At 30.5% G+C, this 115,343-nt stretch carries 111 protein-coding genes and 1 other annotated feature (1 of these 112 running past the window's edge); of the genes, 10 read left to right on the plus strand and 101 right to left on the minus strand.

The annotated features are described in order from the left end of the window. Nucleotides 1-490 precede the first annotated feature (490 nt). From COL3_RS00980 to COL3_RS00985, 3 genes are all read right to left on the minus strand, one after another. A complete protein-coding gene (locus COL3_RS00980) occupies nt 491-1,300 on the minus strand; it encodes a DUF1189 domain-containing protein (RefSeq protein WP_008424897.1) in 810 nt (269 codons plus the stop codon). Between the two features lie 378 nt (nt 1,301-1,678). After that, complete coding sequence (locus tag COL3_RS29490) at nt 1,679-1,810, minus strand: hypothetical protein (protein WP_278286607.1); 132 nt, start codon at nt 1,808-1,810, stop codon at nt 1,679-1,681. A gap of 44 nt (nt 1,811-1,854) precedes the next feature. Beyond that, complete coding sequence (locus COL3_RS00985; protein WP_008424900.1) at nt 1,855-2,430, minus strand: isoprenylcysteine carboxylmethyltransferase family protein; 576 nt, start codon at nt 2,428-2,430, stop codon at nt 1,855-1,857. Between the two features lie 189 nt (nt 2,431-2,619). On the opposite strand from COL3_RS00985, the gene COL3_RS29175 reads away from it, so the two are divergent. Both COL3_RS29175 and COL3_RS29180 read left to right on the plus strand, forming a co-directional pair. Further along, on the plus strand, nt 2,620-2,853 hold the full coding sequence (locus tag COL3_RS29175; protein ID WP_242982084.1) for a sugar-binding domain-containing protein: 234 nt from the start codon (nt 2,620-2,622) through the stop codon (nt 2,851-2,853). 124 nt (nt 2,854-2,977) lie between these two features. Further along, nucleotides 2,978-3,295, plus strand: a complete 318-nt coding sequence (locus COL3_RS29180) for a sugar-binding domain-containing protein (protein WP_291544884.1) — start codon at nt 2,978-2,980, stop codon at nt 3,293-3,295. Between the two features lie 14 nt (nt 3,296-3,309). Here the strand turns inward: COL3_RS29180 and COL3_RS01000 are convergent, their stop codons facing one another. From COL3_RS01000 to COL3_RS01300, 61 genes are all read right to left on the minus strand, one after another. Next, nucleotides 3,310-4,533 carry a nucleotide disphospho-sugar-binding domain-containing protein gene (locus tag COL3_RS01000; protein ID WP_008424902.1) on the minus strand — a complete coding sequence of 408 codons (1,224 nt, stop codon included), beginning with the start codon at nt 4,531-4,533 and terminating at the stop codon, nt 3,310-3,312. Between the two features lie 118 nt (nt 4,534-4,651). Beyond that, nucleotides 4,652-5,179 carry a PadR family transcriptional regulator gene (locus COL3_RS01005; protein WP_008424904.1) on the minus strand — a complete coding sequence of 176 codons (528 nt, stop codon included), beginning with the start codon at nt 5,177-5,179 and terminating at the stop codon, nt 4,652-4,654. Nucleotides 5,180-5,585: 406 nt separating this feature from the next. Beyond that, the gene (gene helD, locus COL3_RS01010; protein ID WP_008424906.1) at nt 5,586-7,787 is read right to left on the minus strand and encodes an RNA polymerase recycling motor HelD; all 2,202 of its coding nucleotides are present in this window, start codon (nt 7,785-7,787) and stop codon (nt 5,586-5,588) included. Between the two features lie 423 nt (nt 7,788-8,210). Further along, complete coding sequence (locus tag COL3_RS01015; protein WP_008424908.1) at nt 8,211-8,573, minus strand: cyclic-phosphate processing receiver domain-containing protein; 363 nt, start codon at nt 8,571-8,573, stop codon at nt 8,211-8,213. A gap of 46 nt (nt 8,574-8,619) precedes the next feature. Further along, a complete protein-coding gene (locus COL3_RS01020; RefSeq protein WP_008424910.1) occupies nt 8,620-8,946 on the minus strand; it encodes a hypothetical protein in 327 nt (108 codons plus the stop codon). Nucleotides 8,947-9,006: 60 nt separating this feature from the next. After that, nucleotides 9,007-9,687, minus strand: coding sequence for a hypothetical protein (locus COL3_RS01025; RefSeq protein ID WP_008424912.1), 681 nt, complete (start codon nt 9,685-9,687; stop codon nt 9,007-9,009). Between the two features lie 868 nt (nt 9,688-10,555). Then, complete coding sequence (gene phoU / locus COL3_RS01030; RefSeq protein ID WP_008424915.1) at nt 10,556-11,218, minus strand: phosphate signaling complex protein PhoU; 663 nt, start codon at nt 11,216-11,218, stop codon at nt 10,556-10,558. 308 nt (nt 11,219-11,526) lie between these two features. Further along, a complete protein-coding gene (phoU, locus tag COL3_RS01035; protein ID WP_008424916.1) occupies nt 11,527-12,189 on the minus strand; it encodes a phosphate signaling complex protein PhoU in 663 nt (220 codons plus the stop codon). Nucleotides 12,190-12,207: 18 nt separating this feature from the next. Beyond that, the gene (pstB, locus tag COL3_RS01040) at nt 12,208-12,957 is read right to left on the minus strand and encodes a phosphate ABC transporter ATP-binding protein PstB (protein ID WP_008424918.1); all 750 of its coding nucleotides are present in this window, start codon (nt 12,955-12,957) and stop codon (nt 12,208-12,210) included. 9 nt (nt 12,958-12,966) lie between these two features. Then, nucleotides 12,967-13,851 (minus strand): phosphate ABC transporter permease PstA, encoded by an 885-nt coding sequence (gene pstA / locus COL3_RS01045; RefSeq protein WP_008424920.1) that lies wholly within the window; start codon nt 13,849-13,851, stop codon nt 12,967-12,969. Further along, on the minus strand, nt 13,851-14,744 hold the full coding sequence (pstC, locus tag COL3_RS01050) for a phosphate ABC transporter permease subunit PstC (RefSeq protein WP_008424922.1): 894 nt from the start codon (nt 14,742-14,744) through the stop codon (nt 13,851-13,853). Before pstC ends, pstA begins: the two co-directional genes overlap by 1 nt. A gap of 30 nt (nt 14,745-14,774) precedes the next feature. Then, the gene (locus tag COL3_RS01055) at nt 14,775-15,692 is read right to left on the minus strand and encodes a phosphate ABC transporter substrate-binding protein (RefSeq protein ID WP_008424924.1); all 918 of its coding nucleotides are present in this window, start codon (nt 15,690-15,692) and stop codon (nt 14,775-14,777) included. A 317-nt stretch (nt 15,693-16,009) separates the two neighbouring features. Further along, a complete protein-coding gene (locus COL3_RS01060) occupies nt 16,010-17,716 on the minus strand; it encodes an ATP-binding protein (RefSeq protein ID WP_008424926.1) in 1,707 nt (568 codons plus the stop codon). 2 nt (nt 17,717-17,718) lie between these two features. After that, nucleotides 17,719-18,420, minus strand: a complete 702-nt coding sequence (locus COL3_RS01065) for a response regulator transcription factor (protein ID WP_008424928.1) — start codon at nt 18,418-18,420, stop codon at nt 17,719-17,721. A gap of 13 nt (nt 18,421-18,433) precedes the next feature. Next, on the minus strand, nt 18,434-19,174 hold the full coding sequence (pgeF, locus tag COL3_RS01070; protein ID WP_008424929.1) for a peptidoglycan editing factor PgeF: 741 nt from the start codon (nt 19,172-19,174) through the stop codon (nt 18,434-18,436). A gap of 345 nt (nt 19,175-19,519) precedes the next feature. Further along, complete coding sequence (nrdR, locus tag COL3_RS01075) at nt 19,520-19,969, minus strand: transcriptional regulator NrdR (protein WP_008424931.1); 450 nt, start codon at nt 19,967-19,969, stop codon at nt 19,520-19,522. Between the two features lie 71 nt (nt 19,970-20,040). Further along, a complete protein-coding gene (locus COL3_RS01080; RefSeq protein WP_008424934.1) occupies nt 20,041-20,304 on the minus strand; it encodes a YlmC/YmxH family sporulation protein in 264 nt (87 codons plus the stop codon). Between the two features lie 36 nt (nt 20,305-20,340). After that, on the minus strand, nt 20,341-21,114 hold the full coding sequence (gene sigG, locus COL3_RS01085) for an RNA polymerase sporulation sigma factor SigG (protein WP_008424936.1): 774 nt from the start codon (nt 21,112-21,114) through the stop codon (nt 20,341-20,343). A gap of 82 nt (nt 21,115-21,196) precedes the next feature. Then, the gene (sigE, locus tag COL3_RS01090) at nt 21,197-21,904 is read right to left on the minus strand and encodes an RNA polymerase sporulation sigma factor SigE (RefSeq protein WP_035283581.1); all 708 of its coding nucleotides are present in this window, start codon (nt 21,902-21,904) and stop codon (nt 21,197-21,199) included. After that, on the minus strand, nt 21,879-22,721 hold the full coding sequence (locus COL3_RS01095) for a sigma-E processing peptidase SpoIIGA (RefSeq protein WP_008424939.1): 843 nt from the start codon (nt 22,719-22,721) through the stop codon (nt 21,879-21,881). The genes sigE and COL3_RS01095 overlap by 26 nt, the downstream gene beginning before the upstream one ends. 402 nt (nt 22,722-23,123) lie before the next feature. Then, nucleotides 23,124-24,257 (minus strand): cell division protein FtsZ, encoded by a 1,134-nt coding sequence (gene ftsZ, locus COL3_RS01100; protein ID WP_008424941.1) that lies wholly within the window; start codon nt 24,255-24,257, stop codon nt 23,124-23,126. 14 nt (nt 24,258-24,271) lie between these two features. Further along, nucleotides 24,272-25,528, minus strand: a complete 1,257-nt coding sequence (locus COL3_RS01105; RefSeq protein ID WP_008424944.1) for a cell division FtsA domain-containing protein — start codon at nt 25,526-25,528, stop codon at nt 24,272-24,274. A gap of 544 nt (nt 25,529-26,072) precedes the next feature. Next, a complete protein-coding gene (gene sigK, locus COL3_RS01110; RefSeq protein ID WP_008424945.1) occupies nt 26,073-26,771 on the minus strand; it encodes an RNA polymerase sporulation sigma factor SigK in 699 nt (232 codons plus the stop codon). Nucleotides 26,772-26,893: 122 nt separating this feature from the next. Continuing rightward, entirely contained in the window at nt 26,894-28,435 is a 1,542-nt protein-coding gene (locus tag COL3_RS01115; RefSeq protein WP_242982082.1) for a penicillin-binding transpeptidase domain-containing protein, read from the minus strand. A gap of 179 nt (nt 28,436-28,614) precedes the next feature. After that, complete coding sequence (locus COL3_RS01120) at nt 28,615-29,835, minus strand: U32 family peptidase (protein WP_008424949.1); 1,221 nt, start codon at nt 29,833-29,835, stop codon at nt 28,615-28,617. Between the two features lie 5 nt (nt 29,836-29,840). After that, complete coding sequence (locus COL3_RS01125; RefSeq protein WP_008424950.1) at nt 29,841-30,485, minus strand: O-methyltransferase; 645 nt, start codon at nt 30,483-30,485, stop codon at nt 29,841-29,843. A gap of 17 nt (nt 30,486-30,502) precedes the next feature. After that, nucleotides 30,503-31,528: an endolytic transglycosylase MltG gene (gene mltG / locus COL3_RS01130; RefSeq protein ID WP_008424951.1), complete on the minus strand. Its 1,026-nt coding sequence runs from the start codon at nt 31,526-31,528 to the stop codon at nt 30,503-30,505. Nucleotides 31,529-31,627: 99 nt separating this feature from the next. Next, a complete protein-coding gene (gene typA, locus COL3_RS01135; RefSeq protein ID WP_008424952.1) occupies nt 31,628-33,454 on the minus strand; it encodes a translational GTPase TypA in 1,827 nt (608 codons plus the stop codon). A 367-nt stretch (nt 33,455-33,821) separates the two neighbouring features. Next, nucleotides 33,822-35,489 carry a ribonuclease J gene (locus tag COL3_RS01140; protein ID WP_008424953.1) on the minus strand — a complete coding sequence of 556 codons (1,668 nt, stop codon included), beginning with the start codon at nt 35,487-35,489 and terminating at the stop codon, nt 33,822-33,824. Between the two features lie 62 nt (nt 35,490-35,551). After that, nucleotides 35,552-36,016 carry a Fur family transcriptional regulator gene (locus COL3_RS01145; RefSeq protein ID WP_008424954.1) on the minus strand — a complete coding sequence of 155 codons (465 nt, stop codon included), beginning with the start codon at nt 36,014-36,016 and terminating at the stop codon, nt 35,552-35,554. 99 nt (nt 36,017-36,115) lie between these two features. Next, nucleotides 36,116-36,394: a DUF1292 domain-containing protein gene (locus COL3_RS01150; RefSeq protein WP_008424955.1), complete on the minus strand. Its 279-nt coding sequence runs from the start codon at nt 36,392-36,394 to the stop codon at nt 36,116-36,118. A 153-nt stretch (nt 36,395-36,547) separates the two neighbouring features. Next, nucleotides 36,548-36,961 (minus strand): Holliday junction resolvase RuvX, encoded by a 414-nt coding sequence (gene ruvX / locus COL3_RS01155; RefSeq protein ID WP_008424956.1) that lies wholly within the window; start codon nt 36,959-36,961, stop codon nt 36,548-36,550. A gap of 192 nt (nt 36,962-37,153) precedes the next feature. After that, a complete protein-coding gene (locus COL3_RS01160) occupies nt 37,154-37,411 on the minus strand; it encodes an IreB family regulatory phosphoprotein (protein ID WP_008424959.1) in 258 nt (85 codons plus the stop codon). Between the two features lie 143 nt (nt 37,412-37,554). Next, nucleotides 37,555-40,194, minus strand: coding sequence for an alanine--tRNA ligase (gene alaS / locus COL3_RS01165; protein WP_008424961.1), 2,640 nt, complete (start codon nt 40,192-40,194; stop codon nt 37,555-37,557). Nucleotides 40,195-40,277: 83 nt separating this feature from the next. Then, nucleotides 40,278-40,455 (minus strand) — a binding site (T-box leader). Between the two features lie 249 nt (nt 40,456-40,704). Next, nucleotides 40,705-41,070 carry a carboxymuconolactone decarboxylase family protein gene (locus COL3_RS01170; protein ID WP_008424964.1) on the minus strand — a complete coding sequence of 122 codons (366 nt, stop codon included), beginning with the start codon at nt 41,068-41,070 and terminating at the stop codon, nt 40,705-40,707. 4 nt (nt 41,071-41,074) lie between these two features. Further along, nucleotides 41,075-42,700, minus strand: a complete 1,626-nt coding sequence (locus tag COL3_RS01175; protein WP_008424966.1) for a thiamine pyrophosphate-binding protein — start codon at nt 42,698-42,700, stop codon at nt 41,075-41,077. A 52-nt stretch (nt 42,701-42,752) separates the two neighbouring features. Then, nucleotides 42,753-44,726 (minus strand): NAD(P)/FAD-dependent oxidoreductase, encoded by a 1,974-nt coding sequence (locus tag COL3_RS01180; RefSeq protein ID WP_242982083.1) that lies wholly within the window; start codon nt 44,724-44,726, stop codon nt 42,753-42,755. Nucleotides 44,727-44,816: 90 nt separating this feature from the next. Then, the gene (locus COL3_RS01185) at nt 44,817-46,259 is read right to left on the minus strand and encodes an ATP-binding protein (protein ID WP_008424970.1); all 1,443 of its coding nucleotides are present in this window, start codon (nt 46,257-46,259) and stop codon (nt 44,817-44,819) included. 363 nt (nt 46,260-46,622) lie between these two features. After that, nucleotides 46,623-47,651, minus strand: coding sequence for an AI-2E family transporter (locus COL3_RS01190; protein ID WP_008424973.1), 1,029 nt, complete (start codon nt 47,649-47,651; stop codon nt 46,623-46,625). Further along, a complete protein-coding gene (locus COL3_RS01195; protein WP_008424975.1) occupies nt 47,632-48,132 on the minus strand; it encodes a PRC-barrel domain-containing protein in 501 nt (166 codons plus the stop codon). The genes COL3_RS01190 and COL3_RS01195 overlap by 20 nt, the downstream gene beginning before the upstream one ends. Before the next feature lie 196 nt (nt 48,133-48,328). Further along, nucleotides 48,329-49,405, minus strand: coding sequence for a tRNA 2-thiouridine(34) synthase MnmA (gene mnmA, locus COL3_RS01200; protein ID WP_008424977.1), 1,077 nt, complete (start codon nt 49,403-49,405; stop codon nt 48,329-48,331). An 11-nt stretch (nt 49,406-49,416) separates the two neighbouring features. After that, entirely contained in the window at nt 49,417-49,854 is a 438-nt protein-coding gene (gene nifU, locus COL3_RS01205) for a Fe-S cluster assembly scaffold protein NifU (protein ID WP_008424979.1), read from the minus strand. A 1-nt stretch (nt 49,855) separates the two neighbouring features. Further along, the gene (gene nifS, locus COL3_RS01210; protein ID WP_008424981.1) at nt 49,856-51,037 is read right to left on the minus strand and encodes a cysteine desulfurase NifS; all 1,182 of its coding nucleotides are present in this window, start codon (nt 51,035-51,037) and stop codon (nt 49,856-49,858) included. 2 nt (nt 51,038-51,039) lie between these two features. Continuing rightward, nucleotides 51,040-51,492: an Rrf2 family transcriptional regulator gene (locus COL3_RS01215; RefSeq protein ID WP_008424982.1), complete on the minus strand. Its 453-nt coding sequence runs from the start codon at nt 51,490-51,492 to the stop codon at nt 51,040-51,042. 124 nt (nt 51,493-51,616) lie between these two features. Beyond that, entirely contained in the window at nt 51,617-52,861 is a 1,245-nt protein-coding gene (locus COL3_RS01220) for a replication-associated recombination protein A (protein ID WP_008424984.1), read from the minus strand. A gap of 279 nt (nt 52,862-53,140) precedes the next feature. After that, the gene (locus COL3_RS01225) at nt 53,141-53,935 is read right to left on the minus strand and encodes an ATP-binding cassette domain-containing protein (protein ID WP_008424986.1); all 795 of its coding nucleotides are present in this window, start codon (nt 53,933-53,935) and stop codon (nt 53,141-53,143) included. Beyond that, nucleotides 53,901-54,803 (minus strand): ABC transporter permease, encoded by a 903-nt coding sequence (locus COL3_RS01230; protein WP_008424988.1) that lies wholly within the window; start codon nt 54,801-54,803, stop codon nt 53,901-53,903. The genes COL3_RS01225 and COL3_RS01230 overlap by 35 nt, the downstream gene beginning before the upstream one ends. After that, nucleotides 54,803-55,819: an ABC transporter substrate-binding protein gene (locus COL3_RS01235; protein WP_008424990.1), complete on the minus strand. Its 1,017-nt coding sequence runs from the start codon at nt 55,817-55,819 to the stop codon at nt 54,803-54,805. The genes COL3_RS01230 and COL3_RS01235 overlap by 1 nt, the downstream gene beginning before the upstream one ends. 323 nt (nt 55,820-56,142) lie before the next feature. Further along, entirely contained in the window at nt 56,143-56,556 is a 414-nt protein-coding gene (locus tag COL3_RS01240; RefSeq protein ID WP_008424992.1) for a HutP family protein, read from the minus strand. 242 nt (nt 56,557-56,798) lie between these two features. After that, nucleotides 56,799-57,617 (minus strand): acetyl-CoA carboxylase carboxyltransferase subunit alpha, encoded by an 819-nt coding sequence (locus COL3_RS01245; RefSeq protein ID WP_008424994.1) that lies wholly within the window; start codon nt 57,615-57,617, stop codon nt 56,799-56,801. Further along, nucleotides 57,610-58,485: an acetyl-CoA carboxylase, carboxyltransferase subunit beta gene (accD, locus tag COL3_RS01250; RefSeq protein ID WP_008424996.1), complete on the minus strand. Its 876-nt coding sequence runs from the start codon at nt 58,483-58,485 to the stop codon at nt 57,610-57,612. The genes COL3_RS01245 and accD overlap by 8 nt, the downstream gene beginning before the upstream one ends. Next, complete coding sequence (locus COL3_RS01255) at nt 58,475-59,830, minus strand: acetyl-CoA carboxylase biotin carboxylase subunit (protein WP_008424998.1); 1,356 nt, start codon at nt 59,828-59,830, stop codon at nt 58,475-58,477. Before COL3_RS01255 ends, accD begins: the two co-directional genes overlap by 11 nt. Nucleotides 59,831-59,839: 9 nt before the next feature. Next, entirely contained in the window at nt 59,840-60,268 is a 429-nt protein-coding gene (gene fabZ / locus COL3_RS01260) for a 3-hydroxyacyl-ACP dehydratase FabZ (protein ID WP_008424999.1), read from the minus strand. Between the two features lie 3 nt (nt 60,269-60,271). Next, a complete protein-coding gene (gene accB, locus COL3_RS01265) occupies nt 60,272-60,796 on the minus strand; it encodes an acetyl-CoA carboxylase biotin carboxyl carrier protein (RefSeq protein WP_008425001.1) in 525 nt (174 codons plus the stop codon). Nucleotides 60,797-60,933: 137 nt separating this feature from the next. After that, nucleotides 60,934-62,181 carry a beta-ketoacyl-ACP synthase II gene (gene fabF, locus COL3_RS01270; protein WP_008425003.1) on the minus strand — a complete coding sequence of 416 codons (1,248 nt, stop codon included), beginning with the start codon at nt 62,179-62,181 and terminating at the stop codon, nt 60,934-60,936. Between the two features lie 18 nt (nt 62,182-62,199). Continuing rightward, nucleotides 62,200-62,940, minus strand: a complete 741-nt coding sequence (gene fabG / locus COL3_RS01275) for a 3-oxoacyl-[acyl-carrier-protein] reductase (protein ID WP_008425005.1) — start codon at nt 62,938-62,940, stop codon at nt 62,200-62,202. A gap of 176 nt (nt 62,941-63,116) precedes the next feature. Continuing rightward, nucleotides 63,117-64,055: an ACP S-malonyltransferase gene (gene fabD / locus COL3_RS01280; protein WP_008425008.1), complete on the minus strand. Its 939-nt coding sequence runs from the start codon at nt 64,053-64,055 to the stop codon at nt 63,117-63,119. Further along, nucleotides 64,048-64,989, minus strand: a complete 942-nt coding sequence (gene fabK / locus COL3_RS01285) for an enoyl-[acyl-carrier-protein] reductase FabK (protein WP_008425010.1) — start codon at nt 64,987-64,989, stop codon at nt 64,048-64,050. The genes fabD and fabK overlap by 8 nt, the downstream gene beginning before the upstream one ends. A gap of 215 nt (nt 64,990-65,204) precedes the next feature. After that, complete coding sequence (locus tag COL3_RS01290; RefSeq protein ID WP_008425012.1) at nt 65,205-65,423, minus strand: acyl carrier protein; 219 nt, start codon at nt 65,421-65,423, stop codon at nt 65,205-65,207. A gap of 128 nt (nt 65,424-65,551) precedes the next feature. Continuing rightward, a complete protein-coding gene (locus tag COL3_RS01295) occupies nt 65,552-66,529 on the minus strand; it encodes a beta-ketoacyl-ACP synthase III (RefSeq protein ID WP_008425014.1) in 978 nt (325 codons plus the stop codon). Then, nucleotides 66,522-66,992: a MarR family transcriptional regulator gene (locus tag COL3_RS01300; protein ID WP_008425016.1), complete on the minus strand. Its 471-nt coding sequence runs from the start codon at nt 66,990-66,992 to the stop codon at nt 66,522-66,524. Before COL3_RS01300 ends, COL3_RS01295 begins: the two co-directional genes overlap by 8 nt. Before the next feature lie 225 nt (nt 66,993-67,217). Here COL3_RS01300 and COL3_RS01305 point away from each other — a divergent pair, with 225 nt between their 5' ends. Beyond that, nucleotides 67,218-67,820 (plus strand): hypothetical protein, encoded by a 603-nt coding sequence (locus COL3_RS01305; RefSeq protein ID WP_008425018.1) that lies wholly within the window; start codon nt 67,218-67,220, stop codon nt 67,818-67,820. A gap of 85 nt (nt 67,821-67,905) precedes the next feature. Here COL3_RS01305 and COL3_RS01310 read toward each other — a convergent pair whose 3' ends face one another. The 9 genes from COL3_RS01310 to COL3_RS01350 form a co-directional block, all read right to left on the minus strand. Then, the gene (locus COL3_RS01310; protein ID WP_008425020.1) at nt 67,906-68,838 is read right to left on the minus strand and encodes a tetratricopeptide repeat protein; all 933 of its coding nucleotides are present in this window, start codon (nt 68,836-68,838) and stop codon (nt 67,906-67,908) included. A 205-nt stretch (nt 68,839-69,043) separates the two neighbouring features. Next, nucleotides 69,044-70,294: a phosphoribosylamine--glycine ligase gene (gene purD / locus COL3_RS01315; protein WP_008425022.1), complete on the minus strand. Its 1,251-nt coding sequence runs from the start codon at nt 70,292-70,294 to the stop codon at nt 69,044-69,046. A 100-nt stretch (nt 70,295-70,394) separates the two neighbouring features. Then, nucleotides 70,395-71,903: a bifunctional phosphoribosylaminoimidazolecarboxamide formyltransferase/IMP cyclohydrolase gene (gene purH, locus COL3_RS01320; RefSeq protein WP_008425024.1), complete on the minus strand. Its 1,509-nt coding sequence runs from the start codon at nt 71,901-71,903 to the stop codon at nt 70,395-70,397. Between the two features lie 249 nt (nt 71,904-72,152). Beyond that, nucleotides 72,153-72,740, minus strand: coding sequence for a phosphoribosylglycinamide formyltransferase (gene purN / locus COL3_RS01325; RefSeq protein WP_008425026.1), 588 nt, complete (start codon nt 72,738-72,740; stop codon nt 72,153-72,155). Next, nucleotides 72,728-73,729, minus strand: a complete 1,002-nt coding sequence (gene purM, locus COL3_RS01330) for a phosphoribosylformylglycinamidine cyclo-ligase (protein WP_008425028.1) — start codon at nt 73,727-73,729, stop codon at nt 72,728-72,730. Before purM ends, purN begins: the two co-directional genes overlap by 13 nt. A 9-nt stretch (nt 73,730-73,738) precedes the next feature. After that, entirely contained in the window at nt 73,739-75,157 is a 1,419-nt protein-coding gene (gene purF, locus COL3_RS01335) for an amidophosphoribosyltransferase (protein WP_008425030.1), read from the minus strand. A 178-nt stretch (nt 75,158-75,335) separates the two neighbouring features. Next, nucleotides 75,336-76,043, minus strand: coding sequence for a phosphoribosylaminoimidazolesuccinocarboxamide synthase (purC, locus tag COL3_RS01340; protein ID WP_008425032.1), 708 nt, complete (start codon nt 76,041-76,043; stop codon nt 75,336-75,338). Beyond that, nucleotides 76,043-76,522, minus strand: coding sequence for a 5-(carboxyamino)imidazole ribonucleotide mutase (gene purE / locus COL3_RS01345; protein ID WP_008425034.1), 480 nt, complete (start codon nt 76,520-76,522; stop codon nt 76,043-76,045). The genes purC and purE overlap by 1 nt, the downstream gene beginning before the upstream one ends. A 216-nt stretch (nt 76,523-76,738) precedes the next feature. Further along, entirely contained in the window at nt 76,739-80,485 is a 3,747-nt protein-coding gene (locus COL3_RS01350; protein WP_008425036.1) for a phosphoribosylformylglycinamidine synthase, read from the minus strand. Between the two features lie 261 nt (nt 80,486-80,746). Here COL3_RS01350 and COL3_RS01355 point away from each other — a divergent pair, with 261 nt between their 5' ends. Beyond that, entirely contained in the window at nt 80,747-81,082 is a 336-nt protein-coding gene (locus COL3_RS01355) for a hypothetical protein (protein WP_008425038.1), read from the plus strand. Here COL3_RS01355 and COL3_RS01360 read toward each other — a convergent pair. Beyond that, nucleotides 81,048-81,422 (minus strand): hypothetical protein, encoded by a 375-nt coding sequence (locus tag COL3_RS01360; protein ID WP_180277910.1) that lies wholly within the window; start codon nt 81,420-81,422, stop codon nt 81,048-81,050. The genes COL3_RS01355 and COL3_RS01360 overlap by 35 nt on opposite strands. Nucleotides 81,423-81,545: 123 nt before the next feature. Here COL3_RS01360 and COL3_RS01365 point away from each other — a divergent pair, with 123 nt between their 5' ends. Both COL3_RS01365 and COL3_RS01370 read left to right on the plus strand, forming a co-directional pair. After that, nucleotides 81,546-82,955, plus strand: coding sequence for a PLP-dependent aminotransferase family protein (locus COL3_RS01365; RefSeq protein WP_008425042.1), 1,410 nt, complete (start codon nt 81,546-81,548; stop codon nt 82,953-82,955). Nucleotides 82,956-83,076: 121 nt separating this feature from the next. Next, nucleotides 83,077-84,261 carry a GGDEF domain-containing protein gene (locus COL3_RS01370; RefSeq protein ID WP_008425044.1) on the plus strand — a complete coding sequence of 395 codons (1,185 nt, stop codon included), beginning with the start codon at nt 83,077-83,079 and terminating at the stop codon, nt 84,259-84,261. 60 nt (nt 84,262-84,321) lie between these two features. On the opposite strand, the gene COL3_RS01375 is transcribed toward COL3_RS01370, so the two are convergent. From COL3_RS01375 to COL3_RS01400, 6 genes are all read right to left on the minus strand, one after another. After that, nucleotides 84,322-84,489 carry a zinc-ribbon domain-containing protein gene (locus COL3_RS01375; RefSeq protein WP_008425046.1) on the minus strand — a complete coding sequence of 56 codons (168 nt, stop codon included), beginning with the start codon at nt 84,487-84,489 and terminating at the stop codon, nt 84,322-84,324. A gap of 270 nt (nt 84,490-84,759) precedes the next feature. Beyond that, on the minus strand, nt 84,760-85,446 hold the full coding sequence (locus COL3_RS01380) for an amino acid ABC transporter ATP-binding protein (protein WP_008425048.1): 687 nt from the start codon (nt 85,444-85,446) through the stop codon (nt 84,760-84,762). 15 nt (nt 85,447-85,461) lie between these two features. Beyond that, entirely contained in the window at nt 85,462-86,103 is a 642-nt protein-coding gene (locus tag COL3_RS01385) for an amino acid ABC transporter permease (RefSeq protein ID WP_008425050.1), read from the minus strand. An 81-nt stretch (nt 86,104-86,184) separates the two neighbouring features. Continuing rightward, the gene (locus tag COL3_RS01390; protein ID WP_008425052.1) at nt 86,185-87,021 is read right to left on the minus strand and encodes an amino acid ABC transporter substrate-binding protein; all 837 of its coding nucleotides are present in this window, start codon (nt 87,019-87,021) and stop codon (nt 86,185-86,187) included. A 281-nt stretch (nt 87,022-87,302) separates the two neighbouring features. Further along, nucleotides 87,303-87,824: a hypothetical protein gene (locus COL3_RS01395; RefSeq protein ID WP_008425054.1), complete on the minus strand. Its 522-nt coding sequence runs from the start codon at nt 87,822-87,824 to the stop codon at nt 87,303-87,305. Nucleotides 87,825-87,935: 111 nt separating this feature from the next. Continuing rightward, a complete protein-coding gene (locus tag COL3_RS01400; RefSeq protein ID WP_008425056.1) occupies nt 87,936-88,748 on the minus strand; it encodes an EcsC family protein in 813 nt (270 codons plus the stop codon). A gap of 332 nt (nt 88,749-89,080) precedes the next feature. Between COL3_RS01400 and COL3_RS01405 the strand changes: the two genes are divergently transcribed. Further along, a complete protein-coding gene (locus COL3_RS01405; protein WP_008425058.1) occupies nt 89,081-90,979 on the plus strand; it encodes an NAD(+) synthase in 1,899 nt (632 codons plus the stop codon). Nucleotides 90,980-91,260: 281 nt separating this feature from the next. Here the strand turns inward: COL3_RS01405 and COL3_RS01410 are convergent, their stop codons facing one another. Beyond that, entirely contained in the window at nt 91,261-91,728 is a 468-nt protein-coding gene (locus COL3_RS01410) for an ankyrin repeat domain-containing protein (RefSeq protein WP_008425059.1), read from the minus strand. A 345-nt stretch (nt 91,729-92,073) separates the two neighbouring features. Between COL3_RS01410 and COL3_RS01415 the strand changes: the two genes are divergently transcribed. Further along, a complete protein-coding gene (locus tag COL3_RS01415) occupies nt 92,074-93,105 on the plus strand; it encodes a branched-chain amino acid aminotransferase (protein WP_008425061.1) in 1,032 nt (343 codons plus the stop codon). Nucleotides 93,106-93,364: 259 nt separating this feature from the next. Then, nucleotides 93,365-93,784 (plus strand): hypothetical protein, encoded by a 420-nt coding sequence (locus COL3_RS01420; RefSeq protein WP_008425063.1) that lies wholly within the window; start codon nt 93,365-93,367, stop codon nt 93,782-93,784. Nucleotides 93,785-93,846: 62 nt separating this feature from the next. Here COL3_RS01420 and COL3_RS01425 read toward each other — a convergent pair whose 3' ends face one another. The 6 genes from COL3_RS01425 to COL3_RS01450 all read right to left on the minus strand — a co-directional run bounded on the left by COL3_RS01425 (nt 93,847) and on the right by COL3_RS01450 (nt 99,814). Next, nucleotides 93,847-95,553, minus strand: coding sequence for an ABC transporter ATP-binding protein (locus COL3_RS01425; RefSeq protein WP_008425065.1), 1,707 nt, complete (start codon nt 95,551-95,553; stop codon nt 93,847-93,849). 148 nt (nt 95,554-95,701) lie between these two features. Then, on the minus strand, nt 95,702-95,905 hold the full coding sequence (locus COL3_RS28490; RefSeq protein WP_180277908.1) for a hypothetical protein: 204 nt from the start codon (nt 95,903-95,905) through the stop codon (nt 95,702-95,704). Nucleotides 95,906-96,074: 169 nt separating this feature from the next. After that, nucleotides 96,075-96,743, minus strand: coding sequence for an ABC transporter ATP-binding protein (locus COL3_RS01435; protein WP_008425069.1), 669 nt, complete (start codon nt 96,741-96,743; stop codon nt 96,075-96,077). Further along, nucleotides 96,743-97,495, minus strand: a complete 753-nt coding sequence (locus COL3_RS01440; RefSeq protein WP_008425071.1) for an ABC transporter permease subunit — start codon at nt 97,493-97,495, stop codon at nt 96,743-96,745. Before COL3_RS01440 ends, COL3_RS01435 begins: the two co-directional genes overlap by 1 nt. After that, the gene (locus tag COL3_RS01445) at nt 97,470-98,468 is read right to left on the minus strand and encodes an ABC transporter substrate-binding protein (RefSeq protein WP_008425073.1); all 999 of its coding nucleotides are present in this window, start codon (nt 98,466-98,468) and stop codon (nt 97,470-97,472) included. Before COL3_RS01445 ends, COL3_RS01440 begins: the two co-directional genes overlap by 26 nt. Nucleotides 98,469-98,773: 305 nt before the next feature. Further along, the gene (locus COL3_RS01450) at nt 98,774-99,814 is read right to left on the minus strand and encodes an ADP-ribosylglycohydrolase family protein (RefSeq protein ID WP_008425075.1); all 1,041 of its coding nucleotides are present in this window, start codon (nt 99,812-99,814) and stop codon (nt 98,774-98,776) included. 168 nt (nt 99,815-99,982) lie between these two features. Here COL3_RS01450 and COL3_RS28495 point away from each other — a divergent pair, with 168 nt between their 5' ends. After that, nucleotides 99,983-100,513 (plus strand): hypothetical protein, encoded by a 531-nt coding sequence (locus COL3_RS28495; RefSeq protein WP_008425076.1) that lies wholly within the window; start codon nt 99,983-99,985, stop codon nt 100,511-100,513. A 382-nt stretch (nt 100,514-100,895) separates the two neighbouring features. On the opposite strand, the gene COL3_RS01460 is transcribed toward COL3_RS28495, so the two are convergent. From COL3_RS01460 to COL3_RS01525, 14 genes are all read right to left on the minus strand, one after another. Then, the gene (locus COL3_RS01460) at nt 100,896-101,546 is read right to left on the minus strand and encodes a TatD family nuclease-associated radical SAM protein (protein WP_008425078.1); all 651 of its coding nucleotides are present in this window, start codon (nt 101,544-101,546) and stop codon (nt 100,896-100,898) included. A 110-nt stretch (nt 101,547-101,656) separates the two neighbouring features. Next, a complete protein-coding gene (locus COL3_RS01465; RefSeq protein ID WP_008425080.1) occupies nt 101,657-103,156 on the minus strand; it encodes a nitrogenase component 1 in 1,500 nt (499 codons plus the stop codon). Nucleotides 103,157-103,168: 12 nt separating this feature from the next. Continuing rightward, nucleotides 103,169-104,509 (minus strand): nitrogenase component 1, encoded by a 1,341-nt coding sequence (locus COL3_RS01470; protein WP_008425082.1) that lies wholly within the window; start codon nt 104,507-104,509, stop codon nt 103,169-103,171. A gap of 42 nt (nt 104,510-104,551) precedes the next feature. Continuing rightward, entirely contained in the window at nt 104,552-105,502 is a 951-nt protein-coding gene (cysK, locus tag COL3_RS01475; RefSeq protein ID WP_008425083.1) for a cysteine synthase A, read from the minus strand. Between the two features lie 80 nt (nt 105,503-105,582). Next, the gene (locus COL3_RS01480) at nt 105,583-105,999 is read right to left on the minus strand and encodes a NifB/NifX family molybdenum-iron cluster-binding protein (protein ID WP_008425085.1); all 417 of its coding nucleotides are present in this window, start codon (nt 105,997-105,999) and stop codon (nt 105,583-105,585) included. A 94-nt stretch (nt 106,000-106,093) separates the two neighbouring features. Continuing rightward, complete coding sequence (nifH, locus tag COL3_RS01485) at nt 106,094-106,930, minus strand: nitrogenase iron protein (RefSeq protein ID WP_008425087.1); 837 nt, start codon at nt 106,928-106,930, stop codon at nt 106,094-106,096. A 206-nt stretch (nt 106,931-107,136) separates the two neighbouring features. Further along, nucleotides 107,137-107,871, minus strand: a complete 735-nt coding sequence (locus tag COL3_RS01490) for a hypothetical protein (protein WP_008425089.1) — start codon at nt 107,869-107,871, stop codon at nt 107,137-107,139. A 31-nt stretch (nt 107,872-107,902) separates the two neighbouring features. Then, complete coding sequence (locus tag COL3_RS01495; protein ID WP_008425091.1) at nt 107,903-109,210, minus strand: aminotransferase class I/II-fold pyridoxal phosphate-dependent enzyme; 1,308 nt, start codon at nt 109,208-109,210, stop codon at nt 107,903-107,905. A gap of 22 nt (nt 109,211-109,232) precedes the next feature. Further along, complete coding sequence (locus COL3_RS01500) at nt 109,233-110,531, minus strand: nitrogenase component 1 (protein ID WP_008425092.1); 1,299 nt, start codon at nt 110,529-110,531, stop codon at nt 109,233-109,235. A 1-nt stretch (nt 110,532) separates the two neighbouring features. Continuing rightward, nucleotides 110,533-111,999, minus strand: a complete 1,467-nt coding sequence (locus COL3_RS01505) for a nitrogenase component 1 (protein WP_008425094.1) — start codon at nt 111,997-111,999, stop codon at nt 110,533-110,535. Between the two features lie 197 nt (nt 112,000-112,196). Continuing rightward, nucleotides 112,197-113,135, minus strand: coding sequence for a cysteine synthase A (cysK, locus tag COL3_RS01510; protein WP_008425097.1), 939 nt, complete (start codon nt 113,133-113,135; stop codon nt 112,197-112,199). Nucleotides 113,136-113,156: 21 nt separating this feature from the next. Continuing rightward, on the minus strand, nt 113,157-113,936 hold the full coding sequence (locus tag COL3_RS01515; RefSeq protein WP_008425098.1) for an ABC transporter permease: 780 nt from the start codon (nt 113,934-113,936) through the stop codon (nt 113,157-113,159). Between the two features lie 13 nt (nt 113,937-113,949). Continuing rightward, on the minus strand, nt 113,950-114,945 hold the full coding sequence (locus COL3_RS01520) for an ABC transporter substrate-binding protein (protein WP_008425100.1): 996 nt from the start codon (nt 114,943-114,945) through the stop codon (nt 113,950-113,952). A 45-nt stretch (nt 114,946-114,990) separates the two neighbouring features. Next, on the minus strand, nt 114,991-115,343 hold the 3' end of the coding sequence (locus tag COL3_RS01525) for an ABC transporter ATP-binding protein (protein WP_008425102.1). 523 nt of this gene lie beyond the right edge of the window; 353 of the gene's 876 nt are visible here — the last part of the coding sequence; its start codon lies beyond the right edge, outside the window — the gene reads right to left on this strand; it ends in the stop codon at nt 114,991-114,993.

A 115,343-nucleotide genomic window follows, 5' to 3' on the forward strand; every position in this document is an offset into this window, starting at 1 on the left:
TTTAAATCTATTATTTTAAATTTTGTATCCTCATACATATCTACTCTAAATTTAACATACTTTCTTTTTCTCATTTTTATCATTTCCTCTCATATTTATATACTGACAAATTGATCCACAAATGTTCTCATATGCAGCATAGCTGCTCTTTTTAAATGTGCATACTTTCTTTCTCTCATTCTCATCATTCCCCTTTATTTTATATTTTGTTGTATGATAAACTAATTTATTCCTTTTTAAATTTGTTTTCTAAATAGTATATATGGTTAACATAATAAAATTTAAACTTTTTAACAAAATTATTTTTCATTAAAATACTACAATTTTTTCAAATAAATTACTTATTCTTAATATAAAATGTACCCCTGACAGGTATTAATGTCAGGGGCACATTTTAGTAGATTAGAAGTCAATTTCAACGTCCTGCAAAAATATGATTTGTTCCTTCGAGAATAGACTAACAGAACTCGATATTGTTACTCAAAGTATATTAATAATTTGCCACAATATTATTTGAGGAGTTTTTTAATTTATTTAGTGCAAAGCCAATATAAACATAAGCTATAATATGATACACTAACCAATAGAAACTAAAATGCTTTAAATTTAAAATTTCAAATAATGTACTTATTATAAGTGGAGTAGTTAATGCATAAATACTTAAACTATACAGCTGTCCATATTTCAACTTGGTTTCGAAAATTCCATTTATTATTAGAGCAAATAAAGCTAGAAATAGAGAACTTAAGAGTCCTCCTAAAAAATAACCAAAGATATTTCCAATAAAAATGAATGGAATAATAGCTTTTACAAAATACAAATAAGTGTTAACTATTTTTTTATCAATGTAAAGTCCTTGTAATGATTTTATATCAATTACTTGAGTTTGCACTTTGTTCTTTTTTTGAATTATTTTATCTTTCAGTATTAGAACACCTTCACTATGAGAATCTAAGATACTAGGACTAGTTTTATTAGTTGTATCTATAACAATATAATTATAATCATCGTTTGATAAAACTATTGGCATGTTGCCATCAACACTTAACTCTCCATTTTTAATTTCAAAGTTTGGACATTTGGCATTATATATGCTTATAAATCTTGAAATGCCATTATTCACTTCAATAGATACTCTTATAGCTCCAATAGTTCCAAGAAGTAACGATATTAATAGCAAATATAATATAGACTTTCCAACAGGATATTTTAAGACATTCTCATAGTGCTTTATCCCTTGAATGCTGCTTACTATTTTCTTCCAAAAACTCAACTTTTCTCTCTCTTCATTATATTCCATAACTTCCTCCCTTAATATGTAATTACTCTCAATATATATTTATTAAACAAATTTATAACAATTCCTCTTTGCACTAATAAAAAGTTTATTAACCATTAATAATCACCATCCTAGTATTTCTTGAAAAATTTATCTTCCTTTTGCAATCTTAAATTTCAAATATATAAATTATCATAATATTCTCCTTAAAAATAAATAAAAAAGGTTGTGAATGAACATGATAATTCATTTACAACCTTATAATCCTATAACTTAATACAAACATGAAAAAGATTTTTACTAATAGATAAATTCTAATCTAGCCGTTCACTTGTTCTTTTTTTGATGAAAGTGCTATTACTCCTATAATTAATCCACAAGCCATTATCAGTGCTGCAATTAAAAAAGTATTGTGATATTCTCAGGACTTGAACCATCAATCGCTTTAGTTTTATTAAAAAGATAAAATATTGCACCTATTTCACCTCTAAACTTTATTATTAGTCCTCTAGCGACACCTTTACTAACCATAAGAATTTCACTTAATTAAGCACACTGTAATAAATATTATAAATTTAGAATATATAAGGAATTAATGCCCATGATTCTTTTATGTATTTCTCATATTCTTCACCAAATTCTAGTATTAAAAATCTTTGTTCTCTATTTATTTTTATAATATAAATAATTAAAATGATGCAAAATCCCATAATAGAAGCTAAACTTCCAAGTGTAATAAAAGTTCCAAAAAAGCCACATACTATTCCTGTATAAATAGGATTCCTTATATATTTATATGGTCCACTACGAACCAATCTCTGCCCCTCTACTTTTTGAATCGCTCCACTCCAATTTCTACCTAATATTATTCTAGCCCATATTGCAAATAAAAGAGAGAATACTAAAATTGCGATACCTATATAGTCAGCATATTCATAACTAGGCAATATCCTATTCCATAAGAATATATTTTTAAGCTGAAAAAAGGTAATAGCATAAGAAATTATTACAAACATTAAATGCACTATTCTTGGTATACTCTTTTGACCACTTGATTCTTTTTTTACATTTGATCTAGTTTGTATCGCTGCTAATATCCAATAAATCCAAAATATCCCCCAGATATAGCTAACTACAATAATATTACTCATAAAATCCTCCTCATATTTTATTAGACTTAATCATCACTTTTAATATATTTTTCCGTGATTTCTAAAAACATATCTTTTGTCACTGAATTCATGTCATCTAAAAATCTTAATATTGTGGCTTTCTCCTCATCATTATATTGAGCTACAATATCTTTTTTCTTATTAGAGAATCATATTGTTGAATTTACAATAAATAATCCTTACTCACAAGAATTCGAACTAGAAGAGAAACTTGTAGAAAAATATTCATTAAAAGAAGCTTTCGTACTTAATTTTTCATACAAAACTACAGATGAAGCAATTAGTAAATTAGGTGAATGTTGTGCTGAACAGCTTGATAAATATTTCACTGATAATTCTATTATAGGAGTAATGAGCGGACGTACTATTTCATCTATTTCGGATTTTGCACATAAAACTTGAGGAGACTACAACCTCATTAATGCTCCTATTATTCTACAAAATCAAGAGACATGTAATCTTATAAAAAAAAGAACCTTCTATTTTACAAATACTTGCAAAAGGCAAGGCATGCAATATTGCACTTATTGGTATCGGTGAAATAAATTTATCTTCTACCTCTTATCTTTGTGGTGCATTTTCAGAAAATGACATTACTAAATTAATTGCTCAAAACGCTGTTGCATCAGTCTGCACTTCTTATATTTCAAAAGACGGTAAATTTTTAGATACTGAATTGAATTTACGTTCTATTGGCATATCGCTTAATGAACTTGCTAAAAGTACTACTATTGCGGTTTCCACTGGCATGGAAAAACTTGAAGCAACAAAGGCAGTTTTAAAAAGCGGCTATATTGATATTTTTATGACTTCTCGAAATATAGCCGAAGAATTACTTAACTAAAAATTTAAATAAATTTAATAATTTAATATAAAATCAGCAGCTTTAGCCGCACCGCCATAACTTTTCATTTTGTCTGAATATACCTTGAGATTTTGTTTTAATTCATTGTCTTTTATAATTTTTCTACATGTTTTTAAAAGAAATTCCTTACTAAAATTATTTATGCCTGGATTTAATGCACAACCTATTTCGGAAGCCTTTTCAGCATTAAAATAACGTTCAAAATGTTTTCCTGGAAAAATAATTGAAGGCACTTCATTTTCAATGCATTGTACAGTAGTATTTTGACCTCCATGATGAATAGCTATATCTGTCATTTTTATAACCTTATCTGATGGAACCACGTTCATAAAGTGTACATTTCTAGTATTGGAGTTCACATTGCTTTTAAACTGAGGGTTTCCTCCTGCTGTGACTATAACATCAAATTCTGAACCTAAAAATGTGTCTAAAATCACCTTTTGATATGCATCTGGTGTTATTTGCCCAGCACTTAAATATACGTATATTAGAGGACGCTTCTTCTCAAAGTCAAAATCTGATTTTATAAAATTCTTGGGTGTTACTGAGCCCAAGAATATATATTTTGAACTATCCTTTAAATCCTCCAATTCAGGTATGCTTGGAACAAAAACTTTGCTAGAGTTATAGTCTTGATTAAGTTCGCATATGTTTTCTATAGTTGTCAAATTTAAAGTTTTTAAGAGTTCATTATACTCTTCTGCATATCCGTTTGTAGTTTTATTAGTAAATTCAAAGTAAGAAAAGTCTTTCTTGCTGGGAGTACCGCCTGTACAAAAATATGGTATGTCCATTTTCTTTGCAACTATAGGCATGACTGTATCAAATTCCCCAAATATCAGATCTGGCTTAAAACTTTGTACTAATTCCATTTCTTCTTTAAAGGTATTTTGCACATATTCTTTGGAAATAAGACCTTTAAGTTTTATTACATCACATAAACTGTCAACAGATAACTTAGGTTGTGATGTATTACCTTTAATATCCTTATTGCTACCTTGTTGCATTAACTTTTGCACATTAAACTTAGGTTTATATCCTTGCACAACTTCATATCCACAGGATGCGGCATAATCTGCTTCTCTTCCTGCAGCTCTAAATATTATGCTGTAATCTTTCTGTCTTTTTTTTATTTCATCTGCAATGGCAATTAATCTTGTTATACTTCCTAGAGCTTCAATAGAGGCTATTCCAGGAGCAAATAATATTTTTTTCAAATTAACCTCTTCCTTCCTAATTAATATAAATTGGTATACAATAAACTACTATAATATATAGTAGTAAGATAAAAAAATATGTCTCTCAATATAAGGATTTATTAGAGACTTCACATTATTAATTATAATAATCAAAAACTTTTTCGGACCATTTTTGTAAAATGTTATAAAATTCATTATATAGATCTAATATAAGAAATTCAGAACCAGATTTTTCATTATGTTGTTTTCCGTGATTATAAACTGACTCCACAAACGCTCTACGTTCTTCTGCCTTGTTTTTGAAGTTTTTAAGGTATTCTTTTCTTTTTTCTTCAGGTAAATTCTCTATATTAACTAAAAACGCATTAAAATCTAAATAAATATTTCCTATATGATTTGAACTCTCTTCCATTAGTTCATTGAAGTATAAATTTCCTTTTTCGTTCATTGAATATAATGTTTTTTCTGGCATTTCACCTTCTTTAATAGTTCTTGAATTTAAATATCCATTATCGCATAATTTAATTATATTTTTATAAATTGACGGGTTACTGATTTTTAACCACTTAGTAAGATTCCATTTATCAAATTCCTTAACCATTTCATAGGCACTTTTTTCTTTGTTCTGCAAATAGCCAAGTATTATTAGGTTTATTGAAGACAATTTTATCACCACCATTCATTATACTAGTATAAAGTATAGTAGTATATGATATATTTGTCAATACAGACTTTGGTAAAATCACCTTAAACTGAAATTACACAATATAGTTTTTAAAAAATATCAAAAAATAGTAGCCCCGCAGTTTTAACTGGAAAGCTACTAATTTTCTTTAAGTAAAATCTTAGTGATATCAATTTCCTAAGCAAATATACCCTATCATTCTGCTTATTTGATAAATGGTGTGCTAAAAATTTATTCAGCCAAATTTCCTCATATTTAAATACTCTTAAAGATAGTCCATCAAACATTGTTAAATCATGATTATGACTAGCTCCACGTTTATAAATACAAACACCTATCTAACTAAAATACTGCTACCGTTGATATATCTTATTTATTATTAATTCTAAACTATTTTCTCCATCAGCGGTGTCAGCCTTCCAGCATAATATACATTCAACTTATGAAGGGCTCTCGTGCAGGCAGTGTAAAACAATAGTCTCTCCTCTTCAGAACTGTAATTTTCATCTCCTGCATTATATATAAATACCACATCAAACTCCAACCCTTTTGCGAGGCAGGCTGGAATAACTAAAGTTCCGTTTATATACTCATCATCACCTTTAGTTAGAGACTTAACTTCTGTTCTATCCTTTAAAAAGCTGTATACCCTGTCTGCTTCCTTTATGGTTCTTGTTATTATTCCAATGGATTTATAACCTTTTTCCTTGCATATTTCTATATCTTTTATAATTCTTTCATTAATAGAATTTTCATCAGAAAATCCTAGAACAGTCGGCTTATCTCCACTTCTTTCTACATATTCGGCATTAACTTCATGGCCCAGAAGCCTTCTAGAAAACTCAGTAATTTCCATTGTTGATCTGTAGCTCTTTGTAAGATTAATTATACAGGTATTATCCTGAGGGAATATATGAGCGATGTTTTTATAATCCCCAACATTCATAAATGGATTTATAGATTGATTTAAATCCCCCAGCATTGTTATATTAGCGTGGTTAAAGAGTTGATAGAAGATTTCATATTGTAGAGGTGTATAGTCCTGAGCCTCGTCAATTATTACATATTTAATATCTGTAGTTTTAGGAAGATCTCCAAAGACTCCCTTTAAATAAAGCAGTGGCACCTGGTCTTCGTAGTTTAGCAATTTAAACTCAAGGCCTTTCAGAGTATAGTTTTTGATTTCAGACTCCAATTTTTCAAAGAGCTTCTTATAAATATCAATCAAATCAAATTCTGTAATTCTGCTGATTTCCTTATATATATCTTTAGTTTCTTCACGAGTTGAAGTTATTGCTTTTTCTTTGGCTTCTCTCTCATCTACAAAATAGCCTGTATCCCATAGATCCTCATAAATTTCATTTATGCGTTCTTTTTCATAAGGCTTTAGTAAAAATAGAATTCTTTCTCTTATCTTATCAAGCCTTCTTTTAAGAGGAAGCTTTATATAATCCTTGTAATACAGCTCTTCAAGTTCTTTTGAGGACACTATTAATTTATCTCTAAAAACTATATCCTTAAAGTTTCTGTCTGCCTTTTCAATACTCTCTGCATGTCTCTTTAGTACTTCTATAAATTCAAGCGAAGATTTGTATTTTATATTTTTAATTCTTATTTCATAGTCCAATAATTGCTTTTCGGTAAGGATAAATTCCATCATGTCAGCATAATCTTCCTTAATATATCTATCCCCTAAGGCCTTGTGCATATATTCCTTAAAGGTAGTCTGAAGCATATTGTCCTCTCCAAGCTGTGGAAGCACGTTTGATATATAATCATTAAAAATCTGGTTTGGTGAAAATATTACTATATTTTGAGGCGTTATTTTTTCCCTATGCTTATATAAAAGATATGCTATTCTGTGAAGCGCAATAGAGGTTTTTCCGCTACCTGCAGGCCCCTGAACAATCAGGTTCTTGTATTCTTCATTACGGATAACTCTATTTTGTTCTCTTTGAATAGTTGTCACAATAGCTTTCATCTTGGTGTCAGTGCTTTTGCTTAGGATTTCCTGAAGTATTTCATCATCTATCTTAAGGTTGCTATCAAACATATACTCCATTTTACCATTGCTGATTTTGTACTGTTTCTTTAAGGTCAGTTCTCCTTCAATAGTTCCTTCAGCACATTTGAAGCCTGCTTTTCCGATTTCATAGTCATAAAACATACTTGATGCTGGAGCTCTCCAGTCATATATTAGAAAATCATAATCCTTATTTATAAGATTTGATATGCCAATATAATACTTCTCTGCCTTTTCCTCTCCCTTTTCAAGAAAATCAATTCTTCCAAAGTAGGGTGACTGAAGCATTCTCTCATATTTTTCCTGAAGCCTTCTTGTAATTTCATGGTTTCTCTTTTGATATTTCATCCTATCGATGAAGCCCATAAAACTTACAATCTGTTCAAGACCATTGATTACAGATACAGAGCCAAGCTCCTCCCACATTTCCTTTTGAGTTTCAAGGGCATCCTTTTTAAATCTGTCCTTATAATCAAGCTTTTCCTCCAGTTGCCTTTGAACCTCCTTAAGCACAAACTTAAGCCATTCATTTTCTGCCTTCCATTCAAAGTTGTTAATGTTCATATACATATGCCTCCTTGTTATGGATAAATGGGTCATCAAGTTCAACTAAGATTCAGATAGAGTTTGATCTCCATCTGAATCTTAGTTGAACTAATCTAGGGTCTAGCCACTGTTATCTCCCAGCAAAAAGAGAATTGGACTATTACAGTGGCTAGACATCAGATAAAATTCTTCTTAAGTATACTGGCAAAATAGGCTGAAGAACAGTCTGTAAATTATTTTTTTGATATGATATAATTATAGTGGGGAATAGATAATCCCCCTTTTTTATTGCATTAAAATAGCATTCCTAAGGATGCTTGTAAATAAAAAATCATTCCTTAAATCTTTATGCTTTAGTAGAATAGTGAAACAAAAAATACCGCACTGAAAAATGCGATATTTTACTCTAATATATTTTTGTTTGCATATATTACATCTCAATTACCTGTCTGAATATTTATTTTGAGTTATTGAATAGTTATAAATTTCTATATTATCATCAATGAATCCTCTTCTTTGAGCACCCAATAAAGTATGATACATATTTTCTCTTCCTACAGAATTATCAGTATGTAGGTATATTTTATCGGCTCTTAATCCTTGAGCACATATGTATTTAACTAAATCATATCCTGTAGGCAAAAGATTTCCTAGCTCATCAACGCCTAAGTCGTGATCAAGGGAAAGTATTCCAATATTATAATTTTCAAAATAGTATTTTGCCTGTTCAACAGTTCTTGAGATCGTAAACCCCTCAGGACAGGCACGCAAATCATCAACATATAAGTTTATCTTTTTCTTCATTATTTCTTATCACCCAAACTTTATTTTATGATTTATTATGAGTAAACTACATATATTCTTCTAAATACCTCTTCTCAATGTAACTTAATGCTTTTTGCAAATTTTCGAAAAGAATAAAGTGAGGATAGCTAACATCTATATTTTCAAAGTAAGTCAAGTGAAAAATAACATATCTTTCACCACCTATTACATACATAACATAATCGTTAGAATCACATTTAACTGTTGAATACTCGTTTCCCCATATATCTGGATAACAGTTATACACATACCCTGAATTCCTGGCAGGCCACTTTCTGAGTTCGTTACCCTCAATAACTGATTGCCCACGAGCCAGAAGATTATTTATTATTAGTATATCTTGTATAGCCATTCCACTCCCATCAAATTAATTCTCCTTTCCATTATTTTATGAGTAACCTCAATTTATTTCTTACATATCATTACATACGATACATCCATTCCAAGATATAATTGCTCCATGTTCCTTACAAGTATGAAATCCATCTGGTACTTCAAGTATCGGAAATTTCTGTTTTTTTGCCCAATCATCATATTCATCATCATCTATGTACTTTTTAAACTTTATAGTTAGTTCTTCAAAATGATGACGTGCTTTTAATGCTAGTTCTTTAGATTTTTCATCACAATCACTATAATCTTTTGGTACTAAAGATTCAAGAATTTTATTATCCTCTAACCATAATGAATAGGTATTTTCATCTATATACTCAGAGGTAAAATTAAGCAGGAGAGTTTCAAATTTTTCTAAATATCTAAATACAAAATCTTCATTGGGTTGATAGCTTAACACCTCCCATCCAAGTTTCGCTTTTGCTCCATCCAGGACTTTTAAAAGAAACTGTCTTTCTTTTTCAAAAGTTTCTTTTTCCCACGGTATATCACATATATCAAAGCCATTGCAGCCCCTACCTCTTACTGTATCATCCCGCTCAACAAACCACTGAATTATTTCTTTTTCCTTTTTCTTAATTGCAAGCCTGGAACCACTCAATACTATAACTGTTAAAAAAACAGCCATTCCTCCATTTGACATACCTAGCCATTCTTCCACATTTTTATGATCTCGATGCAAACAAATGCTTACAGACATAACAATCTCCCCCATATATTAATAACACTTTTCTTTGAATATCTAATACCGATCCAACTTAAGCCAATATTTTAATCTCCTTATTTTAATTTTTATATTTATTGAATCCGTTTTATGATATGAGCCATCATATTTAAAATTCTCCATCTAATCTTATAATCCATTGCTTTGTATATTCCGACTCTCATATATATAAGTCTGTATTTTCCAGCTTCACATTATTGACATAACAATTCTCTCCAATATGCGTTTTTCACGCCATACCTAGAAAGGCTATATGTTTAAATATTCACAATCCCTCAAAACGTCAATATATTTGATTTCAACTAATATACTTCTGCCCTAAATCTTTATATTACTTACCCATATTCAAGACATTCTATCCTTATTATACTACAAAATTTTATTATTATTCCTATATTTACCTAAAAAATCATATAACAGAATATATATATTTAAATGCACGACAAAAAAAGCCATTACAACTCTGTAATAAGCTTAACATTATCATCATTTTCAAACTAACTTTTCAAAAAATCCGATTGATTCTTTAATCAATTAAACACTACTTTGTACTTATTGATACATAGATAAAATATACATAAGATGCACTTAAACTTTGTAATATATCCCATAACAGAAAGAAAGATCAACTATTTTGCGTAGCGTTGCATTGAGAATTAGACTGTTGAATTTCTTCATTAGAAGTTGTTCCATTTTTGCTTGTCCTGAGCATGCCTCAGGAGCAAGCAGAAATGGGTACAACTTCTAATGTTAGAAATTCACAGTCTAATTCTCTAGCAACCGAGCAAAAGTAGTTGATCCTTCTTTCGGTTGGCTATATGCTAAGTCTAAGCTCTTATCTTATTTATTCATTTAAGTCTTCGTAAACCCCACTTTTAGAATAAATTGTACATTCGCAAATATTTGTTACATGGTCTCCAATTCTCTCTAAATACTTTATAACAAATAAAAGACGAATACCCTTTTCAGTTAAATTTTCGCCACCCTTTATCTCATCAACAAGTCTTGTAAATAATAATCTATATAATGAATCTATTTCATCATCTTTTTCACAAATTTTATAAGCCATTTTGTCGTCACTATTAACATAAGCATCAATAGCTGAGCCTATCATCATTCTTACTTTCTTCTCCATATCCCATAATGATTCCAAACTATTCTGGAATGAATTTATGTTTCCACCTATTGTTTTTGTTATTTTACAAATATCTACTGCATGATCTGCCATTCGTTCTAAATCTGCCGCTATTTTTGATGCAGTTATAACTTTTCTTAAATCTGTTGCTTTAGGCTGCTCAGCTGCAATAAATTTAATACACTGATCCTCAATTTTCTTTTGCAATTCATCAACTTTATCATCATATTTAATAATATTATCAGCCAGTTGTATATCATGTTTTTTCAAACTAAACATACTCTCATATATTTGTTTCTCTACCAAATTGGCCATAATGACCAATTGTCTGTTTATGCTTTTTACCCTAAAATCCTGTGATCCTCTTGTCATTGTACCATACACCTTTCTAGTGAAATCTATAGTTTACACATCCCCATATTTCCCAATTATAAAATTATTAGAAGACACTTTAGTTTTTACTAGATTCAGATTTCTTATTAGTACGTCACAAATTTGCATTTGTTTTAACATTATTATCTATTACAATAATTTTTTACTTTATATTAATCTAAACATTTAAGTCAAGGAAGGCTTGATTACCAATCTAAATCCCTGAATCTATTATTATTCTATTTAAAAAATAAAAGTGCCCTTAATACATAAGGACACTTTTATATATTACATAAATGTTTGCAATACTATTCATTTAAATCGACATATACTCCAGTTTTAGAGAAAATAGTCCATTCACATATATTTGTTACATGGTCTCCTATTCTTTCTAAATATTTGATTACAAATAGTAATTGTGTTCCTTTTTGAATTAAATTTTCATCTAATTTAATTGCATTAATTAAATTTGTGAATAGAGACTTGTAAAATGCATCTATTTCATCATCTTTTTCACAAATTTTATAGGCCGCTTCATCATCTTCATCTATATATGAATCTATAGCATTTTTAATCATTGCTCTAACTTTCTTATCCATTTCCCATAATTCATCTGAACAACCATTAAAAGAAGCTATATTTCCACCTATTCTTTTTGTTATTTTACAAATATCGACTGCATGGTCAGCCATTCTTTCTAAATCTGTTACTATTTTTGAAGCAGTAAATACTCTTCTTAAATCTGTTGCAACTGGCTGCTCTGTTGCAATAAACTTAATGCATTCTTCTTCTATAGTTTTTTGCATTTCGTCAACTTTATCGTCATCTTTGATTACTTGGTCTGCTTTATCTACATCGTAGTTTTTTAAACTAACCAAACTTTCGTATATTTGTTTTTCTACCAAACTAGCCATGTTCAGCAATTCCTTGTGTATAGTTTTTACTCTCGCTTGTTGAGATCCTCTTGTCATTATAATCAAAACCCCTTTCTAACCAAATCTACCTGTTATATAATCTTCTGTTCTTTTATCTCTAGGATTATAAAAGATATCCTCTGTTTTTCCGAATTCTATAACCTCACCATTTAGAAAGAAGGCAGTTTTATCAGCAATTCTTCCTGCTTGTTGCATATTATGAGTTACAATTATAACTGTGTAATTCTTTTTTAATTCATCCATAAGTTCTTCCATTTTTCCAGTTGAAATTGGATCTAATGCTGATGTTGGTTCATCCATTAAAATTACTTCTGGTGAAACTGCTAATGTTCTAGCAATACACAACCTTTGTTGTTGTCCTCCTGACATTCCAAGAGCGCTTGATTTTAATCTATCTTTAGTTTCCTCCCAAAGGGCAGCTCCTTTTAAGCTCTTTTCAACGATTTCATCTAAAACCTTTTTGTTCTTTGTCCCATGAATTCTAGGTCCATATGCAATATTATCATAAATGGACATAGGGAATGGATTTGGCCTTTGGAACACCATGCCCATCCTCTTTCTTAAATATATGTCATCATAATCTTTATATATGTCTTTTTCTTCAAATAATACCTGTCCTGTTATCCTTACAATTTCAATTAAATCATTCATTCTATTTAAAGTTCTTAAAAAAGTGGACTTACCACAACCTGAAGGTCCAATTAATGCTGTAACCTCATTTTTATTTATAGACATATTAATACTTTTTAGAGCTTGATTATCTCCATAATATAAACATAAATCTTTGGTCTCAATAATATTCATAACTCTCTCCTACTTCCCATTATATGCTTTCATTAACCAATTTCCTAATAATCTTGCACCAACATTGAATATTAGAACTGCAATTATAAGAACTGCGGCTGTTCCATTTGCTATTTGAGCAGCATCAACTACTGTTCCTTCTGAATTTAACTTCCATATATGTACTGCTAGTGTTTCTGCTGGCTTAAATAGTGAAAATGCTGAACTATTTCCAGTGAAACTTACTGTATCAAAGTTTAAAGCCTTTGAACTTAATCCTGCAGTATATAAAAATGCTGCAGCTTCTCCAAAAATTCTTCCTGCTGCTAATATTATACCCGTTAATATCTCTCCCATAGCTGTTGGTACTGACAGTTTCACTAAGGTCTGCCATTTTGTTGCTCCAAGTCCAAGTGATGCTTCTTTAACTCTAAGACTAGCTGCCACTATAGCATTTTCAGAAATTCTAGTCATAGCTGGTATATTTAATATACTTACAGATAAAGCCCCTGCAAGTATTGAATATCCCCATCCTGCCATATTAACAAAAACTAATAGACCAAACATACCTATTACAATAGATGGTAGTGACGACATAGTTTCAAGAGACATTCTTATAAATTTAAGTATAGGCCCCTCCTTAGCATATTCAGCTAAGTAAATTCCTGCTCCAATTCCAATTGGAATTGTAATAATCAATGAAACAACTAAAATATAAAGTGAATTGAATAATTGCGGTCCAATTCCTCCACCTGCTCCTGTTAATTTAGGATTTCCAAATAAAAACGATGCCTTTAGCATGCTTCCGCCTCTGTATAAAATATATATAATAAATGCGCCCAGTAAAACTACTATAAACATACTAATTATATAAAATACAATTGTTGCAATCTTATCAACTTTTTTTGCATCCACTATATTTCACTCCTTTTCTCAATCACTCTTACTAGAACTATAAATATAAATGAAATTACAAGTAAGATGAATGCTAATGTCCATAAAGCATCATTCCATGCAGTTCCACCAACAGTATTTGCCATATCCATTGTTATAATACTTGTTAATGTTGCCATTGAAGAAAAAATACCATCTGGCATCTTTACAGTGTTACCTATTACCATTTGAACTGCCAATGCCTCACCAAAAGCTCTTGCTATCCCAAGAACTACACCTGTAAGTATTCCTGTCTTTGCACCTGGAACTATAACTCTATATATTGTTTGCCATCTAGTTGCTCCAAGCCCATAAGATGCTTCGATATGATCAGGAGGTATTGTTGTTATAGCATCAATTGATAAAGTTGCAATAGTGGGCAATATCATTAATGAAAGAACCAAAACCCCTGCAATTAAAGAAAAACCCATTCCCCCGGAACTTGATTTAATAAATGGCACTAACACCGAAATACCTCCCCATCCATATACAACAGATGGTATTCCAACCAAAATTTCCAAAGAAGGTTTTATAATTTTTTTACCAAACTTAGTAGATATAACATTCACAAAAATTGCCAACGCAATGGCAATAGGTGCACTTAAAATTACTGCACCTATTGATACTGCGGTTGAGCCTAAGATGAAAGCTAGAGATCCAAAGGAAGGCTCTCCGCCTTTGTTCGGCTTCCAATTGTTTGTAAATAAAAACTCTGTGAAACTATATCCGTCATTTGTAAATATCCTCAATCCTTTTGAAGCTATGAATACTATGATTGATATTGTTATTACTATTATTAATATTCCACATAGTCCTGCAAAGCCTTGGCCCAAATATTCATTTTTAAGCCTTTCTTTAAAACTTCTTTTTTCCATCTTCTCTCATCCCTTATCCCTTATACTGAATTATTTTACTTTCATCTTACCGCCTGCAACAAATCCTAAATTATCTAAAACAGATTCATCAACTTTATTTGTAACATAATCAATGAAGTCTTTAGCTAAACCTGTAGCTTCACCTTTAGTGTACATATGACCCCATGACCAGAACTTATATGATCCATCTGCAATATTTGCTTTTTCAGCAGCTACGCCATCAAGTTTAACAATTTTTATAGCATCTTTTGCTTCTTGTGTTGACATATATGCAAGACCTAAATAACTAATTGCTCCATCATTTTCTTTCATAGCACTTAAAACTGCACCATTTGAATCTTGTGTTACTCCTAATGATTCATTTTCTAAAGATTTATCTCCACCAAGAACTACCTTTTCAAATGTTGCTCTTGTTCCTGAACCTGCTGTTCTGTGAATTAAGAAAATTGGCTTATCTGGACCTCCAACTTCTTTCCAATTTGTAACTTTTCCTGAGAAGATATCTTTAAGTTGAGCAGAAGTTAAATTGTCTATTCCTAAACTTTTACTTACAGCTACTCCAAATCCTTCAGCTACAACTTTATGGTCAACTAATTGGCCTGCCTTATCCTTGTCTAGTTTTTCTTCTGCAAATATATCTGAATTACCAATATTTACAGTTCCATCTAATACTTGTGTTAAACCGGTACCAGAACCACCTGCTTGAGCACTTATTTGTGCATCTGGGTTTGCCTTATTATATGTTTCAATTGCTTGTTCCATTAATGGTAACAATGCTGATGATCCACTCATTGTTATAGATCCACTTACTTTTCCAGTTGATTCAGTTTTTGCTCCTGAATCTGATTTACCATCATTTTTTGCTGAATTTCCACAGCCTACCATGGCACTTCCTAAAACTGTTACTAATAAAGCACCTACTACTAATTTTAATGTTCTTTTTTTCATTATTGTTTCCCTCCACATAATAAATTCGACATTATACTATTTTAAACACTTTTCTATTTACATGTTCTATAGTATACCCTTTTAGTTAATCCATTATTAGAGAGATGTTAAGTTATATTAGATGTATGTTAAGAAAATTTAACATTTCGCCAAAATAACAATCATTCTTTACCTCTTATATGACCTTATGTAATATATTTCCTCTATTGATTGAAAATTATGCACTTTCCTTTTTGTAATTAGTACCTAACTAGAATGAATAAATAAAGAACCACCGAGGGTGGTTCTTTATTTATTCATTCTAGTTATAAGAAGTTTTATATAGCCGGAATTTTAACTTCAAAAGTAGTTCCTTCTCCAAGAACACTATTAACACTAATTTCTCCATTAAACATTTTGACAATATGCTTTACAATCGCCAATCCAAGGCCAGTTCCGCCCTTTTTCCTAGACTTATCAACCCTATAAAATCTCTCAAATATTCTTGAAATATCTTCCTTAGGTATCCCAATGCCATTATCTTTTACTCTAAGACAATAATATTCTCCATCGCTATAACTTAATACTTCAACCTCACCAGATGCGTCTTTTGAGTATTTTATTGCATTCTCTACAAGATTTAAAACTAATTGATAAAATTTATCTTTATCACCTAAAATTAGCTCACTATTATTATTAACAAATTTTAATTTAATGTTTTTATTAATTGCAATTTTTCTCATAATATTAATAACTTCTTCAATTACTAATCCTGGTTCAAATTCATGCATATCAGTAACTAAATTACTTTCAATATTAGATAGCACTAAAATATCATTTATAAGTCTTGATAAGCGTTCAGCCTCCTTATCAATGATATCCAGAAACTTTTCTCTTGTCTCATCATCTTTAACAAATTTTAAAGTTTCAGCAAATCCTTTTATAGAAGTTAATGGAGTCTTCAATTCATGAGATACATTAGCCACAAATTGACTTCTCATTAGTTCCACTCTATTAATATCTGTCATATCTTGAAAAGTTATAACTTTACCTATTACCTCTACGCCGTCATGCATTTCTGATTTCTTTATTTTAAAATCTCTTTCTATTGGGTGGAGTATTTTAATTTCTTTATCACTTATTTCATTATCCTGCAAGAATTTATTTATATCATAATCATCAATATAATCAAGTAAACATTGACCTATAATATTTTTTTTTATTCCAAGTAAGGATTCTGCACAAGGATTTATCGAAATTACCAAATCATGGTTATCTATAGCTATAACTCCGCTTTCCATACTTTTCAAAATAGATACTATCTTATTTTGTTTATCTATAACTTCCCGAATTTTCATTTGCAATTGTTCAGCCATATTATTAAAACTATTTCCTAAAGTACCCAATTCATCATCAGTATTAATATTAGCTCTTATTTCATAATCTCCATGGGTCATCTTCAATGTAACGCTTTCCAATTCTTTTACTGGATCCACTATTTTTTTCACTAGTCTTAATGATAAAAATATTGAGAATGGAATAACTAGTGCTAATATTCCTAAGCAATATTTAATATTTTCTCTTTGTAATAAAGTTAATGTAGTTACACTAACAGAGCTTCTAATTACATAATTATTTTTTAATCTTGTTGCATAATAAATTAAATTAGCTTTTATTGTAGCACTGTATCTTTTTGAGGATCCCTCTCCTGTTTCCAATGCCTGCTTTACTTCTTCTCTATCTTTATGATTTTCAGTACTTAATTGCTCATTATCATATATCACTACACCATTGTTATCTATAAGCGTAAATCTTACATCTACATCGTTTATCTTAGTATCATCTAATGCTCGCAGCGGCGCATAGTCATTTTGGCTAATATCTGTAACCTCATTAATTTCTGCAATTAAATAGTTTAAATTCTTAAGTTCTTCCTTAGTATTTTTAATTTGCTCCATATTTATTAATAACAAAAAAGAAGAAGCTACAATTAATATTGCAAATAATACTGTTATCATAACTGAAGTGATTATTTTCTTTTTCATTGTTATTCTGCCGGGTTAAATCTATAACCCACTCCTCTTATAGTTTCAATAAATCTAGGGTTTTTATCATCTTCTTCTATCTTCTTTCTAAGATATCTTATGTGAACATCTACAGTTCTTGTTTCACCTATATATTCATAACCCCAAATCTTGTCCAATAAAGTTTCCCTTTTAAGAATTTTACCTTTATTTTTTATCAATATTTGTAATAATTCAAATTCTTTTAATGTTAAATCTATCTTCTTTTCATTAACATATACTTCATGCCTTTCAAAATCAACCTTAAGATTTTGTGAACTGTAGCCATCTTCTTCTATCTCGCCAAATGAATTTGATCTCCTTAAAACAGCCTTTACACGTGCTAATAATTCTCTAATTGAAAATGGTTTTGTTATATAATCATCAGCACCGAGTTCTAGACCAAGGATTTTATCTAATTCTTCTCCTTTTGCCGTCAACATTATTATTGACGTCTTTTTCATTTCGTTATCTCTCTTTATTTCTTTACATACATCAAACCCATCTATTCCAGGTAACATTAAATCAAGTAATAATAAGTTTGGTTTTTCTGCCTTTGCTATTTTTACTGCATCTATACCATTATTTGCGGTAAAAATGTCATACCCAGCATTAAGTAAATTGAATTTTAGTAATTCAACTATATGTTCCTCATCATCAACTATTAATATTTTCTCTTTAGCCATACTGCTTTTCCCCCTAATGTAAAATAATAAATGAAAACATTCTACCATAAGAGCCATTTGACTTCCTATATGAATGTAATTTAATATCATTGCTACAATACGTACACAAGTTTATACTATTAATATTTTCATCCTGAACTCCAGCTGATTTTAGATCATCTATAATACAGGCCTCTAAATTAAGATTACTTCCATTAAAAAGTTCTTCCTTGCATATTTTATTTTTCTTTTCTAGAAATTTTAATTTTAATTCTTCTGAAATTTCATAACAACATTTTCTAATATGAGGCCCTATATAAGCCTTTATATCAGCTGCATTTATATTAAATTCATTTTTCATTCTTTCTATTGTTTTTAATGTAATAGATTCATAAGTTCCTCTCCAGCCACTATGAATTGCTGCAATTACTTCATTCTTTTCATCAATTAATATAATTGGCACACAGTCAGCTGTAAAAACTCCTATAATAGTATTTTTTTCATTTGTTATCAGTGCATCTCCCTCTTGGTCCTTAACATTTGTATCATCGCATGTATATTTCAGTACTTTATCGCTATGAATCTGTTTAAGGTATACTATATCAACAGCATTAAATTCTTCCTTTAAAGAATCAATCTCCTTTACACCCTCTTCAGTACCCCTATTAAAACTTCTTCCTTTTTCTGCATTTGTAAATACAACTTTAAACTTCTGATTCTCAATTATAAGAAAGTCATCTCTTTTATTCAATGACCTATAATTTAATTTATTCACCTTAATCCTCCATAAAATTCATAATTTATAAAACTTCCATAATCATAATATATATTATTTTTACTCAATTATCTACAAATACATTTAATTCTGTTTTTTTCACATAACTTAATCTTAACATTCTCTTTATTAGTTATCAGCTTTCTTAACCAAGGTTTAACTTACATATAACATTTTCACCATATAAGAAATCTAATGCAAAAAAACTCGCTTATAAACAAACTAAGTTTTAGTAGAATATATATCCTAAATGTTTATATCTTCTTCTTTAAAAATCATAAATATAACTAATTTTGATAATCATAAAAAGGATATTGAATTTTTCAACATCCTTAAATTACGTAATTATGTCACAAGATTTTTTATTTCCTCTAAAAAAGTATTAATATCCTTAAACTGTCTATATACCGATGCGAATCTTACATATGATATTTCATCTAATTCCTTTAACCTTGCCATAACCATTTCCCCAATATCCTTGGACGGTATCTCTGTAAGCATACTATTAGATATTGTTTTTTCTATATCATTAGCTATTTCTTCAATTTGCTTTCTAGATATAGGCCTTTTTTGGCATGCAATGATCAAGCCTGTTATAATCTTTTCTTTATTAAAATTTTCTCTAGTTAAATCTTTTTTAATTACTAAAATAGGAAAATCCTCTATTTTTTCATATGTAGTATAGCGTTTAGTACATTTTAAGCATTCTCTTCTTCTTCTAATTGTTGTGTTATCATCTGTTGACCTGGAATCAACAACCTTGCTTTCTTCAAATCCGCAAAATGGACATTTCATACTTTCATTCACCTCTTTGCTTTCGTGTATCAAAATCTTATACTAATTATACATATTTTTTAGGAATATAGCTATATATTGTTTTCAGTTACTTTTTCTTTTGCTTTTACCAAAATAACATCAGTACCTATTTTAACTATATCCTTCCATAAGATTTCCTTTTCATCTTCCTTAGCAAACCATGACTTTATTTCTCCAGGTAATATTAACGAAACTATTTTATTATCATCGCAATTTATTTTAAAATCCTTTATAAATCCTATTTTTGTTCCTGTTAATATATCAATTACTTCCATATTCCTCATGGCATTTAGTGAATGTAGTTCAAGTTCCATAATTATCCCCCACAATATAATATTATTCTATAACCTCTACACATGTTTCCTCATATGTTTTAAAGCTGTTTTTTCCAATCTTGAAACTTGTGCTTGTGAAATTCCAATTTCATCTGCAACTTCCATTTGAGTTCTTCCATTAAAAAACCTTAAATTTAATATTAGTTTTTCTCTATCGGTAAGCTTTTTCATTGCCTCTTTAATAGAAATATTTTCTAACCAATGCTCATCTGTGTTTTTTGAATCACTTATTTGATCCATTACATATATGGCATCTCCTCCATCATGGTAAATAGGTTCAAATAATGATACTGGATCTTGTATTGCATCTAAAGCAAATACTACCTCTTCTCTTGGTAATTCAAGTTCCTTAGCTATTTGGGAAATTGTAGGTTCCTTATTATTATCTTTTATAAATTTTTCTCTCATTATTAAAGCTTTATAAGCAATATCTCTTAATGACCTGCTTACCCTGATAGAATTATTATCTCTTAGGTATCTTCTTATTTCCCCAATTATCATTGGAACTGCATAAGTTGAAAATTTAACATTTTGAGATAAATCAAAATTATCTATAGATTTCATTAGACCTATACAGCCAACTTGAAATAAATCGTCTATATTTTCTCCTCTATTGTTAAATCTTTGAATTACACTAAGTACTAATCTCAAATTTCCCTTTATAAAAGTTTCTCTTGCACTTTTATCGCCAGCTTTCATCTGTAGAAAAAGCTGTTTCTTCTCTTTTTCTTTAAGTATAGGGAGTTTTGAAGTATTAACGCCACATATTTCTACTTTGTTAATTATCACAAGTATTCACCCCTTCGAAAGTAATAATCCATTGCATTAAACATTATCTCCGATAGGCAATACTTTTATACTCAAAGACAAGCTAAATCATTCTACTTATTTCTTTTTTCAATCTTTTAATTATTTTCTTTTCTAATCTAGAAATATAAGATTGAGAGATGCCAAGCATATCAGCAACTTCTTTTTGTGTCTTTTCTCTTGTCCCGTTTAGCCCAAATCTAAGGCGTACAATTTCCTTTTCTCTCTCATTTAAGCTTCTAAGTGCCATGATTAGTAACTGTTTATCAACTTCATCTTCTATTAAATTATACACAGTATCGTTTTCAGTTCCTAAGATATCAGATAATAAAAGTTCATTCCCATCCCAATCGATATTCAAAGGTTCATAAAATGAAATTTCAGCTTTTATTTTACTATTTCTTCTTAGATACATTAGTATCTCATTTTCTATACATCTTGATGCATATGTTGCCAGCTTTATCTTCTTTTCAGGATTAAAAGTATTTACAGCTTTTATTAAGCCTATAGTCCCAACTGATATCAGATCTTCAACATAAACACCTGTATTTTCAAATTTTCTGGCTATATAGACAACTAATCTTAAATTTCTTTCAATTAATATACTTCTTATATTCTCATCACCATCATTTAGTTTATTCACTAATTCTTCTTCTTCATCCTTAGATAATGGTGGTGGCAGAGCATCATTTCCGCCAACATAATATAATTTTTTTCTGAACAACTTAAATTTACATATTAATTTATTAAACAGCAGAATTAACTTTTCCATAATTATCCCCCTCATACACTACTCCTCTTGATAATAACGCATTAAATTCATGTTCCTTACTTAGTTTCTCTTTACATGGACATATTATTGCATCTATTTTTCCATATAAACGGTCTTTATTTTTAATTTTTATATCATTAACTCTTATACCTTTAAGATCTCCCCCATATCCAATTGCACTATAAAGTATATGATATGTGTTTCTCTCATTAAAGTTCATATCACCTATTAAATCTTCCTCAATTAAAATACAGGGGAGATGAGTAATAGGTTCTCTTAATTCATTTCCAGTGTCTAAAAAACTTTTAAAGCCATATTGTTTTCCCTGAAACTCAAACTCGATTTTAAAAATAAAATTGCTAGTAAATATTTTGTCTTTTAAATAATCAACAACTCTACTAAAAATTATATATATTATCATAAGTCCGAGCATAATATATTTAATAGAATACTTTTCAATTTTAAATGCATTTCCTACTAAGTAGAAATTCTGATTTAATGAGAATAAAAAACATATTCCGCTTAAAGCACATGTGATAAGTAAAAATATAACTAATAGTTTAATCATATTAAAAACATTTGTCTTTCCATACACTAATCTAAGCATTGCTATTGCTACAATTAGTTTACAAGGTAGAGAAGCCAGTATATTTAATTTAGGAATAATTAGAACTAAAGTATATATTCCACCTATAAGACTAGAAATTATTAACGAAATTATTTTACACTTTCGCTTTAAGCTTCTCATAGTTATAGTCAATAAAAAGAAGTTAACTATAAAATTTTCAAAAATTAAAACGTCAGCATAAATTTCCATCTTTGATTTCCTCCAGTCTATCTGGATTTTATTATATACTTGTTTGCTTCAAAAATTTGTCACAATCACATTAAATAATTTTGTTTTTTTAATTAAACTTTTTACATATATTTACATCTTATTTTTTTGTTTACTTTTTTATAATTAAAACTAACTTTATGTATAAAAATATATTCTTTTATCTTACATAAAATACTAGAAATAAGTATAACAAAATTTTAGCTGATTAATTTCACATTTTATTTTCATATTTAATCTTATGTGTATTTACAGTCTAAACTAACTAATCAAAAAAAGAATGAAATTTTAAATTCTGATAAAGAAAATATAAATTTTCTATTATTCAGAAATAAAATTTCATTCTTTTTTATTATTTTGAAACAATACAATTTAATTTATATGTTAATGTCTTTTTTGTCTTCTTAAGAAAACAGGTATATCCAAATCATCAGGTTCAAAATTATTAGAACTTGTTTCAGGTTCTTTTATATCTACAGCCACTTCTGGTTGTTCCTTAACAACTTCTTTTACTTGAGATTTCTTTGGTTCTTCAACAATATGATTCAAACTAACACCATTATTTTCACTTTCAAAACCCGTTGCTATAACTGTAATTCTTATTTCTTCACTAAGAGTTTCGTCAATTACAGCTCCCACTATTATATTTGCATCAGGGTCTACAGCCTCACGAACTACGTCCGCAGCATCATACACTTCTAAAGCTCCAAGATCTGCTCCTCCAGTAAAGTTTATAATAACATCTGTTGCTCCGTCTATCGATGTTTCTAGAAGTGGTGAAGATATTGCTTGTTTAACAGCATCTTGCGTTCTAGTATCTCCTTTACCAAATCCTACACCCATATGAGCTAACCCTTTGTTAAGCATTACTGCTTTAATATCTGCAAAATCAGCGTTAATTACACCTGTTATTGTAATCAAGTCAGAAATTGCTTGTACACCTTGTCTTAATACCTCGTCAGCTAATTTAAAAGAATCCAATAATGTTGTTTTCTTGTCTGCCATATTTAGTAATCTTTCATTTGGAATAATAACTAAAGTATCAACCTTTTCTTTTAATGTCGCTATACCCATTTCAGCATGTCTCATTCTTCTTTTTCCTTCGAAAGGAAATGGTTTAGTAACTACACCTACAGTTAATATATCCATAGATTTAGCTATTTCAGCAACAATTGGCGCAGCACCAGTACCTGTTCCGCCACCCATACCTGCAGTAATAAATACCATATTAGCACCTTTTATCGAAGCAGTAATTTCTTCTCTGCTCTCTTCAGCTGCCTTTTTTCCTATTTCAGGATTTGCTCCAGCACCTAATCCCTTAGTTAATTTTTCTCCAATTTGAATTTTTTGATTTGCATTTGAAAGCATTAAAGCTTGCTTATCTGTATTTATTGCAATAAATTCAACATTTTTTAATCCTTCAACTATCATTCTATTTACGGCATTACTTCCACCGCCGCCGCAACCAATTACTTTTATATTGGTTAATTCCTGCATATCTGTCTCAAAATCTAACAAAACAATTCCTCCCCTTAAAAAATCTTATCAAAAAAAACTTTAACTTTTTTTAATATATGATTTTTACCTTCATTATTGTGTAAATGTTCTTTTTCGTTATTTACCTTATTATCATTATTTTTATTAGTTGGAGCTATAACTTTATCCTCTAATAAATTTAATCTATCATATACTTCCTTTGCTATTGCTAAAGAAGTTATATTTTCTGAATTCTTCATTCCCAAATCTGTTTTGGTTATTACTTTAGTTTTTACTGTAAAAATTTTATGAACGATTTCATTTATATCTTCGAAATAATTAATACTATCCCCATATAGAATTATACTACAAATTCTATCATAATGACCAGTATTTTTTAATTTCATATTAATGTGGCTTAATATTTCTTCTATCCTAGCGTTTACTACCTCATAAAATAATTTTTTAGATACTTTAATAGTTCCCACTTCAATTTCATCTGGAATAGAATTGTCTTCATATAAAGACTTATAATTACTGGCATAAATCTTTTTTATATTATCAGCTTCCAAAAAGGAAAAGTTTCCACAGATAGCTAAATCATTAGTAATATTGTTTCCACCAATTGGAATACTTATGATATTTTTAGGAACACCATTATTAAATAAGGCTATTTCTGTAATTCCGGCTCCAATATCAACTAAAACTATATCACCTATAGAATTTTTTTCATTTAAAAATATTTGCTTTCCAGCTAATATATTTAACTTTATAAATTCTATATTATATTTAGTACCTTCAAATAATTTATAATACTTTTGAATTTCTTTTTTATCTGCTATAACTAAAGTAAGATTTAACTCAAGTTTCCTTCCCTTCCAATTAAGTATATCCTTATGTATTACTTTACCATCAAGCATATAGAAGTTAATCAGTACATCCACTATAGATTCATCTTCACTAATAATTACACTTTGTCGTCCTTTTTTTATCGCTTTACCTATATCCTGAGTTGTTACTTTTTCTTCATCTAAGTTAATCAAGACAGTTGTTTCAGTGATTCTAGCTTTATTAGAAGAGATTCCAATAGTTATACTTTTAATATCTTTCTTAATTTTTTCTTCCAATTCAGCTAATAAATTTATTACATTCTTCTTGCACTTTTCAACATCTGTCAGTAAGCCTTTTTCTATACCTGTTGATTTACATGATTTAACTGCTAATATTTCAAGCTCTTCTTTTCCACGAAATACCGAAGTAGCTGATAATTTCTTACTGCCAAAGTCTATAGATGTAATTATATCTTTTTGCATAATTAAGTCTTTCCCTTCTATACAGAAAAAAATCTACTAATTGCAATATATTCAACATATTTATCAAAATTCCTCTTTTATTTGAATACTATTATTATTTTTTATATACTCTTTTTCATCTTTTTTATAATTACTTATCGATATGTTACTTATTGCATCTTGTAGATTCGTTCTAAAAATAATAGGCTTTCTAGCATGTTATCATTATTTGCAATGAATTATTAATTTGTTCATAGTTTATTCTCGAACAATATTTATTATACTGTATATCCTCCTATTATCTCTAATAATCATTCTACTTCTTTAAAATCATTTTAAAATGCCATCTATGAAGCATTTTATTTACAAATATTATGATTAACTTCTAACACATCAAAAGTAAAAACCAGTATATTATACAAAAATAAGGTACTATATTAAAAATAGCACCCTTTTTCTAAGTATGTCAATATTTCTTTATAGTATAAATTGATTATATTTACCATTTTCACTTTCCAAAACATTACTTTAGATTTTGAAAAGAAATTATTAAGTATATATGGATTTAATTCCTTGTGAATAACTCCTTTTTCAATTTTTTTAAAGCCTTCTTTTCTATTCTTGATACATATGAACGAGAAATACCTAGATTTACTGCTATTTCTCTTTGAGTTTTACATTTTCCATCTATTAATCCATATCTCATTATTAAGATAGCGCTTTCTCTTTTTGTTAATGATTCTACTAATTTCTTATATAAAGCTCTAACTTGTAAATTGCTTTCAACTTTTTCTAATACGCAATCTTTTTCACTACTTAATATATCCATTAAACAAAATTCATTGCCTTCTTTATCAACTCCAATAGGATCTTGAAGATATATTTCACTTTTTTGTTTTTTGTTATTTCTAAATAGCATTAAAATCTCATTCTCAATACACCTGGAAGCATACGTAGCAAGCCTAGTACCTTTGCTAGCATCAAACGAATCAATTGCTTTTATCAACCCAACAGTGCCAATGGAAATTAATTCATCTACATCTTTATTAGGGAATGAATATTTTTTAACTATATGAGCTACTAGTCTTAAATTCCTTTCGATTAAAATGCTCTTCGCTGTTTTATCCCCTTCCTTAAATTTTTTTAAATACATTTGTTCTTCAGTTTCATCTAATGGTAGCGGGAACGTATTGCTATTAGTAATATACCCGGGCAACAAAAATGAATTAACTAATAATTCTATAAAGTTATTTAATATAAACACCTTTTTCCTCCACAGCAGTGCTTGATATTATAATATGTTTATATTTCAGAAAAGTTGCTTATACCAAATTATTTTTATTGCTAACTACCATAAAATTATTTTTCATCTAATCAAGTATTTTTTTATTCTCTCATATTCAATTTCTTAACTATATCCTTAAATATTGGAGCTGCTGTGTCACCTCCACCTAAATCTTCATTATCTGTACTTTTTAATGATTGTATATCCGGAGTAAAGACTACCATTGTATATTTTTTTTCTCCTATACTAAAGTACCCAGCAAACCATCCATGGGTTTGACCATCACTACCTGTCGAAGAGCCGGTTTTACCACCTATATCTAAATCGCCATAATATGCCTTTATACCTGTACCCTTTATAACGACTTGTCTCATAGCATTTTGAATTAATTTCGCAGTTGTCTCGCTAAATATTCTTTTTTTATCACTTTTAAATTCTTTTATCACATTGTCATCCTTATCTAAGATGCTTTCAACTATATAAGGTTTTTCGTAAACTCCATTGTTAGTTATAGCATTTATAGCTCCTAACATTTGCACTGGAGTTACATTCATGCATTGTCCTATAGATATATTATTTATTCCTGACTTTTCTTCAGGTTTTACTCCTTTAGCTTCATTTATAATTCCGCTATTTAAATTTAACACCCTATTATATAATCCTAGTGATTCTGAATACTCCATTAATTTTTCATATCCAACCTTAGATCCTATTTCTGCAAATATATCATTACAAGATTTTTCAAATGCTTGTTCTACTGTTAATTTACCATACACTTTTTTATCTATTTTTCCAGTTCCCACAAAAGTATCACTAATATTTATCAGGCCCATATCTAGAGCTGCTCCAAGAGTTATTACTTTATAAATAGATCCTGGTTCATAACCAATTTGTTGGATTCCCAAATTAATATTAGCCGCACTTTCATCTTTTTGGACCATAGCTCTTATTTTTCCAGTATCAGATTCCATTACACTTACACCTATATTACTTAAATAAGAATAATCGTTTTTATCTAAAACTTCTCTTATTTTATCCTCTATATCCTTGTCTATTGTTAACTGTAAATTTTTATTGCTGTCACTTACGCTTACAGATTGTTTTGCATATACTGCTTTACTATCTAAATAGAATTCACTCTTAGGTTTTTCATTGTCTTTTAAATAATCATATAATTGCCCCTCAAGAGATCCAGCTTCATGGCCATCATCTAATATTTTCGAAAACATATTACTGATGCTCCATGCCTTTTTAATATCTACCTTATCTGTAACATAAGTATATATTCCTTTTATATTTTTTAAATTATTTATTTTGTTATAAGTATCTTCCGAAATATTATAATATATTTTACCACTTTGCTTCATTATATCTGTATAATTAAACTCAGGATTTTCAGACTTCATAATGAAGTTTAAAGCCATTAAGTCTTCTAGTGTTTCTTCATAATTATTTAAACTGAATGGACGGGTATCTATCACAAGTACATATTTTTTATCATATTTCATTAAATCCTTACCATTAGTATCCAGAATCATATAATTCATATCGCTGATATTTTCTTCTTGATGATTTTGATATGAACTAACAACCCTTTCAGATGGATAAAGCTGTAATATTGATAAACGTGTTGTTAAAATCATTATCACTGTAACGAATAAAGATAAAATTTGTACTAATCTTTTATTTCTATAAAACTTTTCAGTAAAAATATAAAACACCTCCCTTTAGCTTAAATTCTAGCCTTAAAGAAGGTGTTTTATTCAATGTATATGATATATATCTATACTCAAATTTCTTAGTAAATTAATAAGCATAAATATTATTCTTTATCTTTAATTATTAGATCCTTAACCTTTAAAGGTATGTCAACTCTTACTCTATATACCATTTTCGCTCTTGCTGCTGCATCAATTGGAGTTCCATTTTCTTCTGTCATATCATGAAGGACAACTTCAAAATTATCTCCCTCTGGTCTTAAAATTTCTACCGTATCTCCATTTAATACTTTATTTTTTTGCTCAATGGTTGCTATTTTAGTTTCTTCATCATATGCTCTTACAATTCCAATTATATCTGCATGTCTTATGTACGCTGAGTCTTCATATACCTGTTCACCAGTTTGCCCATAATAAAATCCTGTATGGTACTGTCTATGACTAACCTTATTTAAATTTTCCATCCATTTTGGATCAAATTTAAAATTATCAGGATCTTTCATATATGCATCTACAGCCTGCCTATAAGATTTTACTACAGCTGCAACATAATATAAACTCTTCATTCGCCCTTCAATTTTAAGGGAATAGACTCCAGCTTTAATTACTTCGTCTATATGCTCAATCATGCATAAATCCTTAGAGTTCATTATATATGTTCCCTTTTCATCTTCATAAACCGGATAAAACTCATTTGGTCTCTTTTCTTCAACTAAATGATATTTAAATCTACATGCTTGAGCACAGGCACCTCTATTAGCATCTCTTCCAACCATATAGTTAGAGATTAAACATCTACCTGAATAACTTATACACATTGAACCATGAACAAAAGCCTCAATTTCACATTCCTCTGGCAAATTATCTCTCATTTCCTTTATTTCAGTTAAGCTAAGCTCTCTAGCCATTACTATTCTCTTAACACCTTGCTCATACCAAAATTTTGCTGCTCTCCAGTTAACATTATTAGCTTGGGTGCTTAAATGGATTTCTAAATTTGGAGCAACCTCTCTAGCTGTTGCAATTATTGCTGGATCTGAAGCTATTATTGCATCAACACCTGTATCATATAATTCTCTTATATAATCCTCAACCCCAGTTAAATCTGCATTATGAGGAAAAACATTCATTGTAACATAAACTTTTCTATTCCTATCGTGGGCATACTCAACCCCTTCTTTTAATTGCTCATTAGTAAAATTATCAGCAAATGCTCTTAAATTTAATTTACTTCCTCCAAGATATACAGCATCTGCTCCAAAATCTATGGCTATCTTAAGCTTATCTAAATTTCCTGCTGGTGCTAAAATTTCTGGTCTTATCATTTAATTTACCTCCTCTTAGTAACTGCAATTCCATCTCCCATAGGTATAACAGATGTAATTAAGTTTTTATCTTGAGTAACTAATTCCAAATAAGTTCTCATTCTTTTTACTATTGTTATTTTTCTTCTTTTCACTAATTCTTCCGATGCTACCATTCCTCTAAACAAAACATTATCAGCTATTATTATACCATCATTTTTAAGCAACCTTAAACAATGAGGTAAAAAATGATTATAATGTCCTTTGCCTGCATCCATGAAAATCAAATCGTAAGGTTCATCTAACTTTTCAAGTACTTCTAAGCAGTCGCCCTCCTCAATTTTGATTTTATGACTTAAATTAAATTTCTCCAAATTAGCATTTGCTAATTCTATCATTTTTTTATCGCGTTCTATGGTTATAATTTCTGGTTCAGTCCCAGAAGATTGATACATCAATATTGATGAAAATCCTATTGCTGTTCCAAGCTCCAGTATTCTTTTTGGTTTTTTTAAACTAGTCATAAACTCAAGAAAAACACCAGTTTCTTTTTGAACAATAGGCACACCATTTTCTCTTGCAAAATCCTCTATCTCCTTAAGGGTACCCTCTCTAGGTGGAATTAATCCTCTAATATAATCTTCCATATAGTCATATGTAATTTCACTCATAAATTTCCTCCAACATTCTAATAGCCTAATTCTTTTTTCTTGCTTAAAAAATCATTATAATCATTAGTAAAATAATGAGATCCGTCTTTTTGCAATATGTAATATAAATAATCTGTTTTTTCCGGAGCTACTGCAGCCTCTATGGAATCTATTCCTGGATTTGCTATAGGTCCAACAGGTAATCCTTTATACTTATATACATTGTAAGGTGACTCTACCTCTAAATGCTTGTTTAATACTACATCTACATGATAACCTAAAGCATAAATTACCGCTGCATCAATTTGAAGTTTCATATCTTTTTCTAATCTATTATAAATAACTGATGAGATCAATGGTCTATCCTTCGGAATTCTCGCTTCCTTTTCTACCATTGAGGCTATTGTAATTACTCTTTCCACATCTTCATCTTTTATATCAACTTTAGCCTCATCTTTCACTTGTTTTAATATTTCCTCGAATCTGCTTATCATAAGTTTAATGATACTATTAGCATCAGAGTTTTTTTCAACCAAGTATGTATCTGGATATAAAAATCCTTCTAGATTATATCTTTTTTTATTATTAGATTGTACATAACTAGGTAGCTCATAATTTTTTACAGCATTTAAAAAGTCATCCTTAGTACAAATACCATTTTCCTCTACTGTTTTAGCAATATCTTCTACTGAGTAGCCTTCAGGTATTGTTAATTTAACTAAATCTTTATCTCCAGCTTTATTTTCTAATGAGCTTATTAAATTTTCAAATGTAGTATTGGTATCTATTTCATATATACCCTCTTTTAGTTCTATATTTCTCTTATCTATACTCAACTTCAATCTAAGCAAAAATTTACTTGATAATTTCTTTTCATTATCTAATTCATTTAATATCTCATAAAAACCTTCACCTTGTTTTACTTCGATTATAATCGTATTTTCATTAGATTTAAGTGGTTTTTCAATAGCTTGATTATAGGATATTATAAAAATAACTAATATTGCAAATAAAAAAAGTATAGACAATAATATTACTTTTTTTAAAGACTTATTTTTGCTCATAAACTTTCTCCTAGATATAATTAAAAGTAAATAGCCTAATTAAGACCATTTACTTTAATTATATTTATTTTATTCAATATTTAAAGTACTTTCAGCAAATTATTTCTTACTTCTGCTAATCATTCTTCTTCTTTCAGCACTATCTAGTATTCTTTTTCTCATTCTTATATTTTTTGGCGTAACTTCTACTAATTCATCAGCATTAATAAATTCTAAACATTGTTCAAGAGACATTTCAACTGGCGGAGTTAATTTTAATGCATCATCAGCACCTGATGATCTTGTATTAGTAAGTTTCTTCATTTTGCATACATTGATTTCAAGATCCTCTGCTCTTGCAGAAACCCCAACAATCATACCACCATATACTGGAACACCAGCACCTATAAATAATTGTCCTCTTTCTTGAGCACTATATAATCCATATGCTATTGAATCTCCTGCTTCAAATGAAACTATTGATCCTCTGCTTCTTCCTGGAATTTCACCTTTGTATTTTTCATACGAATGGAATACGTGATTCATAATTCCATTTCCTTTTGTATCAGTCATTAATTCACTTCTAAATCCAATAAGACCTCTAGCTGGAATTGTGAATTCTAATCTTGTGTATCCATTTACTGCAGATGTCATATTAACCATTTCAGCTTTTCTAGGTCCTAGCTTTTCCATAACTGGTCCCATAAATTCTTCTGGAACGTCAATTGTTAAGTACTCAATTGGTTCTTCCTTGTGGCCATTTACTTCTCTAAATATAACATTTGCTTTTGAAACTTGGAATTCATATCCTTCTCTTCTCATTGTTTCAATAAGAACTGAAAGATGAAGTTCTCCTCTTCCTGAAACTTCAAAACAATCTGGAGTAAGTTCTTTTACTCTTAAGCTTACATTTGTTTCAAGTTCTTTCATTAATCTATCTCTTAAATGTCTTGATGTTACAAAATCACCTTCTTGACCAGCAAATGGTGAATCATTAACCATGAAGTTCATGTTTAATGTTGGTTCATCTATTTCAAGGAATGGTAATGCTTCTGGTGATGAAGAATCCGCTATAGTATCACCTATATTAGCCTCAATAACACCACTTACTGCAACTATATCTCCCATTGAAGCTTCTTCTGCTTCTTCTCTTTTTAATCCCTTGTATGTGAATATACTAGTTATTTTGTAATTAGTTTTTGATTCATCGTTCTTTAATAAAGTAACAGTTTGATTTCTCTTCACTGTACCTCTATGTATTTTACCAATTGCGATTTTACCAACAAATGCATTTGTATCTAATGTACTTACTAACATTTGAAGTGGTTCATCTATATATCCTTCTGGTGGTGCAACATATTTTACTATCGTATCAAATATAGGAGTCATATCATTATTTTCATCATCTACATTATATTTTGCAAAGCCTTCTCTAGCTGATGCATAAATAATTTGGAAATCTAACTGTTCATCATTAGCTCCAAGTTCTACAAATAGGTCAAATACTTCATCAATAACTTCAGTTGGTCTAGCATTTGGTTTATCTATTTTGTTGATTATAACTATTGGTCTAAGTCCTAGTTCTAATGATTTCTTTAAAACGAATTTAGTTTGTGGCATTGGTCCTTCATAAGAATCAACAACAAGTAAAACTGAATCAACCATCTTAAGTACACGTTCAACTTCTCCACCGAAGTCAGCATGCCCTGGTGTATCTACTATGTTTATTTTTATGTCATTATAAATTACTGCAGTATTCTTTGAAAGAATTGTAATTCCTCTTTCTTTTTCTAAGTCATTAGAATCCATTACTCTTTCTTCTAGTTTTTCATTTGCTCTAAATGTGTGACTTTGTCTAAGCAATGCATCTACTAAAGTTGTTTTACCATGGTCAACGTGGGCAATTATGGCAATATTTCTTATATCTTCTCTTTTAATTAATTCCATCTTTATTCCTCCAAACAGTACTCAAACTGTATATTTTTCTTTTTATTTAGTTTCTCTTTAGTTTATTTATAAATTAGTAAAAATTTAAGTATATATTGTAAATAATTTCATGATTAAAATAATATTATATATTTATCGCAAATAGATTTATAATGCTATAACACCTAAATGTAAACCTATAACTGTTTTTTCCCAAAAGAAAATTGGATACTTAAAGTATCCAATTTCCTGCACAACTATTTTAAATTTTACACTTTTCCTCAAAAAAAGTCAACCCTATTACAATAATTATTATCCCAACCTTCATAAGCTCTTTAAAAGCCAATGACCCATTGCAATGATTTTAACTATTTATTTTCTATCATATTTAAAATTCCATAATTATTGGTAATATCATAGGTTTTCTCTTAGTTTTTTCATAAAGGAATTCTCTAAGTTCATCCCTCATTTTAGACTTTAATGTTGCCCAATCAGTTATTTGTCTTTCCTCACAGTTTCGTAGCACAGTCTTAACAATTTCTCTAGCTTCATCCATAAGCCCTTCTGATTCTCTAACATATACAAACCCTCTGGAAATTATATCTGGTCCAGACACAACTCTTCCAGTTTGCTTTTCTATAGTTACTACAATTGTTAAAATACCATCTTGTGAAAGATGTTTTCTATCTCGTAATACTATATTTCCAACATCTCCTACACCAAGACCATCAACAAAAACTTGACCAGAAACAACAGTGCCATTCTTTTTAATGAAATTTCTTGCAACTTCGATCACATCACCATTTTCAGGTATCAATAAATTCTTTTCCGAAAGACCAACTTCCATTGCTAATTCACCATGTTTCTTTAAATGTCTATATTCACCATGAACTGGTATAAAGAATTTTGGCTTTACTAGTGCTTGCATTAATTTTAATTCTTCCTGACAAGCATGACCCGAAACATGAATCTTCTCTGCTGAATCATAAATTACTTGGGCACCTTTCTTAAACAGTTGATTCACAACTTTTGAAACGAATTTTTCATTTCCTGGAATTGGCGTTGCTGATATTATAACAGTATCTCCTGGAACAACATTAATTTTTCTGTGTTCAGAAGCTGCCATTCTTGCTAGTGCAGACATCGGCTCCCCTTGACTACCAGTTGTTATTACAACAACTTTCTCATTAGGGTATTTTGAAATTGCATCTACTGGAATAAGTACATCTTTTCCAACCGTAAGGTATCCAAGCTCTATTGCTACTTGAACAATGTTTTCCATACTTCTTCCCGAAACAGCAACCTTCTTTTCATAAGCTTCAGCTGCTGTAATAATTTGTTGGATTCTATGAACATTAGATGCAAATGTTGCAACTATTATCCTACCTTTTGCTTTGCCAAACAACCGCAAGAAAGTTTCTCCAACTATTTTTTCTGTCATAGTATATCCTGCTCTTTCAACATTTGTCGAATCAGCCATCAATACTAAAACTCCTTTTCTACCTAACTCAGCTAATCTTCCAAAATCCATCATTTCCCCGTCAATTGGTGTATAATCGATCTTAAAATCTCCTGTATGAAGTACTACTCCAAGTGGGGTATGAATTGCAATTGCCACTGAATCTGCAATGGAGTGATTTGTCTTTATGAATTCTACTGAAACACTATCTAATTTTATTATATCTTTTGGCTTTACTCTTATCAGTTCTGTTGAAGCTAACAGACCGTGTTCTTTTAGTTTTGTTTCAACTATACCAAGAGTAAGCTTAGTTCCATAGACTGGGACATTTAACTGCCTCAACACATACGGCAATGCCCCTATATGGTCCTCATGTCCATGAGTTAAAAATATTCCCTTGATTTTTTCCGAATTTTTCATTAAGTATGATACGTCAGGTATTACAATATCTATTCCAAACATATCATCATCTGGGAACTTTAAACCACAGTCTATTACAATAATATCTTCCTTATATTCAATAGCTGTTATATTTTTCCCAATTTCGTTTATACCACCAAGAGGAATTATTTTTATCTTAGCTCTTTCATTTTTCATGCTTCCCCTCCTTTTTCCTATATTAATTTATAAACAAAGGTTCTTTCTTAAGAAAAGTCCTTTTATTCATCATTTTGTTTCTTTTGACATTCGTCACATATTCCATAAAATTTTACACTATGATCTAAAACTTTGAATTTGTATTGCTTTTCAATACCCAACTCAAGTTCCTCTAATAAGTCATCTTGAACCTCTGAAACTTTGTGACATATATTACAAATAAGATGATGGTGCCTATGTGTCTCATTAGAGTGCACTATTTCATATCTACTGCATCCATCATTCAATTCTAATCTAGATATAACTCCTAACTCTTCTAATAGTAGAACAGTTCTATATACAGTTGCCAATCCAATTTCAGGGCAACTTATTTTTACTTTATCGTAGATTTCTTCTGCTGTTAAATGTTGACCTTCATTTTCTATGATAGTATCAACAATAGACCTTCTTTGTGGCGTTAATTTATAACCCTTTTTCTTTAAATCTTCTTTCAAGGCATTCATATCAATTAAATTTGATACATCCATATACATAACACCTCACACTTCATATTTCTCACTTAAATAAATCTACCTTTATTTTTACAGCTTTATAATTTGCTTATGATACTTAAAAGTAAACAGAACTTATTCTACATCAAATCCATCTTCATTAACAAGAGTTTCGTAAGTTTCTAATACCATTTCAAATTCTTCATCTTCATCTTCTAAAGCTATAAATATTTCGCTTCCATCTTCATCTTTAAAAATCTTAAAAGCATAAGCTTCATCTGTTTCCTCAAATGCAGGTGTTGCAATTATATATTGCCCTTTTAGTTTTTCTATTTCAAAGTACATAATAACTTCAAATTTTACGTCATTACCTTCTTGATCAGGTATGTAAACAAATTTTGCATCTTTATCCATAAATTTATCCCTTCTACTTATTACTTATTATTTTTTATTTATAAACACGTTAAGTTAAATTTATACGAAATTAAACATTTTTAATTTATGTATAAATTTTTCTTATTTTTTTATCTTTCAAGTAAATTAAAGATTTTAAAACAACTATTTCTACTATCTTGAAATCAAATCTAAATATCCCTGAAGAATATATGTCGAAGCTACTTTATCCACTATTTTTTTTCTTTTATTTCTCGATAAATCTGCCTCAAGCATTGCCTTGTGCGCTGCTACAGTTGTTAAACGTTCATCCCAAAACTTTATTTCTATTTTGAGTTCCTCTTCAATTAATTTACCAAAAGCCATTATAATTTCTCCAGATGGTCCTATAGTTCCATTCATATTTTTTGGTAAGCCGATTACTATCATTTTAACATCATAATCATCACAAAACTTTTTTATTTCTTTTATATCATTTTCTTTATTAGTTCTTCTTATTGTAGTTAAACCTTGAGCTGTGAACCCTAATGGATCACTTACCGCCACTCCTATAGTTTTTTTACCTACATCTAATCCAAGTATTCTCAAATTACAGCACCTCTCACGGAATATTCAAAAAATAACAAGTTAACATGCTAATCTATTTACAGTTATACTGCGTCAGCATTTTTCCCTAATAGTCCCTCAATACTTCCTTGTCTAACTGAAAATATACATCATGGACTTATTATTTTATTTCATATGCCTAAAATTAAGAGTGCCCGTATAAACGGGCACTCTCTACTTTATCTCTAAATAAGATTTTATTACTTCTTCTAGTATGTCATCTCTTTCGAGTTTTCTTACTAAAGCTCTTGCTCCGTTGTAATTAGTGATGTAAGTAGGGTCTCCTGAAATTAAATATCCAACTAATTGATTTATAGGATTATATCCTTTTTCCTGTAATGAATTATAAACCTCTGTTAATATTGTCTTTGTAAGAGCTTCTTTATTCTTACTTAAATCAAATTGCATTGTATGTTCAATATTATTACTCATAAAACCGTTGCTTAAATAAGCAACTCACCCCCTTAATCATGTTATAAGGAAACGATATCCATATATATTTATTATTAACTTTACGTATAAAATTTATTCACAATCTATATTTTGATTATAACCTATATTTTATAAAAAGTATACTACTTTACTAAAGTTCCCACTATTTTATAAGACTCTTCAATTGCTTCTTGTATTTTTTCTGGTAATTTCCCACCTGCTTGAGCCATGTCTGGTCTTCCACCACCACCGCCGCCAAGTATAGCAGAAATATCCTTTATTAATTTTCCACAGTGAGCTCCTTTGGCTATTGCCTCTTTAGTTGCCATGGCACATATAATAACTTTTCCAGCATTTGCACTCATAAGAAGTACAATACTATTTGGGCTCTTATCCCTTACTTTCTCACAAACATCTCTTAATGTATCGCTATCAACATCTTTTAGTTCATACGCTATTACATTAATATCTTTTACAACTTTTGCACATGCTACTATCTCATCAATTCCCATAGACGCAAATTTAGATTTTAATGCTGCTATTTCTTTATCTTTTTCTTTTAATTCTTTAACGTGTTGATCAAGTTTAGTTAATAATTCTTTTTCTGAACATTTAAGCTTACTTGAAATTTCTTTCAATAAATCCTTCTTTTCATTAACTAACTTATATGCTTCTTTTCCAATGACAGCTTCAATTCTTCTAGTTCCAGCCGCAATACCGCTTTCAGAGACAATTTTAAATAGCCCGATTTTTCCAGTATTATCAATATGAGTTCCACCACATAATTCCTTAGAATAATCTCCAGCACATACAACTCTAACCTTATCAGCATATTTATCGTCAAATATACCAATTGCACCGCTATTTTTTGCTTCTTGAAGATTCATAATTTCTGTAACTACTGGTGTTATACTAGTTATTGCTTCATTAACTAAATCCTCAACTTTGCTAATCTCTTCTTCTGTCATTGCTTCAAAATGAGAAAAATCGAATCTTAGTCTTTCATCAGTTACAAGTGATCCTGCTTGATGAACATGCGACCCAAGTACTACTGTTAGTGCTTTATCTAAAAGATGTGTAGCAGTATGATTTTTCTTAATATTTTCACGTCTAGTTTTATCTACTTCTATAGTAACCTTATCCCCTACCTTAAGCTCTCCTGATAAAACTTCAACAAAATGAACTATTTTTCCACCAATATTCTTTTTAGTGTCAAAAACATTAGCTTTAAAACTATCATTGAATATAATACCTTTATCTCCTATTTGACCACCCATTTCAGCATATAAAGGAGTAACATCAGTTACTATAATAGCTTTATCACCTTCAGTTATCGTTTCTGTAAAGTCTTCACCTTCAATTAAAACTTTAACTTCAGCATCTAATACATCATTATCATATCCGTCAAAAGTAGTTTCGACTTCTGCTGGTATATTATCTAAGGTTCTAACATCAGTCCCCATATAATTAGAAGTTTTTCTTGCGCTTCTAGCTCTTTCTCTTTGGATTTTCATTTCTTCATGAAATGCATCTTCATCTAAAGATAAATCTTCATCTTCTAAAATTTCCTTTGTTAATTCCATCGGGAATCCAAAAGTATCGTATAATTTAAATCCATCGGCACCACTAAGTACTTTTTCATTTTTTTCTTTTAATTCGCTTATAAATCCATTTAATATTTCAGTTCCTGAATCTAAAGTTTCTCTAAACTTATCTTCTTCTATTTTAATTACTTTCTTGATGTATTCTTCTTTAGCACTTAATTCTGGATATGCTTCACTTAAATCTCTTATAACAGTTTCACATAAGTTACATAAGAAAGCTTCTTTAATTCCTAATGTTTTCCCATGTCTTGCTGCTCTTCTAAGAAGTCTTCTTAATACATATCCTCTTCCCTCATTAGATGGCATAACATCATCTGAAATCATGAAAGTTATAGATCTTATATGGTCAGTTATTAATCTTAGAGAAATATCTTTCTTTTGATTTTCACCATATTTAACATTTGCTAAACCTGCAACTTCACTTAATATATTTTCTAAAGTATCTATTTCAAATATACTATTTTTACCTTGCATTATTACTGCAAGTCTCTCTAATCCCATTCCTGTATCTATATTAGTATTTGCAAGTTTCTCATAGTTACCTTTTCCATCTCCATTAAATTGAGTGAACACAAGATTCCAAAACTCTATTATCTTATCTTCATCAGCTAATTGAACAAATTCTTCAGCATTAGTTGGAATTTCATCTGTTCTATTAAAGTGAATTTCTGTACAAGGACCACAAGGACCTGCTCCATGCTCCCAGAAATTATCCTCTTTACCTAATCTGAAAATGTGAGTTTTATCTACATCTGTAAGAGTAGTCCAAAATTCATATGCTTCATCATCATCTAAGTATATTGTTACATATAATTTTTCTTTAGGAAGCCCTAGAACTTCTGTGATAAATTCCCATGCCCATGGAATTATTTCTTTTTTAAAATAATCTGCAAAAGAGAAGTTTCCGAGCATCTCAAAAAAAGTACCATGTCTGCTTGTAATACCAACATTTTCGATATCACCTGTTCTAATACATTTTTGACAAGTAGTAATTCTCTTTTTTGGTGGCTCTTGTAATCCTGTAAAGTATGGTTTAAGCGGTGCCATACCAGCATTTATTAACAGCAAACTCTTATCATTCTTTGGAACTAAAGAGAAACTTTCCATTCTTAAATGATCTTTGCCTTCAAAAAACTTTAAGTATGCTTCTCTTAAATCATTAGTTTTTGTAATTTTCATTAATAATTCCTCCATAATATTTATGTATTTTCAAATGCTCATTCAATATTTTACCAAACAAAAAAGCTCTCTCCCTAAATTGACATAGGGACGAAAGCTAAATTTCCGCGGTACCACCCTAATTATGTATAAGTTCTATACATCACTTAGTAATTCATAGCTCATAGGCAGCTTCAAAGTATATAGCTAAAAAGTTTCCACCAACCACTTTCTCTCTGAAATAACTATAATAAATCTACTCATCCTAATCAACGCTTAATATTTTATTATTTCACAAAAATTATATTTCATATAGATAATTATGTCAATATTCAACTTTACATAACTAACACACATCAAATATTAACTTATAAAAAATTTTGATAACGCTAAAAAATATATCATCACAGAATATAATTATAAAAACTGAATACTTTGAAGAAATCCAATAATAAGTATTTATCTAAAATATTTATTACTGGATTAGCATTAATTATATTTTATTTTTAATGCATCACAAAGCCATTAATATCACTTTGATTTAAAAATTTTACCTGCAATAACTAATGCACTGCAAGCCTTAGGAAATCCTGCATAGGCTGCACATTGTAGAATAATTTCTAATATCTCTTCTTGTTTTAATCCAGCTTTAAGAGCTGCTTTTATATGAAAATCCAATTGTTCAAATGCACCTTGGGTTATAAGTGCAGTTATAGTTACAACTTCTCTTGTTCTTAAATCTAAATTTGGTCTTGCATATATTTGACCAAATCCAAAAGAAATCATTTTATCCAAAAAGTCTGGAAATATTTCTCCCATAGATTTTATCATTTGTTCGCCATTTGTATCTGTCATTTGTTTTAATATGTTAATTCCATTTTCATAATCTTTATTCATTTTATTATCTCCTTTTCATAGTTGGCGGTATTTCATTTGGATCAACCATAACTTCTATTAAAATTGTTTCATTATGTAAATTTGAAATTTTTAAAGCTTCTTTTAGCTCAAATTCATTGCAGCATTTATATGATTTTACACCTAATGACTCACCAAATTTTTTAATATCCAGTTGTATATTATAAGTTGTTCCTACTGCCTTCCCTAAATTCTTTTTCATACCTTTATCAACCATATCTAACTTTCCGTTATTTAACACTATAAAAGTAACTGGAATATTATAATTTACTGCTGTTGATATTTCAGTACCCTGCATAAAAGTACATCCATCACCAGTTAAACAGATAATTCTAGACTTACAATTTGCTAATTGTGCACCTATTGAGTATCCTATAGCATGTCCCATCGCTCCAAATACATCATCAAAGAAAAATGTGCCTGGTTTTCTGATATTAAAATATCTTATTGCATAAAATGAATGACTTCCATCATCCCCAAAAACAATAGCATCATTAGGTAACTCTTTTCTTATTATTTCCATAGCGTGAGCAGCTGAAAGATAATCACAATTGCTTATTTTTTTTGGTGCATATTTTTCTTCTACTAAATTATACTCATTTCTTATTCTATTTTTATTCTTTTCCAATATGAATTGTAAATTAGCTTTAATATCTCCTATTATCGGCAAAGTTGAAACTGGTAAAGATTTTTCTATAAATGTAGGATTATAATCTAGCTGAATAACTTCTTTAGGATAATTTTCTGAAGATATACCAGCTAACGACATGTCCGATAGTTTACTCCCTATAACAATCATTAAATCAATATCTTCTTTAATATATTCACTTGATCTCTCTGTACCACCTAAACCTAACGCACCAAGTGATAATGGATGATTCTCAATAAATGTTCCTTTTCCTCCTGGAGTGGTCATAACTGGTATATCCCAAATTTCAGCTAAATTTTTAACTTCTTCATAAGCTAAACTTGAATGAATACCTTTACCTGCCAATATCACAGGCTTCTGAGAATTATTAAGTTTATTGGCAAATTCATCCAATCTCGAAGATATTAGTTTATCTACATTATTTGGTAAATCAAGTTCAAATTCATCTATTTCTTCATCAAGTATGTCCATTGGTATAGATAAATGGACTGGACCTTTAACTCCAGAATATGCCTTCTCTAATGCATGTTTTAAGTATATTTGAAACTGATCGGATCTTTCAATTCTAGCACTAAATTTAGTAACTGGTTCAAACATCCTAACTAAATCAGTACCAAAAATTGTAGAATCCTGTCCTATAGCTTTTCCTACATTATGCATGGATTGTTGTCCCGTGATAAATAATACTGGTACATGGTAAGCTTTTGCTTGTCCTGCAGCTGTTAGAGCGTTTGTACCACCAGGACCTGAAGTTACAAGAACTATTCCTAGTTTCTTGTTCATTAATGAATAACCTGCAGCAGCGTAACCAGCACCGCTTTCGTGTTTACATAAAATAAAATTTATATCTTGTTTATACATTTCCATAATTAAAGATTCAATCGGTCTTCCTGGTATCCCAAAAACATGACCAATTTTCCACTTTCTAAAATTTGCTACTAAAATCGATGCTATGCTTTTCATATGAATCTCTCCTTTTACAAATTGTATTATTATCTTTTAAATATTAATTAGTTTATTTAAAGCTAAGTGCTGCAAAAAAGCCCATACGTATAGCATCACCAACGTTTCCCACTTTTTCACAATCACCTACGACTCTGGTTTTAATATGATATTTTGCTTTTATTTCTTCTGCCAGTTTATTATTTTTTCTCATACCAAAGGCCGTAATTACATTATCAGCTTTTATAAATTCAGATGAGCCATAATCTCTTTGTATATAAACACCTTGACTATCAATTGATATAACTTTACTATTTGTATAAATTTTCACTCCTGCTTTAGCGAGCATAGGTATTAATGATGCTGCATTAACAAATAAAGCATTCTTTGCAATTGCATCTGCCATTTCAACAATTGTAACTTTCTTACCTTTTTCTGTAGCAAGTTCTAACGCACAATCACACCCTGACAAGCCACCCCCGCATATAACAATATTTTCACCTTTTAGTAGTTCCTTATTCTTGTGCAGCTCAATTAAATTAATAACATTAGAATCATCAATATCAGGTATTTGAGGATTAACTGGAACTGCACCTGTTCCTACAATGATTTTATCACACTCAGCTAATACATTATCATCAGCTGAAACTTCCTTATTAAGTTGAACATCAACTCCTAATTTCTTAAGCTGAACACCATACCAATCCACTAATCTACGCAACTGGCTCTTAAAAACAGGCGTTGAAGCCACTGTTAACTGTCCACCAATAACTGTTTCTTTTTCAAATAAAGTAACTTTATGTCCCTCAATTGCGGCAACACGTGCCGCTTCTAAACCTGCTGGTCCAGCTCCTATAACTACAACATTTTGAGGAGCTTTAGTAGTTTTGATTCGGAAACGCTCTTCATTGCAAGCTTGCGGATTTACCGAACAGCTTAGCTTAGTAAATCTAGTTACAATACGTCCTATACACCCCTCATTACAACGAATACAAGGACGGACATCTTCACGATTATCATTCATAAGCTTATTAGGCATTTCTGGATCTGCTATAAGAGGACGACCAAACATTACAAAATCAACATTTCCAGATTCTATTAATTTAACTGCTGTTTCAGGTGTATGATTTCCCGAGTTAAGTATTGGAATTTTAACAAATCTGCGAGCTGATTCACATAAATATTCCATACATGCATCACCCAAATATGCAGGTGGGAAAACATAATCAATTGCTTCTGAAGCTCCTGAATCTATATCTACAGCATCTACCCCAGCCTCTTCTAATAATTTAATAAGATGAATGCTGTCTTCAATAGTACGTCCTCCTTCAAAGCGATGATCAAGAGATATACGGAATAGTATTGGCATATCTGGTCCAACAGCATTTCGAATTGAGCGAACAATTTCTATTGGAAAACGCGCACGTTTTTCATCTGTTCCACCATACTCATCCTCACGTTTATTCCATATTGGTGACATAAATTGATCTATTAAATCTCCAGCATGACCATGTACTTCAATTGCATCAAAACCAGCATCTTTAACTAATTTTGCAGAATGTGCGAATTTTTTCATAACCTCTTGTATATCATCATAACTCATAGGTTTGCAGTTAACTTCTGGGTTATAGGCTGCTGGTATAGGTGATGCTGACATTGGTGGATCTCCATGTATGTTAGGCGCTGCATCACGTCCTGTACCACAACATAATTGAGCAGCTATTTTAGTTCCATATCTCTGCACAGCTTCACAGATAGTAGTAAGCTGAGGTATTACATATGTATGCTCTAATATACCTGAAAGAGGCCCCTGCGCAATATCCTGCGAAAGAAACTGTGCTCCCATAATTATCATTCCAACTCCGCCTCTTGCACGTTCTTCATAATAATTGATTTCATCATTTGAAATAGTCCCATCAATGTTAGAGGCATTAATTCCAATAGGTGAAAAAACTATCCGATTCTTAACTTCCATACTACCAATTTTGAATGGTGTAAATAATTTATTATACTCCATAATACTCATCATTCCTTTCTCTATGTTCAAGACACAAAATTTATTAAAAGTTATAATTCAAATAATTTGCCTAAACTATAAACAACTATTTATTACATATAATTTTTATAAGTAATTACTTTAAAAATAAATATCAGAAAATTCAACACTAATGGCATCCACCAACCTATTATCTGAAGCTATGAACACTCTATTTTCTTCCTCAACTATTTCTTCTTTAACAGGTAATGTAATTGTGAATGTACTACCAATACCTAATTCACTGCTTACTTTTATATGTCCTTCCAAAATTTCTACTAACATCTTTACAAGAGCTAAACCAATGCCGCTGCCTTCTGCCTGCCTTGAAAGATTATTATCAACTTGTCCAAAACGTTGAAAAATCATCTTGTGCTTATCCTTTGGTATTCCTATGCCAGTATCACATATAGCAATCGATACAGTTTTATTCTTCTTATTTTCTTTGACCTTAACAGTTATGCTTCCTCCTTCCGGCGTAAACTTTATAGCATTTGATACAAGATTCAAAATTATACGTTCATATTTTTCATCGTCTATTGCGGTATTTATACTATTCACATTAGTTTTAAAATTTAGTTTAATTTTCTTCTGACCTGCATATATGTCTATGGATTCTGTAATTCTCTTTGTTAAATTCACAATATCCACATTCTTTGAATTTACTTTAAATTGTTTTGAATTTAATTTTGTAATATCCAATAAATTATTTACAAGTCTCAATTGTCTAAAGGCATTTCGTTTTATATTTCCTATAAGATTTATAACAGATTGAGGAATTTGACTAGTATATACCTGTTCAATTAATTGGATAGCTGAATAAATAACATTTATTGGTGTTTTAAATTCATGGGTAATAAGAGTTATAAATTCGTCCTTCATAATGAGATCTTTTTCAAGAATTTCTCTTTGCTTTTTTTCTGATTTATATAGCAATTCTTTTTGCTTATTAATTTTACGATTTTGTTTCCTAAGTAATAATTCACGCTCTATAGCATCAACTACAGTAGTTACTGTCATTAAAAAAAATGGATTATGAAGTATCTCTGCTGTCATAATACATATACTTCCAAGCAAATTATCATCATCTGAATAATGAAATGGGGCTCCATAGCAAGCACAATCTTGTAAATAGGTATGATAATGACTCTTCCCTATCAATTCTATTGGATGATTTTGTTTAAGAGTCAAACTAACCACATTTGTACCCATATCCTCTTCACTAAATTGAATACCTGGCTTAATTCCTAATTTAGACATTGTTTCTTCTATGGCTTCATCTCCAAGAATATCTAATAAATATCCCTTTTCATCTGTAATAGTTACTAGCATGGGCGTACTTTCTAAAGATTTAAGCATTTTATTACTAAAAAATTTTACAACCTCTAAAACTTCCTTATACATATCTTTCTTTCTACCTAATTCTGATTCCGACATAGTATTCAGGGCCATTTTAGGGTTATTAGGATCTAGTCCTAATTCTATACTCCTCTTTTTTGATTCTATAATGTAACTTTTTTCTTGCTCGTATATATGTTCAAACATATATTTCTACCTCCTGAATAAGAAAATCACTTAATAAATCTATATTAGAACATGATTATCTAACCTCTAAACTTTAATTTTTTGACTTTTGAGAATTCATAATATTTTATTAATTTTTACTGAATCAATACTTTAATTCCCAAAAGCAAAAGAACATATTTTTTACAAAATAATTAACAAAAGTAAAACAATATATAATTATGTACTTTTTTACATTTTTTTGCCTATTTTTATTATATCACTAATTTATTTATATCCAAGTAATTATTTTCCAAAAATTAAAAAGATGGTAAATTTACTTACATAAATTTATCATCTAAAACTTCATATAAATTATTTTTAACGAGCCGTTTTTGTTAAAACTTAAAACAAATAGTAATTAATATCATCATAAAGAACCTTTATCATTACAGCTATAGGTACAACTAATACCATTCCAATAAATCCTCCAAACTTATCTCCTATAAGCAATAAAATTATTATTACAAAAGGATGCATCTCAGTACTATCTCCTGTAATTTTAGGAGCTAAAATATCGCCTTCCAATTGTTGAATGACAAACATTCCAATTATCACCCACAGTGCTTTTATCGGTGAATCTAAAAGTGCTACTATAACAGCTGGTATTGCACCAAATGCCGGTCCAAAATAAGGTATTATGTTGAATATTGCATTTAAAATGGAAATCCATAAAGGAAATTTAACTTTTAATAGCAGCAATAAAGCAAAAGTCAATATCCCTACTACCCCACAAAGTAATAGCTGGCTTGTTATGTATCTGGTTAATACTCTATCTATGTCACTCAAAATTTTTTTCGTTATTCCACGCTTTTGTGTTGGCAATAATAATAGAATTTTATTATAAATCTTGTTTCCATCACACAAAAAATAATAAATCATAATTGGAGTAATAGCAAAAGATATAATATGCTCGTTAATGTTAATTAGATTTTCAACAGCATTTTCTGAAAAATCAATCCAAATGGCATTTCCTCTTTCTAATAATTCGTTATATATTATATTACTTGTTATTGTATTATTTAGATTAAATTTATCAAATAATCCCTTTAGAAAATCATTTATACTATAAAAAATATTGCTAATATTAGCTATTTCATTGAACAATGCAGGAACTATAGCAATTATACATGTAGTAACTATTCCTATGATGATTAATATAACAAGTATTGATGACATTTTCTTACTAACATTAAGTTTTGTTTCAAATACATCTCTAATTGGACTTAAGGTATATGATAAGACAAAAGATATTATAATTATATTTATTATTGTTTTTACTGAACTATTAAGGAAATAAGCTAAGACTAATAATAGAACACATGTCAAGGTTAGAAACAATAGTACTTCTTTTTTATGCTTTCTTACTACCATTGTAATTTTCCATATTGTGAGGCATTGATTTAAATAAAACTCCTTCATTCCCTATGTATAGAATATACTTTTCACCAAGTATGCACCTATTTAAGAGAATGATTTGTTTACCCTTTATCATTTTGTCTACTAACCCTGAGCTTATTACTATTGCTTTTATTGAATAATCCCTTATGTCAATTATCATATCTTCTAAAACACCTTTTACATTTCCCGCTGTATCGATAACTTCCATATACTTTATTTCTTTAAAATTTAAGCCCTCACCTTTTCTAATATTGCTTATTATTATGTCCTCTCCTATATCAATAATATCTTCCATGTCTATATAATTCTTCTTAGAAAATAAAAGACTATTGGATACTTTAAAGCCTACTATTTTTCCCAAATAGAAATCAATATATAAATCTTCTATTATACCGATTTTTTTACCGTTCATGTTATAAACCTTTTTAAAGTAAAAATCCCTAGTTTTAAACATTTTTCCTCCTCCAAATATAATCTTATTGTGTATAGAATACCCAAGGAAAAGGAAAATTATTCATGAGAAACTTATATTTAGTATTAACTCTGTTGTTTAAAAAATATTTTTAAAATATTCTATAAATAATAATTGATTGATAAAAAAATAGCTAAAAGTAAATATAAAATTCACTCTTAGCTATTAAATATATTTATTAAATTATGCTTTCTATTATTCCGCCGCCTACAACTATTTCATCATTATAAAATACAACTGATTGGCCTTTAGTTATTGCTCTTTGTTTTTCTTTAAAGATTACCTTGACTCTACCATTTTGCAGCGGACTTAAAACTGCATCTGCTGGTTTTGCAGAATACCTAATCTTAGCTTTAACTTCCAGATCCCCTTCAAGTTTATCGAAAGGAATAAAGTTGACATCTGTTGCTATTAATTCTGTTTTAAATATATCATCTTCAGAGCCTATTACAACTTCATTTGTTTTTGCATTAATATTTGTCACAAAAACTGGTCTGCCTAGAGAAAGTCCAAGACCTTTTCTTTGGCCTATAGTGTAATATACAATGCCTTTATGCCTGCCAAGTATATTTCCATTTTTATCAACAAAATTACCTGGCTTAACCCTATTAGGTTCTGCTTCTGAAATATATTTTCCATGATTATTATCTGAAATAAAGCATATCTCTTCACTATCTTTTTTGTTATGAACAGCAAGACCTATTTCCTTTGCTATTTCTCTTATTCTTGTTTTTTCATAAGCTCCGCAAGGCATTAACGTATGTGCTAATTGATCCTGGGTAAAATTATACAAGGCATAAGTCTGATCTTTACTATCATCGTCGGATCTAATCAAAAGATATCGATCATTACGTTTTTCAATTTTAGCATAATGCCCTGTAGCCACATAATCTGCACCAATTCCTCTTGCACGCCTTAAAAGTTCATCAAACTTTAAATGCTTATTACATTCAATACAAGGATTAGGTGTTTTTCCATCTATGTATTCTTGAACAAATTTATCAATAACTTTTTCTTTAAAATAATCTCTAAAATTTAAAACATAAAATGGTATATCGAGTTTGTCACATACTCTTCTTGCATCATCAACAGCAGAAAGGGAGCAGCAGCCCCCTTCTCTTTCTTCAAATTCCTCATCATGCTGCCAAATCTGCATTGTAGCACCGATGACTTCATATCCCTGCTGTTTTAATAAATATGCTGCAACAGAACTATCTACACCACCACTCATACCTACTAAAACTTTTTTCTTCATATATTCTCCTATTATTCGTCTCCATGCACAGCAGCATGCAAATCTTCATCACTATGTTCTTCCATTGGTATAACTTCTAATCCATTTTTTGCTCTATAATCATTTATAGCCTTGTGAATTGCTTCTTCTGCTAAAACCGAACAGTGCATCTTTACTGGTGGAAGACCATCTAATGCTTCTGCAACAGCTTTATTAGTTAATTCCCAAGCCTCATCAATAGTCTTTCCTTTAATCAATTCAGTTGCCATCGAAGATGATGCTATAGCTGAGCCACATCCAAAAGTCTTAAATTTAACATCCTTTATTATATTATCCTCTACCTTTAAGTAGATTTTCATTATATCTCCACATTTTGCGTTTCCAACTTCACCTACGCCATTTGCATCTGCAATTTCTCCTACGTTTCTTGGGTTTTGGAAATGATCCATTACTTTTTCTGTATATATCATATTAATTATCCCCTTTCTTTAAAAAGTCATCCCATAATGGTGACATATTTCTTAATCTTTCAATTATTGGTGGTAAAACTTCTAGAACATAATCCACATCTTCTTCAGTTGAACCTTCACCCATACTTAATCTTAGTGATCCATGAGCTATTTCATGCGGAAGGCCTATTGAAAGTAATACATGTGATGGATCTAAAGACCCTGATGTACAAGCGCTACCGCTAGACGCGCATACACCTTTAAAATCTAATGAAAGTAAAATTGATTCACCTTCTATAAATCTAAAACATACATTTACATTTCCAGGAAGTCTTTTTTCTCCTCTAGGACCATTTAATCTAGTATATGGAATTTTTAAAAGTCCATCTATTAGCTTTTCTCTAAGAGCTATTAATTTATTCATATGTTCTTCTAAATTATCATTTGCAAGTTCGACTGCTTTACCAAGACCAACAATAGCAGCAATATTTTCTGTTCCTGCTCTTCTATTTCTTTCTTGGCCTCCACCATGAACTAAATTATCAATCTTAATTCCTTTTTTGATGTATAGAACTCCTATTCCCTTAGGTCCATAAATTTTATGACCTGCTAGTGATAGCATATCTATATTCATTTCTTTAACATCTACTGGAACATTTCCAACCGCTTGAACTGCATCTGTATGGAAATATACTTTCTTTTCTCTACAAATTTCACCAATTTCTTTTATTGGCTGAATTGTACCTATTTCATTGTTAGCAAACATGATGCTTACTAAAATTGTCTTATCAGTAATAGCATTCTTTAAATCTTCTAAATTGATAAAACCTTCTTCATCAACATCTAAGTATGTAACATCAAAACCATTCTTTTCTAAATATTCACAAGTATGAAGAACTGCATGATGTTCTATCTTAGTTGTTATTATGTGGTTTCCTTTATTTTTGTGTGCTGACGCAATCCCTTTAATTGCCCAGTTATCAGCTTCTGATCCACCACCAGTAAAATATATTTCATCAGGTAAGCAATTTAATGCTTTTGCTACCTGCTCTCTTGCATTATCTATAGCTCTTTTTGTTTCTCTTGATATTCCATAAAAAGAAGATGGGTTACCAAATTTTTCAGTAAAATAAGGTAGCATTTCTTCAAGCACTTCTGGTTTTACAAATGTTGTAGCTGAATAGTCCATATACACATTTTTCATAATTACTCACTCCTATCTGCAATCTTTATGCCGCCATTTTTATTTTTTATTGATTCATAATCATCAAGTATATCTTGTAATGTGATTGAATTCATTACATCATCTATGCTTCTTTTAATCTTTTCCCATACTGCTTTAGTTGCGCAGCAATCTGCACTATCACATTCAACACCATCAATACAATCTGCTATTTCAATTGGCCCTTCTAGAATAGTCATAATATCACCTACAGTTATTTCCTTTGGTGATTTGCATAAGACATATCCTCCTTGCGCGCCTCTTATACTTCTTATCATATTAGCTCGCCTAAGTGGACTAAATAACTGTTCTAAATAGTACTCTGAAAGATTCTCTCTTTTTGATATAGTCTTTATTGAAACTGGGGCACCGCCATAATTAGATGCTAAATCAACCATAGCTCTAACTCCATATCTTCCTTTAGTTGAAAGTTTCATTATTTTTCACCCCTTTTGAATCTCTTTTTTATTTGATATTTTATATTTTTTTTAGTATTATAATAGATATATTTAATTTGTTTATATCTTATCAAAATACTCGGCTTTTGTCAAACGATAATTATTATTTTTTTATTTCTGCCCAATATTTCTTTAAACTTTCTTCATATCTATTATTTTGTTCTTTGTAATAAATCTTCCCATCTAATTCTTTAGGCAGATAATTTTGTTTTACATAATTATTTGGATAATCATGTGGATACTTATAACCACCTACTCCAAGTTTTGCAGCTCCAGAGTAATGCGCATCTTTTAAGTGCATAGGTACATCACCAAAATTTATATTTTCTAAATCATTCATAGCCGCATTAATTGCTAAACATGCACTATTGGATTTAGGAAGAGTTGCTAAATATATAACCATTTCTGAAAGAATTATTCTCGCTTCTGGAAGTCCCACCTTCAAAGCAAGCTCAATTCCAGAATTAATTACAGAAAGTGCATTTGGAAATGCAAGGCCTATATCTTCTGCTGCAATTACAGATATTCTTCTGACTATAGCTGTTAGATTTCCACTCTTTATAAGTCTAGCCAGATAGTGAACCGCTGCATTAGGATCACTTCCTCTAATACTCTTTTGGAGTGCACTTAATAAATTATAAAATTCATCTCCACTTGAATCAGCTCTTATATTTGATTGACTTAAACTTTCTATATATTCACAAGAAATTGTTCGTATTTTTTTTACTTGAGAGTTTATTGCGAGTTCCAAAATATTATATGCTTTTCTATAATCCCCTTGTGATATTTCCGCTACATAATTTAAAGCTTCATTAGAATACTCTATTTCTATACCTTCATTAATTAGTTTATCCAAAGATTTTTTTAGTCCAACAACAATATCATATGTAGTTAATGGATTAAAAGAAAATATGTTACACCTACTTATAATCGCCTTATGTATTACAAAATATGGATTTTCAGTAGTACTTGCAATCAGTGTTATTCTTCCATCTTCAATAAATTCCAACAATGCTTGTTGTTGCTTTTTATTAAAATGTTGAAGTTCGTCAATATATAACACCACTCCGCTATAATTTAACAAATTATCCATATTGTTTGTTATGTCCTGAATATCTTTTACAGAAGCTATTGTTGCATTTAATTTATAGAATTTCTTATCAACATAGTTAGCCATTATATTAGCTAACGTTGTTTTGCCCGTTCCAGGCGGCCCATAAAATATACAATTGCAAATATTTCTACTTTTTATTAAATTATATAATGGCTTTCCCTCACATAATATGTGCTGCTGTCCTACAAAATCTTCTAATTTATTAGGTCTCATTAAATCTGCTAATGGTCTCACTTCTTACACTCCTTTATGCCATTATATATTATTTTAATCTTTTGATATAAACTTAATTTTAACTTAAATATACTATTGTATAATTTTTTTATTATTTAGATAAATAAGTTTACAACAAATAATATTATAGCAGATATAAAAAAATAAAAAAGCAGTAAGAATCTAAAATTCTCGCTGCTTTGCTTCATAATATATACTAAAGTATACTACTATTTTGATTTAATTTAAATAGTAATTTAAAATTAATTTTTATTTAAGATAATTCTTTAATAAAATGGCTTATCCAAATAAAGTTCTATCACTTAGAGCTTCAGCTCCATTGGCTTTTTCGAAAAGTCCAAGAAGTTTATTATTATCTAGCTTTTCTTTTTCATCACCTTTAACATCAACTAAAATCTGACCTCTATGCATCATAAAAAGTCTATTCCCATTTTCAAGGGCATGTTTAAGATTATGTGTAACCATAAGAGTTGTTATTCCGCTATCTTTAACAATACTTCTTGTTATATCCATTATTTTTTCAGAAGTTTTAGGATCTAAGGCTGCTGTGTGTTCATCTAAAAGTAATAATTTAGGCTTTGACATTACTGACATTAACAAAGTCAGCGCCTGTCTTTGACCACCAGACAAAAGTAATACTTTATTGTACAACTTATCTTCCAGCCCCAAATTAAGTTCTCTTACCATTTCCTTATAGTAATCTATTCTCTTTTTATTAATTCCAAAGCTGAGTCCAAAAGTTTTACCCTTGTTATCTGCTAGAGCAATATTTTCTAAAATAGTCATATTAGGTGAAACTCCTTTAGAAGGATCTTGAAATACTCTTCCTATAGACTTTGCTCTTAAATACTCTGGTTTATTAATAACTTCGTCTCCATCCAATAATATTGATCCCGAGTCAGCTTCTAATGTTCCGGATATCATATTTAAAAGAGTAGATTTACCTGCTCCATTAGAACCAATTATGCTTATAAAATCCCCTTGATTAACCTCTAATGATAAGTTATCAAAAACTTTATTTTCATTTATAGTATTCGGATTAAACACTTTGGATAGTTGTTTCACTTTTAACATTTTGTGCATTACCTCCTACAATAGTTTTTTTCTTTTTAAATTTGAAAACTCCACTATTAGAGCATAATGCTATAACCACAATTATCGCTGTCATTAATTTTAAGTCATTAGCGTTTAGTCCAAGTTTTAATACTACTGCTATTGCTCCCTTATAAATGATTGCACCTAATATTGATAAAGTAGTTACTTTAACAAATGATATTCTTTCAAATAAAGATGTACCAATAATAACTGCTGCAAGCCCCATAACAACGGTACCTGTCCCCATTCCTACATCACTAAAGCCTTGATACTGCGCTGTTAATGCTCCTGCAAGGGCAACTAATCCATTACTTATCATAAGACCTATTACCTTAACTAAATCTTTATTTACTCCAAGAGATGATACTACTTGCTCATTATCACCTACAGCTCTAAGTAGAAATCCAGATTTAGTTTTTAAATATACATCTAATAATACTTTCACAATAACAACTGCTATTAGTATTATTACTATCTTCGGAACATCTGATCCAAATAAATTTTTAGTGGTTAGTAACGGAACATTGGCTTTTCCCATTATCCTAAGGTTAATTGAATATAATCCTATCATCACCAATATTCCAGCCATTAAATTTGTTATTTTAAGTTTAACATGGAGGAATGCAGTTATTCCTCCTGCTAAAGCTCCACCTAAAGTTGCTACTATTATTGTTATCCATGGATTTACTCCATTTACCAATAGAGCCGCTGAAATTGCTCCACCAAGTGGGAATGTAGAATCTACTGATAAATCGGGAAAATCTAAAATTTTATATGTTATATATACTCCAATTGAAACTAAAGAAAATAATAACCCTTGTTCTAAAATGTTAATTAAGACGTCCACTATGCAACGCCTCCAGTTACTTTTTTAGCAGATGCGTCCATATCAGATGGAATTGTTATATTTAATTTCTTTGCAACATCTGTATTTATTGTAAGAGTCTTATCTTTTTGCGTAGTTATTTCAATATCAGAAGGCTTCTTACCTGACAATATTTCTGCTGCTTTATAGCCTGCTTCTTTTCCTAGTTTATAGTAATCTATTCCTATTGATGCTAGACCACCTTTATCTACTATTGCTGCTTCAGCTCCTATTATAGGAACATTCTTATCCACACAAAGTTTACCTACTAAAGCATATCCAGATGCTACCGTATTATCAGTTGGTGTATATAATACATCTATGCTTCCTAACGCACTAGCTAAATTTTGATTTATTTCATTTACATTAGTAACTGATATTTCTTTTACTGTTAATCCTTTTGCTGCCGCAACCTTTTTTAATTCAGCTACTTGTCCAACTGAATTTGCCTCTGAAGTGTTGTAAATAACACCTACAGTTTTAGCATTTGGTATTAATTTTTTTAATAAGTCGATTTGATCATCCATTGAAACTGCATCTGATGTTCCTGTAAAATTAGTTCCTGAACTTTTCAAATCTTTTGCTATTCCAGCTCCAACTGGGTCAGTTACTGCTGTAAATACTGCTGGTATATCTTTTGTAGCATTGGCTACCGCTTGAGCTGATGGTGTTGCTATAGCAAAAATTAAATCTTTCTTTGAATCTACAAATTGCTTAGCTATTGTTTGTGTATTTGCTATCTCACCTTGAGCATTTTGCTGTTCAATTTTAATATTCTTTCCTTCTTCAAAGCCTTTTTCTTTCAAGCCATCAACAAAACCTTTGTTTGCAGAATCTAAAGCATCATGTTGTACTATTTGTAAAACCCCAATATTTTTAACTGCTGACGATGTTGAGCCTCCACCATTAGAATCTGTTGCACTCTTTCCGCACCCTGATAGGATTCCCCCTACTAAAACTGTGCATAACAGCATGGCTAATTTTCTTTTCCCTACCATATTTCTATCCTCCTATTATATTCCTTATTATCAATTTCCTACTATACTACTGCATAAATTATATTCCATAAATATTATCATAAATATACATATATATTTATGATAAATAGTCAAATAAATTGATAATAATTTATAAATCTTTTAAGATATAATATCATAATTTAATATAGTTGTAAAGTTAGCCCAATCACTCCTTGGAGATTTTTTAAGTTTTTTTGTATAAAAATTATATATATATTCTAATAAATAGAAATAATAGCCTTTTATTATTTCAAATTCGTGGAATTATAATAAAAAACAACATTCATTTTTCTTTCATATGACTAAATTGGTAAAGCTCTATGACCTATCCCTATAACCACTTCATCTAGGTGTAGCAATCCTATATTCAAAAATATGCAAACTGATATATGCTCTCCACCTCTTGCAATTCCAATTTTTCCTCCCACATTTTGACCATTAGCTCTATTAGCAATTTGAATTATTGCATCTCTTGTTGCTCCTATTACAGCTCCCTCATGCAAATGTTCTTCTCTAATTAGCTCATTTCGTTTTGCTGCCACCAATGCACTTTCAAGTATTTTGGATATTGATGAATTAATATTACCGCCTATATTTACTGCCGTAACTTTAATTCCTTTTTCATTATATAACTTCTTTAAATGTTCTTCTTCATGTCTATCGCAAATGGCCATTTTAGTAGCAATTTTAGCAACTTTTGTACTATTACTATCCATAAGTTTACCCTCCAATTAGTTTTATAAGGCGCATAAAAAAATAACAAGTCCAAAATGTCATGATTATTTTTTTGATTGTACCTTAATATTATATCACACTGCTATCTCTTCAATTCTAGAAACACTAATCTAAAAAGAAATAAACATTAATAGCAAAAAAATATGCACATTAATAATAGTGAATATTTCACTTTAATAATAGTGCATATTTTTCTTATATAAAACGTCTATTTATAATTCAATTAATAAAAATTCCCCATTTTTCTGAATTTATTATATCTTTCACTAACTAAAGTATCTAAATCTTTTCCTTTTAATTCTGATAAAGATTCTACAATACTCTTTTTTATATTCTCAGCTATTTTAGCTGGATTTTTATGAGCTCCGCCTCTTGGTTCTTTTATCACATCATCAATTATGTTAAAATCCTTGAGATTCTTAGCCGTAATTTTCATAACTGCAGCTGCTTCCTTTGCACGACTGGCATCTTTCCATAAAATAGATGCAAATCCTTCTGGTGAAAGAATTGAATATATAGAATGCTCAAGCATGAAAATTCTATCTGCAACTGTTAATGCCAAAGCACCGCCGCTTCCACCTTCTCCTGTAACAAAAGAGATTATCGGAGTTTTTAGTCTGCTTAATTCAAAAAGATTATTAGCTATAGCTTGCCCTTGACCTCTTTCTTCAGCTCCAACTCCGCAAAAGGCCCCTGGAGTGTCTACAAAGCATACAACAGGTCTTTTAAACTTTTCCGCCTGCTTCATAAGTCTTAATGCCTTTCTGTATCCTTCTGGATTTGGCATTCCAAAATTTCTTTTTATATTTTCATTAGTGTTAGAACCCTTGGTTATCGCTATAACTGTAACGCTTAAATCATTAATTGATGCTATTCCTCCAATTATAGACTTATCATCTCCAAAATTTCTATCACCATGAAATTCTATAAAATCCTTAAAGATAGTTTCAATATAATACTTTCCAGTCGGTCTGTCTTTATGTCTTGCTATTTCAACACTTTCCCATGGTGTTACATTACTTTTTATAAATTCTTTATCCATTACTTCTCACCCCATGTAAAATAAGAATTTTATATATACATGCTCTCATGTTTTTTCTTTCAACAATAGCATCGACAAACCCTTTTTGCATTAAAAATTCAGCCTTTTGAAAATCATCTGGAAGACTTTCTTTAATTGTATTTTCTATTACTCTTCTTCCTGCAAAACCAATTAGTGCATCTGGCTCACTTAATATAATGTCACCTTCCATAGCAAAACTTGCTGTTACACCACCAGTAGTTGGATCAGTTAACACGGAAATGTATAAAAGACCAGCTTCATCATGCTTTGCAAGCGCTGCACTTACTTTAGCCATTTGCATAAGCGAAAAAATACCTTCTTGCATTCTTGCACCACCAGATGCAGTAAAAACAATAACTGGAAGTTTATTTTCCGTAGCATATTCTACAAGTCTTGTAATTTTTTCACCAACAACAGTACCCATGCTTCCCATCATAAAGAAACTATCCATGATTGCACAAGCCACTTCTATTCCATTTAGTTGACCTACACCTGTTACAACTGCTTCTTTACTATCAGTTTTTCCACTCTTCAGTTTTTCCTCATAGCCTTTAAATTCTAATGGATTTGTAGTTTTTAAATCTCTCCAAAGTTCTTTAAAAGTATCCTTATCAAATAGAATTTTCACTCTTTCTTTTGCATTTATTCTGAAATGATGGCCACAAACTGTACAAACATGTTTAGTATTTTCTAAATCTTCACCATATATCATTGCGCTACATTTGTCACATTTCACCCACATTCCTGACGGAATATTAGGTTTTTCCTGTGGCTCATTATGTCTAACAACTGAAGGTCTGACGGTTGCATATTGTTGTTTTTTTATAAATAGGTCCTTAAGAGACATCCTTCTTCACCATCTTTTCTGCTAAAAATGAGGTATCATAGTCACCTTCTAAGAATTCTTTAGTTTCAAGTATAGATAATTCAAAATTAATATTTGTTTTTACTCCGCCAACTGCAAATTCTGATAACGCTCTATTCATTTTTACAATAGCTTCATTTCTATCATTTCCAAAAGTAATTAATTTAGCTATCATTGAATCATAGCAATGAGGGATTTTATACCCACAAAATATTGCAGAATCTATTCTTACTCCCATTCCACCTGGAACACAAAGTTCTTCAATAGTTCCTGGACATGGTCTAAAATCATGGTCTGGATCTTCTGCATTTACCCTACATTCTATAGCATGACCTTTAATTTTTATATCGTCCTGAGTAAACTCAAGTTTTTCACCAGAAGCTATCTTTAACTGTTCTTTTACCAAGTCTATTCCTGTAATCATTTCAGTAATCGGATGCTCAACTTGTATTCTTGTATTCATTTCCATAAAGTAAAAATTATTATCTTTATCGAACAAAAACTCAATAGTTCCAGCATTTTTGTAATCAACTGCACTGGCAGCTTTTTTCGCAATTTCACCCATCTTAGTTCTTAATTCTGGGGTTAATACATTAGATGGAGCTTCTTCAAGAACTTTTTGGTTCTTTCGTTGCATTGAGCACTCTCTTTCTCCTAAATGCACTACATTACCATGTTCATCAGCCAAAATTTGAAATTCAATATGCTTTGGCTTTTGAATATATTTTTCTATATATAAGGAATCATCTCCAAAACAAGCTTTTGCTTCTGATTTTGCAGTCTTAAATCCCATTAAAAATTCTTCATCATTCTTTGCGATTCTTATACCTTTTCCGCCGCCACCAGCAGATGCTTTTATCATTATTGGATATCCAATTTCTTTCGCAATTTCTAGAGCATGAGCTTCATCTTTTATCTCGCCTTCATATCCTGGAACTACTGGAACTCCAGACGCTTTCATTATCTCTCTAGCTTTGGCCTTATTTCCCATCATTTCAATAGTTTCATAATCAGGTCCTATAAATTTAATGTTACATTGCTTACACATCTTTGCGAACTTTGGATTTTCTGATAAAAATCCAAATCCCGGATGTATAGCATCAGCACCAGTTAAAACACACGCACTTAAAATATTAGTTATATTTAAATAACTATCTTTTGGCATTGCAGGTCCAATACATACTGCTTCATCTGCTAATTGAGTATGAAGTGCTTCTCTATCAATCTCTGAATAAACAGCAACTGTACTTATTCCCATTTCCCTACAAGCTCTAATTATTCTAACTGCAATTTCTCCTCTATTGGCAATTAGCACTTTCTTTAACATTCATATCACCTATCCTATAGCAAAAAGTATCTCTGCTTCACAAACTGTCTTTCCATCAACTGAGGCAATGCCTTTTCCAACTCCTATAGGCCCTTTTATTTTTATTATTTCACAATATAAATCTAATTTATCTCCAGGAACAACTTTGTTTTTAAATCTAACTTTATTAGTTCCGGCAAACAGTGGAGTTTTTCCTTTGTACTTTTCCATAGAAAGAATGGCAACTGCTCCTGCTTGAGCTAATGCTTCAATCTGAAGCACTCCTGGCATAATTGGTTCTTGTGGATAATGTCCTTGAAAATAAGCTTCATTAGCAGAAACATTTTTATATCCTTTTACAAACATTTTATCTTCAATATCCATTTCAACAACTCTGTCTATTAACAGCATTGGATATCTATGAGGTATAATCTCTTTTATTTCATTTATATTTAGCATCCTTTATTCCCCCTTAACCTTAAATAAAGGCTGACCGTATTCTACCATGTCTCCATCGTTAACTAAGCGCTCAACAATAACTCCGCTATATTCGCTTTCTATTTCATTCATAAGCTTCATAGCCTCAATTATGCAAATAACCTTGCCTTTTGAAATTGTGCTGCCTACTTCTACGAAAGGCGAACTTTCTGGTGATGCAGAAGAATAAAATGTTCCTACCATTGGCGCTGTTATAGTATTAATATTCTTATCATCTATAATTGCTTCTTCCACAACATTTTTAACTTCCTCTTTTTCAACTACATTATTAGCAGTTTTTGTGCTTTGTATAGTTGAATTCACTGGTGCACTAGCACTAGTATTAATTGGGTTATTAGCTACGCTTACTGCAGCTGCACTACTATCAGTTAATCCCCTGTTTAAAGATTTATCCATTTTTATATGATCATTGTTACTTTGAAGCTCAAAAAAGGCTAGGCTTGATGAGTCAACCAATTTAATAAGCTCTTTTATTTTTTCAAAGTCCATAAATATATCCTCCTTTATTCAGTTAAAAGTTAACAGTGCACAGTTAACAGTTAGGGTGTAAATTCCTGCGGAATTTGAATAAAAATATTTTTAGAAATTCTGTAAGAATTTCATTCTTAACTGCTAACTGTTAATTGTTAACTGTTAACTGATTTAAATTTCTTTAAAAGTAAAGTCGCGTTATGTCCACCAAATCCTAGTGAATTAGTGAGGGCATATTGTAACTCTTCTTTCCTTCCAACATTAGGTACATAGTCTAAATCTAATTCTTCATCCTTTGTTTCATACCCAATTGTTGGTGGGATAAATCCTTCCTGAAGTGCTTTTGCACATATAATTGCTTCTATTGCTCCAGCTGCTCCAAGTAGATGACCTGTCATAGATTTTGTTGAAGATATTGGAATATTATATGCATTTTCTCCAAATGCTGCTTTAATTGCTGCCGTTTCAAATTTATCATTTAATTCTGTAGAAGTCCCATGAGCATTTATATAAGAAACTTCTTCTGGTTTAATCCCTGCTTCAGCTATAGCATCTTTCATAGCTCTAGCTGCACCGCTTCCATCTGGTGCTGGTGAAGTAATATGATATGCATCACAAGTCGAACCATATCCAACTAATTCAGCTATTATGTTTGCTCCTCTTGCTTCAGCATGTTCTAAAGATTCAAGAATTAAAGCACCTGCTCCTTCACCCATTACAAAACCACTTCTTTCCTTATCAAAAGGAATAGAAGCTCTCTCTGGATTATTGTTTGAATTTAAAGCCTTCATACTATGAAACCCGCTAATTGCAAGTCTTGTTATTGAAGCTTCCGCTCCACCTGCAAGCATTACATCTGCATAACCATGCTTAATTGTTCTAAATGCATCCCCAATGTTATTAGTTCCTGTAGCACAAGCAGTTACTGCTGATGTACAAGGTCCTTTTAAGCCATATTTAATAGCTACATTTCCTGCTCCTAAATTTATTATTGCCATAGGAATAAAGAATGGTGTTACTCTCTTTGATTTTCCAGTAGCTAATTTGCTACATTCGGTTTCAATAGTTTCAAAACCACCTATTCCAGAACCTAACATTACTCCAAATCTATCTAAATCTTCTTTTTCTAAGTCTATTCCTGAATTCTTTATTGCTTCGTCTGCTGCAACTAAACCAAATTGGGCAAATCTATCTAATCTTTTACACTCTTTTTTCCCAATTACTGCTTCTGGATCAAAGTCCTTAACTTCAGCTGCAATTTTTACATCTATTAACTCTTGGTCCACTAAAGTAATGAAATCTATTCCTAGTTTTCCTTCTTTTGCATTATTCCAAAACGTACTAACATCATTACCTATTGGAGTTACAGCTCCCATTCCTGTAATAACAACTCTTCTTTCCATGATTTTATTATTCCTCCATTACATTAACATTCCACCATCAACTTGGATTACTTGACCTGTAACATAATCCGCACCTTCACTAGCAAGGAAAGCTACAACATTTGCTACATCTTCTGGTTTTCCAAATCTCTTAAGTGGTATATTTTTCTTAGCTTCTTCACTAACTTTTTCGTTTAAAACATGTGTCATATCAGTTTCAATAAATCCTGGTGCTACTGCATTTACAGTAATTCCTCTTGAACCAACTTCTCTTGCTAGTGACTTTGTCATTCCAATTACACCAGCTTTAGACGCTGCATAATTAACTTGGCCTGCATTTCCTGTAAGCCCTACTACTGATGAAATGTTTATTATTTTTCCAGATTTTTGTTTAATCATTATTGGAGTAATAGCCTTTAAACAATTAAATACTCCTTTTAAGTTTACATCAATAACATTATCAAAATCTTCTTCTTTCATTCTAAGTATTAAATTGTCTTTTGTAATTCCTGCATTATTTACTATAATGTCAATTTTACCAAACTTTTCTTTAGCTGCTGTAATAAGATTTTCTACTTCTTCTACTTTAGAAATATCTCCTTTTATACTTAAAACTTCAACACCCATTTTTTTGATTTCATCTTCAACTTCTAATACTTCTTTTTCGCTGCTTCTATAATTTAAAACCACATTAGCTCCAAGAGATGCAAGCTTTAAAGCAATTGCCTTTCCTAAACCTCTTGACGCTCCTGTAATAATTGCACATTTTCCTTTTAGCATAAAAATCCCCTTTCGACAATTTACAATTTGCAATTAACAGTTCACAGTTATGGAACAAATTCCAAAGGAATTTGAAAAACATATTTTTAGAACTCCTGAAAGGAAAAGTGAGATTCCAAATTTTATATTTGGCTTCTCGAACTTTCTCTTTAAGTTCCACCCTAAACTATAAATTGTTAACTGTTAACTGAGTTGATTGTATTCTTTAATGATTCCATATCTTCTACATTTAAAAGTGTTGCACTTTTATTTATCTTTTTAACAAATCCTCTAAGAGCTTTTCCTGGCCCAACTTCAATGAAAGTATCAACGCCACTGTCAATCATATGATTTATGGTCTTTTCAAAAAGTACAGATGACCTTATATGTCTCTTAAGTAAATCTTTAACATCATCTTCTTTATCATAAGGAAGTCCTTTAACATTTGAATACACTGTTTTATTAACCTCTTTAATATCTACAGTTTTAATTGTGTTAAAGAATTCTTCACTTGCTGGCTCAAGGAGAGAACTGTGGAATGGTCCACTAACTTTTAATGGAATTCCAAGGCCGCCTAATTCCTTCGCAATTTTAACTGCCTCATCAATTGCATTATTTTCACCCGAAATAACAACTTGACCTGGACAGTTAAAGTTAGCACCTTCTACTATTCCAAATTCGCCTGCTCTAGTTAATAATTCTTGTATTTTTTCATCACTTAACTTCAATACAGCAGCCATTTTTCCAAGACCTTCTGGTAGAGCGCTGCCCATAATTCTTCCTCTTTCTTTAATAAGTAATAATCCTTCTTCTAAAGAAAGTGCTCCCCCATATATTAATGCTGCATATTCTCCTAAACTAAGTCCTGCTGCATAATCAGCTTTAATATCATTAATTTCTAATGCTTTCAATGCTATTAAAGACGCAACAAGAATTGTAGGCTGAGCATTTTCAGTTGCTGTAAGAAGTTCTTCTGGTCCTTCAAACATCATCTTTTTTATAGGCATACCTAAAATCTCTTCACTACGATCTAAAAGTTCTTTACATTCTGGTATATTATCACAAAGCTCTTTTGCCATTCCAATAGTTTGAACTCCTTGACCTGGGAAAAGAAATGCGGTTTTATTACTATTCATGTTTTCCTCCAAAACGCTCAAATATTTTATCTGCTTCTGTAAATAATTCTTCAATCATTTCCTTACATGTTTGTTCTTTACAGATAAGTCCTGCTATTTGACCTGACATGATTGATCCATTTTCAACATCTCCATCAACAACAGCCTTTTTAAGCGCGCCTACCCCAAGCTTTTCTAGTTCTTCAATAGATGCTCCTTCTTTCTCTAATTTTAGATAATTTCTTGCAAGCTTATTTCTTAGAACTCTTACTGGATGACCTGTTGGTCTTCCTGTTACTTCAGTATCTATATCATTAGCCTTTAATATTTTCTCTTTATAATTTTGATGTACAGTACATTCTTTAGCTACTAAAAATCTTGTTCCAACTTGAACCCCTTCAGCACCTAACATAAATGATGCAGCTACACCTCTTCCATCTCCTATACCACCAGCTGCTATAACTGGAATACTAACTGAATCTACAACCTGTGGCACTAATGTCATAGTTGTTAATTGCCCTACATGTCCGCCTGATTCAGTTCCTTCTGCAATAATAGCATCAGCCCCTGCCTTTTCCATTCTCTTTGCTAAAGCTACTGAAGCTACAACTGGTATAACTTTAATTCCGTGAGCCTTCCATTTCTCCATGTACTTTCCTGGACTGCCTGCTCCAGTTGTAACTACTGATACGCCTTCTTCACATACTAAGTCAGCTATTTCATCAACATTTTCTGCTCTTAGCATAATATTGACACCAAATGGCTTACTCGTCATTTCCTTAGTCTTTTTTATTTGTTCTCTTACCCATTCAGTTGGTGCTGCACCTGTTATTATTCCAATTCCACCAGCTTCACTTACTGCTGAAGCTAAAGAAGCATCTGCAATTCTTGCCATACCGCCTTGAAATATAGGATATTTTATTTTTAACAGTTCACATACTCTATTTTTTTCCATAAATATATTTCCTCCTACCATTATCAAACTACAAATTATTCCTTAAACTAGCCTTTACTAACACAATAATGGGTTAATTATTTCATTTTCAATTACATATAAATGCTCTTTGGGCAAAATAACCTATTATGATAAGTAATTTTACTATATTTAGGATGTAATTATCAATTACATCCACCAAAAATTAAAAATATGTTCATATTCTAAAAGACTTTTTATCTATTTTTTTCTACATACTCTACTGCGTCTTTTATGGTTTTTAACCCTTCAACCTCTTCTATTTGAATATTGTATTTTTCCTCTAACTCAATTACAATTTGAAATAAATCTAAGGAATCAGCACCTAGATCTTCAAATGTTGTTTCCATGCTTACTTCTTCTTTTTCAATTCCTAATTGTTCACAGATAACCTCTCTAATTTCCTCGAATAACATAATTTTATACCTCCATACCCCTTTACTTTTTCAGTTAACAATTATTCTTAAAAGCATAGCCTTTAGATTATATATTTAAATCTCTGTTGAGATTTTTAACTTGATTTATTGATTAAATTTCAAATACTTTACCATTCTACTAGTGTTGATGCATAAGTTAATCCCCCACCAAATGCAACAAAAATAAATTTATCACCTTTATTAATTAAGTTTTTTTCATACATCTCATTCAAAACTATTGGTATTGTTCCTCCTGATGTATTTCCAACTCGCTCTAAATTTAAGTAGAATTTCTCTTCATCAACACCTAATTTATTCGCTGCTGACTTTATAATTCTGTAGTTAGCTTGATGTGGCACAATATATTTAATTTCATCCAATGAAATATCTGTATCTTTTAATATTTCATTAACAGCCTCTAATATAGCTGTAGTGGCAAATTTAAATACTTCTCTACCATTCATCTTAATTATTCTATCTTTTAATTTTGCTTCTTTGGAAAAAGGTGTATTGAAATCGGCTGCTCCTATAGTTAGAGCATCTCCCTTTGTTCCATCTGATCTTAAATACGACTTTATGATTCCCCTTGTTCCATCATCTTCTTGCTTAAGCACAGCTGCACCGCCACCGTCTCCAAAAAGAATACATGTAGCTCTATCATTCCAATCCATTACCTTTGAAAGAACTTCTGCACCAATTACCAATGCATTTTTATAATTCATAGATTTCATCATTGATTTTGCTATTTCAAGTCCATATAAAAAACCTGAACAAGCAACACTTATATCAAAACAAGCTGCCTTATCCGTACCTAGCTTGCTTTGCACTATGCAGGCTACAGATGGTATAAACATATCTGGTGAAATTGTTGCTACTATTATTAAATCTAAATCTTCTGGTTTTACATTTGCTCTCTCTAAAGCGATTTTTGATGATTCAATAGCAATATCAGATGTATCTTCTCCTTCTGAGATTCTTCTTTCTTTAATGCCTGTCCTTTCAACTATCCACTCATTATTAGTTTCAACAAATTCACTTATCTTGTCGTTTGTAACTACTAAAGATGGCAGATATGCTCCAATTCCTGCAATTTTTATATTACTCATACTGTTCTCCTTTTTGCTCTAATTTATATTTATCTCTAAAAAAATCATTTATCTTATTTAAGGCTGAAATTAAGATTTCTTCCTCCTCTAAATTTAAGCCTTCAATTGCATTATTTATCATCTCTCCATGAAATCTTTGGTGGAGTCTAAATGCTAACTTTCCTCTTTTAGTCAGTTTAATTAGCACAACTCTTCTATCTTCCTCTATCCTTTTTCTTTCTACATAGCCTTTTTTTATCAGTTTATTAATAGCAGTAGTTAACGTGCTTACAGTTATTTTTAATTTTTGTGCTACTTCAGACATTGTTCTCTCATTATACATACCAATGGCTTCTATTGTATGAATTTCTGTTATTGAAATATCTGAAAGTATGCCGCTTTTTAAACTTTGCTCCTCAATTTGCAAAACATCATTAAATAACTGCACCAAAAGTTCATTAATCATTAATGTTGATTTATTCATTCATTTGCACTCTCCACTTGCCATCTAATTTTTCCATAAATGCAGACATTCTAAAAGTTTCAAAATCAAATAGTTTGATAATCAAAATATACTATACTAAAAATCCATTGTCAAATACTTTTCAATTTCTTCCATTTTACTGTCCTTTTATTTTCCATTCCTCTATGATATAATTAAATATACAACATATTAACTTAATACCTAAAAATAGGAGGTGTACATATCATGACTAGAAAACTTTTTTTAGCTACAGTTTTAACATTAAGTATTGCTATGGTTTCTTGTACTCCAAAATCTAATAATGGAACTGATACTACTAGTAATAGCAATGCAACTACTGTAGAACAAAAGGAAGACAGCAACAGCTCTTCTGAAGTAAAAGATAAGAAAGCCGATGAAGATGCAAAGGTAAATAAGATAAAACTTTCTATATACAATATAGATGAAAATTCTTTGGAACCTAATGAATCAAGCACTATTGAAGTGAACGCTAATTTAAGTCTGGAAGATAAATTAAAAGAATTATCAAAAGCAGTATCTGAAAAAAAGTTTGACAATTTGCCTATAGAAGTTAAATCAATAAGTACTGTTAATGGTAAAAAAGTTGCTATAATTAATCTAACTGATGGCAGCAATAGCAAATGGGTGCCAAAATTCCAAGGCTCAACTGGTGGTGCTGTTACAGCTAATACTTTGATTGAGAATTTTCTTCAATCTAATAATAAATCTAAAGGCGAATGGATTGATGGAGTGAAATTCCTATACAATAATCAACCAATTGAATACGAACATGTTGCAGATTTATCTAATATTAAATATAAAAATTAAGTTAAATTTTGTTAAATTAATTTAACTTAACAAAAAAAGCCAAGCCTTTAATCAAAGGTTTGGTTTTTTCTCTTATGTGATGTTTCTACTTTTTTGTATAATTCTTTATAAAATAGCTATATTCTTTAAGTGCTCTTATTGGATCTAATTCGCTATCCTTCTTCATATAATCTAAAAAAAACTCATTTAACTCTATACTCTTTATAACATCTTTTAGTGCTCTCTTATATTGTTTTATATTTACATAAAAACATCCTCTATTATAATATAAAAATCCTTCATTCTCATTTTCTTTTATGCCTTCACTAATTATCTCTATAGCCTTTTTGATATTTTTCTCTTCTTTATATATAATAGATAAATTTAAATAACTATATGGATAGTTTATATTTTTCTCTATTGATTTTTCATAATATTTCTTGCTTTCATCAGTTCTATTCAACTTATTTAAAATCACAGCTTTATTAAAAAGGACTTTATAATTTTTATCATCTACTTCAAGTGCCCTATTTATATAATTTAAAGCCTCATTATCCTTATTCATTTCTTCAAAAATGCATGCTAAATTAGCATAAGTCCACAAATCATTAGGATTAATTTCAATAGCTTTTTTATAATTCTCTATGGCTTTAGCTTTATCTCCATATTCATCATAAATATTTGCTAAAAAGAAATACGCTTTATCATAATTGGGGTTCCTTTCTATTGCTTTTTCATAGTATTCCTTAGCTTTTTCCAATTCGCCATTATCATCATATATTATTGCTAATCCATAATATGCTCTTGCCTCATCTTCATCTAACTTAATTATTTCCATATACTTCTTTTCAGCCTCATCTGAAAATCCAATCTTATCATAAATTAATGCCATATCCATTAACAACTCTATATCTTCTTTTCCTATATTCATGGAATATGCTTTTTGATAAAATGAAAGAGCTTTTAATAAGTTATTTTCTGTTCTTAAGTTTCTTGCCATATTTAGATAGTTATTATATAAATAATTTTTATTTTCCATTTTCTTTCATCCATTCATTATGCAGATGCACTCTTATTGTTCTTTTATAGTAGCTATTATATCATTATAATCAATACTTATATAGGCATCCTATTTTAAAAATTATGCTTATATTACAAATACATTTATAAAAATAAAAAATAAGCCTTGAGTATTATTCATTAAATATAATGATAAGACTCAAATGCTTATTTAATATTTTATATTATTTATGCGTTCCTATATCTGTTCTACAGTAAGCCCCTTCAAAAGTAACATATTTAATATTTTCATAGGCATCAGTTCTAGCCTCTTCTAAAGTTTTTCCAAGACCAATTACTGATAGTACTCTCCCACCATTTGTCTTTAAAACTCCATCTTCTGCTTTTGCCCCAGCTAAAAACACTTTGTCTTTTACTTTTTCATCTATAGTGATTTCATATCCTTTAATAAAGTCACCTGGATATCCTTTTGATGCTAAAACAACGTTGATGCAAACACCATTATTCCATTTAATTGTTGTCTTATCCAATTCTTCTCTTAATGCAGCTTCAATAACTTCTACTAAATCACTTTCCATTAAGTAAAGAACCGACTGTGTTTCTGGATCTCCCATTCTAACGTTATATTCTAATAGATAAGTTCCTTTTTTAGTTATCATAATTCCAAAGAAAATAATTCCTTTATAGTCAAAACCTTCTTCTCTAATACCAGTTAAAGTCTTAGCCATTATATTCTCTTCAAAGTCCTTCATTACCTCTTCAGTAACATAAGGGTTTGGAGCTAATACACCCATGCCTCCTGTATTAGGACCTTTACCACCATCAAATATTTGCTTATGGTCTTTTCCTGATATAAAAGGAATGATTGTTTTTCCATCTGTTATAGATAAAATTGAAGCTTCAACACCTTCAAGGAATTCTTCAATTACTATTTTTTGACCTGCTCCATTAAAGATATCGTCTACCATATAAGATTTTACTGCTGCTATTGCTTCTTCTTTATTTTCACATATAGCAACGCCTTTTCCTGCTGCAAGTCCATCTGCTTTGACAACTGTTGGATATGGGCATGTTTCTAGATATTTTAGTGCCTCATCTACATTAGTAAATGTTTCATATTCAGCAGTTTTAACTCCATACTTTTTCATAAATTCTTTTGAAAAACTCTTACTGCCTTCAAGCATGGCTCCATTTTCAGCTGGCCCAAATATCTTTAATCCCTCTTTTTTAAACTTATTAACAATACCTTTTGTTAAAGGATCTTCCGGTCCAACTATTGTAAGATCAATAATTTCCTTTTGTGCAAATTTAACCAATTCATCAAAATCTGTAATATTTATATTTTCACATTTATTTTCAATTGCAGTTCCACCATTACCTGGAGCAACAAATATTTTTTCTACTTTTTCACTCTTTGCAAGCTTCCAAGCAAGAGAATGTTCTCTACCGCCAGAACCAATTAAAAGAAGTTTCATAAAATCCCTCCGAATTTTGATTAATAATTAATGATTAATAATGAATAATTAAGGATAAAATTCCGTAGGAATTTATTCCTTAATCATTCATTATTCATTTTTAATGTTTAAAATGTCTATATCCTGTAAATACCATTGCTATTCCATGTTCATTACATGCATCTATTGATTGTTGATCATTCATCGATCCACCTGGTTGGATTATAGCTTTAATTCCGTATTTAGCTGCTTCATCTACTACATCTCTAAATGGGAAGAACGCATCTGATGCGAGTATTGTAGCTCCTTTTCCTCTCTTTAGAGCATCTTCTGTCGGCCAGATTCTATTTACTTGACCTCCGCCGATTCCAAGAGCTATTCCATTATGAGCAACAACTATAGCATTTGATTTAACATACTTAACTACTTTCATTCCAAATAATAAATCTTTCATTTCTTCATCAGTTGGTTTCTTTTCAGTTACAACTTTGATTTCTTCAATTAATTTATTGTCTTCTTCTTGAACAAGTATCGCTCCATCAACTGTAACCATGTATTTATCAGCTTTTGGTATACTATTAAATTTAAGAACTCTTAAGTTTTTCTTAGTTTTTAATACTTCTAATGCATCTTCATCATATTCTGGTGCTGCAATAACTTCTAAGAAAATCTTAACCATTTCTTCAGCAGTTTTCTTATCTACTTTTCTGTTAAATGCAACAATTCCTCCGAAAATTGAAGTTGGATCTACTTCGTAAGCTTTCATATATGCTTCATAAGCATCCGTACCAACCGCAACTCCACATGGTGTATTATGTTTCAAAGCACAACATGCTGGCTCATCAAATTCATTAGCACATTTCCAAGCAATATCACAGTCTTTAAAGTTATTATAAGATAATTCCTTACCATTTAATGTTTCAAAGGTATTCATTGCACCATCAAGCATTGTTGCTGAATAAACAGCTGCACTTTGATGTGAATTTTCACCGTATCTTAAACCTTGCATTTTCTTATATGAAACTGAAAGATATTCTGGATATTCTTCTTCATCATCAGCTAATAAGAAATTTGAAATAGCCCCATCATAAGCACTCATAAGATTGAATACTTTACCAGCTAATTTCTTCTTAGTTTTTAAAGATGTTTCACCGTTTGCTTCAATTTCTTCCATAACAACTTTATAATCATTCTTATCAGAAATTACTACAACATCTTGGAAGTTCTTAGCAGCAGCTCTAAGCATTGTAGGGCCGCCAATGTCTATAAATTCAACCTTTTCTTCAAACTCTAAATCTTCCTTAACTTTTTCAAAGAATGGATAAAGATTTACTACAACGTAATCTATTGTATGAATATCTCTTCCTTTTAATGTGTTCATGTGTTCTTCATTATCTCTTATAGCAAGAATTCCTGCATGAACTAATGGGTGAAGAGTTTTTACTCTACCATCTAACATTTCTGGAAAATTAGTAACTTCATTAATTTCAATTACATCTAAACCATTTTCTTTTAAGTATTTATAAGTTCCTCCTGTTGATACAATTTCAACATCTTTAGATACTAAAAATTTAGCAAAATCTAAAACTCCATCTTTATCAAATACACTTATTAAAGCTCTCTTTTTCACAAAAAAACCCCGTTTCTTCAGTTAACAGTTAACAGTTAACTGTTAACAGTTGTGGATGAAACTCCTTACGGAGTTTCTTTAATTTTTACTGATAACTAATCACTTATTACTGTAACTGGTTTTATTTTTTATTCAATAATATATAAAAATCCTAAACTTAAACTACATAATTTCTATTACTTCTCAACTTATAATTTAAAAATTACGCAGTAATTTTATCCTTAACTGTTAATTGTTCATTGTTAACTCTTAACTGATTCTCGCTTTTCCATTAACAAATTCAACTTTACCTTCACTAATCAATTTAATGGCTTGTGGTAATATAATGTGCTCTTTTTCTAAAATTCTTTTTTGAAGTGTTTCTGCATCATCTTCAAAATAAACTGGAACAACATCTTGAAGAAGTATTGCTCCACCATCTACTTCAGAGTTTACAAAATGAACTGTGCACCCTGAAAATTTCACACCGCTTTTTATTACAGCTTCATGAACCTTTAAACCGTACATTCCTGGTCCACAGAAAGAAGGGATTAAAGATGGGTGAATATTTATAATTCTATTGTCAAACTCTTTTAATATTTCTCCATCTAAAATAGCTAAAAATCCTGCAAGTACTATTAAATCAACTTTCCCCTTTGTTAATTCTAGTATCTTGTCTGAAGACCGCTCCACAAAAGTTTCTATGTTATGTTTTTCCGCTCTTTTTAAAGCATAAATATTATCTTTACTTCCTATAACCATTTCTATTTTAACATCTAATTCTTTATTCTCTACTGCATCTATAATAGATTGAAGGTCTGTTCCTCCCCCTGAAACTAAGACCGCTATTTTAAACAAATACCTTCACCTCCAGATGTTACATATCCTATTTCATAAGCTTTTTCTCCCATTTCTTCTAAAGCTTTTATAATAGGCGCTACATCTTTTTCATTAACAGCAAGAACAAAACCAATTCCCATGTTAAAAGTATTGTACATATGATCTTTATTTACACCTTTTTCAATTATTTTTTCAAATATAGCTGGAAGCGGATATGAGTCTTTATTAATTACTGCTGTAAAGTTTCCGCCATTGAACATTCTTGGAACATTTTCAATAAATCCACCACCAGTAACATGTGACATTCCCTTTATTTCATAACTTTCTAATAATTTAAGTACAGGTTTTACATATATTTTAGTTGGAGTAATTAATGTTTTCCAAACTTCTTCTCCATTAAATTCTTCATTTAAATCAGGGAAAATCTTTCTAATTAATGAATATCCATTAGAATGTACTCCAGATGATGCAATTCCTATTAACTTATCGCCTTCTTTAATTTTACTTCCATTTATAATCTTATCTTTATCAGCGATACCTACAGCAAAACCAGCCATATCATATTCACCTTCTGCATAAAAACCTGGCATTTCAGCTGTTTCTCCACCAATTAAAGCACAGTCTGAGTCTACGCATCCATCTGATATTCCTTTAACTAAATCCGCTGCTACTTCAGCTTCAAGCTTTCCACAAGCTATATAATCTAAGAAAAATAATGGCTTTGCACCATGGCATAGTATATCATTTACACACATAGCTACACAGTCAATTCCAACTGTATCATACTTTTTATTCTTAAAAGCAATTTCAAGCTTAGTTCCTACTCCATCTGTTCCTGAAACTAAAACTGGTTTTTCGTATCCAGATGGTAATTCAACCATTCCAGCAAAGCTTCCCAAACCGTTTAATACATACTGACTCATAGTTCTAGCCGCATATTCCTTTATAAGTTTAACTGATTTATATCCTTCTTCTATATTAACTCCTGCTTCTTTATAAGTAATCATTTATTAATCCTACCTTTCAAGATCTTCTACTGGTGCTGCGACTGGATAAACTCCATTAAAGCATCCCATACAAAATTCTTCTCTATCTCCACAACTCTTATAAACGCCTTCTTCACTTAGATATCCTAAATAATCTGCTCCAATCATATCTCTAATCTCTTCTACAGTATGATTAGCAGCAACAAGTTCACTTCTATAAGGCGTATCTATTCCAAAATAACATGGATACTTAACACTTGGTGATGCTAATAAGAAGCTAACTTCTTTTACTCCTGCACGTCTAAGTGATTCAACTAAATGCTTTGATGTCGTACCTCTTACTACTGAGTCATCAATAAGTATAACTCTTTTTCCTTCTAAGTTTGATTTTAACGGATTTAACTTTACTGCAACCGCTCTTTCCCTTATTTCTTGGGATGGTGATATGAAAGTTCTTCCAACATATCTATTTTTAATAAATCCAGTATCATAAGGTATCCCTGAAGCCTTTGCATATCCTATAGCTGCAGGTATCCCTGAATCTGGTACTGCAATAACAACATCTGCATCTAGTGGGTGTTCTTTAAATAGTTGCTCTCCTGCTTTTACCCTTGTTGTATGAACTTCAAGTCCGTCTATTTTTGAGTCTGGTCTAGCAAAATATATATATTCAAAAGCACATGTTTGACATTTAGTATTTTCTGAATATTTATATGACTGCACACCTTCTGAATCTATTATTACTATTTCTCCAGGTTCTATATCTCTTATATATTCAGCACCTATTGCATCTAAAGCGCAACTTTCTGAAGTTAGTATATAACCTTCTTCAATTTTCCCCAATGAAAGTGGTCTTATTCCGTGTGGATCTCTTGCCCCAATTAATCTATCCTTTGACATAATAGTCAATGCAAATGAACCTCTAACAGCTGACATAGCATCAACCACTGCTTTTGCTAAACCTTTTTTAGCACTTCTTGCTATAAGACATGCGATTACTTCTGAATCTGTTGTAGTATGGAAAATTTGTCCTCCATCCTCAAGTAATTCCTTTATAACATCAGCATTTACTAAAGTTCCATTATGAGCCATAGCTATTGGTCCCATTTTCGATGAAGCTAGTATTGGCTGAGCGTTTTCAATACCTTTTCCTCCAGCAGTCGAATATCTTACGTGTCCTATAGCTATATGACCTTTTAACTTATTTAAATCTTCCGGTTTGAATGCTTCAGTAATTAAGCCTAATCCTTTATGTATATCAATTTTTTCCCCATCTGCTACTGCAATTCCAGCGCTTTCCTGACCTCTATGCTGTAGTGCATAAAGTCCATAATAAGTCATTGATGCAACATCTATAGAACTATTTGCAAAAACACCAAAAACTCCGCACTCGTCTTTGAATTTATCATTGCTTGGATCCATTATTAATTCAAAATTTGAATTACTCATGTTCACAATCCTTTCATTAATTAATTTTATTAAAATTCAAACTCCAACGAAACTTAATGCACAATTAAGGATGAAATCCTCTTGGACTTCTAGATCATATAATTCTCTAAACTTTCCTCCCTCATTGTGCACTTTGTTTTTAATATAAAATTTGTTGTAAGTCTGATCTAAGCAAATATTACTTAGAAATTCTCTTTAATATTTCAACATAAGCATCTTTAACATTGCCTAAATCTCTTCTAAATCTATCTTTATCTAATTTTTCTCCAGTTGTTGCATCCCAGAATCTGCAAGTATCTGGTGAAATTTCATCAGCTAAAACTACTGTTCCGTCAGCTAATCTACCAAATTCAATTTTGAAGTCTATTAGGTTAATATTTTGCTCCTTAAATACTGCTTTTAATACATCATTTATTTTAGCAGTCATATCATAGATTACTTTTAATTCTTCAAAAGTAGTTGCACCAATTCCAACTGCATGGTAATCATTTATTAAAGGATCTCCTAGTGAGTCATCTTTGTATGATAATTCAAATACAGTAGTTTTTAATTGATATCCTTCTTCAAGACCTAATCTCTTAGCCATACTTCCAGCTGCAACATTTCTTACGATTACTTCAAGAGGTACTATTTCAACCTTCTTACATAATTGTTCTCTATCATTTAGTTTTTCTATAAAATGAGTTTTAACTCCTGCTTTTTCTAAAAGTTCAAATATAACTGAAGTTATAGCATTATTCATAATACCCTTATCTTCAATTTGCCCTTTCTTTTCTCCATTAAATGCTGTTGCATCATCTTTGTAATATACAATTACTTCGTCAGCCTTATCTGTTGCATAAATCTTTTTTGCTTTTCCTTCATATAACATTTCTAATTTTTCCATTATAGTTCTACCCCTTCCGCATTTTCCTCAATGAATTTTTTCTTCATATTTAATCTAAATTCTTTTAATTTATTTTTTAATTCATCATTATTAACTGATAACATTTGAACTGCTAACATACCTGCATTATAGCTATTATTAATTCCAACTGTTGCAACTGGAATTGATTTTGGCATTTGCACTATAGAATAAAGAGCATCTACACCTTCAAGTGCAGCTTTTACTGGCACTCCTATTACAGGAAGTATTGTCTTTGATGCTATAACTCCTGGCAGATGTGCCGCAAGTCCAGCCCCTGCAATTATAACTTGACAACCTTGTAACTCAATTTCTGTCAATGTTTCTTCTAATTTTTCTGGTACTCTGTGAGCCGAAAGAACAAATGCTTGATATTCTATTCCAAATTCCTTTAAGGCATTTGCAGCTCCTCTCATTACTTCAGTATCTGATTTACTTCCAAAAAATATTGCTACTTGCATTTTTAAACCTCCAATTTTCAGTTAACATTTTACAATTAACAGTTTACAGTCTAAGGATGACATTCTTTCAGAATGTCTTAAATATTTTTTAATCTCCAAACCTTTTACTGTAATTGTTACTTGTTAACCAATTAAAATATTATTTCTTAATATATAATCTTTTTAGAGAAGCCAGCGGCTTTTCCTCCCTAACTGTTACTTGTTAACTGATAACTGTTAACTGAAATAATTAACTCCTGCTTTGAATATCTTTTGATCAAAGTCTCCTGGAATGTTTCTATATAAATCTGTTCCTATTCTTTCACTATGTGCCATCTTACCTAAAACTCTTCCATCTGGACTTGTAATACCTTCAATTCCGTACATTGATCCATTTGGATTAAATGGCATATTTAAAGACACATTTCCTTCAAAATCAACATATTGAGTTGCAACTTGACCATTTGCAATTAAATCTTTAATCAAGCTTTCAGGTGCTACAAATCTTCCTTCACCATGTGAAATTGCAACTGAATGTATGTCTCCTAGATTAACTTCACTAAACCAAGGTGATTTATTTGAAACTACTTTTGTACTTATAATTGAAGACATATGTCTGTTTATATTATTGTAAGTTAATGTTGCCATATCTTCTTTTATATCTACTATTTCACCGTATGGTACTAAGCCTAATTTAATTAATGCTTGGAAGCCGTTACAAATACCAAGAGCTAGACCATCTCTATTCTTAAGTAATTCCATTACCGAATTGCTTATCTTTTCATTTCTAAGAGCATTGGCAATAAATTTACCTGAACCATCTGGTTCATCCCCTGCCGAGAAACCTCCTGGAATCATAAGAATTTGAGCAGTACTTATTTCTTTTGCTAATCTGTTAATTGATTCATTAAGAGCTTCTTTAGTAATATTTCTAAATACTACTTGAGTAACTTCTGCTCCTTCTTTTTCAAATGCTCTAGCACAGTCATATTCACAGTTGTTTCCTGGGAATACTGGAATTACAACCTTTGGCTTAGCTACTTTAATAGCTGGAGAAAGTTTTGACTTATTATCATATAAAACTGTTTCTAATTTTCCATCTACATCATCAGTCTTAATTTTAAATACTGAACTTAATTTTTCTTCGTAAGTTTTTTCTAAAGCTTCAACACATAGATTTAAGTCATATTCTTTAGAAACTATAGTCGGTTCGCTTATTGTCTTCCCAACCTCTTTATATAAACACTCTTTAAATTCAGCTTCTACATTAACACCATTTTTAACTTCTAATATTATAGTTCCGTAATTAAATGCAAATAATTCATCCTTTGTTAAGTTTTCAATTTCTGCACCAATTCTATTTCCAAGTGTCATCTTAGTAATAGCTTCTGAAACTCCACCATATTTAATAGCAGATGCTGAAATTACTTTTCCAGCTTGAATTAAGTTGTACAGCACTTCTAAATTTTTCTTAAGCTTTTCGATATTTATAGTTCCATCTTCTAGTTTTTCAGTTTGAAGTAAAACTAAGCTAGATCCTGCTTCTTTAAATTCTGGTGATATTATATGTCTAGCTTTTTCAACACCTACCGCAAATGATACTAGTGTTGGAGGTACATCTAAATCTCCAAAGCTTCCTGACATTGAATCTTTACCACCAATTGCTGCTGTTTCAAATGCCATTTGAGCTTCATAAGCACCAAGTAATGCTGCAAATGGTTTACCCCATCTTGAACTTTCGCTGCCTAATCTTTCAAAATATTCTTGGAAAGTTAATCTAGCTTTTCTATAATCTCCACCCATAGCTGCAAGCTTTGTAATACTTTCTATTACTGCGTAATATGCCATATGATATGGACTCCAAGTACCTAATTCTGGATTAAATCCAAATGTCATTAATGTAGCATCTGCGCTTTCTCCATCAAGAACTGGAATTTTAGCTGCCATTCCTTCTGCTGGAGTCTTTGCGTACTTACCACCAAATGGCATAAGTACTGTTCCATGACCTATTGTTGCATCAAATCTTTCTGATAATCCTTGTTGTGATGATACGTTTAATTTCTTTAAGTTATTTATCCATTCTTCTTTAACATTAATATCTGCTACTACATATGGATAATCAGTTGGCGCTTTAACTGTAACCTTTGTTTTTTGAGTAGCCCCGTTTGTATCTAAAAAAGTTCTCTTTAGGTCAACTATGTTCTTACCTCTCCAGAATAATCTAAGCCTATCTGTATCAGTAACATGTGCAACTAAAGTAGCTTCTAAGTTTTCTTCATTTGAAAGCCTTATAAATTCATCTGCATCTTCTTTTGTTACAACTACTGCCATTCTTTCTTGCGATTCTGAAACTGCAAGTTCTGTTCCATCTAATCCTTCATATTTCTTTGGAACTTTATCTAAATCTATATCTAATCCTCTGCAAAGTTCTCCAATTGCAACTGAAACTCCACCTGCGCCGAAGTCATTACATCTCTTAATCATTTTAGCTACTTTTGAATTTCTAAATAATCTTTGAAGCTTTCTTTCTGTTGGTGCATTACCTTTTTGAACTTCTGCTCCACATTCATTTATTGAATCTACAGTATGTTCCTTAGATGAACCTGTAGCTCCACCAACACCGTCTCTTCCTGTTCTACCACCAAGTAAGATAATAACATCGCCTAAAGCCGGCTCTTCTCTTACTACATTTTCTTTAGGTGCTGCTGCAATAACTGCTCCAACTTCCATTCTCTTAGCTGCATAATTTGGATGATATACTTCTTCAACTTGACCTGTTGCAAGACCAATTTGATTTCCATATGAACTATATCCATGAGCTGCCCCGAGTGTTATTTTTCTTTGAGGAAGTTTTCCTTCCATTGTATCTTCAACTGGTACTGTTGGGTCTGCTGCCCCTGTTACTCTCATTGCTTGATATACATAAGTTCTTCCTGAAAGAGGATCTCTTATAGCTCCACCAAGACATGTTGCAGCGCCACCAAAAGGCTCTATTTCTGTTGGATGATTATGGGTTTCATTTTTAAACATTACTAAATAATCTTCCATGCCTTTATCAGTTTCAATTCTTACATTAATTGAACATGCATTTATTTCTTCAGAAATATCTAAATCATCAAGTTTACCTTTTTTTCTAAGTTCCTTCATAGCAATTACTGCCATATCCATTAAAGTTTTGCTTTTTTCTTTATCTCCATAAACAAAATCTCTTGATTTTAAATATGCTTCATAACTTGCTTTTATTGGAGCTGTATATATATTATTTTCAATCTGTACATCTTCTAATATTGTTGAGAATGTTGTATGTCTGCAGTGATCTGACCAATATGTATCTATAACTTTTATTTCTGTTATACTTGGATCTCTATTTTCTTCCTTGAAATAATCTTGAATCATAAGAAGATCATCAATGCTCATGGCTAACCCTTGTTCACTATGGAATTCTTCTAATTGTTCTAAATTTTTATTGATAAATCCATCTAAGATTTGAACATCATTAGGTATGCTTGAAGGTGTTGATAATTCTCTACTATTTATATCTACTTCTCTTGAATCAACTGGATTGATATAATATTTCTTAATTTTTTCAATATCGCTTTGTGAAATGTTTCCTTTTAATACTACTATTCTAGCACATTTAATTTCTACTTTATCTTCTGCTGTTAAAAGTGCTAAACATTCAGAAGCTGAATCTGCTCTTTGGTCATATTGACCTGGTAAGTATTCCACACCAAAAGCCACTTCATCTTTACTTATTGGCAATTCTGACTCATGTACTATATCTACTGTTGCTTCAGAAAAAATTGTGTGCAATGCTTTGTTGTAATATTCTTCTGATATATCTGAAATAATATATTTATTAACAAGTCGCACATTTTCCAACGCAAATATCCCTAAGTTTTCTTTAAAATCATTTAATAAACTTTGGGCTTCTACATTAAATCCTTTTTTCTTTTCAACGAATACGCTTCTAATATCTAACATCTTAATTCCTCCAAAATATTATAAGATTTAGCCGAATCACTACTTCTTTGTAATGGCGAATGTTTTTAAACAACACTCTACTAACTTTCGTATCGATATCTTAAGGTTATCATTTAAGGCGGACGATGTCAACTTATATTCTGTTATTTTTTCATTAAATTTGCTTTTTGACGAATTATATATTGTTTATAGTATTTAATTATTCGTATTTATGTTTTAAGCTATATAACAGAAACTTTGTTTGCATATAACTCCTTCAAAGTGTCAAAAATATACACATATAAAAAAGTGCGAAGCGCAACCAAGAACTTATCGACACTTAGAAGGATTTTAAGCATCGATTATAATAAAATTGAAGATTCAGTATTAAAAAAAGCTATGGAAGTATTTAAAGATGGAGCACCAAAATTTTTTGATTTAGATTTGAAGATAACTGCTCCAGCGGAAACAGAAATAAAAAACATTGATATAAAAACAAATGCAATGGATTACTTATTCTACGCAGATAATAGAGAATATCTACATTTCGAGTTTCAAACCACTAAGAAGAGAGATGATATATCTAGCTTTCTATATTATGATGTGAATTATGCATAACTGGTCTTATAAGTACATTAAACCCCAAGTCTGTGCCTATATATTTTCTTTCATAATTAATTTTAATAGCATGAACTGTTCCTAAGAGTACTGAACATTCAGCAGATATATATCTTCCTGGCCCTATTTTAAATTCAATTTCATTTCCATGGCTTTTAGTCCACTCATATATTATTGTATCAATTTCTCTTCCTAACTCTTTTATAGCTAAAGGTTGTTGTCCCTTTTGCTTTTCATTTGGAATACCAAAGCCTCCACCCATATCAATAAATTCAAGATCTTCAAAATTTTCAGCTATAGCCAGCAAAGCTTTAATACTTTCTAATTTATATCTAAATATACTTTCTTGTGCACTACTTGACTTTAATTATTTCTTATCGTTATTATAAAAAGTTATTGTCATTATATACAGTGGCAGTTATACTTATTTTTATAATGACAGATTCTAAATTTGAGGTGGAAAATGTTAGAAATAGTATTTAATTTAAATAACGATAATAAAGAACCTTTATATATGCAGATTTATAAACATATTAAAGACGAAATCCTATGTGGGAATATACCTTCTGAAAGCAAGCTTCCTTCCATCAGAACTTTATGCAAAGATCTAAAAGTAAGTAAAAATACAGTTGAAGCAGCTTATGAGCAATTAATTGCTGAAGGATATGTAAAGCCAAAAAATAGATCAGGTCTATATGTTGAAAAAATGGAAAGCGGCTTTAGTAACTTGAAAATCATTTCCTCTGACTCATATAAAGAAAATATACCTAAAACCTCCTACCCACAGATAAAATATGATTTTAGCAGCGGACAAATTGATCTATCTTCATTTCCATATACCCAATTCAGAAAAATATTAACCAGATGTGTTGATGAATATTCTAAAGAATTGCTTTTATACGGAGACCACAAGGGTGATTATGGTTTAAGATACGAAATTGCTAAATACATTCACCATTCCAGAGGTGTCAGATGTTCTCCAGAACAAATACTAATTTCTTCAGGAACTCAAGAGTCATTGAATTTGTTATGTTTGATTCTGTTAAATTTACATTCGAATATAGCCTTTGAAAATCCAAGCTATATAGGTGCAAAGGATGTATTTAAAAATTTTAATTTTAATATAAATCCTATTAATTTAAATGAAGACGGAATAGATATTAATGCCTTAAGTAAGAGTAATTCGAAAATCGTATATGTTACTCCATCACACCAATATCCTTATGGAATGGTAATGCCTATATCTAGAAGACTAAAACTTCTCAATTGGGCTAATGAAAATAACGGAATAATAATTGAAGATGATTATGATGGAGAATTTAGATATAAAGGAAAATCAATTCCATCCTTACAAGGTCTTGATGAAACTGGAAGAGTTGTATATTTAGGAAGCTTTTCTAAATCCCTTATGCCTTCTCTAAGAATAAGCTATTTAGTACTTCCACAATTCCTTTTAGATGTATATGAAGAAAAATATAGAACTTATGAACAACCTGTACCTAGGTTAATTCAGAAAACTATTGAACTTTTTATGAAGGAAGGATATTGGGATAAACATTTAAGAAAATCAAAAGTTTTGTATAAGAAAAAACAAGAAATTTTAATAAACTCCATTGCAAAGTACTTTGGAGATAATGTAAATATTATTGGTGCTGATTCTGGTCTTCATATTTTAATACAAATAAACACAACACTAAAAGAAAATGAACTAATAGGTAAAGCTTTAAATGCTGGAATTAAAGTCCATCCAACCCTAGTTAGCTGGGTAAATCCACCTAATGATATACTACCAGTTATTTTCATCGGCTTTGCAGGTATACAAATAGAACATATTCCTGAAGCTATTGAAGCTTTAAGCGAATGCTGGCTTTAAATTACCACAAATTATTTTTATAAAACTCAACGAACTATATTTTGTGGCAAAACTATTACTATAAATAATTATGAAACGAAACATTCTCACTAATACCCATTTTACAAAGGAGAAGCAGATTATGAATGAATTGCATTTTTTTTACAAACAAAATCCTAATCTTAGGAAAGACCAAAAATCTAGTATTATCCAAGATATTTTTATAACTAATTTTGTAAGAATGAAATTACTCCTTGGTATATTTATAATAGTTGAAATTTTATTTATAATCTTTAATGATATACCTTATTTGTTCAACCCTTCTAAAAATATAATATGGAATGATAGTAGATTCTTTATCTTACATTTACTAATTTTATTTGTTTCTATTATTGGACTTATAATGATAAAAATCTCAACTAAAAATAGTCCAGATAAATTAAAAAACACATACAAATTATTAATTCCCGTTTTAACTATTTTGCTTTTAAGCTTAATGGCCATAATCAACGGTTTAGACCAACTTAAACCCGGAAACATAAGCAGCGTTTTTATAGCTAACCTTATTATATTCAGTGCCGTTATAATATTTAGATTCCCCTTAAACTTAGTTGTATACTCAATTCCATTTTTAACTTATTTATATGGATTACTAAAGTTTCAGCACAACACTGAATTATTAATTTCAAACATAATAAATGGATCCATCTTCTTTTTAGCAGTTATTCTAATTTCAACACTAATTTATAATTACCACTATGAAAAAACAGCTAAAAACATACTTTTGGAAGAAACTAATTCTAAGTTAAATTATATGTCCAGTCATGATCCATTAACAGGGCTTTTAAATAGACGAAGTTTTGGAACTCAGGTTTCTGAAAAAATGAAAAGCATTGCTAAAACTGAAGAACTCGCTGGTCTTATCTTAATAGACATTGATTATTATAAATATATAAATGATAAGTTCGGTCATCCTATAGGAGATATTGTACTTAAAGAAGTAAGCAATATCTTAACTGAACATATAAAAGCTACTGATTTAGTTACTCGCTGGGGTGGTGAAGAATTTCTTATATTTCTTTTTCAAACTTCAATTAATGAAGCTTACTCCTTAGCTGAAAATCTTCGGTTGGCAATTGAAAATAAAGTAGTATTAGCTGATGAATGCAAAATACAGGTAACTGCAAGCTTCGGTGTTTCACTATTAAAAGATAATTCTCCAAATTCCTTTGACATTTCATATAAAGCGGCTGATGCCGCTCTTTATAAAGCAAAAAATCAAGGTAGAAATCAAGTTATATTATCTTCAGATATTGAAAAAAAATAATTGGTTTATAAATAATATAAAAGAAAAGGCTATAAGAATATCTTATAGCCTTGTAATTTACTATCTGTCGAAGCTTCTATTGTTTCTTTGTTGCTTTCTAGCTTTTCTACATTCTGGACATCTAACTGGATCGTTATCAAATCCTTTTTCTTTGTAGAATTCTTGTTCTCCAACTGTGAAAACAAATTCCTTTCCACAATCTTTACATACTAAAGTTCTATCTTCCATTATAAAAATCCTCCCTTTTTCCAAAGATTATAACCTGATACCTAGACCCAATCTCTGAAACAGAGGCGAATGTACAGTATTGATTAAATCTTGAATTATCTTACTCTCTTAGAATATCACACTTTATCTTATAATTCAACACAAATCATTATAATAAAATTGTTAAATTTAAACCTTATTAACTTTTAAAATTAAAATTATTACTAGCTAAATTATTAAATTTAATAATTTAATAGCCCTCAATATAACAATTTATTACCTTGCAGAAAATTACTCATTTTCAAATATTAATCCATCCTGAAGCTTTCCTTTATCCATTGACACTATTCTATCCGCTACATTTTTAGCAAAATCCATATCATGAGTTATTATCATCATACTCATTCCCTTAGTACTTAAACTCTTTATTAGATTTGCAACCTCTCCAGTGAGTCCTGGATCTAGTGCTGAAGTTGGTTCATCAAAACACATTATCTTAGGTTCTAAAACTAGTGCTCTTCCAATGGCTACTCTTTGCTTTTGTCCACCAGATAATTCAAATGGATAATTATCTTTCTTTTCTAACAAGTTAAGAAATCCAAGAGTTTCTTCAGCTTTTTTAACTGCTTCATCCTTAGACCACCCCAATACTTTTTGTGGTGCTTCGATTAAATTTTCCAAAACGCTCATATGCGGAAATAGATTAAAGCTTTGAAATACTAATCCTATATCCTTTCTTATCTCCTTAAGTTGCTTTTTATCAACATACTTACCATTCTTACAGAGGTTCTTTCCGTTTATTTCAATGTCACCCTCATCACAATGTTCCAATGCATTTACACATCTAAGTAATGTAGTTTTTCCGCCACCGGAGTGACCTACAACAACTAATATTTCTCCTTTTTTTAATTCAAGATTTATACCCTTTAGAACTTCTGTATTTCCAAATTTCTTTTTTACATTACTAATTTTAAGCATATATTTTCCTCCACATTACTTATAATAGTCATATTTCTTTTCAACTTTCTTCAAAATTTGGCTTAAAAGTGCTATTACTATCAAATACACAGCTCCCACGATTAAAAGGGGAACTAAGGAAACATCTCTATTAGTAGCCATTTTCCCGATCTTCAATAATTCATCCATACCTACTACATAAACTAAAGAAGTATCTTTAACTAAAGTTGTAATTTCATTTGCAACTGGAGGAATAACTCTTTTAAAGGCTTGCGGAAGTATAATCCTAAAAAATATATCTTTAGAGCTTAATCCTAAAACTTGAGCTCCTTCAACTTGTCCATTATCTATTGACATTATCCCTGCTCTAAAAATTTCTCCAAAATAAGCTCCGTAATTTAAGGTAAATGCCAAGATCGCCGCTGGAAATCTGTCGAAGTTAATTCCAATTAAAGGTAATCCAAAAAAGATAACTATAATTTGCAATAATAGAGGAGTACCTCTCATTACAAGAATGTATGCTGCACTTATCTGCCTAATTATTAAAGATTTAGATATCCTCATCACAGCAACTACTATTCCTAGAGGAATAGATAATATCAATGTAAATGCAAATATTTCTAACGTGACTTTAAGCCCCTCTAATACTTGAGGCAAAAGTTCCAAAACATAATTCAAAGTAATTTCCTCCTCTTATTGCTTCATTATTTTATATTCTCATTAAAATAAAATTCTGTTATATTTATATAACTTTTACTGCTACTTAACAACTATATCTTGTCCAAACCATTTTTTTGATATTTCCCCAGCAGTGCCATCTGATTTTACTTCATCTAAAGCTTTATTAAAGGCATCTACAAACTTAGTATCTCCTTTTCTAATTCCAACTCCATATTGTTCATTTCCAAAATTATCACTTAAAATTTTATACTTCTCTTCTCCTCTAGCCTTCATATAATATCTAGCTAATATTTCATCAACAACAATTGCATCCAATCTTTTTGCTTCTAAATCCATTAATGCAGCATTATTATCTTCAAAAGTAACTAATTTTCCACCATCGAACCCTTTTTCTGTATTCCCATCTGCCTGAACTGCATCTACTGCAGTTGAACCAGTTTGCGCTCCAACTTTCTTCCCTGCTAAATCAGCTTTAGTTTTAATATTAGAATCTGCTAATGTAACTATAACTTGAGTATTATTTAAATATGGTTTTGAAAACTCAACTTTTTGTTTTCTTTCATCTGTAATTGAATATCCGTTCCAGATTAAATCTATATTACCATTGTTAAGTTCAGTCTCCTTCATATTCCAATCAATTGCTTGAAACTTTACTTTTTTATTAAGTTTTTTTGCAACTGCATTAGCTAAGTCAACATCAAATCCAACAATTTCTCCACTTTCATTTTTAAATCCCATAGGAACAAATGTATCATCAAAGCCCACTACTAACTCATCCTTATCTGATGTACTAGCTGAAGTTTTTGATTCTGTTGATTTACTTTCAGTATTTCCTTTACACGCTACTAAGCTTGTACCAATAGTCGCTATTATAGCTACTATAGCTAATTTTTTAATCAATTTATTAATTTTCATAAATTATTTCCCCCTGTATTGCTTTTTTCCTTTTATCACTTTACCATACTAAAGCAAAACATTCAAGTACTTTTTTTCGTTTTATAGTTTTATGTATAAAAAATTAAAATAATTATATTATATTGCATAAAGTCTTCATATTAATAAGTTCACCGTAAGAATTTTATTTGCATCTTTCCTAATAATTTAACAAAATAAATTATAAAAACATCATAATAAGCATAAAAATTTTGCCAATGAAATAAATATACAACTTTATTTCATTGGCACACATAAACTATTTATCTTGTTGAAGCTGCTCTATCTAAAGCTCTTTGCAAATTATTCATATGTACTTGAAACTCATCTACTGTATTTGTTACCTGCTTTTCATCTATAGGATTTTTTGCCGTGTCCACCCGATTTTTTGCATCCTCAACATTATCTTTAATTTGATTTAGCTTGTCATTAATATCATCAAACTTATTCTTTATATCTTCACTCTTTCCTTGAAAATCTGCGCTGTTTAGAGCATCAGTAAGCTCGTCCGCTTTATCATTTAATTCTCTCATAGTACGTACTGTATCACTATCAACATCATTACTTTTATCTGATAACTCTTTAGGTGTTGTCTTTAACTTATCCATTAAATCTTTTACCTTTTCTGAATCAAATGCTTCATTTATCTTATCTGATGAAGGTTTTTCATCGGTATTTTCTTTAGTTTCAATTATATAATCATCTTTAATACTGCACCCAATCAAAGAAAAAGAGAGTATTATGCATAGTATCGAAACTGAAATCATTAGCTTTTTCTTTTTCATTATTTTCACCTCAAATAATTTTTTATACTGCTTAGTCTATATTAATATTTTTTTGTTATGATTTCAATTACTATCACTAAATTCATTGCACCAATTTTGTTTTAACAAGTACTATAATTTAGATAATAGTCTCTTTTTATATTTTATACTAGCAACTTCGCTTATATCACTTATAATCTTATAATTAGCTATCCCGCCATAAATACCAACTATGGGGATCCCTTGAATTACTTTTGAGAAAAGTATATTTTCTGATAAATTCCTTGAAGTTATTACTATTATATTTTTAAGTTTTATATTACTTCTAATTCCTCTATCAATATTGTAACCAATCCTATCTATCTCATTTGAATATATAATTCTTTCAGCTGATTTATTTACACTCGCACAGATTATATTCAGAACGAAGGCTTTTTCTTCATCAGATTCGTAGGTATATCCGTAATTTAAGCAGATTTCATATACAGTTCTTAATATCATGCTTATAAACACTGGTATATCTGGCAATCCTATACCTAACGCTCCAAGCACCGCACCTTCTGCTGCTGTGATACCTTTATTAATAATTACACCTTTTCTTACTCTCTTATCAATTCTAGTTAAATTTTTATTATTAATTTTTTTTGATAAAATATATTCATTTATATCCGCTTCACTTTTTAATCTTTCTAAATTATAGGTCCTTTCTATTATTAGTGTACCTTTTTCAAATACATAATAGAATCCTTTTTCAAATGCTTTTTCAAATGTATCAATCATTTTTTCAGGAATCTTTTCTTCAATTTTTTCTTTGATTGGCGAAATTCTTTCTTTTATATATTTGTTTTCTTTTCTATTAAAAAATTTTTCTTCCCTCTTTATTAATTTTTTCATTTGAGAACTCAAAATCTTTGCTTTCTTACTTTCTATTTCATTTATATTCAATTTCTATTTTCCTCCGTTCCAAAAAGCTTATCATTTGTATTATTGTATGTTATTTAATATATTATTTCCATAAAGTTAAGTATTTTAATCAATAACCGACTCTTATTGTTACCAAAATCTTATTATATAGTTCATTAAAAGTCTCTTTAGGTAAATATTATCATAAACTAATTCATTTTGTATCTTTTATTATTCCTCTTTGATTTCATTTTTATGTTAGTATATAATTATTAGGATATACTTCCACTTAAAGTGTTTAATATTTACTGATGAAATTAATATATATTCTAAAATAATAGAACCTCTATCAATGTATTATAAGGAGTGATTATATGGATTTTATAAAAGTTGCAGCTGCCTGCCCAAAAACTAGAGTTGCTGATGTTGAGTATAATGTAGAGAATATTTTAATGTGCATAGACGATGCAGTTAAATCTGAAAGTAAATTTATAGTTTTTCCCGAACTATGTATTACATCTTATACTTGCGGAGATTTGTTTTTACAAGAATACTTAATAAACAAATCATTGAGCAGCATTAGGAATATATTAGATGCAACTAAAAATTTTGATATTTTAATTGCCGTTGGGGCTCCACTTCTATGTAATAGTGCCTTATACAACTGTGCATTCTTACTATTTAAAGGGAGTGTTTTAGGAATCGTTCCAAAATCATATCTTCCAAACTATAGTGAATTTTACGAAAAACGCTGGTTTACTGAAGGAATTTCTGTTGAAAATGAAAAAGTAGACTTACCGTTCCAAAAAGAAGTTCCATTTGGAACAAACCTGATTTTTTCAAGCGGTATTGTAAACTTTGCAATTGAAATTTGTGAAGACTTATGGGTAACTATCCCTCCTAGTTCTTATCTTTCTCTTATGGGAGCTCATATAATTGGGAATCTTTCTGCCTCAAATGAGTTAGTAAGTAAGATGGATTATAGAAAAAGTCTTATTTCAAATCAAAGTGCCAGAACAATTTCCAGCTATATTTATTCTTCTTCTGGCGTTCACGAATCTACTACTGATGTACTATTTAGTGGTCATCTTTTAATAAGTGAAAATGGTTCACTTTTAAAAGAAAATAATAGATTTCAAAGAGAGAATGAAGTAATCTATTCTATAGTCGACGTATTCAAATTGAAGGCTGAAAGAATGAAGAATCTTAGTTTTAAAGATTCTTCAAGGTTTATTAACAAAAAGCCTAACATGATTAAATTTGAATTTGAGAATGCTTCAATTAATAACTTTGATAGATATGTAGATAAACATCCTTTTGTACCTTCTTATGAAAAAGAAAGAGAAATGCGCTGCAAAGAAATATTTAATATTCAAGCTGCAAGCTTAGCAAAGAGATTAGAACACACTAAATCAAAGAAAGCAATAGTTGGTATATCTGGAGGATTAGATTCAACTCTGGCTCTGCTCGTAATAGTAAAAACCTTTGATTTACTTAATCTCGATAAAAGAAATATAGTTACTATTACTATGCCTGGTTTTGGTACAACTGATAGGACATATAATAATGCTATCAGCTTATGCAAGGAATTAGGTACAGATCTTAGGGAAATAAATATTGTTAAAGCTTCCCTACAGCATTTTGAAGATATTGGCCATAACAGCGACATTCACGATGTTACTTATGAAAATGTTCAAGCAAGAGAAAGAACTCAAATATTAATGGATATTGCTAACAAAGAACATGGACTTTTAATTGGCACTGGAGATTTATCAGAACTTGCACTTGGTTGGTGCACTTATAACGGAGATCATATGTCAATGTATTCTGTAAATCCATCAATTCCTAAAACTCTTGTTAGATACTTAGTAGAATATGTTGCACAAAATGAATCTACTAAAATTGTATGTAATACACTTATGGATATACTCGATACTCCTGTTAGTCCGGAGTTATTGCCTAAAGATAAGAATGGTGAAATATCACAAAAAACTGAGGATATTGTGGGTCCTTATGAACTTCATGATTTCTTCCTATATCATTTTATAAAACATGGTTCAACTAAGGAAAGAATATTCTTCTTAGCTAAAGCAGCATTTAAAGATGATTATTCAAAAGAAGAAATAGAAAAGTGGTTAGATAAATTTATGTTTAGGTTCTTCACTCAACAATTTAAAAGAAGTGCCCTTCCTGATGGACCTAAAGTAGGAAGTATTTCTTTAAGTCCTAGAGGTGACTGGCGTATGCCATCAGATGCCACTCCTTGGAAATAGTATTATACTAAAGACATAATCATAGTAAATTAGAAGAAGAACTTTATTAGGAGGCTTCTTCTTTTTTATATCTAAGATCACCTCAATAGAATTATATTTAGTTGAATCTCCCTATAAGAAAAGCAAATTAAAATATCTTATATTAATTCTAGGATATTTTAATTTGCTTTATTTTCAATAATTTCATTTAAAATAAATTGACTTTAAGAACATATGATTATGCCTAAAATAGTCACTTTGTTTCTGTCCAATTAAATAAACTAATATAATTGTTTTCTATTTTATCGAAAAATTTCAATTACTTCATTATGTCCTTGTCTCTTGGCTAAATCGATCGGTGTTATCCCGCCTCCATTTTGCGCATTCTTATTTGCTCCATACTGAAGAAGAATCTTTGCAGATTTATAATGCCCTGTCCATCCTGCCCAATGTAGTGGTGTTTCGTAATTCTCATCTCTTAGTTCAGTGTTCGCACCATTCTTAAGCAAATATTCTACAATATCAACGTTATCATATTCAACTGCCCAATGTAATGGAGCACTTCCTTTGCCACTTTGTATATTCACATCGGCTCCATTTTCAATCAAAATTTTAACCAAATCCAATCTACACTTTGCAACCATACATAATGGTGTTTGTCCTTCTGCATTCTTGGTATTTACATCAGCTCCTAGCTTAATAGCTTCTTTAAAATCGCTTACATTACCTGTTACAGACGCCTCACACAGCATAATATCTTTATCATTCATATCCAAACAATCCTCTCCCACATTTTCACAAACTCACCATAAATTATATAACACACATTAGTTCTAGGTCAAGATTTGAAATCTTTTTACACATATCATTTGTATTTTCCTTTTCACCTTTTCTATAGCGCTCAATAGAATATCATAAAACTTTTCGCCATTAGAAAGCAAAGTAGTCAGTAGCTTATTATATTTCTTTGATAAATTAACAATAACCTTTTGCTTTTTATACTGAATTGTGGAATTTTTTTTTAAGTAGTGCTACAATAGATGTTATTAAGTAAACAATGGCAATAGGCATAAATATTTTTAGCCAAAGCCTGTATAGATATGGAGGAATGGAAAATGGGGAAAAAAGCTGATATAGACTGGGGTAAATTAGGATTCGAATATATAAAAACGGATTTTCGTTATATTTCAGTTTGGAAAGATGGAAAATGGGATGAGGGACGACTTACTAAAGATAATATGCTTACTATAAGCGAAGCTTCTACTGTTATTCATTATGGCCAAAGTTGTTTTGAAGGACTTAAGGCATATACAACAAAGGAAGGTAAAATTCAATTGTTCAGACCTGACTTAAATGCAGAGCGTATGAATGAAAGTTGTGATAAACTGCTAATGCCACATGTTCCTAAAGAAAAATTTATTGATGCTGTTATGCAAGTTGTAAAAGCAAACGAAAAATATGTTCCACCTTACGGCAGTGGTGCAACTTTATATATCAGACCATATTTAATGGGTGTTGGACACAATATAGGTGTTAAGCCAGCTCCAGAATATATTTTTGGCGTTTTCTGTATACCTGTTGGTCCTTATTTTAAAGACGGGGTTTCACCATGTAATTACATAGTTCTGGACGAATTTGATAGAGCAGCTCCTCACGGTACTGGAGGCAATAAAGTTGGAGGAAACTATGCAGCGTCATTGCAAGCTCATGCGGTAGCTGCAGAAAAAGGATTTGCTGATTGTATTTACTTAGATCCGGCAACTCACACTAAAATTGAAGAAATAGGTGCTGCAAATTTCTTTGGAATTACTAAGAATGATGAATTTGTCACTCCTAAATCTCCATCAATTTTACCTAGTATAACTAAGCGTTCTCTACTTTACATTGCAGAGCATTATTTAAATATGCCTGTTTATGAGAAGGAAGTTCTCATAGATGAGATAGATCAATTTAAAGAAGCTGGAGCTTGCGGAACAGCTGCAGTAATTACTCCTATTGGAGGAATCCAATACAAAGACAACTTACATGTATTCTTTAGTGAAACTGAAGTAGGACCTATAACTCAAAAATTATATGATATACTTTTAGGAATTCAACTTGGTGATGTTGAAGCTCCTGAAGGCTGGATATATGAAGTAGAAATTTAATTCTTATACATTTAAAATAGTACTTTCTATTATGGTTAAAAATAGAGTAAAATCAGAAATTATAATGATTTTACTCTATTTTTATTATCTTTTCATACCTGTTAACTAATTAAAATGATTTAATAAAAACTCAAATTATTGCTTTATCTGAATTCTTATGGTAAAATTTTACTATAAAATATTAATATACATTACTTTAAAGCTTTCTTAAAAAAATACGATTATATAAATAACAATGCAAATAAAAGGAGGGGTATATATGCCTGATAATAAATTAAGTTCTAGTAGTTACACTGTAAGTAATATATCCAGCACTAATACTGATACTAACATAATAAGAAGGCCTTACGCCAATATACCCCTCTCTCCTGGTAAAAGGCATAATAAATCTAATTCATTTAGAGATACCTTGAATTCAATTGCTTCAAAAAGTTCACATAATTCTAATTCCGAAGACTTCTCTGATTTATTAAGTAATGAATTAAATAACATGGTAAGATTAGAAAGCACAGAAAATTCGAGACTGGTAAAAAGCAGCTTTGGAAATAATGCTTCAAATGAAATAAGCAATTCTAACTTAAATAGAGAGTTTGATGAGGCTGTAATTGAAAATAATGCGGCTTTATTATGTAAGAAAATTAGTTTATTAAATTCACTAAAAAAAGAATCTAATAATTAACAGAAGGATTGATGGCATGTTACTAAGTTGACTGCCATCAATCCTTTTATAATATCGAGCATTTATACAGCAGCCAGTTTATGTAGATTACTGTATTCTCCTTGCTTTTCCATTAACTCTTCATGAGTTCCTTTCTCTAGAATTCCTGTATTACCAAGAACTACGATTTCATCTGCATTTTTAATTGTTGATAATCTATGTGCCACTACTATAGTTGTCCTACCAGCACATAATTTTTCTAATGATTCTTGAATCACACGCTCAGTTGCATTGTCTAAGGCTGATGTTGCTTCATCTAATATTAATATTGGGGGATCCTTCAGAAAAACTCTTGCAATTGAGATTCGCTGCTTTTGCCCTCCAGACAATTTTACGCCTCTTTCACCAATATAAGTATCATATCCAACTGGCAGCGAAGTTACAAATTCATGAATATTAGCCATTTTTGCAGCCCTAAATAACTCCTCTTCACTTGCGTCTGTCTTTCCATATAATATATTCTCTCTTATAGTTCCAGTAAATAAAAAGACCTCTTGCTGAACTATTCCAATATTTTCTCTAAGTGAATTTAATTTTATATCATAGATACTTTTATTATCAATTAATATATCCCCACTTTCAACTTCATAAAATCTAGGAATAAGATTACAAAAAGTTGTCTTGCCTCCCCCAGATGCACCAACTAGAGCTAACATTTGTCCTTTTTTGATTTTAACAGATATATTATCTAGCACTCTTTTCCCCTCGTATCTGAACACAACATTTTTAAATTCAATTTCTCCATCTACATTTTTTAGTTCAATTGCATCATGCTTATCTTTTTCTCTTTCGGCCTCCATAATTTCCATGTATCTTTGAAACCCTGTAATTCCATTCTGAAATTGCTCCATAAAATCAATAAGCTTTTTTATAGGAGTAATAAATATTTTTATATAAAGCATATAAGCTATAAAATCTCCAATATTTATAAGGCCAATAAAAGTAAATATACCACCACCTATTAATCCTACGTAACTTAGGATATCCATGCCGAAGCCTGCTCCTGAAGAATATTCAGCCATTACTTTATACGCTTCTTCTCTTGCTTTAATAAAGTTAGCATTCCCTTCTTCAAACTTTTCTTCTTCAACTTTATGACTAACAAATGCTTTTGATATTTTTATCCCAGAAATACTGTTCTCTAAGTTAGCATTTACTGCACCTGTTTTAACTTTGGTATCTAAAAATGCTTTATTCATTTTCTTTCTTTCATATAATGTAAACCAAACTATTACTGGTATAAATGAAAAAATTAATACTGTAAGCGGAACATTTATAGAGCAAAGTATGGCAAATGATCCAATTAACATAACAATTGAAATAAATAAATCTTCCGGACCATGATGTGCAAGTTCTGAGATATCCATTAAATCATTTATAATTCTAGACATTATATCTCCAGTTTTATTGCTGTCAAAAAAACTATTTGGTAAACGTTGTAGATGTTTAAATATATTTCTCCTCATATCTCCCTGCATTCTAACACCAACAACATGTCCCCAATATTGCATAAAATATCCACATGCAGCTTTTGCAATGAAAATAAATAATAATGTGACTCCAAATACTATAATCATTCTAAAATCTTTATTTGGAATAGAATCATTAACAACATCTCTAGTCATTATAGGATAAACCAAATCACATAACGATGCTATTAAAGCTACTATTAAATCTAAAGCAAATAAAATTTTATATGGTTTATAAAATAGAATAAATTTTTTTACCATTATAAAATCTCCTTTCTTTTTTAATAAATTTCTTAAACTATAGATTTCCTTAATTAGGAATAAAATTTAAAGAGCTTGTATATAATTAATGTATAATACATAATTTTACAATTGTTAGGTGGTGAATAAATATGATCAAAAAGCTTTTTTATGCTATTAACCTAAGCTTAGCCGTACTATTACCTTTATTTTCATTAAATATAATAGTAAGCAAGTATAATCCAAATGATTTTTTTCCATTGATATTTATTTGCTTGGGTTTCTGTGATACATTACTTGGTATTAATTTATTAAATGCAAATAAAAAAGCATTAAGCGTATCTAGCTTTATACTTGCAAGCTTCTTATTCATTTTAGTTGGAAGTAAAGTTTGTATATATAATTAAATTATTATAGTTTGTCCTTATTATTGCTAAGAACAAACTATAATAGTACAACCATATCACAATCAATAAATTTTTCATTTAACATAGTGCTTACGCTGTATTTCATATAAAACATAATTTATAATTATGACTATATTAGATTATTTTTAAAATTTCATCCTTGCATTGTTCCAATTTATCATCAAATATTCCTGCAATTTGAACAGGTTTATTATTAAATACTATTATATTTCCTCGGAAATATATAGCTTCATCTAAATCGTGGGTAACTAATATTACCATTCTTTTTTGTTTATTTAATAAATTTTTGAATTCGTCTATTATTGTATACTTTAATTTATAATCAAGAGATTTGAAGGGCTCATCCATTAAAATTACTTTTGATGGCTTTCCAAAAGCTCTTGCTATATTAATTCGCTGCCTCATTCCACCGCTTAATGCCTTTGGATATTTATCTTTAACATCATAAATGCCCACTAATTTTAAAATTTCTTCAACCTTGTTGCCTATGAGTGACTTATCAAAATATCGTTTTAAAGAAATCTCTAGATTTTCCTTAACCGTAAGCCATTCAATCAGCCTATCTTCTTGAAATATATAGCTTATATCCCTCGTTGAGACTCCTTTAATCTCACCACTTTGAGCCTCTAATAATCCAGCAATAATATTTAGCAAAGTAGTCTTCCCGCAACCGGATTTTCCTATTATACAATTTATATGTTCATCACTGAAATTAATATTAAAATCTTTGAAAATTTCATCAGTATCATACGATTTATATAAATTTCTAATACTTATCTTCATTAGCTCCACCTATATATTTTATTTTTCAACACTCTATTTATTATTTCTAAAATTAAAGATATAAATACAATAATTATGATCCAAGCAAAAATTCCTGATGTATTGAAATTCACTTTTTCTATCTGTATTTGAGAGCCTATCCCAAATTTAGGTTGGCCATATACCTCTCCAGCAATTACAACCTTAAAAGTTAGTGAAAATGTTGATACAAATATGCTCATAAAATAAAATTTCATAACTGGAATATAAATTTTTTTAATTTTATCATTTAAACTCACTTCATATATAGTTGTCATATCAATTATTTTTTTATCTATTTGCATAAGATTATTTCTTATTCCTTCATAAAGTATCGGAAAAATAATAGCAAAACCAACTATAAATGGAGTTTTATCTTTATCAAACCATACTAACGAAAGAACTACTAAAACCATAGTTGGAATAGTTTTACTAAACGAATTTACTGGCTCCATTAAATATTTGAAAAAGGGATACACAGCTCCGAGTACCCCTAAAATCATAGAAAAAATTAATGCTAATATATAGCTAATTGTGGTTCTATATAAACTGCTAAAGATAACTTTTAATGAATCCCCTCCAATAAAAATATCCTTAATGGCACCAACAACTTGTTCTATTCTTGGAATGTATATATCATTATTAATTATTATAGCAATTAATTGCCATAATCCTATAAAAAATATAAACGACACTAACGTATATACTTTATTTCTCCATGAATATTTCGTCATCTGGTATACTTCCTCCAATTGTCTTTGGATCAAATTCATTAAGTTTCTCAAAATAAGTTTTATATTCTTTAATACTATCTTTTATATCTACATATTTTATATTGGATTTATCTATAGATTTTATTACTATAGGCTTTTTAGCTGAAACTCCTATTTCCTCACAATAAGATCCTACTGTTTCTTTATTACTATATATCCACTCTGTTGCATCTTTTACATTTTTCAAAAGGGCTTGAACAAATTCCTTATCCTTGTCTAACAACTCCTTCTTGACTATAAGAGTTGATTGTGGATACCCATACTCAGAATTATTTATTTTCTTCCATTCATCATTTAAATCTAACATTATATTAAATTTTTCATTTTTACTTTGAACAGTAGATAAAGCCGGCTCGGGAATCACAGCATATTGTGTCTTACCCGCTAAAATAATTGGTGCAAGTTCATTTACTGTATTCACATAACTAAAGTTAATATCTTTATCCACATCAAAGCCTTTAGCTTTAAGTATTGTCCTGGCAATTATATCAGGTGTTAATCCTTTGCCTATATTATAAATTTCTTTTCCTTTTAAATCCTGAAGATTTTGATTTTCATTGGTTGTACCTAGATAAAATGAACCAAAACCTATAGTTCCAGCTATTTTATACTCTTTATTTTTATTATATACAGTTGCTGCCACATTTGAAGGTACTACAGCAATATCTGGTTCATTCTTCATTACACTTGTAACTAAGCTATCTGAATTTTGTTCAATTGTATAGTTAATATTATATCCTGATTTTATTTCAGGTTTTTCTTTAATTAGCTTAGATATTGCTATAGCCGTAAGACCATCTGGTGTTACGAAGCTAATATCCTTAGTTTTTACAGCATTACTAACAGTTGCTTCTTGTGCTTTATTATTTCCACACGCCACAAGTATTATAATAGATAGCATTATAACTAAAAATAACGATATTTTTATTTTCATTCTTTATCCCCCTTCTGTAAATATCAGAAATTTTACAGAAAATAATATTCAACTTTTACATAAGTTAACTTATTTTCATAGTAATTTTAATTAATTAATACTTACTCTTAATTATAATATCACAATCAAATAAAAATACCAAATTTAGCTTTAGTTTGTTAAGACATCAAAGCTAATTTACAGGATTTTTTCATACTAAAAAGACATGAATTAATATTGAACTTAACTCATGCCTTCATCGGCTTATATGTAACAAAACTAATCATTCTTTCTATCTAATAATAAAATAATAACTTTATAAATTTTTATTTTCTTGCAACGCTAAAAAGCTCTTTAGCCATTTCATTAATTAAATCCGCTAACTCAAGTTTAGCAATCCATTCCTCAGGTATTGAGCTCACCCCTAATTTTGCTCCCATTATATTTCCACAAATAGCTCCTGTACTATCACTATCTCCATCATGGTTCACTGCTAATTTCAATGCCATTTTAAAATCTTCTGGATATGATAGTGCACAATAAACTGCAATCGCTAATGCCTCCTCTGCAATCCATCCTTCGCCCAATTGTGAAAGTTTTTTAGAGCTTGGATCTCCTTCCTTAGCCAGCAATGCAGCTTTATTTAACGCCTGTATAGTTTCTTGACTATATCCCATAGTTTTTAATGTTTGTATTGAATTTAAAACAGCTTTATCTAGTGGTACATCAAGACACAAATCTGAAATTATACTTGAAAGTGCTCCTGAGGATAGATATCCTGTAGGATGTCCATGTGTAATTGCGGCTAACTCACATCCCAGGTTAAAAGCATCTTTCTTTCTATATACATAATATAATCCTGCTGGTGCAGCTCTCATCACCCCGCCACAGCCTTTACTGTTATTTATCACATTCTCTAAAGTCCCAAATTTATCATTTTTACTCTTTTGCAGAGCTGTAATGCAGCTATTACCAGGAAACCTCTGGTCATATAATTGATTATACTTTAATAGCCTTGAATCATTTTCATTCATTAAATAATTATATTCCTTTGAAATGGTGCATCCTTGAGTATATAGCCATCTCATGTATGAGTGAAATATACTCTTTTGGATATTTTTTTCCTTTGCAAACCTACTTGTATATTCATAATCTAGTATACCTTCAATAGTAAATAGTGTCATTTGAGTATCATCAGAGATTTGAGCTTTCTTTGAAATAATGTCTAATTTCAGATCCTCTATACCAGTTTTTCCATATGTCCAATGTATTTCAAATAATTTCATAAATTCTACTGGAAAACCAAGTGCATCCCCGATGCCCCCTCCTAGTAAGCATCCAATAAATCTGTCCCTCATATTTATCATAATTATCTCCTTTTTAATACAATTATATCACTTCTCAGGTAATATTTTAAATTAGAATTGACATTTATATAAAAAAAATTGTATAATTATGATAACGAATACATAAATGGTAATTCACCTCATATACTAATATATACCTTAAATTTTAAGAAAAGGAGTTGAGTATGTATGTGTACTCCTTATGAAAAATTAATTTTAGACTCTTATGTTGAAGGAGTTTTTGCTACAGATAAACTAATTGAAGTAATTGAAGATAACTCCCAAATATTAGAATGTGAAATTTATAGAGGAATATTCGTACCCAATTTCGTGTTAAAAATTGGAAATGATATAAATAAATATCATCCTACTAAAATTATGTCTTTTTCAAAAAATATAAAAATAGCAAAGAGATTTTCCCAAAAATCTTTTATTGATGAATATGTTTTTAATTATTTAAAACGTGATGGTTATAATGTAAACCATTATTATAAACCAAATGATAATTCTTTCTTTTCTAGGGTAATTATAAGATTAAAAGATTATAAGTGCTTTGATTTATATGCTCACTATGAAAACAAGGCATATGAACACGAAAAAGAAGTATTAGTTATTACTGAACCACTTTATATACAAGCTATAACCGAAGAAAATGATATGACTATTGTAGATTGTGTTAATGAAGCAGAATTTGCTAAAAATTTTATGATAAGTGTATAAGTTATATCATAATCCATAATTATTGTTTACTGTAAGCTAACAATAATTATGGATTTATTATTATTTTCAAATTAATTATTAACAGCTTCAATGCATCTACTTTTAATGCTTCCGATACGGTAAAAAAAACTCCTTATGTTTTTCATTTTCTCACCTTCCTTTCAAAATGTCATAATAAGCACATCATAGTGTTATTTAATAAAAAAAAGAGACTTAGAATTTCATCATAAAAATGGAATCCTAAACCTCTAGCTTTCTAGTCAGTTTATGTTAATTAATATATCTATTATACTTTTTAAAATTAAACATATATGTTTACTATACTTATATAATACTCTTCTTTCATAATTGTGTCAATACTTGAATTTAATTCTTATTAAATTTATACGAATTTTCTAACTTTTAGATTCAGATTATTCTTTTTGCAAAGTTCTCTGCATTTATTAACTTCATCTTCTCCGATAACATCTACGACTGTTAGCGCTACGTTTTTCATATGCTTCTGGCAGCTCAATGCGAACTTTAGCAAGGCTTCATGTGACTTAATTCCAAATTTGCTTTTAGTAATTTTCAAATACTCTTCAGGATTTGATGCGTTTAAACTTATAGATACATTATCTATATTAGGTGCTAGTAAAGGTGCAATTTCTTTTCCATTTATTAGATCGCCTAATCCATTTGTATTAATTCTTATTTTTATATCTTTTCTTTCTTTTAAATAATTTGAGATTTCAAGCACTTCTTCTAAACGTGTTAATGGCTCTCCATATCCACAAAATACTACTTCTTTATATTTAGATAAATCATGTTTTTCAAATTCATTTATAACTTCTTGCACAGTAGGTTCAACCTTGAGCCATAAATCATCAAATTCTTTTATTTTATCAGAACTTCTAATACAAAAGGAACAAGCGCAAGGGCATTTATTCGTTAAATTAATATAAATACTTTCTGGTATTTCCTTATCTTCTTCATAATTAATATCGCTTAGCTTAATGTACTCACCATCCCTATATGAATATAATATAGCCATTTTTCTCCTCCCTTTATAAAACAATTATGATTAAGAACTAAAATTCAGATAATAGATTAAATTCATAATTATTGCAAAAGCCCTACTATTATCTATTTCCCATCATAATATTATTCTTCTCGGATATAAGTGAATGGATCCTTCTCATACCATTCTTTCTTATAAGGAAGCGGCTTATATTTTGAAATATTCTTATTAAATTGGTTATTTTTAATTTTTCTATTTAGCCTTCTAGCAATTTCAAATACACCTGCGTATCCCATATAAATATTAGTAGGTCCAAATAAAGGGAGTATAGGTAATCCTTGCTTTGCAGTAACGTTATTAATCCCAGCATGAATTACAATCACATCTGGCTTTAATTTATTAACAATATTAACCTGTTCAAAAGGCTGCTGAGTCGCTACACTAAATACTACATCCTCAATATTCTTAAGTGCTTCAAAGGTCGGTTCAATAAATTCATCAATATGGTGTCCTTTTAACCCCACTATCTCTAACCCTAAATCCTGCATTACTTCAGCTGTAGCAACTATTCTTATTGCACCCCCACCTAAATACACTTTTTTACCTTGTAGATTCTTTCTATATGGTTCAAGACTTTTATCCAGTAATTCATCTTCCTTTTTCAAGAAAACTGTTGCCTCTTTTTCTAAATTAAAATGCTTAGCAATATTAAGTACCCAACGCGCTGTATTCTTTCTTCCAATTGGAATAGTATCAATAATAAAAGGAATTCCAAATTCTTGTTCTAAATATTTAATAAAATAGTCATCATGAGTTCCACATATGCTGACATTTAAAGAATTTTCTAAAGAATAGGCAAAATCCTTTGGTGCTGAATAACAAGGTAAAAAAGTTACGTTTAATCCAATTGCATTTAATAGTCTCTCTAACTCAAGTTCATCAGCTCTACTCATGGAACCAACATTTAGTATGTTTACATGCTTGCTTAATAAATACTTCCTCTTTATTTCTTCAAAATCGTCTTCTACTAATCTTTTTTCTCTGCCGACGCCTTTAAGAAGTTTTTTCATTATACCATTATATGCTGAATCATATGCTGTAGCCATTACTTTTGTTTTAAAGCCTTCACATGTAACAGGAATTAGTGTAGCCGCAACTTCTGTTTGCAGATGAGCCAATATGCCATCAATATCATCTCCAATTAAGGCTGGAACGCAGCCGCTTACAGCAATAATTATTTCTGGTCTAAATTCTTTATCAGCATATATAATTGTTTCTCTTAATTTTTCTTCTCCTCCGTTTATTACGTCTGACTCATCTAAATTAGTACTTAGCCATATTGTTCCTTCAGATTTAGGGTCCCTTAAGCGCTTAAATCCAGCCCCTTGCCCTGATGAACCTGTCGTTGAAGCACCACAGCCTAATGGTGAATGCATTACAACAACAGCATTTCGTAATGTATTTAGAATTCCAAGGCTTAAACCATGCTGACACCCATATGTCTGAGAAAAACTACGGTTTGAACCATTTAAACATCCTTTACTCAAGCAATTTTGCAATTCTTTACATGTTCCACCATATGCTATTCCTGCTTTTAATCTTTCTTCACGAGCTGGTGCTGTTGTACTTAATTCGATTTTCATACATCTTCCCTCCTATCTACCTGTAACTAACGAACTCAATATATCCTCAGTTAGAGTTAATCCGCCATTAAACCCAATATAGGATCTATTTAAAACAATTCTATTGGTTATGGGATATGAAACTGTAACCAATGGCGAATTAATACTAGCTGCTAAATCTTTTTCATATACGCTTCCTATAACAACAATTGGTGTCATAGAATCGTAATATCTTTGATTATTATTCGGCTCCCACACTTCTCTTAAATATCTTTTAACCGAACTTGTATTACTGTCGAATTTAACTGTTGGTTCTAATCCTGATTCAAATCCTTTAAATTGCTCTGAAATTTTATTTTTTTCGCTATCATTTAATAAATCAGTAATAACAGCCAACTCTGGAAGCCAGCCTAATTCATCTGATACAAAACGTGCTAAAGCCGGTGCATAATTTGCATCTCCAACTATAATGGAATATCTTTGTAAATCGGCATCTGTGTATATATCAAGAAATCTTTCAAAATAGTCGTAGTAAATATTTCTTTCATTTTCTAGTGCTTTATCAATTACTCTTTTGGATATATTAAAATATTTACCTACTATTCTAACGAATTTTTCTGTTTGAATATATCCAATTGGAAGTTGCGTTGTTATATATGGAATATTATGAGTTTCTTTATAGCTTTCTGCCGCCTTTTTTCCATATATATCGGAAAGAACTATGTTTAAACTTGCACCAGCTGATTCCTTAATATCATCTAGGGTTTCTCCTTCTCCAAATAAAGTATTTGCTTTAATACCAATAAGCCCTAAAATACGCTTGATTTCTTTTAAATTACCTTTCCAAAATACATCTTGTCCTGGTACGATTCCTAGAATATTAACTTGTTTCTTAATCTTTTCTTCCTGTGGTTTAATATATTGCTTTATTAGCCCTTCTAAAAGAAGGTCATATCCGTAGTATGAATTTCCTTTAAAGCTTGGCGTCGGAACAACAATAACTGGCTTTTCTACTTCGCCAAAATCTTTTACAACTGCCACTACGTCATCGCCAATCATTTCTACCATACAACCTGTTACTACAACATACAAATCTCCATCCATTACTTCAAGAGTACTTTGTATCTGTTCCTTTAACCTTTCTTCTCCTCCAAAGACAATATGTTTTTCGGTTACATTTGTACTTGGCAAAGAGGTTGCTCCACAATATCCTCCACCTAAATATGCTGAACCTGCATTAGTTGCATTATTCAAATTGTGTCCACAGCCAGAAGATGCATGTATAATAGGTATTGCTCTAGGAATAGCTCTAAGTGTAGATAATGCGCCTCCTAGCGCACATGTATACCGCGGTCTTTCAACAAAATTGCTCATATTTCCTCCAATCTGCCATTTGGCCAGCTTATATTTTCTAAGTTAAAATTCAATTTTATCTATTCTATCATAAAGGTCCGTAGAGAGATATCTCTCCCCTGTATCAGGCAACAAAACGACTATATTCTTTCCTTCAAATTCTGGTCGTTTAGCTATTTGAGTGGCTGCAAAAGCTGCAGCTCCAGATGAAAAACCAACTAAAAGCCCTTCTGTTCTAGCTAAATCTTGGGCTGTTTCAATTGCTTCTTCATTTCTAACCTTATATATTTCATCAATATTTTCAAATTTAACTAGCTCTGGAATAAAGTTTGCTCCTATTCCTTGGATTTTGTGTGGACCTGGCGTGCCTCCAGACAAGGCAGCCGAATCATAAGGTTCAACAGCAAATATTTTTATATTGGGATTCTTTTCCTTTAGAGCTTCGCTAACACCTGTAATTGTTCCTCCCGTACCGACTCCAGCAACAAAAGCAGCTATTTTTCCATCTAAATCATTCCAAATTTCCACTGCTGTTGTATCTTGATGGATTCTAGGATTTACCTCATTAGCAAATTGCTGAGGATTAAATGAATTTTCAATTTGAAAGGAAAGCTCTTCTGCTTTTCTTATTGCTCCCTTCATTCCATCCTTTGCTGGTGTTAATATTAATTCTACATTTAATGCCTTTAATAATTTTTTACGCTCATCACTCATGCTTTCAGGCATAGTTATTATAATATGATATCCTTTTGCAGCTGCTACAAACGCTAATCCTATTCCCGTATTACCACTAGTAGGCTCAATAATTACAGTATCTTTATTTAATAATCCTTTTTTTTCAGCATCTTCAATCATTGCCAAAGCAATGCGATCTTTAACTGAACTTAAAGGATTAAAATATTCAAGTTTTGCTATTAAATTACCTCTTATTTTCTTTTCCTTGTTATAATCAGTTAACTGTAATAATGGTGTATTTCCAACTAATTCAGTTAATTTACTAGCAACCTTACTCATATTTCATCACTCCTTTATATAATAAAATTATTTACCAAGGTACTTCATATTCATAAAGAGAATGTACTTTTTATTTAATACTATTTTCTTATGTCCTTTAAGGATTCATGCTCATCAATTTTTTTGTAATATTTTATTATCTTCTTTACAGCATCATCAACTTTCATATTAACTGCAAAGACAGATATATTGTTTTTCCCTAATTGCTTTTCTGAACCAGGGCCGCATCTAAAGCACAACACACATTTACAATCTAAAATATTCTCAGCTTTTCTTTGTATAGCTGGATCATTGTGCCCCCCGCAAGAATGCCCGCATGAAGATTCACCACAGCTTGTACTAATATCATTATTTTGATTATCCAATATAATTCTTTCTCCTAAATTTTCGTAAGTACCATCATCATTTACTTTTATTATAAAAAAGGAATCTGAAGATCCAAAGTGTTTATCAATGTTTATTCCATCAGTAGAAGCAACTGCAATATTGTAACTCATTAATATTTCATCTCCTTATTCATATATTTGATTGGCATAATTTTTTCTAATGTATAATTCTATGGATTAGGTAATCTGCTATTAGATACATCTATTATGCATCAAGTAAACCATATTCAGATAATATTTCTTCCAATCTTTCTTGTGTCATTGGATTTGGTATTACAAATAGCTGATTTCCTTCAATTTTTTTAGCTAATGTTCTATACTCATCTGCTTGCTTTGCCTCAGGTTCAAATTCTATAACTGTTTTCTTTCTTATTTCTGCTCTTTGTACCACATTATCTCTTGGTACAAAATGAATTAATTGTGTTCCAAGTTCTTTTGCAAAAGCTTCTAATAATTCTAATTCTCCATCTACATTTCTGCTGTTACAAATTATGCCTCCGAGTCTTACTCCTCCCTTTTTAGCATACTTTTGAATACCTTTCGAAATATTGTTAGCTGCATATAATGCCATCATTTCTCCCGATGCTACAATATATATTTCTTGTGCTTTTCCTTCTCTTATTGGCATTGCAAATCCACCGCAAACTACATCTCCTAGTACATCGTAAAATACATAATCTAAGTCCTCCGTATATGCTCCTAATCTTTCCAGTAAACCTATTGATGTAATTATTCCTCTTCCTGCACATCCTACTCCTGGTTCTGGTCCACCTGATTCAACACATTTAGTATTTCTAAATCCATTTTTTACAACAGCGTCTAATCCTATATCCTCACCTTCTTCTCTCAATGTATCTAATACAGTCCTTTGAGCTAATCCACCTAGTAATAATCTTGTCGAATCTGCTTTAGGATCACAACCTACAACCAATACATTTTTTCCAAGTTCAGCCAACCCTGCTGTTAAGTTTTGTGTTGTTGTTGATTTTCCTATTCCACCTTTTCCATATATAGCTACTTGCCTTAAATTTTTTTCACTCATTATTAACACTCCATTTCATTTAATTTTATAAAAAATAAGAGGCAAGCTTTTCCTTTATTTAGGAAAAAACTTAGCCTCTAGATTTCTAGTCAACCGTTTCTTATATAAAATATATCGCAAACCATATTTACTCTATATGTTTACTATGATTTTAATTATAATAATACTTATTACTGTTGTCAATATCTCTAACAAAAAAGATGTTATCATGCAGATTTGTTATTATTTTGTTTTTTAATCTTTATTAAAATTAATGTAACTACAACAAATGCTGCCAGTATTCCTGCTATATATATTATTGTTATACTACTTCCAGTTTTTTGATCTTGAGATACTTTACTATCCTTCATTGCGCTATCATTATTTTTATCACTGTGCATATCTTTCATAGTACTATCATTATTTGCATCAGTGCTGTTTGTTGTTTTAAGCAAAGTAGCTGCTTCTTCATCTGTTGCTTCTTTTAAACTAGTCACATCAATAACTGGATAGGTTACTCCTTTTAAATTGATTGAATCTTTAGCTGTTTCTTCAACCTTTCCTGTAACATCAACGGCAAAATGATTTTTCTTTGTTGACGCAGCAATAAGATCATACGCAGTTTTTTGCCCTTCAGTACCATCCAAAGCTTTTACATCAGTAAAAAACTTTCCATTAAAATAATAGAATTTATAACTTCCATCCTTTTGAGGAACAGCAATTCCATATCCCCCTTTTATACAATCATCCATCTGTAAACATTCTTTCGTATCCATTCCTGGATTATCACTTTTATGTTCAAAACAATGTTCATCAATTAAGTAACCTGTTAATTTTATACTTTCATTTTTTGAATCTTCTGCTTTTGCTGCTATAGAATTTGCAAAATATAATGATAATATTATTGTAACAAAAACAATTGTTATTTTATAAAAATATAACTTTACATTTTTTATTGTCATATACCTCCACCCAATTCAATAATATTTATTTTTAATTAAAAGCAATTTGAAAAGCTTGTTCTAAATCCTTAATCAAATCCGTTGGATCTTCTAAACCTATTGAAATTCTTATTGTATTTAAAGGTACTTTAGCATTAATTAACTCTTCCTCAGTCAGTCCAAAATGAGTCGATTTTGGAGGATTAGTTACTAAAGATCTTGCATCGCCAATATTAAGTTGGTAGCTAAATATTTTCAATGAATTTAAAAATTTATATACCTCTTCTTTATCTCCTTTAGTTCCAAAGGCAAATACTCCTCCAGCTCCTTTAGGAAAATACTTTTTGCTTAAATCTTTATATGAGCCATTTTCTAGACTAGGATAACTTATCCATTCAACATTTTCATTTTTCTCTAAATACTTTATAACATCAATTGTGCTTGCTATTGTTTTATTTAATCTTTCAGATAAAGTTTCCAATCCTATAAGAATTAAATATGCATCAAATGAACTTAATGATGCACCTAAATGCACAGCGTAATCTGTATTAACTTTAGCCAAATAAGGAATTTCAGGAAATGCTTCTAAAAAATTTCGTGCACTTCCCTTATCATCTCTTAATGCAAAACGTTTCTCATGAAATTGGTTAAATTTTTTATTTTCAGTCCACTTAGTATCTTTTCCCTGAATAATTAGACCTCCTATTGCACTACCATGACCACTTATACCTTTAGTAGCTGAATATACAACAATATCTGCACCAAATTCAAAAGGATTTAATAAATATGGAGTTGCTATAGTATTATCAACAACAAGAGGAATATTATTATCATGAGCCAATTTAGAAATTTTCTCTATATCAACTGGAATTACAGTAGGATTACTTATAGATTCAACAAATATCACTTTTGTATCTTCTTTAATTACCTTTGCATATTCATCAATATCAGCATCAATATTAACTACATCTACCTCAATACCAAATTTCGAAAACAAATAAATCAATGTACCAAGGGTGCCACCATATAATTGATTGGTAGTTATTATCCTTCCTCCACCCTCAGCTATAGCTAACAACGCATATGAAACTGCTGCAGCTCCAGAAGAAGTTGCTATTGCTCCTGAAGCTCCATGTAATTCAGCAATTCTCTTTTCAAGAACGGCTGCAGTTGGATTTGACATCCTTGAATATAAAAATCCTGTTTCTTTATGAGTCCTTATATTGTCTACCTTTTCTGGTCCGCCAGGTTCATAAGATGCTGTTTGATAAATAGGAACTTGTACAGAATAATTATGTTCACTCGGATTATATCCTCCTTTTACTTTTAATGTGTCAAAATTATAACTTGAATTTCCCACTATTTTTTCCTTCTTTCAAAAACTAGTTAAATCTTTTTAATACAACTGAATAAATATCTTCTATTAACTTAAGTCCACCATCATATCCGACATAAGTACTATTCACTATGAGTCTTTCTTTAATTGGCCATGAGATATTAAGATAATGGCCATCTACCTCTTTAGCTAATCGATGTTCCCAGCTGCTTCCTACAATGAGCGGAATTCCAAAGAAATCTTCATTTTTTATTTCTTCACGAATTATATAACCATCTGTTTCAAAAGCTACTTCCGCCTTAATATTATCACTAAGCTCTTTGAATTCATTAACAATATTATCTCTGTATTTATCTGGTGTATCATCAGTAATATACTGTTTAGCTGGTATTAATCCAAGATCATTAACAAAAAATTTAGTAAATGCTAATGAATATTGGGAATCTGATACTACTGCAAATCTTTTAGACATAGATCTAGTCTCAAGAAGTACATCTGCAAAACGTTCAATATAATAATAGTAATCATCCTCTTCTTCCTTTATTATATTTTCTACTATTTCTTTATCTACATTAGCAAATTCTCCAACCTTTCTTAAAAACTTGCTACTTTCAACAGCACCAATTGGAAGTATAGGGTAATGTAAAAATGGTGTACCAAACTTACGCTCTAAAAGCTTCACATTTTCTAAATCCACCCAAGGTGATACGAGCAAATTAAATTCAGCTGATGAAATTTTGTTTATATTTTCAAGCCCTCTTTTATTGCCAAAAATAGTATTTGGTTTTAAACCAAGCTTAGCAACAAGCTTCTCTAAAGCTCTTAAATTTCCAAGCCAGAAAGGATCATGTTGGGGAACCCCAGCCCAAATATTCACAAGCCCTTTTTCTATTTTATCTGCCGGCTTTAAATATTGATTTATTATTGCTTCTATAACCCATTCATGTCCGCGATAATTATTTCCTTTAAATCCAGGTGTTGAAGCAAAAACTACAGGTTTATTAACTGCTGCAAATTTCTTACTAATTTCGCCAGCATCATCACCAACAATTTCCGGAGTACACCCTGTTATTACTACATATAAATCTGCATCTATTACTTTCAATGCATTTTCTATAGTACTTTCAAGCTTATTCTCACCTCCAAATACAACTTCCTTTTCACTTATATCTGTACAAGGAAATATGTGTGGTGAAAAGTATCCTGAACCACCAATATTTTCTGACACTTTTGATGCACATCCTGGCCCTGAGTGAAGAATTGGTATAGTTCTTGTTATTGCATGTACAGTTTGAATTCCCCCTAAAGCACATTTATACCTTGGTTGATCTAAAATTTTCGCCATCTTACTGTTCAACTCCCTCAAAAAATTTGTAATTATTTTGTTCAAACCACCACTTTGTATAAGGCAGCTTAACTCTAGCCGCTAAATTTTTTTCAAAGCTTCTATTTGTTACAGTATTTAAAATTGTTTGTGCAAAGCTCAATGTATTTTTGTAACCAAACATCATATATTCATCAACTACACAAATTGATGGAACGCCTTGCTTAATGGCCCATACTGTACTTCCAGGATGACGACATAAGTATAAGTCTGGTTTATATTCGTTTAAAATATTTAATATTTCATGATTTTGTAATTCAGTAACACTTAAGTTGTAGCTATCCGTTATATTTTTTTCTAAATAATCAACAGCAGCTGGTAATTCTCCATTATCATGGCGTTGATCATAATGCCATGAAGCATGCCATACTATTTCTAATCCTAATTCTTGAGCTACACGGGCAACCTCAAACCCAAAACCTGGTCCCATAGCAAGAACTACCCTTAAACCTTTTAATTTTTTCTTTATCTCTTCAATTTTAAAAATATAAAGATCTCTTTGTTCCTTTATATATTTCTCAACCGCTTCACTTTTATTGATTACTTTCCCAATTTCCCTTAACCAAGTTTCGAACCCTATTACTCCTGATGGACTTAAAGTATTAACATACGGCACACCATATTCTTGTTCTAATCCATTTCCAAGATAAGTACTTAGACTTCCACATATACTTACCGTTGCAAGAGACTCAGATAACCTGCTTAATTCTTCTATTGTGGAGTTCCTATATAAAAATAATGGTTCTACCCCAAAGTTAGCAAATATATCAATTATCTCTTTTCGTTGCCCTTCACAGAAATTTTTAAAATTTATAACATTGCGTTTTTCCTTAGGAGGCTTAACAATTGCCCTTAATACAGCATGATCTGCAATTTCAAATCCAGATCCCCATATACGTGATTTAAAGCCTTCACAATGGGCCGCTACAACAGGAACAGGCACCTTTTGTTGAATTTCATCGACAATACTATCGATATCTTCACCTATAATTCCTGATACACAAGAGGTTGTAATGAAAATTGCCTTTGGCTTGTATCTTTCATAACTAATTAGAGCTGTTTCAACTAGTGAATCCCCTGCACCAAATACAGTATCATTTTCATTTAAATCTGTTCCTACTAATGCGGTATTTGTCTCAACACCTCTTTTTTCTGCAAGTAATCTACCAGTATCTTCTATTGTAGGCGCTAGAGCAGTACAGCCTGCGGGTGCATGATTTATTACAAGTACATCTCTTATTCCAGAAATTTGCGATATTGCACAACCAGCCAAACATGCACTTGCTTGTGAATAGCATCTACCCTTTCCCTTTAACTGCCCGCACTTTGATTTTTCAACAATGTCATGTAAATCTCCAACATAACCTGTGACAGAACCAAGTCGTTCTTCTCTAGCTGCCAAAGTAGAACTATTAATATTGATTGCCATAAACTATCTCTCCTTATTTCCTATATTAATTTTGTAAGTTATTATTGTTCCAAGTTTATCCTCCCTAGTGCCTAATACTGAATTTCTAACATTAGTATCCATATTATCCCTCCTTGCAAATTTCAAATTAAAAAAGAGGTGAAACTTATATATTTATAAATCTCACCTCCGGTTTTCCAGTCAGCTTTTTCAATAATTTATTCATTTTTTCTAAACAATTCAGTTGAAAGGTATCTTTCTCCTGTATCAGGTAAAATTACAACAATTAATTTACCTTTATTCTCCTCTCTTTTTGCAATTTCAGTTGCAGCATGTAATGCCGCACCAGATGAAATTCCTACTACTAGTCCATCACTTTTAGCTATTTCTCTAGCTGCATTAAAAGCTTCTTCATTTTTCACATCATATATCTCATCAATAACATCACCATTATAAATTTCAGGGATAAATCCTGCTCCAATGCCCTGTATTTTATGCGGTCCCACTTTTCCGCCTTTTAAAACAGGTGATGCTTCTGGTTCTACAGCAATGATCTTTATTGCTGGATTTCTAAACTTTAAGCCTTCTCCAATGCCAGTAATTGTTCCTCCAGTACCAACTCCTGCAACAACAATATCCACTTGTCCATCAGTGTCTTTCCATATCTCAATAGCCGTAGTTTTTTTATGCATATCAGGATTAGCAAAGTTCTTAAATTGCTGTGGTATAAAAGAATTTTCCGTATTAGAAGCTATCTCTTCTGCTTTTTTTATAGCACCTCTCATACCTTCTGCTCCTGGAGTTAATACAATTTCTGCTCCCAAGGCTTCTAGTAAGTTTCTTCTCTCAATGCTCATTGTTTCAGGCATGGTTAAAGTAATCCTATATCCTTTAGCAGCTGCAATATAAGCAAGAGCAATACCAGTATTACCACTTGTAGGTTCTATAATTACTGAGCCTTTTTTTAATATTCCGTTTTCTTCAGCATATTTTATCATAGCAAAAGCAATTCTATCTTTTACACTTCCACCTGGATTAAAATATTCAAGTTTAGCTAAAATTTTAGCACCAAGTTTTTTTTCATTATTATAATTGGTGATTTCCAATAATGGTGTTTTACCAATTAAGTCTGTAAGACTTTTTGCTATACGACTCATTTTCATACCTCCTTATTAAAATTATTTTTGTATTTCCTCTCTCCAGCTAAATGCCCTCTTTTCTACAGTCGTTAAGATATAATTTATTATTACGCCTAATACTGCCATTACAATAATTACTGAATACATTGCTGGAGTTTTAAAATTAGCTTGATAGAAATATAGTGCATATCCTAGCCCTTTGCTGGCTCCGAGCATTTCTGCTCCTATTAAAACTAAAATTGATGTAGTTGCACTTATTCTTATTCCTGTGAATATTGATGGAAGCGCGCCTGGGAAAATTACTTTTAAAAACAAGTCCCTATTAGTAATCCCCATAGATCTCGCTCCTTTAATTATTAATGGATCAACATTTTTAACACCAGCTATGGTATTAATTATTACTGACCACAAAACTCCCCAAAAAATAACTGCAATTTTCGATACCTCTCCAATACCAAAAATCAATACGAAAACCGGAAGTATAGAAAGTACTGAAAGATTTCTAAATGTCTGGATTAAAGGATCTATAAATCTTTCAAATTTCTTAAACCATCCAATTAATAAACCTAAAGGAATAGCAAAGGCCAATCCAAGAAAAAATCCTGTTAAAGATCTAAAAAGACTAATTCCTATATGTCCTAATAATTCTCCAGTTCCAATCAATCTTATTAATTCTTTAAAAACAGTAGTAAAAGATGGCAAGAATATTGGGCTTACTATACCCAAATTTGATACTAATTGCCATAACAACAAGAATGCTACTATCGATAAATAACTATAAATCCAACTTCCTACCCTTCGAACAACATTCACAACCATATTTACACCTCTCTTATTTTGGATTATAATCCTTTGGAACGAATTCATTAGTATATATCTCATCTTCTGTAATATCTCCATGTTTCCATAACCCTATTTCTTCTGAAATATCATACCATTCCTTGATGTACTCAGGATTTATATTTTTTTCATCATCATACCAAAATACACTTAAATCATCTGGCTCTAAATTTAAATATTTAGCTACTATTTTTTTTGCTTCATCCTGATGTGAGTTTATCCATAATCTTGCTTTGTACATAGCATTAACAAAGCCTTGAACTTGCTGAGGATGCTTTTGAATGAAATCCTCTGTAAATCCTCTACATGAAAGCCCTGCACCTGGTGAATGTAAAATATCCCAGCTAGTTGCAATTTGACGTGCATTTCCAGAAGCTAATTCCTTACCTGCATAAGGTGGATGTGACGTTGTAACTTCAATTAATCCCTGATCTAATGATTGTTCTTCTTGACCAGGTTTTGAAAGAGTTACCCATTCTACATCCCCTTGAATATTATTTTTTTTCATGTAATATTTTAAATATCCATCCAAACAAGGGCCTGTAGCTGATATCGCCACCTTTTTCCCAACAATTTGATTTAGTGACGTTATTGGACTGTCTTTTTGCACTAAATATCTAACATGTGGGAAATCAGGATTATCAACCATTCCTGGCGCAACTATCTTTACTTTAACCCCAGCAAGCCTTGCTTGAGCTACTGATGGTGGGTGGCTTCCTACAAATGCATCATTAACCCCTTGTTCAACCAGCTGAAATTCAGTAACGCCTTGACCTAAAACTCCAGTATACTCAATTTTAATTCCTTCCTCCTTAAAGAATCCAAGTTCATCAGCAACATTGATTTCATTAAATCCTGTTTGAGTTACTACCCTTATAGGAAATAATCCATCCTTTGTAGCTGTTTGCTCTGTTTTTTGACATCCCATTAATGTCACCATAAAACTTAATATTAATACCACTGACATAATTTTTAACTTTATCTTCATTTTTTTCCTCCCCAAGTAATAAAATTTTTATAATTAATCTATAATCTATATCACAGCAGATGGCGATATCTCTTCTCCAACATCCTTACTATTGTAAGCTTTTTTATCCTCTTTCTCAGTTTCTTGAAGAAGTTCCCAGACATTATTTGTAATCCAGCTAAAATCAGTAGAAATTCTCATATCCGCATTAGTTCTAGGTCTTGGTAAATCTATTTCAACTACTTTTTTTATTGTTCCAGGGTTTCTAGTAAGAACTACAACTCTATCTGCAAGTAGAACAGCTTCTTCAATGCTATGAGTTACAAATATTATTGTTTTATTTGTCTTTTCCCAGATTTTTAAAAGTTCATCCTGCAAGGTCTCTCTCGTTTGTGCATCTACAGCTGCAAAAGGTTCAT

The sequence above is a fragment of the Clostridium sp. LS genome (assembly GCF_002760435.1).
GTDB lineage: Bacteria > Bacillota > Clostridia > Clostridiales > Clostridiaceae > Clostridium.

What these genes read in the sequence shown, in the direction of transcription:
- COL3_RS00980 (WP_008424897.1), bottom strand. Translation starts at nt 1,300, where the DNA reads ATGGAATATAATGAAGAGAGAGAAAAGTTGAGTTTTTGGAAGAAAATA.
- COL3_RS29490 (WP_278286607.1), bottom strand. Translation starts at nt 1,810, where the DNA reads ATGGTTAGTAAAGGTGTCGCTAGAGGACTAATAATAAAGTTTAGAGGT.
- COL3_RS00985 (WP_008424900.1), bottom strand. Translation starts at nt 2,430, where the DNA reads ATGAGTAATATTATTGTAGTTAGCTATATCTGGGGGATATTTTGGATT.
- helD (WP_008424906.1), bottom strand. Translation starts at nt 7,787, where the DNA reads ATGAACATTAACAACTTTGAATGGAAGGCAGAAAATGAATGGCTTAAG.
- COL3_RS01015 (WP_008424908.1), bottom strand. Translation starts at nt 8,573, where the DNA reads ATGAAGAAAAAGATAAACTTATATGTTGATGATTTGCGTGCCTGTCCT.
- COL3_RS01020 (WP_008424910.1), bottom strand. Translation starts at nt 8,946, where the DNA reads ATGGCTATACAAGATATACTAATAATAAATAATCTTCTGGCTCGTGGG.
- COL3_RS01025 (WP_008424912.1), bottom strand. Translation starts at nt 9,687, where the DNA reads ATGTCTGTAAGCATTTGTTTGCATCGAGATCATAAAAATGTGGAAGAA.
- phoU (WP_008424915.1), bottom strand. Translation starts at nt 11,218, where the DNA reads ATGACAAGAGGATCACAGGATTTTAGGGTAAAAAGCATAAACAGACAA.
- phoU (WP_008424916.1), bottom strand. Translation starts at nt 12,189, where the DNA reads ATGACAAGAGGATCTCAACAAGCGAGAGTAAAAACTATACACAAGGAA.
- pstB (WP_008424918.1), bottom strand. Translation starts at nt 12,957, where the DNA reads ATGAATATTATTGAGACCAAAGATTTATGTTTATATTATGGAGATAAT.
- pstC (WP_008424922.1), bottom strand. Translation starts at nt 14,744, where the DNA reads ATGGAAAAAAGAAGTTTTAAAGAAAGGCTTAAAAATGAATATTTGGGC.
- COL3_RS01055 (WP_008424924.1), bottom strand. Translation starts at nt 15,692, where the DNA reads ATGAAAAAAAGAACATTAAAATTAGTAGTAGGTGCTTTATTAGTAACA.
- COL3_RS01060 (WP_008424926.1), bottom strand. Translation starts at nt 17,716, where the DNA reads ATGAAAAAGAAAATAATCACTTCAGTTATGATAACAGTATTATTTGCA.
- COL3_RS01065 (WP_008424928.1), bottom strand. Translation starts at nt 18,420, where the DNA reads ATGGCTAAAGAGAAAATATTAATAGTTGATGATGAGGAACATATAGTT.
- nrdR (WP_008424931.1), bottom strand. Translation starts at nt 19,969, where the DNA reads ATGAAATGTCCATTTTGCGGATTTGAAGAAAGCAAGGTTGTTGATTCC.
- COL3_RS01080 (WP_008424934.1), bottom strand. Translation starts at nt 20,304, where the DNA reads ATGGAACTTGAACTACATTCACTAAATGCCATGAGGAATATGGAAGTA.
- sigE (WP_035283581.1), bottom strand. Translation starts at nt 21,904, where the DNA reads ATGGAAAAGTTAATTCTGCTGTTTAATAAATTAATATGTAAATTTAAG.
- COL3_RS01095 (WP_008424939.1), bottom strand. Translation starts at nt 22,721, where the DNA reads ATGGAAATTTATGCTGACGTTTTAATTTTTGAAAATTTTATAGTTAAC.
- COL3_RS01105 (WP_008424944.1), bottom strand. Translation starts at nt 25,528, where the DNA reads ATGCAAAAAGATATAATTACATCTATAGACTTTGGCAGTAAGAAATTA.
- COL3_RS01115 (WP_242982082.1), bottom strand. Translation starts at nt 28,435, where the DNA reads ATGATTTTAACAACACGTTTATCAATATTACAGCTTTATCCATCTGAA.
- COL3_RS01120 (WP_008424949.1), bottom strand. Translation starts at nt 29,835, where the DNA reads ATGATAAGACCAGAAATTTTAGCACCAGCAGGAAATTTAGATAAGCTT.
- COL3_RS01125 (WP_008424950.1), bottom strand. Translation starts at nt 30,485, where the DNA reads ATGAGTGAAATTACATATGACTATATGGAAGATTATATTAGAGGATTA.
- mltG (WP_008424951.1), bottom strand. Translation starts at nt 31,528, where the DNA reads ATGAGCAAAAATAAGTCTTTAAAAAAAGTAATATTATTGTCTATACTT.
- typA (WP_008424952.1), bottom strand. Translation starts at nt 33,454, where the DNA reads ATGGAATTAATTAAAAGAGAAGATATAAGAAATATTGCCATAATTGCC.
- COL3_RS01140 (WP_008424953.1), bottom strand. Translation starts at nt 35,489, where the DNA reads ATGAAAAATGAAAGAGCTAAGATAAAAATAATTCCTCTTGGTGGTATA.
- COL3_RS01145 (WP_008424954.1), bottom strand. Translation starts at nt 36,016, where the DNA reads ATGGATGTATCAAATTTAATTGATATGAATGCCTTGAAAGAAGATTTA.
- COL3_RS01150 (WP_008424955.1), bottom strand. Translation starts at nt 36,394, where the DNA reads ATGGATAAAGATGCAAAATTTGTTTACATACCTGATCAAGAAGGTAAT.
- COL3_RS01160 (WP_008424959.1), bottom strand. Translation starts at nt 37,411, where the DNA reads ATGAGTAATAATATTGAACATACAATGCAATTTGATTTAAGTAAGAAT.
- alaS (WP_008424961.1), bottom strand. Translation starts at nt 40,194, where the DNA reads ATGAAAATTACAAAAACTAATGATTTAAGAGAAGCATACTTAAAGTTT.
- COL3_RS01170 (WP_008424964.1), bottom strand. Translation starts at nt 41,070, where the DNA reads ATGAATAAAGATTATGAAAATGGAATTAACATATTAAAACAAATGACA.
- COL3_RS01175 (WP_008424966.1), bottom strand. Translation starts at nt 42,700, where the DNA reads ATGAAAAGCATAGCATCGATTTTAGTAGCAAATTTTAGAAAGTGGAAA.
- COL3_RS01185 (WP_008424970.1), bottom strand. Translation starts at nt 46,259, where the DNA reads ATGTTTGAACATATATACGAGCAAGAAAAAAGTTACATTATAGAATCA.
- COL3_RS01190 (WP_008424973.1), bottom strand. Translation starts at nt 47,651, where the DNA reads ATGGTAGTAAGAAAGCATAAAAAAGAAGTACTATTGTTTCTAACCTTG.
- COL3_RS01195 (WP_008424975.1), bottom strand. Translation starts at nt 48,132, where the DNA reads ATGTTTAAAACTAGGGATTTTTACTTTAAAAAGGTTTATAACATGAAC.
- mnmA (WP_008424977.1), bottom strand. Translation starts at nt 49,405, where the DNA reads ATGAAGAAAAAAGTTTTAGTAGGTATGAGTGGTGGTGTAGATAGTTCT.
- nifU (WP_008424979.1), bottom strand. Translation starts at nt 49,854, where the DNA reads ATGATATATACAGAAAAAGTAATGGATCATTTCCAAAACCCAAGAAAC.
- nifS (WP_008424981.1), bottom strand. Translation starts at nt 51,037, where the DNA reads ATGAAAAATGTGTATATGGACTATTCAGCTACAACATTTGTAAAACCA.
- COL3_RS01215 (WP_008424982.1), bottom strand. Translation starts at nt 51,492, where the DNA reads ATGAAACTTTCAACTAAAGGAAGATATGGAGTTAGAGCTATGGTTGAT.
- COL3_RS01225 (WP_008424986.1), bottom strand. Translation starts at nt 53,935, where the DNA reads ATGTTAAAAGTGAAACAACTATCCAAAGTGTTTAATCCGAATACTATA.
- COL3_RS01235 (WP_008424990.1), bottom strand. Translation starts at nt 55,819, where the DNA reads ATGGTAGGGAAAAGAAAATTAGCCATGCTGTTATGCACAGTTTTAGTA.
- COL3_RS01240 (WP_008424992.1), bottom strand. Translation starts at nt 56,556, where the DNA reads ATGGATAGTAATAGTACAAAAGTTGCTAAAATTGCTACTAAAATGGCC.
- COL3_RS01245 (WP_008424994.1), bottom strand. Translation starts at nt 57,617, where the DNA reads ATGGATAAAGAATTTATAAAAAGTAATGTAACACCATGGGAAAGTGTT.
- accD (WP_008424996.1), bottom strand. Translation starts at nt 58,485, where the DNA reads ATGTCTCTTAAGGACCTATTTATAAAAAAACAACAATATGCAACCGTC.
- COL3_RS01255 (WP_008424998.1), bottom strand. Translation starts at nt 59,830, where the DNA reads ATGTTAAAGAAAGTGCTAATTGCCAATAGAGGAGAAATTGCAGTTAGA.
- fabZ (WP_008424999.1), bottom strand. Translation starts at nt 60,268, where the DNA reads ATGCTAAATATAAATGAAATAAAAGAGATTATACCTCATAGATATCCA.
- accB (WP_008425001.1), bottom strand. Translation starts at nt 60,796, where the DNA reads ATGGACTTTGAAAAAATAAAAGAGCTTATTAAATTGGTTGACTCATCA.
- fabF (WP_008425003.1), bottom strand. Translation starts at nt 62,181, where the DNA reads ATGGAAAGAAGAGTTGTTATTACAGGAATGGGAGCTGTAACTCCAATA.
- fabG (WP_008425005.1), bottom strand. Translation starts at nt 62,940, where the DNA reads ATGCTAAAAGGAAAATGTGCAATTATTACAGGAGCGTCAAGAGGTTTA.
- fabD (WP_008425008.1), bottom strand. Translation starts at nt 64,055, where the DNA reads ATGAATAGTAATAAAACCGCATTTCTTTTCCCAGGTCAAGGAGTTCAA.
- fabK (WP_008425010.1), bottom strand. Translation starts at nt 64,989, where the DNA reads ATGGAAAAAAATAGAGTATGTGAACTGTTAAAAATAAAATATCCTATA.
- COL3_RS01290 (WP_008425012.1), bottom strand. Translation starts at nt 65,423, where the DNA reads ATGTTATTCGAGGAAATTAGAGAGGTTATCTGTGAACAATTAGGAATT.
- COL3_RS01295 (WP_008425014.1), bottom strand. Translation starts at nt 66,529, where the DNA reads ATGAGTAATATAAAAATTGCAGGAATTGGAGCATATCTGCCATCTTTA.
- COL3_RS01300 (WP_008425016.1), bottom strand. Translation starts at nt 66,992, where the DNA reads ATGAATAAATCAACATTAATGATTAATGAACTTTTGGTGCAGTTATTT.
- COL3_RS01305 (WP_008425018.1), top strand. Translation starts at nt 67,218, where the DNA reads ATGACTAGAAAACTTTTTTTAGCTACAGTTTTAACATTAAGTATTGCT.
- COL3_RS01310 (WP_008425020.1), bottom strand. Translation starts at nt 68,838, where the DNA reads ATGGAAAATAAAAATTATTTATATAATAACTATCTAAATATGGCAAGA.
- purD (WP_008425022.1), bottom strand. Translation starts at nt 70,294, where the DNA reads ATGAAACTTCTTTTAATTGGTTCTGGCGGTAGAGAACATTCTCTTGCT.
- purM (WP_008425028.1), bottom strand. Translation starts at nt 73,729, where the DNA reads ATGATTACTTATAAAGAAGCAGGAGTTAATATAGAAGAAGGATATAAA.
- purF (WP_008425030.1), bottom strand. Translation starts at nt 75,157, where the DNA reads ATGAGTAATTCAAATTTTGAATTAATAATGGATCCAAGCAATGATAAA.
- purC (WP_008425032.1), bottom strand. Translation starts at nt 76,043, where the DNA reads ATGGAAAAATTAGAAATGTTATATGAAGGAAAAGCAAAAAAGATTTAT.
- purE (WP_008425034.1), bottom strand. Translation starts at nt 76,522, where the DNA reads ATGCAAGTAGCAATATTTTTTGGAAGTAAATCAGATACTGAAGTAATG.
- COL3_RS01350 (WP_008425036.1), bottom strand. Translation starts at nt 80,485, where the DNA reads ATGTTAGATATTAGAAGCGTATTCGTTGAAAAGAAAAAAGGATTTAAT.
- COL3_RS01365 (WP_008425042.1), top strand. Translation starts at nt 81,546, where the DNA reads ATGTTAGAAATAGTATTTAATTTAAATAACGATAATAAAGAACCTTTA.
- COL3_RS01370 (WP_008425044.1), top strand. Translation starts at nt 83,077, where the DNA reads ATGAATGAATTGCATTTTTTTTACAAACAAAATCCTAATCTTAGGAAA.
- COL3_RS01375 (WP_008425046.1), bottom strand. Translation starts at nt 84,489, where the DNA reads ATGGAAGATAGAACTTTAGTATGTAAAGATTGTGGAAAGGAATTTGTT.
- COL3_RS01380 (WP_008425048.1), bottom strand. Translation starts at nt 85,446, where the DNA reads ATGCTTAAAATTAGTAATGTAAAAAAGAAATTTGGAAATACAGAAGTT.
- COL3_RS01390 (WP_008425052.1), bottom strand. Translation starts at nt 87,021, where the DNA reads ATGAAAATTAATAAATTGATTAAAAAATTAGCTATAGTAGCTATAATA.
- COL3_RS01395 (WP_008425054.1), bottom strand. Translation starts at nt 87,824, where the DNA reads ATGAAAAAGAAAAAGCTAATGATTTCAGTTTCGATACTATGCATAATA.
- COL3_RS01405 (WP_008425058.1), top strand. Translation starts at nt 89,081, where the DNA reads ATGGATTTTATAAAAGTTGCAGCTGCCTGCCCAAAAACTAGAGTTGCT.
- COL3_RS01410 (WP_008425059.1), bottom strand. Translation starts at nt 91,728, where the DNA reads ATGAATGATAAAGATATTATGCTGTGTGAGGCGTCTGTAACAGGTAAT.
- COL3_RS01415 (WP_008425061.1), top strand. Translation starts at nt 92,074, where the DNA reads ATGGGGAAAAAAGCTGATATAGACTGGGGTAAATTAGGATTCGAATAT.
- COL3_RS01420 (WP_008425063.1), top strand. Translation starts at nt 93,365, where the DNA reads ATGCCTGATAATAAATTAAGTTCTAGTAGTTACACTGTAAGTAATATA.
- COL3_RS01425 (WP_008425065.1), bottom strand. Translation starts at nt 95,553, where the DNA reads ATGGTAAAAAAATTTATTCTATTTTATAAACCATATAAAATTTTATTT.
- COL3_RS28490 (WP_180277908.1), bottom strand. Translation starts at nt 95,905, where the DNA reads ATGAATAAGAAGCTTGCAAGTATAAAGCTAGATACGCTTAATGCTTTT.
- COL3_RS01435 (WP_008425069.1), bottom strand. Translation starts at nt 96,743, where the DNA reads ATGAAGATAAGTATTAGAAATTTATATAAATCGTATGATACTGATGAA.
- COL3_RS01440 (WP_008425071.1), bottom strand. Translation starts at nt 97,495, where the DNA reads ATGACGAAATATTCATGGAGAAATAAAGTATATACGTTAGTGTCGTTT.
- COL3_RS01445 (WP_008425073.1), bottom strand. Translation starts at nt 98,468, where the DNA reads ATGAAAATAAAAATATCGTTATTTTTAGTTATAATGCTATCTATTATA.
- COL3_RS01450 (WP_008425075.1), bottom strand. Translation starts at nt 99,814, where the DNA reads ATGATAAATATGAGGGACAGATTTATTGGATGCTTACTAGGAGGGGGC.
- COL3_RS28495 (WP_008425076.1), top strand. Translation starts at nt 99,983, where the DNA reads ATGTGTACTCCTTATGAAAAATTAATTTTAGACTCTTATGTTGAAGGA.
- COL3_RS01460 (WP_008425078.1), bottom strand. Translation starts at nt 101,546, where the DNA reads ATGGCTATATTATATTCATATAGGGATGGTGAGTACATTAAGCTAAGC.
- COL3_RS01465 (WP_008425080.1), bottom strand. Translation starts at nt 103,156, where the DNA reads ATGAAAATCGAATTAAGTACAACAGCACCAGCTCGTGAAGAAAGATTA.
- COL3_RS01470 (WP_008425082.1), bottom strand. Translation starts at nt 104,509, where the DNA reads ATGAGCAATTTTGTTGAAAGACCGCGGTATACATGTGCGCTAGGAGGC.
- cysK (WP_008425083.1), bottom strand. Translation starts at nt 105,502, where the DNA reads ATGAGTAAGGTTGCTAGTAAATTAACTGAATTAGTTGGAAATACACCA.
- COL3_RS01480 (WP_008425085.1), bottom strand. Translation starts at nt 105,999, where the DNA reads ATGAGTTACAATATTGCAGTTGCTTCTACTGATGGAATAAACATTGAT.
- nifH (WP_008425087.1), bottom strand. Translation starts at nt 106,930, where the DNA reads ATGAGTGAAAAAAATTTAAGGCAAGTAGCTATATATGGAAAAGGTGGA.
- COL3_RS01490 (WP_008425089.1), bottom strand. Translation starts at nt 107,871, where the DNA reads ATGACAATAAAAAATGTAAAGTTATATTTTTATAAAATAACAATTGTT.
- COL3_RS01500 (WP_008425092.1), bottom strand. Translation starts at nt 110,531, where the DNA reads ATGGCGAAAATTTTAGATCAACCAAGGTATAAATGTGCTTTAGGGGGA.
- COL3_RS01505 (WP_008425094.1), bottom strand. Translation starts at nt 111,999, where the DNA reads ATGGCAATCAATATTAATAGTTCTACTTTGGCAGCTAGAGAAGAACGA.
- cysK (WP_008425097.1), bottom strand. Translation starts at nt 113,135, where the DNA reads ATGAGTCGTATAGCAAAAAGTCTTACAGACTTAATTGGTAAAACACCA.
- COL3_RS01515 (WP_008425098.1), bottom strand. Translation starts at nt 113,936, where the DNA reads ATGGTTGTGAATGTTGTTCGAAGGGTAGGAAGTTGGATTTATAGTTAT.
- COL3_RS01520 (WP_008425100.1), bottom strand. Translation starts at nt 114,945, where the DNA reads ATGAAGATAAAGTTAAAAATTATGTCAGTGGTATTAATATTAAGTTTT.